The 88252-nt window shown below is 70.2% G+C and carries 77 protein-coding genes, 4 tRNA genes and 1 pseudogene; 59 read left to right on the top strand and 23 right to left on the bottom strand.

What is annotated here, in order from left to right; genetic code table 11:
- Together H9640_RS15300 and htpX are read left to right on the top strand one after the other, a co-directional pair.
- Positions 1 to 350 (top strand): annotated as a pseudogene (locus H9640_RS15300) (pyridine nucleotide-disulfide oxidoreductase); the annotation flags it as partial.
- A 204-nt stretch (positions 351 to 554) separates the two neighbouring features.
- The gene (gene htpX / locus H9640_RS15295) at positions 555 to 1430 is read left to right on the top strand and encodes a zinc metalloprotease HtpX (RefSeq protein ID WP_138825610.1); all 876 of its coding nucleotides are present in this window, start codon (positions 555 to 557) and stop codon (positions 1428 to 1430) included.
- A 63-nt stretch (positions 1431 to 1493) separates the two neighbouring features.
- Here the strand turns inward: htpX and H9640_RS15290 are convergent, their stop codons facing one another.
- From H9640_RS15290 to rarD, 4 genes are all read right to left on the bottom strand, one after another.
- On the bottom strand, positions 1494 to 2546 hold the full coding sequence (locus tag H9640_RS15290; RefSeq protein ID WP_191791635.1) for an alpha/beta hydrolase family protein: 1053 nt from the start codon (positions 2544 to 2546) through the stop codon (positions 1494 to 1496).
- On the bottom strand, positions 2546 to 3394 hold the full coding sequence (locus tag H9640_RS15285; RefSeq protein WP_191791634.1) for an HAD family hydrolase: 849 nt from the start codon (positions 3392 to 3394) through the stop codon (positions 2546 to 2548). The genes H9640_RS15290 and H9640_RS15285 overlap by 1 nt, the downstream gene beginning before the upstream one ends.
- A gap of 221 nt (positions 3395 to 3615) precedes the next feature.
- Positions 3616 to 4110, bottom strand: coding sequence for a YajQ family cyclic di-GMP-binding protein (locus H9640_RS15280; RefSeq protein WP_191791633.1), 495 nt, complete (start codon positions 4108 to 4110; stop codon positions 3616 to 3618).
- Positions 4111 to 4219: 109 nt separating this feature from the next.
- Positions 4220 to 5131 carry an EamA family transporter RarD gene (rarD, locus tag H9640_RS15275; RefSeq protein WP_191791648.1) on the bottom strand — a complete coding sequence of 304 codons (912 nt, stop codon included), beginning with the start codon at positions 5129 to 5131 and terminating at the stop codon, positions 4220 to 4222.
- Positions 5132 to 5364: 233 nt separating this feature from the next.
- On the opposite strand from rarD, the gene H9640_RS15270 reads away from it, so the two are divergent.
- The 6 genes from H9640_RS15270 to H9640_RS15245 all read left to right on the top strand — a co-directional run bounded on the left by H9640_RS15270 (position 5365) and on the right by H9640_RS15245 (position 7227).
- Positions 5365 to 5446: transfer RNA gene (locus tag H9640_RS15270), tRNA-Tyr, on the top strand.
- A gap of 363 nt (positions 5447 to 5809) precedes the next feature.
- Positions 5810 to 5882: transfer RNA gene (locus H9640_RS15265), tRNA-Thr, on the top strand.
- A gap of 63 nt (positions 5883 to 5945) precedes the next feature.
- A tRNA-Met gene (locus H9640_RS15260) sits at positions 5946 to 6022 on the top strand.
- A gap of 86 nt (positions 6023 to 6108) precedes the next feature.
- The gene (rpmG, locus tag H9640_RS15255) at positions 6109 to 6279 is read left to right on the top strand and encodes a 50S ribosomal protein L33 (protein ID WP_030151977.1); all 171 of its coding nucleotides are present in this window, start codon (positions 6109 to 6111) and stop codon (positions 6277 to 6279) included.
- Between the two features lie 31 nt (positions 6280 to 6310).
- On the top strand, positions 6311 to 6778 hold the full coding sequence (locus H9640_RS15250) for an FAS1-like dehydratase domain-containing protein (protein WP_191791631.1): 468 nt from the start codon (positions 6311 to 6313) through the stop codon (positions 6776 to 6778).
- Positions 6775 to 7227: a MaoC family dehydratase gene (locus H9640_RS15245; RefSeq protein ID WP_191791629.1), complete on the top strand. Its 453-nt coding sequence runs from the start codon at positions 6775 to 6777 to the stop codon at positions 7225 to 7227. Before H9640_RS15250 ends, H9640_RS15245 begins: the two co-directional genes overlap by 4 nt.
- A gap of 85 nt (positions 7228 to 7312) precedes the next feature.
- Here H9640_RS15245 and H9640_RS15240 read toward each other — a convergent pair whose 3' ends face one another.
- On the bottom strand, positions 7313 to 8413 hold the full coding sequence (locus tag H9640_RS15240) for a LacI family DNA-binding transcriptional regulator (protein WP_191791627.1): 1101 nt from the start codon (positions 8411 to 8413) through the stop codon (positions 7313 to 7315).
- Between the two features lie 109 nt (positions 8414 to 8522).
- Between H9640_RS15240 and H9640_RS15235 the strand changes: the two genes are divergently transcribed.
- From H9640_RS15235 to H9640_RS15195, 9 genes are all read left to right on the top strand, one after another.
- The gene (locus tag H9640_RS15235; protein WP_191791625.1) at positions 8523 to 10079 is read left to right on the top strand and encodes an MFS transporter; all 1557 of its coding nucleotides are present in this window, start codon (positions 8523 to 8525) and stop codon (positions 10077 to 10079) included.
- The gene (locus H9640_RS15230; protein ID WP_191791623.1) at positions 10076 to 11374 is read left to right on the top strand and encodes an MFS transporter; all 1299 of its coding nucleotides are present in this window, start codon (positions 10076 to 10078) and stop codon (positions 11372 to 11374) included. The genes H9640_RS15235 and H9640_RS15230 overlap by 4 nt, the downstream gene beginning before the upstream one ends.
- 132 nt (positions 11375 to 11506) lie before the next feature.
- Positions 11507 to 11884, top strand: a complete 378-nt coding sequence (locus H9640_RS15225) for a GtrA family protein (RefSeq protein WP_191791621.1) — start codon at positions 11507 to 11509, stop codon at positions 11882 to 11884.
- 7 nt (positions 11885 to 11891) lie between these two features.
- Positions 11892 to 12917 carry a glycosyltransferase gene (locus tag H9640_RS15220; RefSeq protein WP_318243797.1) on the top strand — a complete coding sequence of 342 codons (1026 nt, stop codon included), beginning with the start codon at positions 11892 to 11894 and terminating at the stop codon, positions 12915 to 12917.
- Positions 12917 to 13840: an NAD-dependent epimerase/dehydratase family protein gene (locus H9640_RS15215; protein ID WP_191791619.1), complete on the top strand. Its 924-nt coding sequence runs from the start codon at positions 12917 to 12919 to the stop codon at positions 13838 to 13840. Before H9640_RS15220 ends, H9640_RS15215 begins: the two co-directional genes overlap by 1 nt.
- Positions 13841 to 13961: 121 nt before the next feature.
- Positions 13962 to 15593, top strand: a complete 1632-nt coding sequence (locus H9640_RS15210; protein WP_191791617.1) for an FkbM family methyltransferase — start codon at positions 13962 to 13964, stop codon at positions 15591 to 15593.
- Positions 15590 to 16627 carry a glycosyltransferase family 4 protein gene (locus H9640_RS19745; RefSeq protein WP_191791614.1) on the top strand — a complete coding sequence of 346 codons (1038 nt, stop codon included), beginning with the start codon at positions 15590 to 15592 and terminating at the stop codon, positions 16625 to 16627. The genes H9640_RS15210 and H9640_RS19745 overlap by 4 nt, the downstream gene beginning before the upstream one ends.
- Before the next feature lie 107 nt (positions 16628 to 16734).
- A complete protein-coding gene (locus H9640_RS15200) occupies positions 16735 to 17661 on the top strand; it encodes a glycosyltransferase family 4 protein (protein WP_191791613.1) in 927 nt (308 codons plus the stop codon).
- Positions 17658 to 18998: a glycosyltransferase gene (locus H9640_RS15195; protein WP_191791611.1), complete on the top strand. Its 1341-nt coding sequence runs from the start codon at positions 17658 to 17660 to the stop codon at positions 18996 to 18998. Before H9640_RS15200 ends, H9640_RS15195 begins: the two co-directional genes overlap by 4 nt.
- Positions 18999 to 19204: 206 nt before the next feature.
- On the opposite strand, the gene H9640_RS15190 is transcribed toward H9640_RS15195, so the two are convergent.
- The 3 genes from H9640_RS15190 to H9640_RS15180 form a co-directional block, all read right to left on the bottom strand.
- Positions 19205 to 20668, bottom strand: a complete 1464-nt coding sequence (locus H9640_RS15190) for a hypothetical protein (protein ID WP_191791610.1) — start codon at positions 20666 to 20668, stop codon at positions 19205 to 19207.
- Between the two features lie 109 nt (positions 20669 to 20777).
- Positions 20778 to 21887, bottom strand: a complete 1110-nt coding sequence (locus H9640_RS15185) for a DegT/DnrJ/EryC1/StrS family aminotransferase (RefSeq protein ID WP_191791608.1) — start codon at positions 21885 to 21887, stop codon at positions 20778 to 20780.
- Entirely contained in the window at positions 21884 to 22519 is a 636-nt protein-coding gene (locus H9640_RS15180) for an acetyltransferase (protein ID WP_191791606.1), read from the bottom strand. Before H9640_RS15180 ends, H9640_RS15185 begins: the two co-directional genes overlap by 4 nt.
- Before the next feature lie 206 nt (positions 22520 to 22725).
- Here H9640_RS15180 and H9640_RS15175 point away from each other — a divergent pair, with 206 nt between their 5' ends.
- Complete coding sequence (locus H9640_RS15175; protein ID WP_191791604.1) at positions 22726 to 23679, top strand: glycosyltransferase family 2 protein; 954 nt, start codon at positions 22726 to 22728, stop codon at positions 23677 to 23679.
- Between the two features lie 75 nt (positions 23680 to 23754).
- On the opposite strand, the gene H9640_RS15170 is transcribed toward H9640_RS15175, so the two are convergent.
- Positions 23755 to 25992 (bottom strand): hypothetical protein, encoded by a 2238-nt coding sequence (locus H9640_RS15170; RefSeq protein WP_191791601.1) that lies wholly within the window; start codon positions 25990 to 25992, stop codon positions 23755 to 23757.
- Between the two features lie 186 nt (positions 25993 to 26178).
- Here H9640_RS15170 and H9640_RS15165 point away from each other — a divergent pair, with 186 nt between their 5' ends.
- From H9640_RS15165 to H9640_RS19740, 3 genes are read left to right on the top strand one after another with little or no spacing between them, the layout of a single operon-like run.
- Complete coding sequence (locus tag H9640_RS15165; RefSeq protein WP_318243796.1) at positions 26179 to 27306, top strand: DegT/DnrJ/EryC1/StrS family aminotransferase; 1128 nt, start codon at positions 26179 to 26181, stop codon at positions 27304 to 27306.
- Positions 27307 to 27341: 35 nt separating this feature from the next.
- Positions 27342 to 28271 carry an NAD-dependent epimerase/dehydratase family protein gene (locus H9640_RS15160; protein WP_191791599.1) on the top strand — a complete coding sequence of 310 codons (930 nt, stop codon included), beginning with the start codon at positions 27342 to 27344 and terminating at the stop codon, positions 28269 to 28271.
- A complete protein-coding gene (locus H9640_RS19740; RefSeq protein WP_191791597.1) occupies positions 28271 to 28720 on the top strand; it encodes an acyltransferase in 450 nt (149 codons plus the stop codon). The genes H9640_RS15160 and H9640_RS19740 overlap by 1 nt, the downstream gene beginning before the upstream one ends.
- Positions 28721 to 28750: 30 nt before the next feature.
- On the opposite strand, the gene H9640_RS15150 is transcribed toward H9640_RS19740, so the two are convergent.
- Together H9640_RS15150 and H9640_RS15145 are read right to left on the bottom strand one after the other, a co-directional pair.
- Complete coding sequence (locus tag H9640_RS15150) at positions 28751 to 29719, bottom strand: Gfo/Idh/MocA family protein (RefSeq protein ID WP_191791595.1); 969 nt, start codon at positions 29717 to 29719, stop codon at positions 28751 to 28753.
- Positions 29716 to 30813, bottom strand: coding sequence for a DegT/DnrJ/EryC1/StrS family aminotransferase (locus tag H9640_RS15145; RefSeq protein WP_191791593.1), 1098 nt, complete (start codon positions 30811 to 30813; stop codon positions 29716 to 29718). The genes H9640_RS15150 and H9640_RS15145 overlap by 4 nt, the downstream gene beginning before the upstream one ends.
- Positions 30814 to 31022: 209 nt before the next feature.
- On the opposite strand from H9640_RS15145, the gene H9640_RS15140 reads away from it, so the two are divergent.
- The 6 genes from H9640_RS15140 (at position 31023) to H9640_RS15115 (ending at position 39339) form a co-directional block, all read left to right on the top strand.
- Positions 31023 to 31760 carry a DapH/DapD/GlmU-related protein gene (locus H9640_RS15140; RefSeq protein ID WP_318243795.1) on the top strand — a complete coding sequence of 246 codons (738 nt, stop codon included), beginning with the start codon at positions 31023 to 31025 and terminating at the stop codon, positions 31758 to 31760.
- Positions 31757 to 32779 (top strand): lysylphosphatidylglycerol synthase domain-containing protein, encoded by a 1023-nt coding sequence (locus tag H9640_RS15135; protein WP_191791591.1) that lies wholly within the window; start codon positions 31757 to 31759, stop codon positions 32777 to 32779. Before H9640_RS15140 ends, H9640_RS15135 begins: the two co-directional genes overlap by 4 nt.
- A 29-nt stretch (positions 32780 to 32808) precedes the next feature.
- Positions 32809 to 34002: an L-2-hydroxyglutarate oxidase gene (gene lhgO, locus H9640_RS15130; RefSeq protein ID WP_191791589.1), complete on the top strand. Its 1194-nt coding sequence runs from the start codon at positions 32809 to 32811 to the stop codon at positions 34000 to 34002.
- A 100-nt stretch (positions 34003 to 34102) separates the two neighbouring features.
- Positions 34103 to 36142: a DUF4214 domain-containing protein gene (locus H9640_RS15125; RefSeq protein ID WP_191791588.1), complete on the top strand. Its 2040-nt coding sequence runs from the start codon at positions 34103 to 34105 to the stop codon at positions 36140 to 36142.
- Positions 36143 to 36167: 25 nt separating this feature from the next.
- The gene (locus H9640_RS15120) at positions 36168 to 38063 is read left to right on the top strand and encodes a DUF4214 domain-containing protein (protein WP_191791586.1); all 1896 of its coding nucleotides are present in this window, start codon (positions 36168 to 36170) and stop codon (positions 38061 to 38063) included.
- A 58-nt stretch (positions 38064 to 38121) separates the two neighbouring features.
- Positions 38122 to 39339, top strand: coding sequence for a UDP-N-acetylmuramate dehydrogenase (locus H9640_RS15115; protein ID WP_191791584.1), 1218 nt, complete (start codon positions 38122 to 38124; stop codon positions 39337 to 39339).
- A 101-nt stretch (positions 39340 to 39440) separates the two neighbouring features.
- On the opposite strand, the gene H9640_RS15110 is transcribed toward H9640_RS15115, so the two are convergent.
- Both H9640_RS15110 and H9640_RS15105 read right to left on the bottom strand, forming a co-directional pair.
- Complete coding sequence (locus tag H9640_RS15110) at positions 39441 to 40343, bottom strand: L,D-transpeptidase family protein (protein WP_225227277.1); 903 nt, start codon at positions 40341 to 40343, stop codon at positions 39441 to 39443.
- Between the two features lie 190 nt (positions 40344 to 40533).
- On the bottom strand, positions 40534 to 40929 hold the full coding sequence (locus H9640_RS15105; RefSeq protein WP_191791580.1) for a GntR family transcriptional regulator: 396 nt from the start codon (positions 40927 to 40929) through the stop codon (positions 40534 to 40536).
- 103 nt (positions 40930 to 41032) lie between these two features.
- Between H9640_RS15105 and H9640_RS15100 the strand changes: the two genes are divergently transcribed.
- Both H9640_RS15100 and H9640_RS15095 read left to right on the top strand, forming a co-directional pair.
- Positions 41033 to 42394 (top strand): phosphotransferase family protein, encoded by a 1362-nt coding sequence (locus H9640_RS15100; RefSeq protein ID WP_191791578.1) that lies wholly within the window; start codon positions 41033 to 41035, stop codon positions 42392 to 42394.
- 14 nt (positions 42395 to 42408) lie between these two features.
- Positions 42409 to 42729, top strand: a complete 321-nt coding sequence (locus H9640_RS15095) for a hypothetical protein (RefSeq protein ID WP_191791576.1) — start codon at positions 42409 to 42411, stop codon at positions 42727 to 42729.
- Between the two features lie 125 nt (positions 42730 to 42854).
- On the opposite strand, the gene H9640_RS15090 is transcribed toward H9640_RS15095, so the two are convergent.
- The 8 genes from H9640_RS15090 to H9640_RS15055 all read right to left on the bottom strand — a co-directional run bounded on the left by H9640_RS15090 (position 42855) and on the right by H9640_RS15055 (position 50760).
- Positions 42855 to 43523, bottom strand: a complete 669-nt coding sequence (locus H9640_RS15090; protein ID WP_191791574.1) for a response regulator transcription factor — start codon at positions 43521 to 43523, stop codon at positions 42855 to 42857.
- On the bottom strand, positions 43520 to 45124 hold the full coding sequence (locus H9640_RS15085) for a sensor histidine kinase (protein WP_191791572.1): 1605 nt from the start codon (positions 45122 to 45124) through the stop codon (positions 43520 to 43522). Before H9640_RS15085 ends, H9640_RS15090 begins: the two co-directional genes overlap by 4 nt.
- Positions 45124 to 45549, bottom strand: a complete 426-nt coding sequence (locus H9640_RS15080; RefSeq protein WP_191791570.1) for a hypothetical protein — start codon at positions 45547 to 45549, stop codon at positions 45124 to 45126. Before H9640_RS15080 ends, H9640_RS15085 begins: the two co-directional genes overlap by 1 nt.
- A gap of 80 nt (positions 45550 to 45629) precedes the next feature.
- Positions 45630 to 46718, bottom strand: coding sequence for an adenosine deaminase (locus tag H9640_RS15075; RefSeq protein WP_191791568.1), 1089 nt, complete (start codon positions 46716 to 46718; stop codon positions 45630 to 45632).
- Positions 46719 to 46804: 86 nt separating this feature from the next.
- Positions 46805 to 47533, bottom strand: coding sequence for a response regulator (locus tag H9640_RS15070; protein ID WP_191791566.1), 729 nt, complete (start codon positions 47531 to 47533; stop codon positions 46805 to 46807).
- Positions 47530 to 48900 carry a sensor histidine kinase gene (locus H9640_RS15065; RefSeq protein ID WP_318243794.1) on the bottom strand — a complete coding sequence of 457 codons (1371 nt, stop codon included), beginning with the start codon at positions 48898 to 48900 and terminating at the stop codon, positions 47530 to 47532. The genes H9640_RS15070 and H9640_RS15065 overlap by 4 nt, the downstream gene beginning before the upstream one ends.
- Complete coding sequence (locus H9640_RS15060; RefSeq protein ID WP_191791564.1) at positions 48887 to 49741, bottom strand: ABC transporter permease; 855 nt, start codon at positions 49739 to 49741, stop codon at positions 48887 to 48889. Before H9640_RS15060 ends, H9640_RS15065 begins: the two co-directional genes overlap by 14 nt.
- Positions 49738 to 50760 carry an ABC transporter ATP-binding protein gene (locus tag H9640_RS15055; protein WP_191791562.1) on the bottom strand — a complete coding sequence of 341 codons (1023 nt, stop codon included), beginning with the start codon at positions 50758 to 50760 and terminating at the stop codon, positions 49738 to 49740. Before H9640_RS15055 ends, H9640_RS15060 begins: the two co-directional genes overlap by 4 nt.
- A 154-nt stretch (positions 50761 to 50914) precedes the next feature.
- On the opposite strand from H9640_RS15055, the gene H9640_RS15050 reads away from it, so the two are divergent.
- Positions 50915 to 52756 carry an SLC13 family permease gene (locus H9640_RS15050; RefSeq protein ID WP_191791560.1) on the top strand — a complete coding sequence of 614 codons (1842 nt, stop codon included), beginning with the start codon at positions 50915 to 50917 and terminating at the stop codon, positions 52754 to 52756.
- Positions 52757 to 52877: 121 nt separating this feature from the next.
- Here the strand turns inward: H9640_RS15050 and H9640_RS15045 are convergent, their stop codons facing one another.
- Positions 52878 to 54524, bottom strand: coding sequence for an AbgT family transporter (locus tag H9640_RS15045; protein WP_191791558.1), 1647 nt, complete (start codon positions 54522 to 54524; stop codon positions 52878 to 52880).
- Positions 54525 to 54887: 363 nt separating this feature from the next.
- On the opposite strand from H9640_RS15045, the gene H9640_RS15040 reads away from it, so the two are divergent.
- The 6 genes from H9640_RS15040 to H9640_RS15015 all read left to right on the top strand — a co-directional run bounded on the left by H9640_RS15040 (position 54888) and on the right by H9640_RS15015 (position 60016).
- Positions 54888 to 54960 (top strand) — tRNA-Trp (locus H9640_RS15040).
- Positions 54961 to 55064: 104 nt separating this feature from the next.
- Complete coding sequence (gene secE / locus H9640_RS15035; protein WP_191791556.1) at positions 55065 to 55340, top strand: preprotein translocase subunit SecE; 276 nt, start codon at positions 55065 to 55067, stop codon at positions 55338 to 55340.
- 126 nt (positions 55341 to 55466) lie between these two features.
- The gene (nusG, locus tag H9640_RS15030) at positions 55467 to 56282 is read left to right on the top strand and encodes a transcription termination/antitermination protein NusG (RefSeq protein WP_191791555.1); all 816 of its coding nucleotides are present in this window, start codon (positions 55467 to 55469) and stop codon (positions 56280 to 56282) included.
- Between the two features lie 73 nt (positions 56283 to 56355).
- Positions 56356 to 56787 (top strand): 50S ribosomal protein L11, encoded by a 432-nt coding sequence (gene rplK / locus H9640_RS15025; RefSeq protein WP_030151954.1) that lies wholly within the window; start codon positions 56356 to 56358, stop codon positions 56785 to 56787.
- Positions 56788 to 56941: 154 nt separating this feature from the next.
- On the top strand, positions 56942 to 57658 hold the full coding sequence (gene rplA, locus H9640_RS15020) for a 50S ribosomal protein L1 (RefSeq protein ID WP_191791553.1): 717 nt from the start codon (positions 56942 to 56944) through the stop codon (positions 57656 to 57658).
- 315 nt (positions 57659 to 57973) lie between these two features.
- The gene (locus tag H9640_RS15015; protein WP_191791550.1) at positions 57974 to 60016 is read left to right on the top strand and encodes an alkaline phosphatase family protein; all 2043 of its coding nucleotides are present in this window, start codon (positions 57974 to 57976) and stop codon (positions 60014 to 60016) included.
- Between the two features lie 141 nt (positions 60017 to 60157).
- Here the strand turns inward: H9640_RS15015 and H9640_RS15010 are convergent, their stop codons facing one another.
- Positions 60158 to 61543 carry a glycosyl hydrolase family 18 protein gene (locus tag H9640_RS15010; protein WP_318243793.1) on the bottom strand — a complete coding sequence of 462 codons (1386 nt, stop codon included), beginning with the start codon at positions 61541 to 61543 and terminating at the stop codon, positions 60158 to 60160.
- Positions 61544 to 62020: 477 nt separating this feature from the next.
- Here H9640_RS15010 and H9640_RS15005 point away from each other — a divergent pair, with 477 nt between their 5' ends.
- The 23 genes from H9640_RS15005 to rpsQ all read left to right on the top strand — a co-directional run bounded on the left by H9640_RS15005 (position 62021) and on the right by rpsQ (position 88208).
- Positions 62021 to 62665, top strand: a complete 645-nt coding sequence (locus tag H9640_RS15005) for an RNA polymerase sigma factor (RefSeq protein WP_191791546.1) — start codon at positions 62021 to 62023, stop codon at positions 62663 to 62665.
- Positions 62662 to 63159: a carboxypeptidase-like regulatory domain-containing protein gene (locus H9640_RS15000; RefSeq protein WP_191791544.1), complete on the top strand. Its 498-nt coding sequence runs from the start codon at positions 62662 to 62664 to the stop codon at positions 63157 to 63159. Before H9640_RS15005 ends, H9640_RS15000 begins: the two co-directional genes overlap by 4 nt.
- A gap of 89 nt (positions 63160 to 63248) precedes the next feature.
- Positions 63249 to 65039 carry a S8/S53 family peptidase gene (locus H9640_RS14995; protein ID WP_191791542.1) on the top strand — a complete coding sequence of 597 codons (1791 nt, stop codon included), beginning with the start codon at positions 63249 to 63251 and terminating at the stop codon, positions 65037 to 65039.
- Positions 65040 to 65063: 24 nt separating this feature from the next.
- On the top strand, positions 65064 to 67616 hold the full coding sequence (locus tag H9640_RS19735; protein ID WP_191791539.1) for a CHAT domain-containing protein: 2553 nt from the start codon (positions 65064 to 65066) through the stop codon (positions 67614 to 67616).
- Between the two features lie 341 nt (positions 67617 to 67957).
- Positions 67958 to 68485: a 50S ribosomal protein L10 gene (gene rplJ, locus H9640_RS14985; protein WP_191791537.1), complete on the top strand. Its 528-nt coding sequence runs from the start codon at positions 67958 to 67960 to the stop codon at positions 68483 to 68485.
- A 108-nt stretch (positions 68486 to 68593) separates the two neighbouring features.
- Positions 68594 to 68977, top strand: coding sequence for a 50S ribosomal protein L7/L12 (gene rplL, locus H9640_RS14980; protein WP_030151946.1), 384 nt, complete (start codon positions 68594 to 68596; stop codon positions 68975 to 68977).
- Between the two features lie 474 nt (positions 68978 to 69451).
- Positions 69452 to 72976 (top strand): DNA-directed RNA polymerase subunit beta, encoded by a 3525-nt coding sequence (gene rpoB, locus H9640_RS14975; RefSeq protein ID WP_191791536.1) that lies wholly within the window; start codon positions 69452 to 69454, stop codon positions 72974 to 72976.
- A 126-nt stretch (positions 72977 to 73102) separates the two neighbouring features.
- Complete coding sequence (locus H9640_RS14970; RefSeq protein ID WP_191791534.1) at positions 73103 to 76972, top strand: DNA-directed RNA polymerase subunit beta'; 3870 nt, start codon at positions 73103 to 73105, stop codon at positions 76970 to 76972.
- A gap of 391 nt (positions 76973 to 77363) precedes the next feature.
- Positions 77364 to 77738, top strand: a complete 375-nt coding sequence (gene rpsL, locus H9640_RS14965; RefSeq protein ID WP_030151943.1) for a 30S ribosomal protein S12 — start codon at positions 77364 to 77366, stop codon at positions 77736 to 77738.
- Positions 77738 to 78208, top strand: a complete 471-nt coding sequence (gene rpsG, locus H9640_RS14960; RefSeq protein ID WP_030151942.1) for a 30S ribosomal protein S7 — start codon at positions 77738 to 77740, stop codon at positions 78206 to 78208. The genes rpsL and rpsG overlap by 1 nt, the downstream gene beginning before the upstream one ends.
- A 106-nt stretch (positions 78209 to 78314) precedes the next feature.
- Entirely contained in the window at positions 78315 to 80420 is a 2106-nt protein-coding gene (fusA, locus tag H9640_RS14955) for an elongation factor G (protein ID WP_191791532.1), read from the top strand.
- Between the two features lie 118 nt (positions 80421 to 80538).
- A complete protein-coding gene (gene tuf / locus H9640_RS14950; protein WP_138825549.1) occupies positions 80539 to 81729 on the top strand; it encodes an elongation factor Tu in 1191 nt (396 codons plus the stop codon).
- Between the two features lie 1066 nt (positions 81730 to 82795).
- The gene (gene rpsJ, locus H9640_RS14945; protein ID WP_012867945.1) at positions 82796 to 83104 is read left to right on the top strand and encodes a 30S ribosomal protein S10; all 309 of its coding nucleotides are present in this window, start codon (positions 82796 to 82798) and stop codon (positions 83102 to 83104) included.
- Positions 83105 to 83118: 14 nt separating this feature from the next.
- Positions 83119 to 83781 (top strand): 50S ribosomal protein L3, encoded by a 663-nt coding sequence (gene rplC, locus H9640_RS14940; protein WP_191791530.1) that lies wholly within the window; start codon positions 83119 to 83121, stop codon positions 83779 to 83781.
- A 5-nt stretch (positions 83782 to 83786) separates the two neighbouring features.
- Positions 83787 to 84488 carry a 50S ribosomal protein L4 gene (rplD, locus tag H9640_RS14935; RefSeq protein WP_191791528.1) on the top strand — a complete coding sequence of 234 codons (702 nt, stop codon included), beginning with the start codon at positions 83787 to 83789 and terminating at the stop codon, positions 84486 to 84488.
- A complete protein-coding gene (gene rplW, locus H9640_RS14930) occupies positions 84485 to 84787 on the top strand; it encodes a 50S ribosomal protein L23 (RefSeq protein WP_030151937.1) in 303 nt (100 codons plus the stop codon). The genes rplD and rplW overlap by 4 nt, the downstream gene beginning before the upstream one ends.
- 33 nt (positions 84788 to 84820) lie before the next feature.
- Entirely contained in the window at positions 84821 to 85657 is an 837-nt protein-coding gene (gene rplB / locus H9640_RS14925) for a 50S ribosomal protein L2 (protein WP_056653766.1), read from the top strand.
- A gap of 14 nt (positions 85658 to 85671) precedes the next feature.
- A complete protein-coding gene (gene rpsS, locus H9640_RS14920) occupies positions 85672 to 85953 on the top strand; it encodes a 30S ribosomal protein S19 (RefSeq protein WP_012867940.1) in 282 nt (93 codons plus the stop codon).
- Positions 85954 to 86023: 70 nt separating this feature from the next.
- Positions 86024 to 86395 (top strand): 50S ribosomal protein L22, encoded by a 372-nt coding sequence (gene rplV / locus H9640_RS14915; protein WP_030151935.1) that lies wholly within the window; start codon positions 86024 to 86026, stop codon positions 86393 to 86395.
- Positions 86395 to 87237 carry a 30S ribosomal protein S3 gene (gene rpsC, locus H9640_RS14910; protein ID WP_030151934.1) on the top strand — a complete coding sequence of 281 codons (843 nt, stop codon included), beginning with the start codon at positions 86395 to 86397 and terminating at the stop codon, positions 87235 to 87237. Before rplV ends, rpsC begins: the two co-directional genes overlap by 1 nt.
- A 2-nt stretch (positions 87238 to 87239) precedes the next feature.
- On the top strand, positions 87240 to 87659 hold the full coding sequence (gene rplP, locus H9640_RS14905) for a 50S ribosomal protein L16 (RefSeq protein WP_030151933.1): 420 nt from the start codon (positions 87240 to 87242) through the stop codon (positions 87657 to 87659).
- Positions 87659 to 87898, top strand: coding sequence for a 50S ribosomal protein L29 (rpmC, locus tag H9640_RS14900; protein ID WP_030151932.1), 240 nt, complete (start codon positions 87659 to 87661; stop codon positions 87896 to 87898). The genes rplP and rpmC overlap by 1 nt, the downstream gene beginning before the upstream one ends.
- Before the next feature lie 7 nt (positions 87899 to 87905).
- A complete protein-coding gene (gene rpsQ / locus H9640_RS14895) occupies positions 87906 to 88208 on the top strand; it encodes a 30S ribosomal protein S17 (protein WP_030151931.1) in 303 nt (100 codons plus the stop codon).
- Positions 88209 to 88252 lie beyond the last annotated feature (44 nt).

Genomic DNA, 88252 nt, shown 5'->3' with positions numbered 1-88252 from the left:
TCAAGCGTGGCCCGGTCGGGCTGATCGGGCACACCAAGTCCGACGCGTCCGAGACCGTCCGCCACCTCGTCGAGGACGTGACCGGTGCGGTCGCCGCCTCGGAGGGCGTGGAGGCGGTCGAGGGTGACCTCGAGGCCGGTCGCGTCGCGCCGCACGGTTCGCCCGAGGCGGTCCTGGAGTTCCTGACCGAGCGCGGCGTGGACGTCGTCCAGTGGGCCGACTGGGAGGTCCTGGACGCCCACGAGCGCACCCTCGGGGAGCCGCACGGGCGCGAGCGCATCAAGGTCGTGCCCCGCGAGGACATGATCCGCATCGCCCGCCGCCAGACCGAGGCAGCCACCGAGGCCTGACCCGCACGACGCGCACCACGCCACGGCGCCCCAGCCCACCCGGGCCGGGGCGCCGTCGTCGTCCTTGCGAGGACGGGCCGCGCTCAGGCCCGGCATGCCGAGCCGTCCGGGTCAGGCGGCGCAGGGAACCCCCCGCGTGCGCCGAGCGTTCTCCCGGTGGATGCTCGCACCACGGCATCCTGTGCTCGACGGAAGGGGCTGAGCGTGGGTCATCAGCATTTCAACGGTCTGAAGACCGCAGGGCTCTTCGGGATCATGTGGGTCGTGATCCTGGGCCTGTGGGCCGTGTTCGGACGGTCGGCCAGCACGTTGTGGATCTTCGTCGCGATCGGTCTCGTGACCACGGCGTACGGGTACTGGAACTCCGACAAGATCGCGATCCGGGCCATGCACGCGCGGCCGGTGAGCGAGCTCGAGCAGCCCGCGATGTACCGGATCGTGCGGGAGCTCTCGACCGCCGCGCGTCAGCCGATGCCCAAGCTGTACGTCTCGCCCACGCAGGCCCCCAACGCGTTCGCGACGGGTCGCAACCCCAAGAACGCCGCGGTCTGCTGCACCGAGGGCATCCTGACGCTGCTCGACGAGCGCGAGCTGCGCGGCGTGCTGGGGCACGAGCTCATGCACGTGTACAACCGTGACATCCTCACGTCGTCCGTCGCGAGCGCGATGGCCGGCGTCATCACGTCTCTCGCGCAGTTCCTGCTGATCTTCGGCGGCAACCGCGAACGGGGCGGCAACCCCTTGGCGGCACTCGCGATGGCGCTCCTCGCGCCCGTGGCGGCGATGGTGATCCAGCTCGCGATCTCCCGGACGCGCGAGTACGACGCCGACGAGGACGGGGCCAAGCTCACGGGCGACCCGCTCGCCCTCGCGTCGGCGCTGCGCAAGCTCGAGCAGGGGACGGCGCGGGCCCCGCTGCCGCAGAACCGCGACCTCGTCGACGTCTCGCACGTCATGATCGCCAACCCGTTCCGCGGCGCGGGCGTCGCGAAGATGTTCGCGACGCACCCGCCCATGGCCGACCGCATCCAGCGCCTCGAGCGCATGGCGGGCCAGCAGGGTGGCATCACGCGCTACTGAGCCCTCGTCGCCGAGGCGCCCGTCGCTGAAGGTCCCTGCCCTCGAGGGAGAGCCGAGCTCCCTCTATCTCGCGGCCCCCGACGACGTGATGCCGCGCTCGGCCAGCCAGTCGCGCACCGCGGCCCACGCGCCCGAGCGGGGGTTCTGGGGCGACAGGTGGTCCTCGCCAGGGATCACCGCGAGCGTCACGTCGTCCCCGGCCGCTCGCGCCGCCTCGGCATAGCCGGTCGCGACCGAGGGCAGGACCACGGCGTCCAGGTCGCCGGTCGTCACGAGCGTCGGGACGCCGAGCGGGAGCCGCGCGGTGGGGTCCGCCAGGTCGTACCGGTCGTCGGTGACCTCGCTCGTCGAGCCGCCCATGAGCGCCTCGACCGGCCCCCGCGACCCGTGCACCGACCCCGCGGCCGCCAGGTCGTTCACGCCCGCCTGGGTGACCACGAGGTCGGGCCGGACGTGCGGGGAGGCTCCGGGGGCGCCGTCGGGCAGGGTGTGCCGGGCCGCGAGCCACAGGGCCATGGTCCCGCCCGCGGAGTGCCCGACGACGGCCACGCGCCCGGGCGTCAGGCCCACGGTCCCGAGGGCTTCGGGGAGCAGGTCGAGGCCTGCCGCGACGTCCTCGAACGTGCCGGGCCAACCGCCGTCGTCGGCAGGGTCGGCCGCGCCCACGCCGCGGTAGTCGAGGTTCCACACCACGACGCCGTCGTCGGTGAGGTCGCGGGCCACCGCGGCCTCGGACGAGCGGTCGTACTCGGCGCCCCAGCCGCCGCCGTGGACCAGGACGACGACGTCGACGGTCTCTCCCGCCTCCTTGACCTCCGTGGTCTCGGACGGCGTACGCAGTTCCTCGGTGCCTGCGGCGAGCGCTGCGGGCAGGATCAGGTCGGCCGTCTGGGCCGGGCGCGGGCCGTAGGAGAACGTGGTGAGCATCGCGTCGTCGGGCGCGGTGGCCGGGGAGGAGGTCGATGCGGGCACCTGTTGATCCGCAGGGGCGGGGCTCGTGCACCCGGTGGTCGCGAGCGCGAGCGCGAGCGCGAGCGCGAGGGCCGCCGTCCGGCCGCGTCGGCCGGTCGCGGCCGAGGGTGCCTGGTGGGGCCCGGTGTCCTGTCGGGCGCGCATCAGCTGCCCTGTCTCTCGGTTGCCGTCGGTGTGCTCGATGGGGCTGACCCGTCGAGCAACCGCTCCAGGGCCACCGCGACACCGTCCTCGTCGTTCGACGCCGTCACGTGGGTCGCGGCCTCGAGCACCTCCGGGTGCGCGTTCGATACGGCGTACGAGGTTCCCGCCCAGGTGAGCATCGGCAGGTCGTTGGGCATGTCGCCGAACGCCCAGACCTCGTGGGCCCCGATCCCGTGGGACGAGGACCAGGCGGCCAGCGCACCGGCCTTGGTCACGTCGGGAGGGAGGAGCTCGGCGAGCCCCGCGGCCCCGGAGAACGCGAGCAGGGCACGGTCGCCCACGACGTCGAGCACCTGCTCGAAGAACTCGTCCTGGCCCAGGGCGTCCGTGCGCGCGAGCAGCTTGGCGACGGGGGAGTCGAGCGCGCGCTCGACCGGCCCACGCCAGGAGTCCGGCATGTCCTCCTCGTGCCGGAACGTCGAGTCGAACACCGGGCCGTCGACCTGCTCGACGGCCAGCGCGACACCGGGCACCGCGGCGCGCAGGTCGCTGACCACGTCACGCAGGGCGGGCAGTGCGAAACCACGGGACTCGACGACCTGGCGCGTGCCGACGTCGTACACGCACGCGCCGCCCAGGCAGATGATGACGCCGTGCCCTCCCACCAGGCGCCCGACCTCGGTCAGCCAGCGGGGCGGGCGGGCCGTGACGAACACGACCTGGGTGCCGGCCTCGTCCAGAGCGGCCAGGACACGGCGGGTGCGGTCGGAGACCGTGCCGTCCGAGCGCAGCAGCGTCCCGTCGAGGTCGGTCGCGATCACGCGAGGACGGCGCAGGGGGCTGGTCATGCGGGGGACCCAGCGGCGCGCGCCGGGACGGTGTCGAGGGCCCCGTGGCTCAGCACGGGCGCCACCGCCGGGAGTCGGTGAGTGTCCACGCCGCGAGTCTAGGTCGGCGCGGTAGCGACACGCCCGCACGTCGCGGGCGTGACACGGCGGGGCCCGGAACGCGGACGGGCGCGCCACCGTCGGGCAGGAGCCCGAGCAGCGACGCGCCCGTCAGGAGCTGGTCAGCGGTAGTTCGTGAACTGCACCGCGAAGTCCAGGTCCGCGCCCTTGAGCAGCGCCTGGACGGTCTGGAGGTCGTCGCGCGACTTGCTCGTCGCGCGGACCTCGTCGCCCGTGATCTGCGTCTTGACGCCCTTGGGCCCCTCCTCGCGGATGATCTTGGTGACCTTCTTCGCGTTCTCGCCCGCGAGGCCCTCCTTCAGCACACCCTCGAGGCGGTACTCCTTGCCCGACAGCTTGGGCTCGTTCTCGCCCGTGTCGAACGCCTTGAGCGAGATGCCGCGCTTGATGAGCTTGGTCTGGAACACGTCGAGGATCGCGAGGACGCGCTCCTCCGAGTTCGCGACCATGACGATCTTCTCGCCGCTCCAGGCGATCGACGCGCCGATGTTCTTGAAGTCGTAGCGGGTCTGGATCTCCTTGATCGCCTGGTTGAGGGCGTTGTCGACCTCCTGGCGGTCGACCTTGCTGACGATGTCCATCGATGAATCGGCCACGGTGCTCTCCTGACACGGTAGGTGGATTGGTCTGGGGTCAACGGTAGTGGGCGGGGGCCAGGGGCGTCGCCTCGGGCACCCGCCTGCGAGCCGACCGCGGTCCGATCGGTCAGCGAGCCGCGAGCCGGGACACGCGCATCGCGCGCAGGGCGTCGACGCTGAGCACGATCAGCGCGAGCCACACGAGCGAGAAGCCGGCCCACCGAGCGGGCGGCATGGACTCGTGGAACACGAGCAGCCCGACGAGGAACTGGAGCACGGGCGCGAGGTACTGGAGCATGCCGACGAGGCTCAGCGGCAGGCGGCGGGCCGCCGCGCCGAACAGCAGGAGGGGCAGGGCCGTGACGACGCCGCTGGATGCGAGCAGGAGGGCGTGACCGGTGCCCTCGGCGGCAAACGTCCCGACGCCCGTGACCCCGAGGAAGACGAGGTAGCCGAGCGCCACGGGGAACAGCAGGGTCGTCTCGACCGCCAGGCCGGGCAGGGCCTCGACGTCGCGCCCGACACGGTTCTTGACGAGTCCGTACAGGCCGAACGAAACGGCGAGGGTCAGCGCGATCCACGGGAGCCGGCCGACGCCGATCGTGAGGACGACCACGGCGGCCGTGCCGATCCCGAGCGCGACCCACTGCGCGGGGCGCAGCCGCTCCTTGAGCACGAGCACCGCGAGCAGCACCGTGACGAGGGGGTTGATGAAGTACCCGAGGGCCGCGTCGAGCACGTGCCCGGACAGCACGCCGTAGACGTACACGGTCCAGTTCGTGGCCACGAGCACCGCGGCGATCGCCAGCAGCCCCACGGTCCGGCGCACGCGGAACGCGGCCCGGAACGCGGGCAGCTTGCGCATCACGAGCAGCAGGAGGAGGCAGAACAGCAGGCTCCACACCACGCGGTGGGAGATGATCTCGAGCGGCCCGGCCGGCTGGAGCAGCGGGAAGAAGAGGGGCATCGCGCCCCACAGGAAGTACGCGCTCGCCCCGAGGACCACGCCGAGGCGGTCGATCGGGGCCGACGTGGGGATGCCCGGAGCGCCCGGACGGGAGGCGCCCGGTGGCGCGGAGAGGTCGTTCACGGGGTGCTGGGGTGCCTGGCTCACGGTCCACTGTAAGCGTGTGCAGGCGGATCGTGAGGGGTCGATTTTCCTCCGGGGTCGAATTCGCTGTACTGTTGCCACGCTCCCGCAGTTCGGAAGCGTCTTTCGGTTGTGCCTCGGCACGGTCGGGGCGAGGCCGACGGGAGTGCACAACTCAACATGGCAGGTTGCCCGAGCGGCCAAAGGGATCTGACTGTAAATCAGACGGCATAGCCTTCGTGGGTTCGAATCCCTCACCTGCCACGCACATGAACGAGGCGTCACCCGTCGGGTGGCGCCTCGTTCGCGTTGAGGTCAGCGTGCGGGGTCGAGTCGGGGTGCGCGGGCAGGGTCTCCCGGGGCGCGGTCTGCGGCCCGACGGCGGAGCTCACCGGGGTCGTCCGGCCGACGGCGCACCTCCGGGACGCGTCGAGGGCACGGGCAGCTCGTGCGGGCGGGGGTGAAGTCGTGACATGTCGGACCGGTTCCGCTCGCCCGACGCGCGTCCGCAGAGCGAGGAGGGCGACTCCCGGTCGGGCCGCAGAATCGGCCTGATCACTGGGGTCCGGGGCGGTCGCCGGGGTCGATTTCGCACCACGCCAGAACCCGTGTAATCTTCTTACCGCTGCCCCGATAGCTCAGTCGGCAGAGCGTCTCCATGGTAAGGAGAAGGTCAAGGGTTCGATTCCCTTTCGGGGCTCTGTGAAGTGACGCGGGGTCGTCTCGCTGGAATACTGGCGACACGACCCCGCGTTCATCACGCGGCGGGGTAGCTCAGCTGGTCAGAGCGCACGGCTCATAATCGTGAGGTCGCGGGTTCGAGCCCCGCCCCCGCTACCACTTCCTGACAACACCGTACGGCGGCCGGCGCCGTGCGGCCTAGCAAGCACGTAGCGCCCTCCGGAGGCGCGAGAGGTGGCACTACCGTGGCAAGCAAGAGCTCAGACGTTCGCCCGAAGATCACGCTCGCATGCGTGGACTGCAAGGAGCGGAACTACATCACCAAGAAGAACCGCCGCAACGACCCCGACCGTCTCGAGCTGGCGAAGTTCTGCCCGCGCTGCGGCAAGCACACCGCTCACCGCGAGACCCGCTGATCCAGCGGCTCCACTGAGCAGCTCCGCACGCATGGCGATCAACGCTGACTACGCCGGTCGCGAGTACCCGGCCACCGCCCCGTACTCGGTCGGCCGCGAGAAGATCCGCGAGTTCGCCGCTGCTGTCGGTTCGACCCACCCCGCGCACCACGATGTGGCCACTGCGCGGGGTTTGGGCTATCCGGACCTGATCGCGCCGCCCACGTTCGCGGTCATCGTCGCGCAGCGCGCCGAGGCCCCGTTCATCCAGGATCCTGAGGCAGGCGTCGACTTCACACGCGTCGTGCACGCCGACGAGCGGTTCGTGCACCACCGTCCGATCGTCGCCGGCGACGAGCTCGTGACGGTGCTGCACGTCGACTCGATCACGCAGCGGGCCGGCATCTCGATGGTCACGACGCGCGCCGAGATCGGCGCCCTGGTGGCAGACGGTTCCGGAACCGTCGAGCCCGTCGCGACCGTCACGTCGAGCCTCGTCGTCCGCGGGGAGGACGCATGACCGAGCACATCGCCTCTCCGGTGAGCACCGCTCGACCGGACCTCGCCGCCCTCGCGGTGGGCGACGTCGTCGGGAGCCGCGAGGTCCTCGTCGACCGGGCGCGCCTCGTCCGCTACGCCGGTGCGAGCGGCGACTTCAACCCGATCCACTGGAACGACGCCTTCGCGCAGAGCGTTGACCTGCCCGGCGTGATCGCGCACGGCATGTTCACCATGGGGGCCGCCGTCGCGCTGGTCGAGGACTGGGCCGGGGACCCGGGCGCGGTCGTCGACTACCAGACCCGCTTCACGCGTCCCGTGCCCGTGCCGAACCCGGGCGAGGCCGTCATCTCGGTGTCGGGAGCGATCGGTGCGATCGATCTCGAGGCCCGCACGGTCCGTGTCGACCTCACAGTCACGTTCGAGGGCGCCAAGGTCCTCATGAAGGCGCAGGCGGTCGTCCGCCTCTAGCCGCCGGACACAGCTCGCAGAAGGGCGCCTCTCCCGCACGGGAGAGGCGCCCTTCGTGCGTCACGGTTCGGGGGAGCGGGGCGGTTCAGGCGCTCGGCGCGGGTCCTGTCGTGGTCCCGAGCACGAGCCCGACGTCGAGCATGACGGTCTCCGGCTCCTTGCCGGCGAGGAGCGCCACGACCGCGTTGCCCAGCTCGGCGCCCTTCTCGGCGAGGGGCTGGTGGACGCTCGTGAGGGTGTCGGGGCTGAGCCAGGGGAGGTCGAGGCCGTCGAACCCGGCGATGGACAGGTCTTCTGGCACGCGCAGCCCGAGCTCCTTGGCGCCGAGGAGCGCGCCCGCGGCGAGCAGGTCGGAGTGGGCGATGATCGCGGTGGGCCGTTCGTCGGCGGGGACCCAGGTCCCGAGGATCTCGACGGCCGCGGCGTGCCCGTGCTCGACGAGCGAGGCCTCGGTCTCCCACGAGATGAGGGGCTCGACGACGTCGCGCACCCCGGTGAGGCGGTTGAGGGTGGGGGTGCGGTCGGCCTGGGCGAGGCGCTCGGCGTCGATGACCCCGCTGCGACGCGAGTTGTCGAGGGGGAGCGAGATCTCGGCGATGCGGGTGTGGCCGAGGTCGACGAGGTGGCGGACGGCCTCGGCCGTGCCGCGCCGGTCCTCGATGCCGACGAGCGGCGTGCCGGGCACGGGGCGACCTTCGCCGATCACGACGGGCACGCCGCGGCGTTGCAGGGCGGCGAGGGTCGCGTCGTCGGTCCCGACGCCCCACACGAGGACCGCGACGTCCATCGCGGCGCTCTCGATGAGGGGGTCGACCGCGCGGGACGGGTCGTCGGAGGGGATGCCGGGGATGAGCAGGACGCCGAGGCCGCTGGTCCCGAGGGTGGAGACGAGGCCGTCGAGGACCTGGACGGCGACCGGGTCGCGGAACGCGCGCTTGAGCTGGTCGCCGATCACGACGCCCACGATCCCGGACTTCCCGGAGCGCAGCTGGCGCCCGAGGGGGTTGGGGCCGGTGTAGCCGAGCTCGTCGGCCGCGGCCATGACGCGGTCGCGCGTCTCGGGGGTGATGGGGCCCGCGCCCGAGAACGCGAGGGACGCGGTGGAGACGGAGACCCCGGCGAGCGCGGCGACGCGGGCGAGGGTCGGGCGGCCTGGCGTCCTGGGTGCCTGCTCGGTCTCGGTCATCGTCGCCCCTCTGTCGGTCATCTGCCGGTCATCTGGTCGTTCTCGGGTCCGGCGTGGCGCGCGGAAAGGTGTTTGACGGCGCGGCCAGACTACCCGCAGAATTGACCCCATGTCTCGAATCGTTTCGAAGGCCACCCACGACGCAGGAATCGAATCGATTCGACCCGTACTTGATCCTGGCCTCTCCCGCGCCCGCTGGTCCCTCCTGGGGATCTTCCTGCTCAACGGCATCACCATGTCGAGCTGGCTCGCCCGCATCCCGTCGGTCCGCGACGCGCTCGACATGACGCCCAAGGACCTGGGCTTCGTGCTGCTCGCGGGTGCGATCGGCGCCCTGATGACCGTCACGCTGGCCGGTCCGATCGTCAACCGTTTCGGCGGCAAGGCGACCATGCTCGCCTCGACGGCCTTCTTCGCCGCGGCGCTCGTGCTCCTGGGCGTCGGCCCGGCCACGGGGTCGGTCGCGCTGCTGGCCGCGGGCATCTTCCTCAACGGTGTGGCCTTCTCGCTCGGCAACGTGCCCATGAACGTCGAGAGCGCGAGCGTCGAACGGCGCACCGGGCGCACTATCCTGCCGCAGTTCCACGCGGCCTTCAGCATCGGTGCGGTCGTCGGTTCTCTCGTCGGCGCCGCGTGCGCCGCGGGTGACGTCCCGGTCCTCGTGCAGTTCGCGGGCACCGCGGTCGTCGCGACGGTCTGGCGCCTGGTGAGCATCCCGATGTTCATCCACGCGACGCCGCCGCGCCCTCGCGTCGACGGTCGCCTGGGAGACGCGGGTCCCGACGGTATCGAGGCCGCCGCCGTCCTGCACCCGCGCTCGCGCCGCGTGCGCCTGGGGGCCGCGCTGAGCGCGTGGCGCGAGCCGCGCACCCTGCTGATCGGCCTGGTCATCATGGCCGCGGCGCTCTCCGAGGGCTCCGCGAACGACTGGCTGTCCCTCGCCGTCGTCGACGGGTTCGACCAGACCGAGGCGGTCGGCGCCGTGGTCTTCGGTGCCTTCGTCGGGGCCATGACGATCATGCGCCTGCTCGGCACGCGCCTCATCGACCGCTACGGGCGGGTCGTCGTGCTGCGCTTCTCGGGCGTGGCCTCGATCGGCGGCCTGCTGCTCTTCGGCTTCGCGCCGAACCTGCCGCTGGCCGGTGTCGGGGTGCTCGCGTGGGGCATGGGGGCGGCCCTCGCGGTCCCCATCGGCATCGCCGCTGCGTCCGACGAACCGCTCCAGGCCGCGAGCCGCGTCTCGGTCGTCTCGGCGTTCTCGTCGATGGCGTCGCTCGCCGCGCCGCCGCTGCTGGGCATCGCGGCGGAGACCATGGGTGCGCGGCACGCGCTCGTGCTCATCGTGGTCGCGATGGTCGTCAGCGTGCTGCTCTCGACCAAGGTCGCGCCGCTCGCCCCGAGCAGCTCGCCGCACCCCCTGCCCGACGGCGGCGCTCCCGTCACCGGACCGGGTCGCGTCGTGCACACGATCGGGGAGGGGGACGAGGTCTCCGGCGTCCAGCGGCCGGAGCCTGACCATGTGGTAAGCAATCACCCGGTACCGTCGACCGTGGGCACACGTCGTCGCCGGTCGCTCCGTCGGCACGCCCCCGGCGGCAGCACCCCGACGACGCAGCCGGCCCCGACCGGCTCGACCTCTCACCGACGCGAGGAGACCTCCGCATGACCACCCCGCCCTCGCCGCGCACCGGCGGCCAGAGCGCCGTGAGCGCCGCCCGGACCGTGCAGGCGGCCACCTGGTCCGTCTTCGCGGTGTTCTTCCTCAACGGGTTCAACTTCGCGAGCTGGGCCTCGCGCCTGCCCGCGGTCCGGGACGCGCTCGGGCTCAGCGAGGGCAGCATGGGCCTCCTGCTGCTCTTCGCCGCGATCGGGTCGCTCCTCGCGCTGCCGCTCGCGGGCATGGTCGTGCAACGGATCGGCGCGTCGCGCGCCGTCCTGCTCTTCGCCACCGTCAACGTCGCCGGTCTCGTCGTCGCCGTCACCGGGGTGTCCCAGGGCTCGGTCGACGTCGTGCGAGTCGGCCTGTTCCTGTTCGGGATCGGGACCGGCGTCTGGGACGCCGCCATGAACATCGAGGGTGCAGCGGTCGAGCAGCGACTCGGCAAGGCGATCATGCCCCGCTTCCACGCAGGCTTCTCGTTCGGCACCATGGCGGGAGCCGGCGTCGGCGCCCTGGCCGCGCTGGCGGCCGTGCCCGTCCAGTGGCACCTCGCGGTCGCGCTCGCGCTCAGCCTCCTGGGCGTCGTCTGGTGCGTGCGGTCCTTCCTCCCTGCGGGCGACGTCCACGCGACGCCGTCCGGCTCCGGGCGCGACGCCGCCGCCGGTGAGGACCCGGCGACCGCCGTCCACTCGTCGAACGGGGCGCGCAGCGCCCTCGCGGCCTGGCGCGAGCCGCGGACCCTGCTGATCGGCCTCGTCGTCCTGGCGGCCGCCCTGACCGCGGGCGCCGCCAACGACTGGGTCGGGCTCGCGGTCGTCGACGGCTTCGGCACGTCGGACGCGATGGGCGCCGTGGGGCTCGGGATCTTCCTGACCGCCATGACGGGCATGCGACTGCTCGGCACGGGCCTGCTCGACCGCTTCGGGCGTGTGGCCGTGCTGCGCATCTCCGCGGGCCTCGCGTTCGTGGGACTGCTCGTGTTCACGCTCGTGCCCAACCTGTGGGTCGCGCTCGTCGGCGTGGTCCTGTGGGGCATGGGCGCGGCGCTCGGCTTCCCCGTGGGGATGAGCGCGGCCTCGGACGACCCCGCGCACGCCGCCGTCCGGGTCAGCGTCGTCTCGACGATCGGCTACTCGGCCTTCTTCGTCGGGCCCCCGCTCATCGGCTTCCTCGCCGAGCACATCGGGGGCTACCGCCCGGCGCTCCTCGTCATCGCGGTGCCGCTCGTGATCGGTCTGCTCGTGGTCAACGCGGCCAAGCCGCTGCCCACGGCCGCGGGCGGTGGAGGTACGTCGCTCTGACAACGACCGAGTAGGCTTTCCTCGCGACCGGTGCGGGCGCATCGAGCCGGAAGGGGCCCCGTGGTTTCGTCGTCAGGGCGGTCCTCCGTCGTGCGGAGGCTGAGCGACTCGGTGCTTGCAAGGTTCGCTTCGATGGGTGTCGTCAACACCGCCGTCGACTTCGTGCTGTACGTCCTCCTGTGGATGCTCGGGGTTGCGCCGATGGTGGCCAACCTCGCCTCCACGAGCGCGGGGCTCGTCGTCAGCTTCGTCGGCAACCGTCGGTGGGTCTTTCGCTCGGGGGGACGCGCTCGCGACGAGCTGGTCCGCTTCCTCCTCATCGCAGGGACCGGGATCTGGCTGATCCAACCGGCGGTGATTCTCGGGCTGGGGAAGGTGGAGTGGTTCGCCGCCTCCGCTCTCGGGGCCGCCGCTGCGAAGTTCGTCGCGATCGCGGTAGCTGCCGTCTGGAACTACCTGCTCTACAGCCGCTGGGTATTCCGTCACGCGAGTGACGACAAAGGAGTGTGAACCGTACGTGACGAACGACGACACCATTGTCGGGCCTGAGCAGATCGTGGACCTCAGCGTGGTCGTGCCCGTCTATCGAGGCGCGGAGACCATCGCACAGGTGATCGACGAGCTGAAGCCGTTGGTCGCGGGAGAGACGACGCCGGAAGGCCGGTCGTTCCGGCTCATCGAGGCGATCCTGGTGTGGGACCACGGGCCGGACGACAGTCCTGCCGTGATGCAGGCCTTGGCCGAGGAGTTCCCGTGGATCCGGAACGTCTGGCTCTCTCGCAACTTCGGTCAGCACCCCGCCACGGTCGCCGGGCTCGCGGCCAGCCGGGGTGAGTGGGTCGTCACGATGGACGAGGACGGCCAGCACGCCCCCGCGGACATCGCTCGGATGCTGGACATCGCCTACGACACCGCCTCGACCCTGGTGTACGCCGCCCCGACCAACGATGCCCCCCACAGCGTCGTCCGCAACCTCGGGTCGCGCATCACGAAGCGAGGCGTGCTGCCGGCGCTGTCAGGTCGCAAGGGTGTGGAGTTCCACAGCTTCCGGCTCATCCACGGCGAGCATGCTCGCGGTGTCGCCGCGTACTGCGGCCCCGGGGTCTACCTCGACGTCGCCCTGGGGTGGGTGATCTCGGACGTCGCCGCCTGCCCGGTAGAGCTGCGGACCGAAGGTAGGGAAGCGACCTCGTACTCGATGCGCCGACTCGTGTCCCACCTGTGGCGCCTGGTCCTGTCGTCGGGCAACCGCCCGCTGCGGATCGTGTCGGCCACGGGCGTCATCGCAGCGCTCGCGGGCATGGTCTATGCGGTCTTCGTCGTGCTCCAGCGCGTGACGGGGCAGGTCGAGGTGGAAGGGTGGGCGTCTACCACGGTCGTGGTGCTGATCCTCGGGGGGTTGATACTCATCGCCCTCGGCGTCGTCGCGGAGTACGTCGGGATGGCAGCGGCCATGTCGATGGGCAAGCCGTTGTACGTGTTGTCCTCCGACGTGACCCCGAGGCTGCGAGCGGCGGTGCGCGACAAGCGGGGCGACGGCTGATGAAGGTCTGGGTCGTCGGGTCCGGGGGGCTCCTGGGCGCGGCCGTCGCGCGCCACGTGGATCCCGGCCGGTCGTTCACGGCGTCGAGGATTCCCTGGCGCGATCCCGAGGAGTCGCTCGCGACGTTGCGTGCAGAGCTCGAGCGCTTCCTCCGGTGGCTCCCCGACGAGGAGTGGGCCGTGGTGTGGGCTGCCGGTGCCGGAGTCGTGATGTCGTCACCCGAGCAGCTCGCGGTCGAGGAGCACGTGCTGCTCGAGTTCGCGCGCTCGGTCGCGGCGATCGGTGCGCCGAACGGAGTCTTCTGGTTCGCTTCGTCGGCGTCGGTCTTCGGCCCCTCCCGGTCAGCCACGTGGACCGAGGACGACCCCGCGCGGCCCGCCGGTCCCTATCCCCTGGCAAAGCACCGGCAGGAGCTGGCGCTGACGACGATCTTCGAGCGCGCGGGGAGGGCGAAGCTCGTCATCAGCAGGATCTCCACGCTCTATGGCCCAGGTCAGCGGATCGACAAGCCACAGGGTCTCGTGACGAAGATCTGCTTCGAGGCCGTGACGATGGGCGTGGTGTCGATCGTCGTCCCGCTCGAGAGCATGCGCGACTATCTCTACTCCGACGACGCCGCCCGGCTCGTCCACGCGTCGCTCCGAAGCGCGCTCCGGGGGACGGAGACGGTCCGCCTCAACGTCCTGTCGAACGGGCACCCCACCTCTGTCGCGGAGCTGATCCGTCACGTGCAAGCCGTCGTCCACCGGCGGACGTGGATCCTGCAGGTTCCGCCCTCAGCGGGTTCCCTCCACGCGACCATGCTCGTCGTGAAGTCGAAGGATCGTGAGCTCGGGGCAGTACGACGAACACCTTTGGTCGTGGGAGTCGACGCCGTGGCGCGAGACGTTCTTGTCCGCATCTCGCGCGGACGGGGTGTCTGATGCCACGCCTTGGTCATCCCTTGGACGTGCGTCCCAAACCGGTAAGATGTGGGATTCGCCACGATACCCCCATCTCGATCGGTGCACTCGACAACAGCGAACCCCAGGACTACGAGGTCACATGCCGCTCAACTCCGCCGCCGTCGCGGCACATCTACGCGCGGACGCGCGTTCCGTCGGCCGGGCAGGCGGGATGCCGTCGATCACCAAGGTGCGTCGATTCGCCGAACCGCCGACCAAGACTCTGGATCCGGACGAGCTCTTCCTGATCGGGCTCTACGACGGTCTCCTGGGCCGAGAGCCGGACGGGGAGGGCTTCACCAACAACCTTGCCGCGCTGCGGCAAGGGTTGCCTCGAACGGCGATGCACGAGGCGATGAACGTGTCCGACGAGGCCTTGAAGCACCGAGGGACGCAGGACAGCGTCGTACCGGACGACTCCGCGCTAGATGCCTTCGTGCTGCGCGGGCTCCACCTGGTCACGCTCGGTGTGCCGTCGGCCCCTGAGCAGCTGAGCGCAGAGGTCGCCCGCTGGCGGTCGGGCGTCCCTCTCGGTGTCATCGCCTATGAGATGGCGCCCTCTGGTGCTCGTCCGTGGGAGCTCCTGCTGGTGGACGAGCTGCTGCGCGGGACTCCTGCCGAGAACGACGCGGCCGCAGTAGACCGTGCCCTCGTGCGCCTCAACCATCGAGAGGCGCCCGAGTCGATCCTCGCCTCGCTCGTCCCGGGTCGGGGACCGGTAGCGAGGGCGCGCCGTCACCGCCGGGCCCGCCGTGCCGAGATGTACGCGACGTTCGCCCTGCTCCAGGCGGCTCAGAACGCACGAGTCGAGGGCACATCTCGCCCGGTGCCAGGGGACGACGACCCGGTCGTCCGTCTCGGGGAGCTCGCCTCCCGGCAGGATCGCAGACTCGGCTCCATCGAGACGACGCTCGCGAAGATCGGGCAGGACACCGCGGCCGCCGCCACCTGGCGCGACGAGGTGTCGGTCGTCGAGGTCGACGGACTGCTCTTCGGGGTCCCGGCGCGCGAGTGGCGCCTCGCGGCCTACCTCGAGCACCGCGGCCACCCCGAGCCTGGTCTCGCCGGCATCCTGACGACGTACCTCAAGCCGGGTGGCCGATTCATCGACGTCGGAGCGAACATCGGGCTCTACACCGTCGCCGCGGCAGCCGTCGTGGGGCCGGCAGGTTCCGTCGTGGCCGTCGAGCCGACGCCGACGACCGTCGAGATGCTGCGGGAGAACGTGCAGCTCAACGGGTTCCTCGAGTCGGACATCGTCCGGGTCGTCGAGGGAGCCGCCGGCGCACGTCGGGGCCGGGCGAAGCTGGCCGTCTACGCGCACGACTCGGGCCACAACACCCTGTACGCCAAGGACGCGCGAGACGCCTCCGTCGAGGTGGACGTCGTCCCGCTCGACGAGGTCGTCGAGCGCGGTTCCACGGTGGACGTCGTCAAGATCGACGTCGAGGGCGGTGAGCTCGCGGTGCTTCGCGGCATGCAGCGGATCGTCGACGAGAACCCTCACATCGTCGTCTTCGCCGAGCTGGCAGACATCCACCTGCGGCGCGCCGGGACGAGCGCCCAGCGGTTCCTGGACACGGTCGTGGAGCTCGGGTGGGAATGGGACATCTTCGAGACGGTCTCGGGTGCTAGCGCGACGACCGAGACGGACGTCCCGCTCAGCGTCTTCCTCCGGCGGGCCGCTGCCAGCCCTGCCGCCTCCACCCCTGTCGATCGAGAAGCCCAGTGAGAATCGTCGTCGCCACCACCTCTGTGCCGTTCGTCAACGGCGGCGCCAGCATCATCGTCGACTGGCTCGAGCGTGCGCTCGTGGAGCGCGGCCACGAGGTCGACGTCTTCACGCTGCCGTTCCGAGCGCATCCACCCACGATGACCACCCAGATGGTGGGTCTGAGGTCGCTCGACTTCAGCGACCGGTGCGACCGCCTCATCGCAGTGCGGACACCGAGCCACCTGGTGCAGCACCCACGCAAGAGCGTCTGGTTCCTTCACCACCATCGGCCGGCCTACGACCTGTGGAACTCCGCGCCAGACGTTCCCCACGACGCGGACGGGCGTGAGTTCCGACGCATGCTCTTCGCGTCCGACGAGGCCGCGCTGGCCGAGTCGAACGTGTTCTGCAACTCCGACGTCATCCGTCGGCGTCTCGCTGACTACAACGGGGTCGACGCCGAGATCCTCTACCCACCGCTCGATCCTGCCGGGGGCTATGCCATGGAGCAGGCGGAGGACACCATCGTCTACGTCTCGCGTCTCATGGACCACAAGCGCCAGCTGCTCGCGGTCCAGGCGCTGGCGACGACCCAGACTCCGGTCCGCCTCCACCTGGTGGGCGCCTTCGACGCCACCGACGACTCCTACCGCCGGTCGATCCTCGAGACGATCACCCGGTACGACCTGCAGGACAGGGTGACGCTGTCCGAGGGATGGGTCGACGAGCAGACCAAGCGGAGCATCGTGGCACGCGCGCTCGCGGTTGCGTACTTCCCGTTCGACGAGGACTCCTACGGCTACCCGTCGCTCGAGGCGGCGGCGATGGGGCGCCCTGTCGTCACGACGACCGACAGCGGGGGAGTGACCGAGCTCGTCGAGGACGAGGTGAACGGCCTGGTGGTGGAACCGGACGCACTAGCTCTCGGGGCGGCGTTCGACCGACTCTGGGAGGACCGAGCCCTGGCCGACAAGCTCGGAGCGGGTCAGGCTGCCAAGGTGGCAGCGCTGAAGATCTCCTGGGATCACGTGACGGAGAGGTTGCTGGCATGAGGGTGCTCGTTGCGACGAACGGAGTCCCGTTCGTCCGTGGGGGGGCCGAGCTGTTGGCGGATGCTCTGATCCGCGAGCTGCGGACCAGAGGGCACGAGGCGGATCTGATGCGGATCCCGTTCCGTTGGGAGTCCCCCGCAGATCTCGCCGACACGATGATCTACGCGTCGACCATCGATCTGCACGGGGTCGACCGGGTCATCGCGTTGAAGTTCCCGGCCTACCTGGTCGACCACCCGAACGTGACGGTGTGGCTGTTGCACCAGTTCCGTCAGGTGTACGACATGTGGGACACCCCGTGGAGCCCCCCGGTCGACGACCCGCAGTGGCAGAGGATCCGGGATGCTATCCACGAGGCCGACACGCGCCAGCTGCGGCGCGCACGTCGCCTCTTCACCAACGACAACGTCACCCAGCAGCGGCTCAAGGTGCACAACGGGCTCGACGCCGCCGTCCTGCATCCGCCGCTGCCCGACGAGGGCGACATCCGTCAGGGGCAGTTCGGCGACTACATCCTGTGTCTCGGACGCGTCTCGGGAGGGAAGCGGCCTCTGCTGGCGGTCGAGGCCCTCGCGCACTCGTCGTCCGGTGTCCGCCTGGTCGTCGCGGGGCAACCCGACAGCGAGGACGTGGTCCGCGAGCTCCACGAGGCGATCGAGGAGCACGGACTGCAGGACAGGGTCACGATGCACCTCGAGTTCGTCGAGACGGAGTTCAAGCGTGACCTCCTCGCGGGGGCGTTGGGCGTCGCCTACTTCCCGATCGACGAGGACTCGTTCGGCTACGTGACGGCCGAGGCGATGACCGCCGGCAAGCCGGTGGTCACGCTCTCCGACTCGGGCGGGATCCTGAACCTGGTGCACGACGGCCGGACGGGACTCGTCGCCGCGCCGGACCCCCGTTCGATCGCCACTGCGTTCGATCGCCTGTTCACCGACCGTCCGGCGACGGAGAAGATGGGTGCGAGCGCGGAAGAAGCCGTCGCTCGACTGAACCTCTCCTGGGACCACGTCATCGAGGAGCTGCTCCGATGAGGATCGCTTGGTGTACCCCGTTCTCCGAGCAGAGCGCGATCGGTCGTGTCAGTGCGATCGTCGCCGAGGAGCTCGTCCGCCGTCCGGAGGTCCAGATCGACATCTGGCAGCCCGTGGAGTCGACCGGTCGGGTGTGGTCGGGCGAGACCTACACGATCGATCTCGAGGACCTGAGCCCTCTGCTCGAGTACGACGCCGTCGTCTACCACCTCGGGAACTACGCGCCGAACCACCTGGACATCTGGAAGGCATCGGAGCAGGTGCCGGGGATCGTCGTGCTCCACGACATCTCGCTGGGTGGCCTCTTCCACCAGTACCTCCTGGACAGGGGAGACTACAGCGACGAGATCGGTCGCTGGTACGGCCACGGTGTGGAGAACCTCGCGCGACGGGTGCTGGGGGGCTCGGGGGAGACACCGCCCTGGGAGCTCGACGGCGGGGCCGCGTTCTCGTTCCTCGGCCTGGCTGCCAGGAACGCACGTACCGTCGTCGTCCATTCGCAGTTCGCCGCACGAGAGGTCGAGACGTCGGTCCTGGCCGACGTCGTGGTGGTCGGGCTACCGGTCGAGGGGGCCGAGCCCGAGGACGACATCGCCGCGGCGCTCCCTGCGTTGATCCCGGAGGGCGTACCCCTCGTCCTCCAGGCAGGGATCATGAACCCCAACAAGCGGATCGACGTCGTCGTCGAGGCGTTCGCCGACGTGGTGAGCCGACGACGAGCCCACCTCGTCGTCGCGGGCCGGGCCGGCGGACTCTCGAGCTCGGACGTCGAGAACCTGCTGGCCGCCCAGGGAATCGTCGACGCCACCGTGCTCGACGACCCCTCGGACGCCATGCTTGCCAAGCTGAGGGCCAACGCGGCGGTGGCCGTGGTGCTCCGCGAGCCCTGCCTCGAAGGAGCGTCGTACGCCCTGCTCGAGAGCCTCGTCGCCGGTGTGCCGGTCGTGACGGTGGACGACGGCAGCTACGCAGAGGTGCACGGGACGTTCATCCAGCACGTCCCGACGCCCCCGCGCGCACAGTCCGTCTCCGACGCGATCGTGCGCAGCCTGGACGACGCCGGGCAGGAGGTCAGGGAGTCGGCGCAGTCGTTCGTGGCGCAGGGCCACACGGCGCGCGACTATGCGGACGGGATCATCGAGGTCGTCCGTCGCGATCTCGGCGTCGGTCCGCGGCTCCAGCTGCTCGACGAGCTGACGCTCAGGCTGCGGCGCATGGGACTGTCGGAGAACGACGAGGCGATCGGTAGGGTCGCCGATCGGGTCGACTTCTTGTACTCGGCGACGCCACGCGTGTTGAGCGCCGAGGCTGTCACGGACGAGGTCTCGCTGGCCTAGCGCACGGGCCCCTTGGTGACGTCGGCCGAGTGCGATCACGCCCGGCCTTGATCGCACGTCGGTCGAGGCCGGGAAGCCGCCCGGCCACCTGACGGGGCGCGAACCGGAGTGTGGTAGTTCGGCGTCGCCCCAGGCTTGCGCGGACGGGACGGCGTGCGGGGCCGGCCGTCGAGCCCGCACGTCCGCCACCCCGAGAGCTGGGTGAGTCACCCAGGAAGGCGTTCCGTGGGGATAGAGAAGAGATCGACCTCTCCGAACGGCGTCTCACCCGTGCCCAACGGCAGCACCTCGTCATCGCCCAGGTACGGTGCGCAGTCGGGGGTGGTCGTGAGAGGGAAACGAGCGGCGACGGGGTGGTCACGCACGGTGCCAGCAGGTGTGCAGACTAGTGCCGGGGAGCCGGCCCCGTCCTCCACCTGGAGCGCCAGGTCGAGGTGCGGAGGGAGGAGCAGGTAGACGTCGCCGTATCGTCCGGTGCGATCGGCCACGACGAGTGTTCTGTCTGGCGGGGTGACGGCGCGTTGTTCGCTGACGACGGCGACCAGCGCTTCTTGCGCCACCGAGGCCTGGGTCCAGGTCGAGTACGCGAGTGCTCCTCCGATCGCGGATACGACGAAGGCGATACAGATCGTCGCGGTGCGCCATGCCTTGGTGCGGTCCAGAGCCGGCGCGAGCATCGCGAGGACGAGCCAGATGGTCAGGCCGACGGGAAGGCCCACGCGTTCCGGGTCGTGGAGGTGTGTCGGCTGAGTCGCGTACGCGAGGGCTGCGAAGGGCGCCAGGACGACTGCTGCCAGGGCGAGCCAGGTCTGTCGACGAGTCAGGATGCGGTCGAGTCCCAATGCGACGACCAGTACCGCGACGCCCACTGCCAGGGCGAGGACCGGCCAGGCATCCAGGAGGAGCGTCCGTGCGATGGCGCGCGGTGCGTCGAGGAGCTGAGCGCCTCCGCTCGCCATGAGCCCGGACTCGTACGACTGGGGTGAGAACATCGGCGCGATCACGGTCGACCAGATGAGCGCAAGGCCTACGGCGAGCGTCGTCGTGCTTGCGGCGACGATCCCACGGAGTCTTGAGGTAGGCACGAGGACGAGCGCGATCCCGACGCCGAACAACAGCGGAAGAGCAGTGGCCTGGTAGGTGAGAAGGCCGAGCAGCGGGACCAGAACGATGAGGAGCGGGCGTACCCGGCCTCCGCGCTGCAGGTAGCGGATCAGGAGACCCAGCCAGATGACCACCGTCAGCACGGCAACCTGGGCGGGCAGGAATCGGAGCAGGAGCCCTGCGGGCCACCAGGGGTGCGTCGCGAGCAAAAGGCCAATCGCCAGACGTGTCCACCACGATCGGCAGATCGGCGAAAGCGCCCAGATAGTCAGAAGGAACTGAGCGACTGCAACGAGGGCGAGGACCAGGTACATCCCGACGAACCCGCCGTCTGACACACCAAGTCCCACATAGGCGGGAAAGAGGTGCAGTGGTCTTCCGGCGGTGTGTGCGAGTCGCGCGCCGAAGCCTGCCCACCCTTCACCGTCCCAGGCGAGCGCGAAGCCCCATTCCTCAAGCAGTCCGCCCTGCCACGGGCGGAAGTTGAGGAAGAACACGAGCCCGGAGAGTACCGTCAGGAGGACGCCGGTCAGCGCCCTGTCTCGTCGCGACGGAGCCTTGCTCACGCCACGCACGCGTTCGCGCGGAGGTACCGAGGCCGAGGGGGCAGCACCTGGCACGACGGGTCGGTCGAGGGACAGGCCAGAGGTCCCTGAGACGTCGATCGATCGACTTTCAGCCACGTCGAACCGCGTCGACGCGCGCAGCCACACGGGAGGCGACGAACTCGACGTCGTCCGGCGTCAGCGCCAGGTGGGTCGGCAGGGAGATGCCCGTCGCGCCGAGGCGCTCGGCCGCAGGGTAGGACCGGTCCGGCTGGTGGTACGGGGGGAGGTGGTGCAGGGGGTGGAACACGGGACGAGTCTCGATCCCGTCCTCCGCGAGCTCTGCCATGACGCGGTCGCGCCTCGCGGCGTCGGCTCCGTCGAGGGTGACGGTGTAGAGCCAGTTCACGCGGCGCGTCCCGGGGCGCTGCTCGGGCAGGCTCAGTCCGGGGATCCCGCCGAGCAGTGCGTCGTACTGCTTCGCGAGCGCGTCCCGCGCGTCGAGGATGGCGTCGAACCGCTCGAGCTGGCCGAGACCGATCGCGGCGGCGACGTTCGTCATGCGGTAGTTGAACCCGACCTCGGGGAACCAGTACCGACGCTCGGGGTCCATGCCCTGTCCACGCAGCAGGCGCAGGCGGGCGGCGAGCTCGTCGTCGTCGGTCGTGACGGCGCCGCCCTCGCCCGTGGTGATGACCTTGTTGCCGAAGAAGCTGAAGGCGGTCACGTGCGCGAGCGATCCGACCCGGCGCCCGTCGACCTCGGCGCCGTGCGCCTCGGCAGAGTCCTGGACCACGGTGAGCCCGTGACGCGCCGCGATCTCCATGATCTCGACGATCGGGGCAGGGTTGCCGTAGAGGTCCACGGGGATGATGGCCTTGGTCCGCGGCGTGATGGCGGCCTCGATGAGCGCGGGGTCGATGTTCATCGTCTCCGCGTCCACGTCCACGAAGACGGGCTCGGCGCCGCAGTAGCGCACGGCGTTGGCGCTCGCGATGTACGTCAGCACCGGGACGATGACCTCGTCACCAGGCCCGATGCCGAGGGCCACGAGCGCGAGGTGGAGCGCGGTCGTGCCGTTGTTGGTGGCGATGGCGTGCTTGGCACCGCAGAGGTCGGCGAACGTCCGCTCGAACTCGGTGATGAACCTGCCCGCCGACGAGATCCAGGTGGTCTCCATGCACTCGGCGACGTACGCCTTCTCGTTGCCGGACAGGACGGGGTACGCGACGGGGATCATGAGGCGATCTTTCGAACGGAGCGGGTAGGGACGCCGACGACTGTCTCGCCAGCGCGTACATCGGAGATGACGACCGATCCGGCGCCGACGACGGCACCCTCACCGATCGTGACGCCAGGAATCACGCTGACCCCGACGCCGAGCATCGCCCTCTCGCCGACGGTGACGCTGCCCGCCAGGTGCGAGCCCGGAGCGATGTGGGCAAACTCGCCCACGACGCAGTCGTGGTCGACGGAGGCACCTGTGTTGACGATCGCGCCGGCTCCGACGCGGGCGTAGGCGCCGACGATCGCGCCGTGCAGGATCGCCGCCCCGGGACCGATCTCGGCGGTCGGCGCCACGCGGGCGGTCGGAGCGACCAGCGGCACGAGGTCGAAACCGGAGGACACCAGGTCCGCGCTGAGCCGGGCGCGCAAGGAGTTCGACCCGATCGCGACGAAGGCGTGGCGGACCCCCTGCTCCAGGAGCCCTGGGATGATCGAGTCGTCGCCGAGGTAGGGGAGCTCGCCGTGCTCGGCCGGGTCGTTGCCTGTGCAACCGAGAGGTCGGAAGGGAGCGTCGGGGTCCCAGGCGTCGATGCATGATCGCGAGTGACCGCCGTTGCCGACGACGACGACTGGTTGCGTTCCCACTCCGTCGACCATCGGCGGTTCCCCCTGTGCGCAGCTGTATTGTCCGGCACAAACCATACCGGAGTCCCGCACCGGCCCCGTATGACGCCTACCAGGGGACGTGCGCCGACAGAGCGCGGGACGGTAGCCTTCACCGGTCCCGGGCTGCAGCGCACGCCGCGTCTCGCACGCCGGGAGCCCCCTTGAGGACGAACGGAAACGGCCCGATGCACGAAAGACGCCCCACCCTGTCCCTGATCATCCCTGCCTACGACGAGGTGGAGGGCGCTCAAGGCATCGTCGACTTCTATCGCGAGATCCGGGTCGCCCACCCTGCGCTGGACTTCGAGCTCGTCCTGGTCGACGACGGCTCGACCGACGGCACCGCCGACGCCGTGGTCGCACGGCTCGACGGCTCGGACACCGCGCAGGTCGTCCGGCTCTCCCGCAACTTCGGCTCGCACGCAGCCATCAGCGCGGGCCTCGCGCACGCTCGCGGCGATGCCGCACTGACGCTCAGCGCGGACCGCCAGGAGCCCCTCGAGGCCATCGGGTCGTTCATCGAGGCCTGGCAGGGGGGCGCACAGATCGTCTGGGGCCTGCGCTCGGTGCGGGCGTCCAAGGGCGGCACCCAGGACTTCTTCGCGACCACCTTCTCCAAGGTGTTCAACGCGGTCTCGACGGTGCCGACCTATCCGCAGGAAGGGCCCTCGCACATCCTGGTGGACCGGGCCGTGATCGACGTCCTGACGGCCATGCCCGAGGCCAACCGCAACGTGCTGGCCATGGCGGCCTGGTCCGGGTTCACGCAGGTGCGGATCTTCTTCGAGCAGCTGCCGCGTCCCTACGGCAAGAGCAAGTGGACCTCGGCCAAGAAGGTCAAGCTCGTCGTCGACTCGCTCGTCGAGTTCTCGTCGGCCCCGGTGCGCTGGATCCAGGTCGCCGGCTTCGGCGCGGCCGCGCTCGGTGCGGTCCTGCTGGTGGTCGCGGCCGTGGTCGCGCTCGTCCCGGGCGGGTCGAACGGGTTCGGGTGGACGATCAGCGGTCTCGTGCTGGCCCTCGGAGGGCTCCAGCTCGGGGCGATCGGCGTCGTCGGGGAGTACGTCTGGCGCACCGGCGACGACGCCCGACGCCGTCCCCTCTACGTGGTGCGTGGGGTGCACTCTCAGTCGGCCGACTGACACGAGCACCGAGGAACGGGAGAGGCTCCCTGCGACGACCGTCGCAGGGAGCGTCTCCCGTTCCCTACCGCAGGCTCAGCCGGCCGGGACCAGCGCGGCCTCGTCCTCGGGGACCGCGACGAGCGCGGGCTGGCACTCCGCCACGGCGGCCGACGGGACGGCCGTCGCGACGAGGCCGCCCAGGCCGTACACGCCCGTTCCGTCGAGACGCCTGATGTCGATCGGGGTCTCGGCCTCGCTGACCGGTCCCGACCAGGTGATCGTCTCGGTCGTGTTCGGCTCGACGGTCTGGGTGCTGCCGTCGGGGAACGTGATCTCGAGACGGACGTCCGCGGTGCCGACGCTGAACGACGTGCTCACGTCGTCCCAGCCGCCCTCGCGCAGGGTGACGATCCGCAGCTGGGCGTCTCCCTCGTCGTTGCTGCGCACACCCGGCAGGACGTCGATCCCGTCGCCCGGGTAGAGCATCGGCGGCCGGACCGCCAGATCACCCATCTCATCGACCACGCCGGCCGGGCACGACGCGAGGACGTCGTCGGACAGCTCGTAGTACTCCCAGCGTCCGCTGTCGGAGGTGAAGGTGGGCTCGCCCAGGACCGCGCGGACCTGGTCGCGCAGCAACGGCTGCGTCGTGAGCGCAGCGGTGTCGAGCGAGATGCCGCTGAAGCCCGCCGCCCTCAGCAGCGGGACCTGCTGCTCGAACGGGCGGGCGGTCAGCCACTGCTGCCAGTCGACCGTGGGGTCGCCCTCGAGCCCGCCGAAGGACCACCGGGAGTCCGTCGAGTACAGGTACGGCAGGAACCCGTCGTAGATCGTGGCAGGCGAGGGGTCGAACTGCGGGACGGGGAAGTTCACCTGGGGGAGCTGGAACACCATGGCGTCGTCGCCCGCCCGGTCCTCGACCTGGCTCGTGAAGCTCGTGACGTCGTCGCGCAGGGCCAGGGCCGACACGGGATCGGGGCGCGCCAGGGGGGTGGTCTGGTCGACCACGCCGACGACGAGGACCAGGCCCACCGCGGCAGCCCGCCACCATCGCTTGCGGAGACGGTCCAGGGTGATGGCGATCGCCAGGAGGACGATGAGACCGATCACGACGTGCATGCGGCTCCACACACGGATCCCGCCACCGTCCAGGAGGAAGGACCAGATCGAGCCCAGGCCGCCGACCGAGTAGGCGAGCAGGCTCATCCAGAGGAGGCCGGCGAGGATGCGCAGGCGCGAGTCGGCGACGTCGGGACGACGCCGGAAGAAGAGGAGGATCGCCCACACGACGAGCGCGACGAAGCCGACCGCGGACACGAGGCCGAGGGCGGGGGTCTCTGCCGGGTTGGGGAACGTGGCGTCATAGCTGTTGCGCAGGGCCCGGAAGGCCTCGAACCGGTGCGCGGCAGCAGGCAGGAGCATCGCGAAGATCTTGCCGCCGTAGATCTCGGCGTCCGCCTGGGACCGCGTGATCTCGAAGGACGAGTAGCCGTACGGGTCGGGCGAGTAGATCGCGTCCACGACCATCGCGACCACGACCGACCCGATGAGGACCGCACAACGGGCCAGCCCCGTCCACAGGATCCGCCACGAGCGGGCTGCCATCGCGCCGCCGACCGCGGCGACGGCCACGATCATCGCGATGAACGTCGCGTAGTAGGCGTTCGTGAGGCCGATCACGAGGCACGAGACGAGCATGGCGACCTGGAACCAGGTGCGTCGCCGACCCGTGGCACGCGGGGCGACCACGAGCGAGAGAGCGACGATCATCCCCAGGGAGATCGCCCAGGTCGAGGAGAGGCTGAAGTGTCCGCCGGCCCGCAGGAAGTGGTCGGGGAGCAGGGGGAACAGGATGCCCGGGACCAGCGCGGCGAGCCGCCCGATGCGCAGGTAGCGGGCCGCGCCGACCGCGAACAAGGCCGCCACGGGGAAGCAGAGGACGACGTACCAGGTGACCGCGGCCCCTGCGCTGCCGGTCAGGGGGCCGAGCACCTTGCCGATGAAGGCGAAGAGGAACTCGTCGGTGACCGTGTAGGTGTGGCTGTTCTGGGCGAAGGGGGCCGAGAGCCTGCTGGCGTTCTCGTACCAGCCGTCCTCGATCGTCGCCTGGACCCAGGCGTGGAACGCCAGGGCGTCCCCGTGCGGGGAGGCGATGGCTCCCTTGAACGCCCAGGGTCGGTACGTCCAGAGCGCGACGAGAAGGGTGAACGCCGCGGACACGAGGTAGGGGAGCGATGCGTGCTCGAGCGCTCGCGACCACCATGGAGGTCTGGGCGCGGTGGTCCTTGCGGCTTCGGGCGCGCTCGGCTGCCCGTCGACGACGGTGCTCATGTTCTCGGTGGTCCCCACATCGTTCGGTCCGGCCGCGGCGTTCGGCCGATCAGCGCCCCAGCCTAGTGGGTCTCGCAGGGCGGGACAGGCCTGCTCAGGGTCTCGCTCCGCCCGACCCGTGCGAGACGGACGAGTCGGGCGCACTGATAGTCTGACGCGGTCTGATGGGAGGACGATGTGACGAGCGTGGCATTGGGCCAGCCGACCGTGGGTTCCGAGGAGCTCGAGGCGATTGCAGCAGTCTTCGAGTCGGGGTGGCTGTCCGGTGCCGGCCCCGCGTGCAAGGCCTTCGAGGAGCAGTTCGCCCGGACGGTGGGTACGGCCCACGCGCTCGCGACCTCCAACTGCGGCTCCGCGCTGCACCTCGGTCTCGAGGTCCTCGGCGCAGGGGCTGGCGACGAGGTGATCGTCGGCGACTACACCTTCCCGGCGACCGGCCACTCCGTGGTCTGGAGCGGGGCGACACCGGTGTTCGCGGACGTCCGGCCCGACATCTGGAGCGTCGATCCCGCCGCCGTCGAGGCCGCCATCACGCCGCGCACCGTCGGGATCCTCGCGGTCGACGTGTTCGGGCAGCCTGCGGACTACGACGAGCTCAGGGCGATCGCCGACCGGCATGGGCTGTGGCTCATGGAGGACGCAGCCTGCTCGGCCGGCGCCACCTACAAGGGCCGCCCGGCGGGGAGCCTGGCCGATGTCGCGACGTTCAGCTTCCACGGACGCAAGGGCATCACCGCCGGCGAGGGCGGCGCGCTGGTGACGGACCGCGCCGACCTGGCAGACCACGCCCGCAAGCTCCACACCTACGGGATCGAACCGGCGATCTCGCGCGAGGGCTCGCGCGATCTCCCCGTTCCCTCGTTCGACGAGGCCGGGTACAACTACCGCCTCTCCGACATCTCTGCGGCGATCATGCAGGTCCAGCTCAGGAGGCTGCCGGAGCTGCTCGCGTCCCGTCGCCGTGCCGCCTCCGTGTACGAGCACCTTCTGGGTGACCTCGACCTCCTCACGCTGCCCGTCGCGCTGGACGACCGTGAGCACCCGTGGCAGTCGTACGTGCTGACGCTCGACCCCTCGGTCGACCGCGGGGTCGTGGCGACCGAGCTGCGCGCTCGAGGCGTCCAGTGCAACTTCGGGACGTACGCCTCGCACCTCCAGCCTGTCTATGCGAGCACCGCTTCCTGCCCCGTGTCGGCCGACCTCTTCGCTCGGCACCTGGCCATCCCGATGCACGCCAACCTCACCGAGGCCCAGATCGAGGTCGTCGCCTCCACGGTGCGCGACGTCGTGACCTCACCCGACGCCCGCCGCTGATCGCGGCGGCAGAACCGAACCCCAGGAGCGATCACGTGGCGGAAAAGACCGTCTTCTTCACCGGCGGCGCCGGCTTCATCGGCCTGCACGTCGTCCCCATGCTGCTCGAGCGCGGGTACAAGGTCAGGATCTTCGACAACATGTTCCGCGGCGACCGTGACGCGGTCGCGCGTCTCGCGCAGAGCGGTGCCGTCGAGCTCATCGACCAGGACGTGCGCTACGGCGGGGCCGTCCACCAGGCCATGAAGGGCTGCTCGCACGTCATCCACTTCGCGGCAGTCTCGATCAACAAGAGCCAGTCGGACCCGTACGAGTCCATGGACATCAACATGATCGGCGAGCACAACGTCTTCGCGGCCGCCGCGGACCACGGCGTCGAGCGCCTGGTGTTCGCGTCCAGCGCGTCCGTCTACGGCGACCCCGAGAAGCTGCCCATGCACGAGGACGACACGCTCTCGCCGCTCACGCCGTACTGCATCTCCAAGCGTGCCGGTGAAGACCTGCTCGGCTTCTACCAGCGCCGCGCGAACCTGTCGTGGATCGCGCTGCGGTTCTTCAACGTCTACGGACCGGGGCAGAAGACGACGGCGTACTACACGTCCGTGATCAACCACTTCGTCAACCGCCTGCGCAACGGCGAGCCCCCCGTGATCGACGGCAAGGGTGAGCAGTCGATGGACTTCATCCACGTCCACGACATCGCGCGCTCGGTCGTCATGGCGCTCGAGGCCGAGCAGTCGAACGTGCCGATCAACGTCGGCACCGGGATCGACACCTCGATCGCGGACCTCGCCAGGATCTTGATCGACGCCGTGGGCGCCGACGTCGAGCCCGTCTTCAACCCGCGCGACGTGCTGGTCAGCCGCCGTGCGGCGGACACGACCCGGGCGAAGGAGATCCTCGGGTTCGAGCCGACGATCGCCGTGCGCGACGGCATGACGGACCTCATCCGAAACGGCGGCTGATGCCTCCGCGCACCCCGGGCGCGCTGCCGCCCAACCCCTACCACGAGCAGGCGTGGATCGTCGGCGAGCCGGTGATCGGCGAGGGAACGTGGATCGGCGCCTTCACCGTCATCGACGGCTCGGGTGGGCTGACCATCGGCGCGGGGTGCGACATCAGTGCGGGCGCTCAGATCTACACCCATTCGAGCGCGCGTCGTTGCGTCTCGGGACGACGGTGGAACGAGGTCGAGCGCGAGCCGGTCAGCATCGGTGACCGGGTCTTCATCGGTGCGGGGGCCATCGTGATGATGGGCGTGTCGATCGGGGACGAGGCCGTCGTGGGTGCGGGGGCGGTCGTCACCGCCGACGTCCCCCCGCGAACGGTCGTGGCCGGTGTCCCGGCACGGCCGGTGGCCCGGGTCGAGCTGCCCGACGACGACGGCCGCCCCGTCTTCGCCCCCGTCGACTGACGGGGCGAAGACGGAGCGGCCGTCGGGCCGTCAGACCGTGAGTGCGCTGAGGCCGGCGTCGAGCGCCTGCTGGACGATCCGGTGAGCCGGGACGATCGAACGCCGCTCGACGTCGGCGTCCACCCGCCCGTCGACGAGGTCGACGAACCGGTCGAGCTGGGTGGCCAGCGGCTCCCGCCCGACGATCTCCGGCACCTCCATCTCGGTCGCCTGCCGGAACCCACGCCCTGACTCGTCGGACTCGATCGTGGTGTGCCGGTAGGACGTCACGCCGCGGCGCAGCAGGTCCACCTCGATCATCCGGTCGAGCTCCTGGATCATCAGGGTGCGGATCTTGCGCTGCCCGATCCTGCTGGCCGAGGCCGAGGCGATGCCGCCACCGTCGAAACGCAGGCTGGTCTCCACGACGTCCTCGGCACCCGGCACCGACGACGGGTGGAAGTGCCCGACCTCGACCGAGAGCCCGAGGGGGTCGCTGCCGCCGAAGATCTGGGAGATCAGGTCGACGTCGTGGACGAGCAGGTCCCAGCCCACACCGGTGCGGATCCGCGGCGCGTAGGGCGAGTGGCGCTCTGCCCGGACGAAGCGGGGCTCCTCCACCATCTGACGCGCGACCAGGACCGCGGGGTTGTAGCGCTCGAGGAAGCCGCACATGAGCGGGGTGCCTGCGGCCTCCGCGGCGTCGAGCACCTCGTACGTCTGGGCGAGAGACGGGCACACGGGCTTCTCGATCAGGAGCGGCAGGCCAGCGCCGATCACGTCCAGCGCGAGCCGGTAGTGGTGCTCGGTGGCTGCGGCGACGACCACGGCGTCGACGTCGCCGATCCCGTCGAGGTCGGCCGCCCAGCGGGAGCCGAGCTGGTCGGCCACCGGACGTCCGACGGACTCGGCGGGGTCGACGACGACCGCGAGCTCGGTGCGGGACGACTCGGCGATCACCCGGGCGTGGTTCCTGCCCATCGATCCCGCGCCGACGAGCGCGATCCGGAGGGCGCTCACGAGAGGACCTTGCGTACCGCGGAGGCGACGGTCTCGACGTCGTCCTCGCTCAGGCGCCCGTGGACGGGCAGCGACAGACAGCGGCTGGAGACGTCGTCGGCGACCGGGGTCTCGGAGATCACGACCCCAGGGTGCGAGCGGTAGCAGTCGTAGTCGTAGACCGGGCGGGGGTAGTAGACGCCGCTCGTGACGCCCTCCGCGCGGAGCGCCTCCATGATGCGGTCGCGCTCGTGCGCCACCTCGCTGGGCAGGAGGACGGTGAACTGGTGCCAGACGTGCTCCCGGCCAGGAAGCTGCTGGGGCAGGACGAGGCCCTCGACGCCGTCGAGGAGCTCGACGAGCCGGGCGGCGTTGGCGCGCCGGCGGGTCAGCTGCTCGGCGTAGCGGTCGAACTGGGGCAGCGCGACGGCTGCCTGGAGGTCCGTGAGCCGGTAGTTGTGGCCGGCGACCTCGTACTGGTAGCGCTGGCGCATGCCCTGGTTGCGCAGCACGCGCAGGCGGTCGGCGATCGCCGCGTCGTTCGTCGTGATCATGCCGCCCTCACCGCTCGTGAGGTTCTTCGTGGCGTAGAGGGAGAAGCAGCCGATCCCGAACGACCCGGCCCCGGCGCCCTCGAACGTGGCGCCGTGCGACTGCGCCGAGTCCTCGACGAGAGCGAGGCCCTGGCGGCCCGCCAGGTCGGTGAACGCCGTCATGTCTGCGGTCTGGCCGTACAGGTGCACCGGGAGGAGAACCTTCGTCCGGTCCGTGACCTGGGCCTCCGCAGACGCTGCGGTCAGGTTGAAGTCGGTCGCGCTGATGTCGCCGAACCGTGCCGTCGCGCCGGCCTCGAGGATCGCGTTGAGGGTGGCGACGAACGTGAACGGGCTCGTGACGACCTCGTCGCCGGGCTCGAGGTCCAGCACCTGGAGAGCAGCGACGAGGGCGGTCGTCCCGTTGTTCACGGCCACAGCGTGCTCGACGCCCACCAGCTCGGCGAACCGTGACTCGAGCTCGGCGACCACCGGTCCTTGGGCGATGATCCCGGACCGGATCACCCCCAGGACCTTCTCTTCGACCTCGGGGCCGAGCTCGACGACGGAAATCGGGATCACGTGGGCACGTCCTCACCTCTCGTTCCCGCGAAGCGGGAAGACCTCCTGGACGGCGCCGGAGCACGCGAACGAAGGCACTCGGACTACGGGTAGCATCGGTGCGGAACATCCACCGACGCAGCATCATCCTAGCGACCGTCGGCGCGCCCATCGTGCCCCCTTCTGTGGTGGTACGCGGATGGTCAACACTCGGGACGTAGGGGAAGTGCGTGGTAGCAGAGAAGATCCATCGGACGGCGTGGGTCGGTCCAGGGGTCGAGCTCGGGCAGGACGTCGTCGTCGGTCCGTACGCGGTGCTGACGGGGCCCATGACGGTCGGCGACCGTACGTGGATCGGTGCGGGAGCGACCCTGGGCGGCCCGCCCGAGACCAAGTCGGCCCGGATGAACTCGGCGTGGGTCGGTGACCTCGACCACGCGGGAGTCGTCGTCGGCGCGGACGTGGTGGTCCGCGAGAACGCCGTGGTGCACCAGGGGACCTGGCGACCGACCGTGGTCGGGGACGGGGTGTGGCTGATGAACCGCAGCTACGTCGCCCACGACGTCGAGGTCGGCGAGTCGGCCGTGCTGTCGGCGGGGGTCAGCGTCGGAGGGCACGTGACGATCGGTGCTCGTGCCAACATCGGGCTCAACGCGAGCGTTCACCAGCGACGGGTCGTCGGCCCCGGCGCGATGGTCGGGATGGGCACGGCGCTCGCACGTGACGTCCCGCCGTTCGCGCTCGTCTACGGTTCCCCGGCCCGGCTCGAAGGGGTCAACGCGCACCTCCTGCGCCTGTGCGGATACTCGGACGAGGTCGTCGACGCCCTGCGACGCGCTTACGAGGCGTCGGACGACCTGACGGCCGTGACCGTCACCGACGAGCTCGTGCCCGTGTTGGCCGAGCTCGACGCGTGGAACCTCCTCGTCGCGCCGCGTCCCGTGCGCTCCGGCTCGGCAGCCCGATGACCGACCAGCAGACGGATCCGCTCAACGAGGACACCGGCAGCGACGTGGCCGCACCCCCGACCACGAAGTCGTCGCGCGGTGTGCTCCTGGCCGTCGCCCGCGTGGTCCTGCTGGTCGTGGTCATCGCGGCGGCCGGGTTCACGCTCTGGCGCTACTGGGACGACGTGTCCGTCACGGTCCAGGCGATGTCGTGGACGAGCCTCGTCCCGGCGACCCTGCTCGTGGCGGTGGGGATCGCGTGCGGGACCCTGAGCTGGCAGGTCCTGGTCGACGACCTGGGAAAGCCGATCGGGGCCCGTCGCGGCTCACAGATCTTCCTCGTCGGGCAGCTCGGGAAGTACCTGCCCGGGTCGGTCTGGGCGTACGTGCTCCAGCTCGAGCTCGGGCGTCGGGCCGGGCTCGCGCGCGCACGTGTCTTCGCCGCCACGGTCTTCTCGCTCGCGGTGGCCGTCGTGGCCGCGCTCGTCGCGGGCGCCCTCGCCCTCCCGGAGCTCATGCAGGAGGATCCTTCCCTGGGCTGGATGCGCTGGCTGTACCTGCTGCTGCCCGTCGGCCTCGCCTGTCTCCACCCCAAGATCCTCACCGCGCTCGCGACGTTCGGCTTCCGGGTGCTGCGACGACCTCGCCCGCCGCACCCGGTCCGGCTGCGGACGGTCCTCCACTCGTTGGCCTGGGCGCTCGGCTCCTACACGTGCTACGGCGTGCACCTGTGGCTCCTCGCGGGAACCCCCGACGGTGCGGGCCTGCGCCCGCTCGCCCTGTGCATCGGCGCCATGGGCATCGCGATGGTCTCCGGCCTGTTCGCCTTCGTGCTGCCGTCGGGCGCGGGCATCCGCGAGCTCGTGATCGTCACGGCACTGGCCCCGATGGTGGGGACCGGCCCCGCCGTGGCCGCCGCGGCCGTGTCGCGGGTCATCTTCACACTTGCCGACCTCGCGATGGCGGGCGGTGCGGCCGGTCTTGCGGTGATCGCGCGGCGCCGCGTGGGGCGGTACATCGGCGACGACGGACTCACCTGATCCGCCGTCGCCCCGACAAGGAGGTTCAGATGGCACGCGTGGTCGTGGTGGGTGCAGGGATCGTCGGACTGGCGGTCGCTCGGCAGCTCGCCGCACGGGGGGACGACGTCGTCGTCCTCGACAAGGAGGACGCTCTCGCCAGCCACCAGACGGGACGTAACTCCGGAGTGATCCACTCAGGCCTCTATTACACGCCTGGTAGTGCGAAGGCCCGGATGTGCGCTGCGGGTGCACGCTCGATGACCGAGTTCGCCCGGGAGCGAGGGGTCCCCTTCGACATCTGCGGCAAGCTCGTCGTCGCGGTCGACGAGAGCGAGCTCCCCAGCCTTCGGCGGATCGAGGAGCGGGCGCGCGCGAACGGTGTACCGGTCACGATGCTGACTCCCGAGCAGGCCCGCGAGCACGAGCCGTACGTCCGGTGCGTGGCCGCGCTGCGTGTCGAGTCGACCGGGATCATCGACTACCTCGGCGTGTGCCGGGAGCTGGCGGCCGACGTCGCCGGTGCCGCAGGCGGAGAGGTGCGGCTCGGGGAGAGCTTCGTCTCCGCAGAGACCACGCCGCACGGGGTGCGCGTGACGACCGATCGCCAGGTGCTCGAGGCCGACGCCCTGGTCACGTGCGCCGGCCTCCAGAGCGACCGGGTGGCCGCCGCCTCGGGCGTCGACCCGGAGGTGCGGATCGTCCCCTTCCGGGGCGAGTACTTCGAGCTGACCCCCGAGCGCGAGCACCTCGTCCGCGGGCTCATCTACCCGGTGCCCGACCCGCGCTTCCCGTTCCTCGGTGTGCACCTCACGCGGTCGGTCTCGGGCGGCGTGCACGTCGGCCCGAACGCGGTCCTCGCCCTCGCCCGTGAGGGGTACCGGTGGCGCGACGTCGTCGTGGGCGACGTGGTCGACTCTCTGACGTGGCCGGGGCTGTGGCACCTGGGTGCACGCAACGTCGTCCCCGGTGCCCAGGAGGTGCTCCGGTCCTGGTCGAGGCGGCGATTTGCGGCCAGCCTGTCCCGGCTCGTCCCGGGCATCGAGGCCAAGGATCTCACCCGCGCGCCTGCGGGTGTCCGCGCGCAGGCGATGCGTCGCGACGGTAGTCTCGTGGACGACTTCCTGATCCAGTCCGACGCGCGCCAGGTACACGTCCTGAACGCCCCGTCCCCTGCTGCGACCTGCGCTTTTGAGATCGCCGAGCACATCGTGGGGCGCGTGGACGAGCACTTGATCCACTGATCGGACTCGACGGGTGGCGTACCGCGTGCGGGCCTTCCGCAGCGCGGACCGAGTTGCCGCCGGGGACCTGCCCGATGGTCGAGTGTGAGGGTAGCTGACGATGAAGTACTCACGAGCAGGAGTCTCGGGGATCGCCGTGCTGGCGCTCCTCGTCGGGGGCGGCACAGCGTCTGCGAGTACCGTCGCGCAGCTGTCGTCGACGCTCGGCGCCGAGAACCAGGTCACCGACGGGATCACCTCGTCGGAGCCGTCGGTGACCGAGGTCCCGCTCGACGTGGTCGCGGCGCAGGCAGGGGGAGCTGCCGCTCCCGACGCCGAGGCCGACGCCGGGTCCCGAGCACAGGAGGGGCCCGCCGAGGGCGTGGAGTCCGTCCCCGCGGACGGAGGCCAGGTCACCGTGGAGGCCCAGGTCGCGGACGACAGGATCGAGAGTCCGGTCCTGGAGTCCGACGGCTTCCAGACCCTCGGGGTCACGTGGCCAGACGGTGCCGCCCCTGAGGGGATCGCGGCGCAGGCTCGGACCCGGTCGGTCGACGGGGAGTGGACCGCCTGGGTGGACCTCGAGATCTCCGACGACGCTCCCGACCAGGGGACGGCCGAGGCCGAACGCGAGCTGCGTGGCGGGACGGCACCGCTGTGGGTCGGTGAGGCCGACGCCGTCCAGCTGGCGTTCTCGACCGAGGCGGAAGGGGTCCCTGACGTGACGCTCGCTCTCGTCGACTCCCCGGCCGACGAGAGCGCATCGGCGACCGTCCAGAGCAGCAGCACCGTTCCGAGCGGCAGCAGCACGACTCCGAGCGGCGTCGCACAGTTCTCCACGGCGCAGTTCTCCGCCGCACAGTTCTCCGACGCGGCCCTCACCGGAGCCGTCGAGGGCTCGGTCCGGGCGGCCGCCGTCCCCACCGTCATCACGCGTGCGCAGTGGGGGGCTGCGGCGCCGATCTGCACGCCTGACACCGCCGCGGCCCTGGTCGGTGCGGTCGTGCACCACACGGCTGGACCGAACGGGTACTCGACGGTCGCGCAGGCGATGCAGCAGATTCGCAACGACCAGAAGTACCACCAGGCGACGCGAGGCTGGTGCGACCTGGGGTACAACTTCATCGTCGACAAGTGGGGGAACATCTACGAGGGCCGCGGGGGAAGCCTCACCTCCGCCGTGATCGGCGTGCACGCCGGCGGTTTCAACACCGGCACGGTCGGGATCTCGATGCTCGGCAACTTCCACGGCCCCGCCGGCGGGATGGCCACGACCCCCGCCATGATCGACGCGGTCGGTCGGATCGCCGGTGCCCGGCTCGGTGCGTACAACATCAACCCGCAGGGGTGGTTCACCTACCGGACCCTCGGCGGGGAGAACTCGAAGTACCCTGCCGGGTCCAACGTCTCCCTGCCACGGATCTTCGGTCACCGGGACACGGCGTACACGGCCTGCCCCGGCGACTACGGATACGCGCAGCTGGACAACATCCGCGCGATCGCGCTCGCCCACTCGGACCCGCAGGCGTATGCCGCTGCGCAGTCGGTGGTGAAGGCGTTGTACACGGATCTGTTGGGTCGTGGTCCGGATCCGACGGGGTTGGAGGGTTGGTCTGCGGCGTTGGTGTCGGGTGCGGGGCAGCCTGAGCTGGTGGCGTCGTTGACGCGTAGTCAGGAGTATGTGGCGTTGCGTGTGTCGAACGCGTACATGGAGGCGTTGGGTCGTGGTCCGGATCCGGTGGGTGCGCAGGACTGGGCGCGGGAGATTCATGCGGGGCGGGCGACGGTTGATGATGTGAAGCGTCGGTTCTACGACTCGTCGGAGTTCTTCGCGCGGGCTGGTGGGACGCCGCAGGGTTATGTGCAGGTGTTGTATCAGACGATGTTGGGTCGGGGGGCTGCGCCGTCGGAGATCGATGCGTGGGTGAAGGTCATGGAGGTCAGGGGTCGTTCGCGGATGGTGGACGAGCTGTGGTTCTCGATGGAGGCTGCGCGGATGCGTGCGGGTGGTTACTACTCGACGTTCTTGCAGCGTGGTCCGGATCCGACGGGGTTGACGGCGTGGGCGCAGGTGTTGTTGTCGCACGGTGAGGGGGCGGTGCGTGTGGGTATCGCGGGCAGCTCCGAGTACCGGGCGTTGGCACAGACGCGTTTCCCCTGAGCACCCACCACTCTTGGAGCAGTTCATGACCCGCACGTCATCTCGGCCCTTCGCCGTCGCGCTCGCAGCTGCGCTGGCCTTGGCACTCACCGGGGTCGGACTGACCCCGCCGGCCCCCGCGGCAGCGACCGTCGCGACCTCCGACTTCGGGGAGGGGACGGTGTCGTTCGTCGGTCACGGCTACGGTCACGGTCGGGGGATGGGCCAGTACGGCTCGCTCGGCTACGCCGTCGACCACGGGTGGGGCTACCAGCAGATCCTGGACCACTACTACGGCGGCACCGCCACGACGGGCGGCGCACCGGCCACCATCTCGGTGGAGCTCCTCGCGCACACCTCTTCGCTCACGGCGATGGGGCGTGGCCTCGTCGTCAACGGCTTCCCCCAGGCCGAGACCGGGTCGGCGGGCAGTGCCGTCCGTGTGCTGCCGAAGTCGAACGGCGCGTTCGACGTCTACGTCGGGCCGTCGTGCTCCGGCCCCTGGAGCGCCGCCGGGTCGTCTGCGACGGTCGAGATCTCCACGAGCTCGCCGAGCGACGTCTCGCGATATGTCCGCACCTGCGAGTCGGGTGGCGAACGGTCGTACCGCGGCACGCTCAGCGTTCGCCGCAACCAACGGACCGCCGGGCTCATGGTGGTCAACAACGTGGCGACCGAGGACTACCTGCGCGGAGTGGTGCCGCGTGAGTCGCCCGACGGTTGGGGGGCTCGTCCGAACGGGTTGGAGTCCCTGAAGGCCCAGGCCGTGGCGGCACGTTCGTACGCGCTCTCGCAGCAGAGCGCTCGTCCTTCCGGCGCGCAGACGTGCGACACGACGACCTGCCAGGTGTATCTCGGAGCGGCCTACCAGCCCAACGGTGGAGCCCGCACCAGCCTCGACGGCCCCAACGCCGACCGGGCGATCGCAGCGACCGCGGGCCAGGTCCGGTACCGTCCGGGCACGGTCCCGGTGCAGATCGTCCGGACCGAGTTCAGCTCGTCGACCGGCGGGTGGACGGCTGGCGGGACCTTCCCCGCGGTCCAGGACGTCGGTGACGCGACCGCGTCGAACCCGAACAGCACGTGGTCCGTCTCGTTCACGCTCTCGGACGTCGCCAAGGCCATGGGGACGGGCCCCATCACCAGGTTCGACGTGACCCAGCGCAACGGGCTCGGTGCAGAGGGCGGGCGCGTCCTCCAGGTGGCAGTGACCGGGGGCGGGACGACGCGCACCTTCACGGGCAACCAGGTCCGTACCCTGCTCGGGCTCAAGAGCGACTGGTTCACCCCGACGCTGACCCAGGGCGGGGAGGCCGCTGCGCAGTCGGTGGTGAAGGCGTTGTACACGGATCTGTTGGGTCGTGGTCCGGATCCGACGGGGTTGGAGGGTTGGTCTGCGGCGTTGGTGTCGGGTGCGGGGCAGCCTGAGCTGGTGGCGTCGTTGACGCGTAGTCAGGAGTATGTGGCGTTGCGTGTGTCGAACGCGTACATGGAGGCGTTGGGTCGTGGTCCGGATCCGGTGGGTGCGCAGGACTGGGCGCGGGAGATTCATGCGGGGCGGGCGACGGTTGATGATGTGAAGCGTCGGTTCTACGACTCGTCGGAGTTCTTCGCGCGGGCTGGTGGGACGCCGCAGGGTTATGTGCAGGTGTTGTATCAGACGATGTTGGGTCGGGGGGCTGCGCCGTCGGAGATCGATGCGTGGGTGAAGGTCATGGAGGTCAGGGGTCGTTCGCGGATGGTGGACGAGCTGTGGTTCTCGATGGAGGCTGCGCGGATGCGTGCGGGTGGTTACTACTCGACGTTCTTGCAGCGTGGTCCGGATCCGACGGGGTTGACGGCGTGGGCGCAGGTGTTGTTGTCGCACGGTGAGGGGGCGGTGCGTGTGGGTATCGCGGGCAGCTCCGAGTACCGGGCGTTGGCACAGACGCGTTTCCCCTGAGCACCCACCACTCTTGGAGCACGCAGGGGGAGCGGCGGTCTGCGCCTACGCTGGACCCATGACCGCCACCTCCCCGCGCCGCGCGTCCGCCGTCGAGTCCGTCACCGAGGCCACTGCTCCCGGACCCCGAGAGGTGCTCGAGCAGCCGACGCTCGCCGAGCTCACGACGCTGCGCGTCGGGGGCCCCGCCGACGCGTACGTCGAGGCCACGACCGAGGCCGAGCTCGTGGACGCTGTCCGGGCGGCCGACGACGCGGGCGAGCCGCTCCTCGTGATCGGTGGCGGGTCCAACCTGCTCGTGAGCGACGAGGGCTTCGGCGGGGTCGTGGTGCGCGACGTGCGCGCCGAGATCCGCATCGACGCCGAGGACACGTGCGGCGGCGGGAGCCTGACCGTGACGGCCGGCCAGGACTGGGACCAGCTCGTGGAGCGGGCCGTGGCCCAGGAGTGGGTCGGGGTCGAGGCGCTGTCCGGCATCCCCGGCACCGTCGGGGCTGCGCCCGTCCAGAACATCGGCGCGTACGGCCAGGAGGTCGCCGGGGTCGTTGCCTCGGTGCGCGTGTGGGACCGTGCGCAGTCGCGGATCCGGACCCTGGCGCTGGTCGACCTCGACTTCGGATACCGCACGTCGGTTCTCAAGCGGAGCATGCACGCCTCGCCCGACGGTGGCGACATCTGGTACCCGTCCCCGCGCTACGTCGTGCTCGAGGTCAACCTCCAGATGCGCCTCGGGACGCTGTCCGCACCGATCGGCTACCCCGAGCTCGCGCGACGGCTCGGCATGCAGGTCGGCGAGCGCGCGCCCAGCGCGGACGTCCGCGCGGCGGTCCTGGAGCTGCGGGGTGGCAAGGGCATGCTGCTCGACGACCCCGCGGCCCCCGACCACGACCGGTGGAGCGCCGGCTCGTTCTTCACCAACCCGGTCGTCGCCGCTGACCAGGCGGACCTCCTGCCGGCCGACGCCCCGCGCTTCCCCGTCCGTTCGGCCCTCCCGGCCCGCACGACGGGGCCGAGCCTCGGCGAGATCGACCCGACGCTCGTCAAGACGTCCGCGGCCTGGCTCATCGAGCACGCCGGGTTCACCAAGGGGTTCGGGGTGCACGGCCCGGCGAGCGCCGCGACGCTCTCGACCAAGCACACGCTCGCGCTCACCAACCGCGGCGGTGCGAGCGCGGCGGAGGTCGTCGAGCTTGCGCGGGCCGTGCGCGACGGCGTGCTCGACGCGTTCGGGATCGAGCTCGTCCCGGAGCCCGTGCTCGTGGGCGTCGCGCTCTGAGGTCGCTCCGCGCTCACCGGGAGGCGACGGGCTACGTCGAGGGAGGGCCTGGAGGCCTCCGGCTCGACGCCGGTCCTCGATCTCGTGGACCGGCAGGACCCTCAGTAGACCAGCACGGTCGTGCCCGGAGGGGCGCCCCAGGAGTCCCAGATCCAGTTCATGGCGGCGTTGGTGACCCGCACGCACCCGTGGGACGCGGGGCTCGGAGGCACCGAGCCCGAGCCGTGCACCGCGATCCCGCCGGTGAAGAACTTGGGTCGCCACATGCTGCCGAGCTCGAGCGATGACTCGTAGTTGGCGTCGACCTGCCGCCCCACCTGGAAGGTGCCGCGCGGGGTCTTGGCGACGTACGTCCGGCCCTTGGCCTCGTACCGTTCGCCGTTGCCCGAGGACGCGTTGAAGACCTTGACGACCTGCCCGTCGTCGACCGCGAGGACGAGCTGGCGGGCGATGTCGATCTCGATCACGTGACCTGAACCGCTCTGCGCTGCGGGGCGCACCCCCTGGTCGAGCGCGGCCTGCGTGGCGGGACCCACGCGGCCGTCGCGGCTGATGCCCGCAGCCTTCTGCAGCGCCCACACGGCCTGCTGGGTGCCCGAACCGAACACGCCGTCGGGGGCGGCACCCCAGTAGCCCAGGTCGACGAGCCGCTGCTGGAGCGCCGTGACCCGCTCGCCCGTGCTGCCACGGACGAGCTCGACGGTCGCGGGGTCGGGCTCGACCGGCGGGGGTTCGACGGGCGGGGGCTCGACAGGAGGAGGCTCGACGGGCGGGGGAGGGGTCGGGACGACGGTGGGCGTCGGGAGGGGCGTCGGCGTCGGCGTCGGGGAAGGTGACTCGCTCGGTGTCACAGAGGGGCGTGGCGTCGTGTGCGGGGACGACGACGCCGGTCCCGCCCCGCCGTCGACCCGAGGTCCGAGCGCGTCGCACCCGCCCACGAGCAGCATCGTGAGCACCGCGGCCGTCACCGCTGCCCATCTCGTGCCGGTCGGTCGATCCGTCATGCGTGCTCCCCCTCGACGTGGGATCCTCCGCAGACCCCGAGTGACCACGGTCCCACGTGGCGCCGAGACGTGGCACATCGGGTGGGCAGGGGTTGCGCAATCGTTGTGAAGAGTGGCGTCGGGGGCCGCGCGGACGCAGGCCCGGGCGCCCCGGGCCTGGCGGACTCCACCCCGCCGGGCCCTTCGTCGCTCAGTCGCCGTGGCGACGCAGGAGCTCGCCGCGCACGAGGTCGAGGATCGCGTCGTCGTCCAGGCCTGCCTCGTGCGCGGTCGCGACGAAGGTGTGGGCGGCCTGCCGGGCGACGACGTCGGCGGGGGCCACGCCGTCGGACACGACCGTACCCGCACGCCGGTTCGTGGCGGTGATCCCCGCCGCCTCGAGCTCGCGGTACGCGCGAGCGACGGTCCCGGCCGCGACGCCGAGGTCGGCGGCGAGCGCGCGGATGGTCGGGAGCCGGTCGCCGACCAGGAGCCGCTCCGAAGCGACGTGCGCGACGACCTGCGCACGGATCTGCTCGTAGGGCGGGACCCCCGAGGCGGGGTCGATCTCGACGTGCAGGGAACCGTGTCCGGATTGTGTCACCATGTTGGCACAATGTCAGCGTGGTGCTCCGGTGTCAACGCGTGTGTGAGAGCTCTCTCATGCCGTCCTCATGTGCCCATCACCCCTGGGCTGTCTCCTTGCTTCCATGGACACCGCTGCGCAGCTCCTCACCGGTCCCCGGGCGGGTGACCTCCTGGAGGCGGCGCTCGCCGTCGACCACGTGAGCCTGGGCTCGTGGCGCGTGCACCAGGTGCACGCACGCCCCGGGGCCGAGGTGAGCGTGGGGTACGAGGTCACGGTGCGCGGCGGCCGCGGTGGCACGGACGGCCCCCGCACCCCGGCCGGACGGCCCGAGTATCTCGTGGCGACGACTGCGGACCTCCCGCCCGACGTCGTCGAGCGGCGCGGGATCCTGCGCCTCGTCGACGGCGAGCAGACCGTCCACGTGTGGCGTCATCCCGTGGACCCCCTGCTGCCCGGCCTGGCGACCGCCTGCGACGCCGCGGCGCTCACCGACCGGTGGCGCTCGCTCGACCCGCACGCCCCGCTCGTCCTGGGGCTCGATCTCGTGACGTACCGGCCGTTGCGCCGCGCGGTGCTGCGCGCACGGACCACCGACGGCGACGTCTACCTCAAGGTCGTCCGCCCGGACCGGGTGACGGATCTCCGCATCCGGCACGACCTCTTCCTGGTCGCCGAGGCCGCGCCCATGGGCTACGCGCTCTCGGCCCCGCCCGCCGCTCCCCGCGTCCTCGCGTCGCTCGGCGAGGGAATCCTCGTCCTCGCGGCGCGGCCGGAGGAGACGCTCGCGTCGGCGATCGCGTCCACGGCCAGGCACGAGCAGCCGCTGACGATCGACCCGCACGAGCTCCTGCGTGCACTCGTCGCCCTCCCGCAGGACGCCGTCCTGCTCGAGCGTCGCGCCTCATGGGCCGAGCGGTCCGAGCACTACGCGCGCGCCGCCGTCGGGCGTCTTCCTGGCCATGCGGGACGCATCGAGGCCCTCGAACGCGCGGTGCGCCGGATCGTGGCCGACCGCGACCCCGGTCCCGTGGTCGCGACGCACGGCGACTTCTACGAGGCGAACGTGCTGCTCGTGGGCGGTGCCGGCTGTCGTCGCGTCGCCGCGGTCCTCGACGTCGACACGCTGGGCCCCGGTCACCGCATCGACGACCTGGCCTGCATGACGGGCCACCTCGCGGTCCTCGAGACGCTCGCGCCCCAGGTCTACCCGGGCGTCCAGGGCCTGGTCGACCGCTGCCTCGCAGTGTTCGGCGACGCCACCGACCCGATCGGGCTCCGCGCGCGCAGCGCGGGTGTCGTCCTGTCCCTCCTGCCCGGGGCGCCCCGCGAAGCACTCGCGGAGACCTGGCTCGGTGTGGCCGAGGAGCTTCTCGCGGGAGCGCAGACGCGTCTGAGAGTCCTCTCACGTGCGGCTCCTGCTCCTCTCACGTCGGCCTGTGAGTCTCGTGACGACGGGGCGGCAGCCCGGCCGCCCATCGTCTGAGGAGGTAAGGAATCATGGACGCTCGCAGGATCTGGATCGCCACCGGCACGCTCGGGGTGCTCGGCGCCGGGCTCGGCGCCACGATCGCGGCGGCGGAAGCGCGCGCGGACGTCGAGGCCCCCGCCGTCGTCGAGACGAACGACGCCACGACGACGCCGGGAGCCGTCCCGAGCCCGAGCCCGTCGGACCTCGACCCGTCGAGCTCCACGACGACCGTGTCCACGGTCACCGCGGGATCGACGACCTCGGCCCAGACCGCGACCACCGCTCCGAGTCCTGTGAGCTCGCAGAGCCCGGTCTCGGCACAGACGTCCCCGTCGGCGCCCACCCCCTAGGGGGAGGGCGCCCCGGCGGGGCTCAGCGGTCGGCGCGTCACCGGCCGTACGTGAGAGGGCGGAGGCACACGGGCCTCCGCCCTCTCGTCGTCCCGCGCGTCCCGCACGGGGCTTTGTCAGCGCGCTCAGGCAGCAGGGTCCGCCAGCCGGTAGCCCATGCCGCGGACCGTCACGACGCGCTCGGCGCCGAGCTTGTTGCGCAGGTACCGCACGTAGACGTCGACCACGTTGGAGCCCGGGTCGAAGTCGTAGCCCCACACCCGGGACAGCAGCTGCTCGCGGCTCAGGACCTGCCCGGGGTTGCGCAGGAACGTCTCGGCCAGCGCGAACTCACGGGCCGACAGGTCGACCTCGCGGTCCTCGGTGCGGGCCCGACGGGTGCGCAGGTCCAGGCTGAGCGACCCGTGCGAGAGGACCGTGACCTCTCCGGCGGGCTCGGTCCGCAGCCGCAGCCGGATGCGTGCCAGGAGCTCCTCGAAGCGGAACGGCTTGACCATGTAGTCGTCGGCACCGCCCTCGAGCCCCGCGACGGTGTCCGTCACGGACGACCGTGCCGTGAGGATGATGACCGGGATGGTGCTGCGGGAGGCGCGCAGACGGCGGAGCACGGTGAACCCGTCCTGGTCGGGCAGCCCCAGGTCGAGGATCATGAGGTCGTAGTCCCCGGTCTGGGCGAGGTCGTACCCCTCCCGGCCCGTGGTCACGGCGGCGCTCGCGTATCCGGCGGCCCGCAACCCCTTGGTCACGAACGACGAGATCCGGGTCTCGTCCTCGACGACGAGGATCTGGCTCACAGCGATGTCCTTTCACCCTGACGTGCCCGAGAGGAGACCGGGATCTCCATGGTGAGGGGGGTCTCGGCCGTGCTGCCGAGGGGAGTCCTCGGGACGATGGAGGCTGCACCCGGGCCGCCGTGGTCGGCAGCGTCGGGGCCGGGCGCCGAGGGGCCGGGGTCGAGCGGGAGGTCGAGCGTGAAGGTCGACCCGAAGCCACGGGTCGAGGAGACCTCGACCCGCCCCTCGTGCCCCCCGGCGATCGCGCTGACGATCGCGAGGCCCAGCCCCGCACCGTCCCGGAACGCCGGCTCGCGCTCGGCCTGCGCGAAGCGGACGAAGATGCGTTCGAGCTGGTCGGGCGAGACGCCGATGCCCTCGTCGCGCACCCAGAGGCGGATGCGACCGTCGCGGACCGCCGATCCCAGGGTGATCGTGGAACCCGGTGCGGAGAACTTCACGGCGTTGGACGCGAGCTGCAGCCAGGCCTGGGTGAGACGCTGCTCGTCGACGTGGGCCGTGGCCCCGGTACGCGCGTCGACGGCCCACCGGCGGTCGCCCAGGAGACGCGCCTTGTCGAGGATGTCGTCCGTGAGCCGCCCGAGGTCGGTCTCCTCGAGCCGCACGAACCCAGGGCTGCCCGCCGTGGCGAGGGTCATGAGGTCGTCGACGAGGCGGTGCATCCGGTCGAGCTCGTCGAGCGCGAGGTCGCGCGTGCTCGCGGCGTCCTCCGGGTCGTCGGGGTCCATGAGCTCGAGGTGTCCCCGCACGATCGTGAGCGGGGTGCGCAGCTCGTGCCCGACGTCGTCGAGGAGCTCGTGCTCGGCGTCGAAGGCCGCGGCGAGGCGGTCCAGCATCTCGTTGAACGCCTGCGTGAGGTCCGAGATGTCGTCGTTGCCCGTGACCGGGATGCGCTCGGAGGTGTGGGTGTCGCTGATGCGCCGGGCCGTCTGGCCGAGGAGCCGTACGGGCCGCAGGAGGCGCCCCGCGACGAGCCAGCCCACTGCTGCGATCAGCAGCAGCGTGACGACCGCGATGATCGCGTAGGTGCGGAAGACCTGGTCGAACTCGGCGTGCTCGGCGCTGCGGTCGAACGCCAGGACGAGCGCCGACGGGACGTCGCCGTCGGTCACCGGCACGACGAGGACCCGGTAGCTCGAGACCGGGGTCGTGATCTCCCGGAGCACCACGTCCCGACCGGTCGAGAGAGGTTCGAGCGCGTCCATGAGGACCTCGTCGTCCTCGAGCCGCAGGGGGACGGGCGTCGCGGCGATCCACTGGGCCCGGCCGCCGCGGAAGCCGACCATGCCTTCGTGCGGGGCGGGGACGGTCTGGCGCATCGCGGTGTTCACGAGGTCGTCCGAGGACGTGAAGCGCTCGCCGGTCGAGGGGTGCACGCCCTCGTGCGCGAGGGCCTCGAACTCCTCCAGAGAGCGCATGAGGGACTGGTCCATGCGGTCGTCCACGTGCGCTCGCTGGGCCGTGTACGCGACGCCGCCCGCGATGAGCAGGCCGAGGGCGGCCAGGGCGAGGACAGCACCGAGTATCCGCGCGCGGACCGTCTGGAGCCGGGACGGTGCGCGACGAGGCGCGGGCCCGCTGCCCGGGGAGTGCTGCGCCATCATCCGTTCCCTGTGTCTGGTGTCCACATGCCGTCGTCGTACTCGTCGGACGGCCGGTACATGCCGTCGTCGTACTGCTCGCCCGGGTGGTACATGCCGTCGTCGTAGGTCTGCTCGGGGGTCTTGCCGATCGTGTCCGTGCCGCTGCGAGGAGGGGCGGGTTGCACGGGGACCAGCGGTGAGCTCGGGGTCGCCGACTCGTCGTCGTCGCCGTCGTCCTCCGGCTCGTCGGTGGTCTCGTCGGGGGGCGGGGTGAGGGTCGGAGACGGTGACGTGGTCTCCTGGGGGGTCGGGGCTGGTGTCAGGACGACGAGGCCTCGCAGGTCGCGGTCGGGTGGGCTTGCCGAGACCAGCGCGACCGCGCCGGCGCCGGCCCCGAGTGCGACCAGCACGAGGGCGATCACCCACACCGTCGTCCGTCGCATGGCGCGAGTATCTCGGGTGCGCATGAGAGAGGGATGAGAGCGTGTGTCACCCGCCTCCGGCCGCCCGACGGTCCCTCCCGTCATCGCACCGCCCGCCCCCCTTCGGGGCCGGGAGCGCCCGCGGGGCCGGGAGCGCCCTCGGGCGCCGCGGGCTCCTCGGCGAGCCAGGCGTCGACGCCCGCGAGCAGCCGTGCCCGCGTCGCCGTGCCTGCGCGGCTCGCCCGGATCGAGGACCGGGCCAGGTCCGCGAGCTCCGCGTCGGAGAACCCGTGCTCGGTCCGTGCGGACTCGTACTGCGCCACGAGCCGGGAGCCGAACAGCAGCGGGTCGTCGGCGCCGAGGGCGACCTGGGCCCCCGCGTCGACGAGCGCCCCGAGCGGGACCTGCGCGCCGTCGTCGTACACCCCGAGGGACACGTTCGAGGCGGGGCAGACCTCGAGCGCCACCCCGCGCTCGACGACCTGCTCGAGGACTCGCGGGTCCTCGACCGAGCGCACCCCGTGCCCTATCCGGTCGGGGTCGAGGTCGGTGAGCACCTCCGTCACGTGGTCGGGGCCGAGCAGCTCGCCCCCGTGCGGGACGAGCGCGAGGCCCGCCCGGCGGGCGATCGAGAACGCCGGGGCGAAGGCCGCGGTGTCACCGCGCCGCTCGTCGTTGCTCAGTCCGAAGCCGAGGACCTCGCCCGGGCCGTCGCCCACGTACTGGGCCGCGAGACGCGCGAGGGTCCGCGCGTCGAGCGGGTGCCGCATGCGGGAGGCCGCGACGATCACGCCGACCTCGGTCCCGGTCGCCGCACTGGCCTCTCGCGCCGCGTCGAGCACGATCTCCACGGCGGGGGAGATGCCGCCCACGAAGGGCGCGTAGGACGTGGGGTCGACCTGGATCTCGAGGCGGCCCGACCCCTCGGCGGCGTCGTCCTCGGCCGCCTCGCGCACGATCCGGCGCATGTCGGCCTCGGAGCGCACGCACGCGCGCGCCGCGTCGTACAGCCGCTGGAACCGGAACCAGCCGCGCTCGGTCGCGGGCAGACGGAGCGGGTCGCCGTCGAGCAGGGCCGACGGGAGCCGTACGCCGTACTGCGTGGCGAGGTCGTGCAACGTCGCCGGCCGCATGGAGCCGGTGAAGTGCAGGTGGAGGTGGGCCTTGGGGAGCTTCGCCAGATCACGCACAGAGGCAGTCTCGCACCCTGCCCGCACCGCTCGGCGGTCCTGCTCGCCGCGCCGTCGCCCCGACGGCCCCTGTGGACCGGGCGAGGTCACGCCCCGGGCAGGATGCCCCGCTCGATCGCGACCGTCACGGCGCGCGTGCGGTCGTCGACCCCGAGCTTCGCGAAGGCGCGCAGCAGGTGCGTCTTGACCGTGGCCTCCGAGATGAAGAGCTCGCGCCCGATCGCAGGGTTGCTCAGCCCGCGCGCGACGAGGGCCAGGACCTGGGCCTCGCGCGCCGTCAGGCGCTCGCCGGCTCCCCGCACGGTCGTGACGAGCCGCGTCGCGACCGTGGGGGCCAGGACGGTCTCTCCGCGGGCTGCGGCACGGATCCCTGCGACGAGCGTCTCGCGCGGCGTGTCCTTGAGCAGGTAGCCCGTCGCGCCGGCCTCGACGGCCCGCAGGATGTCGGTGTCGGTCTCGTACGTCGTGAGCACGACGACGCGCGGGCGCCTCGCCCCCGCCGCGGAGGAGGCGAGGATCTCGGTCGTCGCGCCCACGCCGTCGAGCACGGGCATGCGCAGGTCCATGAGCACGACGTCGGGACCCAGCTCGTGCGCGAGGGTCACGCCCTCGCGGCCGTCGCCCGCCTCGCCGACGACGACGAGGTCCGGCTCGGCCATGAGCATCCCGACGAGCCCCGAGCGCACCACGGGATGGTCGTCGACGACGAGGACGCGGACCGTGGGAGCCGACGAGGGCGCACCGGTCCCGGTCGCCGAGACGGTCGTCCTGGGGCGGGTGGGCGACGAGGACGGACGGTCGGCGGTCGAGGTCACGGGTGGCTCCGGGGGAGAGGGGCGGGATGGGGCGGGGCACCGGCGGGGTGGTCGGCGGGCACGGGCAGCTCGACCCGGACGCTCGTCCCACCACCCGGGGGCGACAGGACGCGCACCGTGCCCTCACCCTCGGCGACGCGTTCACGCATGCCGCGCAGACCGAACCCTTCCACGACGCCCGGTCCGAGCCCCCGACCGTCGTCCGTGACCTCGAGGACGACCGTGGCGCCGTCGGGTGCCGACCCCTCCCGGCCGCCCGGCCCCGCCCCCTCGCCCAGGGAGACGACGACGGAGCTCGCCTGCGCGTGCCGGCGCACGTTGGCCAGGGCCTCCTGCGCGGACCGCAGCAGGACGACGTCCTCGGCGCTGCCCAGCCCCGGGACGACCGACAGCCGCAGCGTCACCGCGACCCCCGACTCGTCCTCGAAGCGGCCGGCCAGGCGCTCGATCGCCTCGACGAGCGTCGCGCCCTGCAACGGCACGGGGGAGAACGCCGTGACGAGGGACCGGGCATCGGCCAGGTTGTCGCGCGCCGTCGTCTCGACGAGTGCGAGCCGGTCCCGGGCCGCACCCACGTCGTCGCGGTCGAGGTCGGCGCTCGCGGCCTGGGCGAGCATGACGACGCTCGTGAACCCCTGTGCCAGGGTGTCGTGGATCTCGCGGGCCATGCGCTCGCGCTCGGCCGCGACCCCCGCCGCGTGGTGCACCGCACCGAGCTCTGCCTGCGCGGCGTTGAGATCGTCGACGAGCTGGGCATGGCGTGCGGTCTGGAGCATCGTCTGGCCGACCCAGATCCCGAGCAGGATCGAGAAGGCGAGCGCGACCCCCATCTGCGGTGCGGCCCTCGTGAGGGCCTCGCGGGAGAACCCGGACGCGGCCGTCAGCGCGAGGGTCGTGCCGACCGCGAGCAGGGTCGAGAGCGCGAGGCTGACCCACCGGCGCTCCGAGAGCATCCAGATCTGGGTGAACGCGACGAACAGCAGGAACGTCCCGAGCTGGTTCTGGATCACGGCGACGTCGGTCGCGACGATCAGGATCAGCAGGTAGGAGACCGCCAGACGCTGGTCGCGGTTCCGCGCCGCCGGCCTGCCGAGGAACGTGTACGCGAGCAGGATCACGCCGATCGCGCCCAGGGCCAGGGCGAGCCGGTCAGGCTCGATCCCGGCCAGGAGCAGCGCGACCGCGCTCAGGAGCACGACGACGTAGAAGCCCACGTCCCACCACACGACCACGTGGTCCCACGAGGACTCGAAGCTGTCCAGCGCAGAGCCGGTCGACGGGCCCTGGCCCGCGGCGGGGTGCACGGGGCGACCGCCCGCCGCGCGCTCCGTCGCCGGCCGGTCCACCGGGCTCTCAGCCGTCGTCACGCCGCCTCCACCTGAACGTCCGGACCCCCACCACGAGGCCCACGACGAGCCACGCCACCAGTACAGCAGCCGTCGCGCCGTGCTGCCACGACCCGCCCGTCTCGAGGGCCGCGGCCTCGGGCGGCAGGAACACCGAGCGCATGCCCTGCGCGAGCCACTTGAGGGGGAACACCGAGGCGATCTGCTGCATCCAGGACGGGAGGGCGAAGAACGCGAAGAACACGCCCGAGATGAACTGCAGCACCAGCACGATCGGGGCCACGACGGCGCTCACGGACTTCCCGGAGCGGGGGACCGAGGAGAACGCGACGCCCAGCACCGAGCCGGTCGCGGTGCCCAGCACGAACACCCACGCGAACGTCGTCCAGGCCGCGGCGGTGGTCGGCATCGGGACGTCGAACGCCGTGGTGGCGAGCAGCAGCAGGGCGGCGGTCTGGACGGTCGTGACGAGCAGGACCTGCCCGATCTTCCCCAGGAAGTAGGAGGTCGCGGGCAGGGGCGTCGCCCGCAGGCGCTTGAGCGTGCCGTCGTCGCGCTCGACCGCGATCGAGATCGCGAGGTTCTGGAAGCTCGTGAGCATGACGCCCGTGGCGACCATGCCCGGCAGGAAGTACTGCGCGTACGGCACGGATCCTGCGGCACTGCCCTGTTCCTCCTGCCCGAACACCGTCGCGAAGATCGCCATCATGATGAGCGGGTAGGCCAGGATGAAGACGACCGCGTCGCGCTCGCGCAGGAACGCGAGCATCTCGATCCAGGTCCGCCGCAGGCCAGTGCCGAGGACGCCGGGCAGGGGTCGCCCGGCGGGCAGCGCACGGGTGGGCGACGTCTGGGTGCTCATCGGGAGGCCTCCTCGGCGACGGGAGCGGACAGGACGGCAGAGGTCGGGGCGTCGTGCGGGGCTCCGGGCGGCGCTGCGGCGGACGGGGCCGAGCCGGAGGGGGAACCGGACGGGGCGACGGGCGCGGCTCCGATGAGCTCGAGGTACACGTCCTCGAGGCTCGGCTGGAGCACGCGCAGGCCGGGCACCTCGCCGTCGGGTCCGGCCAGGGTGGCCGCGAGCGAGGTGACCAGCGCGGTCGGGTGGTCGGTCCGCTCGGCGCGCGCGACGCCGTCGGACACCCACCGCACGACGGGGCGCAGCGCACCTGGCCCGCCCAGGTCGGCCGGCGCCCCGAGGGCGACGACCTTCCCGTCGCGCACGACGGCGGCGCGGTCGGCCAGGTGCGCGGCCTCGTCGAGGTAGTGGGTCGTCAGGAGGATCGTGGTGCCGTCGGCGCGCAGCCCCAGGACGAGGTCCCAGAAGCTGCGACGCGCCTGCGGGTCGAACCCGGTCGTGGGCTCGTCGAGGAACAGCAGCTCGGGGTCGCCCACGATCCCGAGGGCGACGTCGAGGCGACGCCGCTGGCCGCCCGAGAGCTGGCGGGCACGCGTGGACGCCTTCTCCAGCAGCCCGACGGCGGCGATCACCTCCTCGGGGTCCCGCGGGGCCGGGTAGAAGGTCGCGAAGTGGTGCACGAGCTCGCGCACCGTGAGCTCGGCCTGGTCGCGCGAGTCCTGCAGGACGACGCCGATCCGGCTGCGCCATGCGCGCCCTGCGAGCGCGGGGTCCTCGCCCAGGACCTGGACCTGCCCGCCGTCGCGCTTGCGGAAGCCCTCGAGGATCTCGACCGTCGTGGTCTTGCCCGCACCGTTGGGTCCCAGGACCGCGAAGATCTCGCCGCGCTCGACCGTGAGGTCCAGGCCGTCGACGGCCTGCTTCACGACGCCGCCGCGCTGCGTGTACCGCTTGGTGAGCCCGCGGACCTCGATGGCCGGGGCGCCCGTTCCTGCTCGGGGAGGTGTCCTGTCTCTGCTCATGGCTCCAGCCTGGTCGGCGGGGGGTGCACGCCGCGACGACCGGTCGGGTGGACCTGGGGTCCACCGACCGGTGGACGCCGGGGGTGGCGCTCGCGCCCGTCGCGCCCGTCGCGCCGTCGCGCTGCGGCCTGTCGCGGCCGCTACTGTCGGCCGCATGAGCGACGCCGCGATCACGCTGACGGTCCTCGCGGCTGCGGTGGTCCTGTTCGTGTGGAACCGGCTGCCGGTCGGTGTGGTCGCGCTGGGCGTCGCGCTCTCGCTCTACCTCACGGGGGTCCTCACGGTCGAGGAGGCGCTCGCGGGCTTCGGCACCCCGACGGTCGTCCTCATCGCCGCGCTGTTCGTGGTCGCCGAGGCGCTCGACGCGGCCGGCATCACGGCGTGGGCGGGGCAGCAGCTCATCGACCGGGCGGGCACGGGGACGGCCCGGCTCATGGTGCTCATGCTGGTGCTCTCGGCCGCCCTGTCGGCCCTCGTGACGCCCAACGGTGCCGTCGCGGCGCTGTTCCCCATGGTGGTGGTCCTCTCGACCCGGCTCGGGCGGTCGCCCTCACAGCTCCTCCTGCCGCTCGCGTTCGGGGCGCACGCGGGATCGCTCCTCCTGCTGACGGGCACGCCGGTCAACGTGATCGTCTCCGCGACGGCGCTCGCGGAGACGGGGACCGGCGTGGGGTTCTTCGAGTTCGCGCTGGTCGGGCTCCCGCTCCTGGCGGGCACGATCGTGGTGTGCGTGCTGTGGGGCCCGCGCCTGCTGCCCGACCGCAGCGCACGCTCGTTGTCGCGCGACCTCACGGGGCTCCCCGCGGAGCTGCTGCGCGAGTACGCGCCGTCGGGGGTCATCGCGCGGCTGGACGTCCCGACCGGTTCGACGCTCGTCGGGGTCGCGGCCGACGCGATCGACACGGGGGACCGGGCGGTGCACGCGGTCGCGGTGCAGGACCCGGCGGGTCGTCCGGCGCCGGCCGTCGTGGCGGGCGGCCACGTCGTGGTGCGGGGGAGCCGCGTGGGCGTCGAGGCGTTCGCGGCCTCGCACGGCCTCCCGGCACCGCCCGGGCCCGACGGCGAGGAGGTCGTCTGCGGTCTCGTCTCGCGGGACCACGGGGTCGCCGAGGTCATCGTCCGACCGCGCTCGGGACTGATCGGCGCGCGGGTGTTCCCGGGCATGCTGACGGACTCGGGCGAGCTCGTGGTCCTGGCGGTGAAGCGGCTCGGTGAGGTCCTCGAGCCTGCGGACGACGGGGAGAACCGTCCTTCGGCGGACCCGCACGAGCACGAGACAGTGCTCCGCGCGGGTGACGCCCTGCTGCTCCAGGGGACGTGGGAGGCGCTCGACCGGCACGCCGACGACCCGGACGTCCTCGTGGTGGACACCCCGGACGCGATCCGCCGCCAGGCCGCCCCCCTGGGGCGCCGCGTCGTCCCGGCCGTCGTGGTGCTCGTGCTCATGGTGGCCGCGCTCGCCACGGACGTGCTGCCCGCGGCGGTCACGGCCGTGGGTGCGGCGATCGCGATGATCCTGCTCCGCGTGGTGACGACGCGTCAGGCGCAGCGGTCCATCTCGCTCACGACCGTGATCCTCGTGGCCGGCATGATCCCCCTGTCGACCGCGATCACGGCGACCGGGGCCGCTGAGATCGTCGCGACCGGGCTGATCGACGTGGTCGGCGGGGGAGGGGTGACGCTCCTGCTCCTGGGGATCTTCGTGCTGTGCGCGGTGCTCGGGCAGCTCATCAGCAACATGGCCACGGCGCTCGTCATGATCCCGGTCGCCGGGTCGGTGGCCGTCGAGCTCGGGATCTCGCCCGTGCCGCTCCTGATGTGCGTCGCGGTCGCCTCGGCTGCCGCTCTCCTGACCCCGGTCGCCACGCCCGGCAACATGATGGTCATGGAGCCCGGTGGATACCGGTTCGGTGACTACTGGCGGCTCGGCCTGCCGGTGCTGGTCGTGTACCTCGTGGTCGCGGTCTTCCTCGTACCGCTGGTCTGGCGGCCGTGAGGGGAGCCTGCGCCCCGCTCGGCGGGCGGCGGCCGGCAGCGTCCCGTCACGTCCGGCGTGCGGACCACGGGAGCAGGGCGCCGGGCCCGACGACGCACGCTCCGCCGTCGGGCCCCGTGCCTCACTGCAGGTAGATCTCCGCGCCCGGGCCGAGCGGCAGGCCCAGGAGGTACCAGCCGACCAGCAGGGCGGTCCACACGAGCAGCAGCGCGACCGTGTAGGGCAGCATGAGCGAGATGATCGAGCCCACGCCGACCTTCTTGCGATAGCGCTCGGCGAAGATGACGATGAGCGCGAAGTACGGCATGAGCGGCGTGGCCACGTTGATGGGGGAGTCGCCCACGCGGTAGGCCGCGACCGCGAGGTCGGGCGAGATGCCGAGCTGGATGAACAGCGGCACGAAGATCGGGGCGAAGATGGCCCACTTGGGCACGACCCCGCCGATGAAGATGTCGATCACGGCCGTCATCGCGATGAGCCCGATGATGAGGGGGACCGTCCCGAGGTTCGCCTGCTCCAGGGCGTCGGCCATGTTGACGGCCGCGACCGTGCCCAGGTTGGAGTAGTTGAAGTAGGCGATGAACTGGCTGATGATCAGCAGCAGGAAGATCAGCCCGGACAGGCCCGCGATGGTCTTCGTCATGGGGTTGATGACGTCCATGCTGTTCGTGATCGTCCCCGCGCCCTTGCCGTAGCACAGGCCCATGACGAAGAAGTAGATCAGGATCAGGAAGATGATGCTGCCCATGAGGGGCGAGCCCTCGATCAGGCTGCCGGTCTCAGGGTTGCGCAACGGTCCCCAGGACGGGAGCGTCAGCAGCAGCACGAGCGCCGTGACCCCGAGCAGACCGAACCCGGACCACCGCAGGCCGCGCTTCTCCGCGGCGGTCAGCTCGCCCGAGGGAGCCGGGGCGGCGCCGCCGCCGGAGTCGTGGTCGTCCGCCGCGGGAGCCTCGTCCTCGCGGTAGGTGCCCAGTCGTGGCTCGACGAACTTCTCGGTCACGAGCGTCGCGACCAAGGTCACCACGATGGTCGAGACGATCGCGAAGTAGAGGTTGCCCGTGATCGAGACGTGCTGCGCGGGGTCCGCGATCGACTCGTTGGTGATCTCGGCGAGCATGCCGTCGATCGGGGTGATGAGCAGGTTCACGCCGAACCCGCCGCCCACGCCCGCGAACGCCGCCGCCAGGCCCGCGAGCGGATGTCGGCCGAGCGTGTGGAACACCGCGGCCGCCAGCGGGATGAGGACCAGGTAGCCCGCGTCGGTCGCGATCGAGGACAGCACGCCGAGGAACACCACGATGAGCGTGATGAAGCGCGCCGGCGTGACCTTGACGAGGCGCTTGATGAAGGCGCCGATCAGCCCGACCTCCTCGGCGAGCCCTACGCCGATCATGGCGACCACGATCACCCCGACCACGCCGAATCCGTTGAAGTTCTCGACGGGCGACGTGAAGATGAACCGGATCCCGTCGGCGCTCAGGAGCGACTCGACCGAGACCGTGACCTGCTCGACCTGCGGGTCCTCGCTCTGGTACGGCGCGTCGCCGACGAGCTCCTCGCCGCTCGGCTCGACCTGCTCGGCGACCTGGGCCTGGTCGAACGTGACCGAGGTCCCTGCGAGGTAGAAAGCGTGCGAGAGCAGGATGATCAGGGCGATGAGCCCCAGGAAGATGATGGCGGGGTGCGGGACCTTGTTCCCGACCCGCTCGATCCCGTCGAGCATGCGCTCGAGGGGCGTACGGCGTACGACCGTGGCATCCGACATGTCGGCCTCTCGTCCCGATCGGTCCGCGCTCGTGCGCGAGGACTCGGGGCAAGTATGGCGAGGAGATCGTGTGAAGGCTCGGTGAACCGGGAGGGCCTGCTGCCGATCCAGGGAGGAACCTGCGGTGAGGGTCGGCCGTCCTCTACCCTGGTCGTGAAGGAAGATCGCCGTGCGCTCGCCGGGGCTCGCGCCCGGTCCCGCCGTCCGGCGGGCCCCGAGCGGGTTCGGCCCGGTGTCGGGCGGGGCGCGACAGAGCCGGTTCGACCACGGCGCTCGGTTCGCGTACAGTATTCCTTCGGTGGCAGGTGTCCACCCGATGTTCTCTGCCTCCACGGCAGGTTCTCGGGGTGACGCCGATCACGAAGGGCAGTGGCGCAATTGGTAGCGCAGCGGTCTCCAAAACCGCAGGTTGCAGGTTCGAGCCCTGTCTGCCCTGCAAGGCGTCGTCCCTCCCGGGGCGTGCGCGTAGTCCGGTAACGGGTTACACCACGAGAGGTCAGCATCGGTTTCGGTTTCAACGTCACGTAGTGGGGATGAACAGTGAGCGAATCGCCATCAGAGGCGCTGGGTGCTGAAGGCGTGCGCGCCGGCGGTGACAAGAAGAAGGGCGACGCGACGAAGGGCAACATCTTCTCGCGTATCGCGCTCTTCGTCCGTCAGGTGATCGCGGAGCTCAAGAAGGTCGTCACCCCCACTCGTTCCGAGCTGATCACCTACACCACCGTCGTCCTCGTCTTCGTGGCCGTGGTCATGGCGTTCGTGACGGTGCTCGACTACGGGATCGGCAAGGCCGTCCTGTGGGTCTTCGGGGGCTGATCCCCGGAGGGCGCCCCGTGCCGCGAGGTTCTCGCGGCACCGGAGCAGTTCGCGCCCGGAGCGTATGGACCGGTCCCGGTCCCGTCAGTTGCATGTTCGCGTAGTCAGCAGAAAGCAGGTTCGTTCGTGTCCCAGGAGTCGCTGGACCAGGCGGAGAACGTCGATCCCACCGAGCCCGTCGCCGAAGGCGCCGAGGCCGAGCTCGACGCGCCCGAGGCTGCCATCGACGAGGTCGAGGCGGACGCGGAGGCGCAGGACGCCCCGGACACCGAGGTGGAGGACGAGGAGTCGGCCGAGGCTGACGACGAGTCCCGCGTCGACGAGGACGGCGACGTCCTCGACGACCTCGACCCCGTCGAGGAGTTCAAGAAGGACCTGCGCACCAAGCCTGGTGACTGGTTCGTCATCCACTCCTACGCGGGCTACGAGAACCGTGTGAAGGCCAACCTGGAGAACCGCATCCAGAGCCTGAACATGGAGGACTTCATCTTCCAGATCGAGGTCCCCATGGAAGAGGTCGCGGAGATCAAGAACGCGCAGAAGAAGATCGTCCGTCGCGTCCGTATCCCCGGCTACGTCCTGGTGCGCATGGACCTGACCGACGAGTCGTGGGGCGCGGTGCGCCACACGCCCGGTGTCACCGGCTTCGTGGGGCACACCCACCAGCCCGTGCCGCTGACGCACGACGAGGTCTTCTCCATGCTGGCCCCGACGATCGAGCCCAAGGCCGAGGCCGGCAAGCCTGCCGCGACCGCCAAGGCGCCGTTCGAGGTCGACTTCCAGGTCGGCGAGTCGGTCACCGTCACCGACGGTCCGTTCGACACGCTCCCCGCGACGATCTCCGAGATCAACGCCGAGGGCCAGAAGCTCAAGGTCCTCGTCTCCATCTTCGGCCGGGAGACCCCGGTCGAGCTGTCGTTCAACCAGGTCGCCAAGATCTGACCCTGCTCGACAGCACCTGCAACCGGGTCATCGCCCACGGCGTCGGCCCAGACACAGAAAGCACGGAACACTCATGCCTCCCAAGAAGAAGGTCTCTGGGCTGATCAAGCTCCAGATCCAGGCCGGTGCCGCAACTCCCGCCCCGCCGATCGGCCCCGCGCTCGGTCAGCACGGCGTCAACATCATGGAGTTCTGCAAGGCCTACAACGCGGCGACCGAGTCGCAGCGCGGCAACGTCATCCCCGTGGAGATCACGGTCTACGAGGACCGTTCCTTCACCTTCATCACGAAGACGCCGCCGGCCGCCGAGCTCATCAAGAAGGCCGCTGGCGTCGACAAGGGTTCGCCCACGCCGCACACGGTCAAGGTCGCGAAGCTGACCTCTGCGCAGGTGCGCGAGATCGCTCAGACCAAGCTCGAGGACCTCAACGCGAACGACCTCGACGCAGCGACGCTCATCATCGCGGGCACCGCCCGTTCGATGGGCATCACCGTCGAGGGCTGAGTTCCACCCCCTCCGGACCGGTCCTGACCGGTCCTTCGGTCGGCCTCCTGGCCGGCCAGTCATGAATCATCAGGTCCCGGCGGGTTCGCCCGCCGGGGCAGTGGCAGGGTCCGCGCGGACCCGTAGACCACGACTGCTCGAGAAGGAGAAGCAGATGGCAACGCGCAGCAAGGCGTACCGCGCCGCAGCGGAGAAGATCGACCACGACGAGCTCTACTCCCCGCTCCAGGCCGTCCGCCTGGCGAAGGAGACCTCGCCCACCAAGTACGACGCGACCGTCGAGGTCGCCTTCCGTCTCGGTGTCGACCCCCGCAAGGCGGACCAGATGGTCCGTGGCACGGTCAACCTCCCCCACGGCACGGGCAAGACCGCTCGCGTCCTGGTCTTCGCGAACGGCGAGAAGGCGGAGCAGGCTCGTGCGGCCGGCGCCGACATCGTCGGTGGCGACGAGCTCATCGAGAAGGTGGCCGCTGGCTTCACGGACTTCGACTCCGCTGTCGCGACCCCGGACCTCATGGGCAAGGTCGGTCGTCTCGGTAAGGTCCTGGGCCCCCGTGGTCTGATGCCGAACCCGAAGACCGGCACCGTCACGATGGACGTCGCGAAGGCCGTCGAGGACATCAAGGGTGGAAAGATCGAGTTCCGCGTCGACAAGCACGCGAACCTCCACTTCATCATCGGCAAGGTCTCGTTCGACGAGAAGGCGCTCGTGGAGAACTACGCCGCAGCGATCGAAGAGGTCCTGCGTCTGAAGCCGTCCTCCTCGAAGGGCCGCTACATCACCAAGGCGACGCTCTCGACCACGATGGGCCCCGGCATCCCGCTGGACCAGTCCAAGGTCTCGAAGCTTCTCGAGGACGACGCGGCCTGATCGCCTCGTTCTTCAAGCCCGACGGCGTCCCTCCCCTTCACGGGGAGGGACGCCGTCGGGCTTTTGTCGTCCTGAGGCCCGGCGCGTGGCCGGCCGTGGTGCCGCGGCCTGACGTAGAGCCGTTATGCCCGGTTCGTTCCTGTGGTGACGCGATCTGCAGCCCGCCGGCCGGAGACGTTCACTGTCTCGATCGTCCCGGTTCATCACCGGTCTGCTTGGCGCCGTCAGAGTGATGCCTGTCTGGACAAGTGAGTCTCGCGACGCCGTCCGGACATCACATCCATGACGTGCACCATGACGACTGAAGGGTTGGACATGCGCAAGATCGCACACCTGGCACTCGCCGGGAGCCTGGCGACGGGGACGCTCCTCGTGCCGGCGGCCGCGTTCGCGGCCGAGGGAGACGCCCCCGTCCTGCAGGGAACTCGTACGGACAAGACGCTCGTGATCGGCCTGGACGGCGCACGGCTCGACGAGATCGAGGCCGCCTCGACCCCGAACCTCCACGCGCTCATGCAGCGCGGGACGTACGGGCACAGCCTCCTGTACGCCACGAGCGACGCCGCGGAGGTGAGCCAGCGCGGGGCCCAGACGGTGTCGGGCGCGGGATGGTCGACGATCCTCACGGGCGTGTGGACGGACAAGCACAACGTCCGGGACAACTCGTTCACGGGCAAGAACTACGCGCAGTACCCCAGCTTCCTCGACCGTCTCGAGCAGGTCGACCCGAGCATCGCGACCTTCGCGGCCTCGACCTGGGCACCGATCACGTCGTCGGCGAGCAACGGGGACATCGTCTCGGCCGGGATCGACCTGCGTCTCGCGACAGGCTCGGACGTCAAGACCGAGCAGGCCGCGGTCACGTACCTCGGGACGCAGAACCCGGACGTGAGCTTCATCCACCTCGACGACATCGACGGCGCGGGCCACAGCCACGGCGCTGACGCCGCGCAGTACACGGCCGAGCTCGAGGTCCAGGACGCCCGCATCGGGCGGGTCCTCGCCGCGATCGAGGCCCGCCCCCACCGGGCGGCCGAGACCTGGAACGTCATCGTGACGGCCGACCACGGGCACCTTCCCACGGGTGGCCACGGCGGCCGGGCCCAGACCGAGCGCGCGACGTTCGTCATCGCGGCCGGAGACGGCGTCGAGGCGCGAGGACGGCAGGAGAACCTCGCCATCACGGACATCGCTCCGACGGTCATGCGGCAGGCGGGCGTCGCGGTGGACCCCGCGTGGGGCCTCGACGGCACCCCGATCGGCGACGACGTCACGGACGACTTCGACAGCCTGCGCCCCGCGCTCTCGCCACGCGTCGACGAGACGGGCGTCCCCGCCGGGACGCTCGGCTTCACGACCACGCCGCCGTCCGGCTGGAGCGTGGACAACTCGGCCATGCCGTCAGGTGGTGTGACCGAGTGGCGCGGCTGGTCGTTCACGACACAGACGTTCTGGTCCGCGGCGGAGCCGGGTCAGGCGCGCGAGAACTTCACGCGCGGACGTGACGTGATCGCGGTCGCGGACTCCGACGAGTGGGACGACAAGAGCCACGGCGCGGGAAAGTTCGACTCGACGCTCGTGACGCCGGCGTACTCGGTGGCGGGCAAGGAGCAGGCCGTGCTGAGCTTCGAGCACTCCTACCGTCACGACCGCGTGCAGGTCGCCGAAGTGCTCGTGAGCTTCGACGGAGGTGCACCGGTCCAGGTGGCGGCGTTCCCTGCGAGCGACAACGGGCAGCGCACGATCGTGACGGAGGTCCCGGCCGGGACGAGGACCGCGCAGTACCGGTTCCACTACAGCGGGACGAACGACTGGTTCTGGGCCCTGGACCAGGTGCGTTTCGCGGCGCAGGGCGGGACCGACCCTGCCGGCTCGGAGGGCGTCGCGCTCCAGGCGGTCGTCGAGGAGCCCGTCGTCGAGGGCAGGCTCTCGATGACGGTGGCGAGCGACGGCGCGCCCGTGACGCTCGAAGGCGGCCTCGACGGTGACCACCTGACCTACACCGCGGCCCTGCCCGTGGTGAGCGTCTCCGACACCCGCCTCGAGGCCGCGGGGTGGGCCGTGTCCGGGCAGTCGACCGCGTTCTCCACGGGGACGACGACGTTCGGTGCCGAGCAGCTCGGCTGGACGCCTCGCCTGGTGCTGGGCAAGCCGGGCGTCGTCGTCGGTCAGCGCGTGTCCTCGGTGCTGAGCGGGGGAGCGGGGCTGTCGGTCCCGCAGACCCTCGCCGGTGCCGACGCGATCGGTCGCAAGGGCACGTCCGACGTCACGGCCGACCTCGCTCTCGAGCTGCCGGCCGACACGGCGCCGGGTGCGTACGGCGCGACGCTGACGATGTCGCTCTTCCCCGTGGACTGAGCGGGGGCGTGAGCGGCCTGGTTCGCGGGCAGGACTCCGCGGACAGCACCGAGCCGCTCGGTCCGCCACTCCCTGGGCGGGGTGGAGAACCGAGCGGCTCGGGTCGTACGAGGGGGGTCGTCGGCCTCCCGTGGAGGGGCCTCAGCAGGCGCCGAGGTCCTTCCACACGCCCCAGTCGCTGGGGGCCGGAGCGTCGCCGCGGGTCCACCACTTGGCCTGCCACGTGCGGCCGTTGTGGGAGACGGTGTTGCCGCCCGTGTAGATGGTCGTCGCGCTCCAGGGGGCGGCCGCGCAGGTGGCGCCCGTGGTGCCGCCGGTCGTCCCGCCCGTCGTCCCGCCGGTCGTCCCGCCGGTCGTCCCGCCGGTGGTGCCGCCGGTCGTCCCGCCGGTGGTGCCGCCGGTGGTGCCGCCGGTCGTCCCGCCGGTGGTGCCGCCGGTCGTCCCGCCCGTCGTCCCGCCGGTGGATCCACCACCGGAGCCCGTGCCGAGGCGCGCACCGACGGCCGTCGCGAACGCGTAGTTGTTCTTCTTGTCCCAGTTGATCGACCAGGTCATGACGCCGCCGATCTTCCCGTAGGGCGTCGCGGGCTTGAAGGCGCCGCAGTTCGTCCCGGTCTCGAGGCAGTCGACGGCCTTGATGACGTTCGCGACGGGCTGGTAGCCGCCACCCGCCGCGGCCTGGACGGCGGGGACGCCGATGCCGACCTGGTCGGGGCGCAGGCCCATCTGGAGCTGGATGCAGCTCAGCGCGGTGAGGAAGTCGACGCTGCCCTGGCTGTAGACCTGCTGGTTGCAGCCCATCATCGCGCCCGAGTTGTAGTACTGGGTGTTGACGATCGTCAGGATGTCCTTGATCGCGAGCGTGAGCTGGTAGTAGCCCATCGAGGTGGCCTGGTAGTCGATGGTCTGGGGGGCCATCGCGATGATGAGGTTCGGGCCGGCCTTGGCCGAGAGCTGATGCAGCGCGCTCGACATGTACGTGGCGTTGATGCCGTGCTCGAGGTCGATGTCGACGCCGTCGAAGCCGTACTCCTGCATGAGGGCGTACGCGGTGTCGGCGAAGTTCTTCGCCTCGGTCGCGTTGGAGACGATGACGTTCCCCTTCTCGCCACCGACCGACAGGATGACCTTGCGGCCCTGTGCCCGGATCGCCGCGACGTCGGCCTTGAACTGGGGCACGGTGTACCCGTTCAGCTCGGCGGTCGAGAGGTTGAACGTGATGCCGCCGGGCGTGCCGGTCAGGTTGTCGGCGAACGCGACGGCGACCAGGTTGTAGGCGGGCGGGATGTCGCTCAGCGGCATGACGACCGAGCCGTTGTTGAAGTTGTGCCAGTAGCCCGTGAGCCACTGGTGGCCCGGCGCGGCGGCGGCCGCGACGGTCGTGGGCTGCGCCGCGGGCTGCGGGGCGGCCTGGGCGCTCGTGCCGGCGAGCGCGAGGCCGCCGAGGGCGACCGTGGCCGCGGTCAGTGCCGCGAGCAGGCGGGCCGGGCGGCGGGCGCCGTCGGCGGTGTGGCGATGGGTTCTCACGTGGTGCTCCTCTTGCAGGGGTCCGGGACGTCGTCGTCTCACCGGGACCGTCCGAGTGGTCCGATCTGGGTCGGCCATGCCGACGCTACGTGAGCCGCGTCACGCCTGTGATGAGGGGTTCCACCACTCTCTGGCCGCGAGCGGTACGGGGATCCCCCTACGGGTCGCGTACCCGTACACGCGAGGCCCCGCGTCCCGACGACGTCGCTCGGGTCGCGGGGAGCAGGTCACCGAGGCCGTCCAGGGTGATCCTCGAGAAGCGTCTCGCGAGCGTGTATCAAACGCGCCGCCGGTCCCTCTCTCCCGGCAGGAAGCGGTCCGGTGCTCCACCGGCCCGGTGCGTCGAGCGTGCGTGAGCACGAGCTGGAGGGAGGTCCTGCCGTGGCAGAAATGCTTGTCCCACCTGGGCAGACGCCTCTAGAATCGGGTTCCCCCGAATCACCCGCGCACGACCGAGAGCAAACGGCGCACCCAGCCATGACACGGATCACCGAGGACGTCCCGGAAGTCGACGAGCCGGAGGTGAGCCTCGGAGATCGCGCCGCGGCCGCCCTGCTCGACTACCGAGAGGGCAAGCACCAGGCACTGGCCGACTTCGTGCGAGAGGCCACCCCGTTGCTGTGGCACACGGTCAGGGCCCAGGGAGTCGTCCGCGAGCAGGCCGACGACATCGTCCAGAACACCTGGATGGCCCTCGTGCGCAACGCTCACACCATCCAGGAACCGCACGCCGTGCTCAAGTGGCTCCTGGTGACCGCCAAGCGCGGGGCCTGGGAGGCCGTCCGCAAGCAGCGGGAGGACCAGAAGCGCCGGACCGAGCTGCCCGACGACATGCTCGAGGGGCCCACGGGCACCCTGCCCTCTTCCGACCCCACCCCTGAGGCCCAGGTCCTCGACGTGGAGCGCGACCGCCACCTGTGGCGCGCTGTCCTCCAGCTGCCGGAGCGCTGTCAGCAGCTCCTCCGGCTGATCTCGTTGGCGGACCGACCCGACTACAAGTACATCTCGAGCGCCATCGGCATGCCGGTGGGCAGCATCGGGTCCAACCGTGGGCGGTGCTTGGCAAAGCTCCGCGACATCATCGAGAGCGAGCAGGGGGACAGGACATGGGAAACACCATGAGCGCACCGTTGGGGTACAGCCCCGAGGAACCGCTGGACGCCGTAGATCTCGAGATCCTGGCGGATCTCGCCCGCATCCACGCGACGCTCGACCCGGTACCCGACGGGCTCGTCGAGCGATCGCTGTTCGCCATCACGCTCGCAGGCCTGGAGGCCGAGGTCATGGAGCTCGAGTACGTCCGCGTGCCGGAGATGTCCGTCCGGGGCGAGGCGCCGCCGGTCGAGGCGCGCACCATCACCTTCACGGCCGAGTCCTTGACCGTCATGATCACGCTGTCCGCTCGTGACGACGGTCGGATCCGGATCGACGGCTGGGCCGCGCCGGCCGCAGAGCTGACGGTCGAGCTGCACCGACCGGACGGGATGGTCGCGACCGTCGCCGACGAGGACGGCCGGTTCGTCTTCGACGCCGTCGGGCCCGGTCCTGCCAGTCTGCTGCTCCGCGCCCCCGGCTGCGACGGCGACGCCGTGACGACCCCGATCATCGAGCTGTAGTCGTACGGCTCGTCTTTCTCGCCTCGCCTCGCCTCGCAACGCCGGGCCGATCGACCCGACGGTAGTCCCTTTCGTGCATTGGAGCACCGATGAGTGAGACCCCTCAGCAGCCGACTACCCCTCCGGGGCGACCGGCCTTCGGCGACCGTCCGAGCCGTCTGCAGTGGCGTACCCGGACTCTCGACCCGATCACCGCACCGCGCGGAGCGGGCAAGGCGTCACCGCACCCCACGTGGTACGTCGGTGACCGGATCCTCCTGCCCGGATCCCTCGAGGACCGGACGGACGAGGGGCCCCTGAGCCGGCTCAGGACGGTTGCGGCCCGGTTCGGCCTCGCGGTAGAGATCGAGAAGTCGAGCGAGGATGACGCCGCGCTGCTCGACGAGGCGGATCTCGACCCCGAGACGACCCGTGACCTGCGAGAGGTCTTCGGGGTGTCGGTCCGTCTGCGCAGGGCGCAGGACAACAACGGTCCGCTGCCCGACGCGTGGGAAGTGATCGAGGACCTCGGGGGTCGCCTCCTCCTCGACGACAGGAGCCCTCGGCTCGCTCTCGACCACATGATCGCGCCCGCACCCTACATCGGGGGCCAGCCCGCGATCCAGCCCTTCCCATACACGCAGGGCCATCCCTACACCCAGGGCCACCCGTACACGCAAGGTCACCCCTACACCCAAGGCCACCCGTACACGCAGGGGCATCCCGCAGGGACCGCCGAGTACTCGGTGCCGGGGTGGGGTGGGCGTACCCCGGTCAACTGGATCGGACCGGTCCCAGCCCGGACCCGGGGGCGTGGGGCCGACGACTTCACCGACGCCGAGGGAGTCAGTCGTCCGGTCGTCGCCGTCCTGGACACCGGCGTGGGCGAGCACCCGTGGTTCGACGACGACCTCGATGAGCGTGGGACCGTCGTCGTCCGGGACCCGGAGCTGTTGGGGCAGCCGCTGTCGACCCTTCCGGAGACGGAGTACGACTACGAGAATCCGGAGATCGGCGGGGTGTCGATCTCTCCCTTGACCGGCCCGCTCGACCCGGTCGCCGGGCACGGAACCTTCATCGCGGGCCTCGTGCACCAGAAGTGTCCCGATGCCGTCATCCTCGCACCTCGGCTCTACGGGGGCTCCGGTGTCGTCCCTGAGCGGGACCTCCTGAGGTCGCTGCGCCGACTGCTCTTGTGGCACGTGCTCGGGCTCAGCGGGCGGGCGGGCTACGCCCCGGTCGACGTCCTGGTCCTGTCGTTGGGCTACTACCACGAGCGCCCCGAGGACGCCGCGTTCGACGCTCCGTTCGGCACGGTCATCCGGGCGTTGCGGCGCTACGGCGTCCTCGTCGTGGTGTCCTCCGGCAACGACGGCCAGGTCCGCCCGATGTACCCCGCGGCGTTCGCCCCGCACATCGACCGCAAGGTGAAGCCTCCGGTGCCGCTGGATCCCTCGGCGCTACTCCTTGCGGAACCGCCCGTCATGGCGGTCGGAGCGCAGAACCCTGACGAGACGACGGCCCTGTTCAGCAACGACGGGCCGTGGGTGACCTGCGTCCGGCCCGGGGCCGCGCTGGTCTCGACCGCTCCGACCACGATCGACGGGGCGGTCGCCCCGTCGAGGTGGGTCAAGGAGCTCTGGTCGGACGGTCGCCGGGCGACGATCGACCCCGAGGGCTTCCAAGGCGGCTTCGCAACCTGGAGCGGGACGTCGTTCGCGGCGCCGGTCCTCGCGGGCGAGCTCGCGGCGACCTTGCTCGCTCGTCGAGCGCAGGACCCGACGTCGCCGGCCGTGATCGAGCCTGGGCGAGGGGCGCCGCGGCGCTGCGCCTGGTTGTGGGGATCCGTTACCCTGGCGACGGGGCTCGTGCCCAGAGATCCAGCGGTAGACATGGGGTGATGGGGCGTGGCGGGTCGTGTGCCGGTGAGCGTGCTCGACGCGTGGGCGACCGCCCAGTCCATCAACTCTCAGGGGCAGCATGCTCGCGCCGCGCGGCTCTTCCGCCAGATCATCGACCAGGTCGGTGACCCGGTCCATGGAGAGCCGCGCGAGATCGCCTACGCCCGGGTCCGGGCACTTGTCGGTTATGCGCAGACGCAGTTCGAGCTCTCCGGTTCCCTGGCGGCGTCCCTGGACACCCTCGACACCGCTGCACGGTGGGCGAAGATGTCCCGTCTGCCGGAGCTCGACCTGGTCATCCGCGGTCAACGCGGTCTCCTGTTCTACCGGACCGGTCGCGGTGCCGAGTCGCTCGCCGAGCTGGACGTCGCCGCGGCGGGCTTACAGGACGCCGATCCGCTCGACTCGGCGGTGCTGCTCCTCAACCGGGGCTCCTTGCACCTCGAGCTCGGCAACCTCGACCGTGCGTCCGAAGACCTGGCGGTGGCAGCGCGCTGCGCGGACGACATGGGCGATCTGCTCCTGCTGTCCAAGGCGCAGCACAACCTCGGCTACGTGGAGTTCCTGCGGGGCGACCTACCGACCGCCCTGCGGGCCATGGAGGAAGCCGAGCACAGTGCGCCCGAGCGGCACGCTTCGGTCGGGCTCATCGACAAGGCGCAGGTCCTGATCGAGGCCGGTCTGCTCTCCGACGCGGACACGACGCTCGCCGAGGCGCGCGAGCACCTCGCGCGCAACAGGATGGTCCGGGACGTCGCCGAGGTCGAGCTGCTGCGTGCCCAGTGCCTCGTAGGGCTGCGCCGCTACACGGAGGCACAGCGGCAGGCCCGTGCGGCCGCGACCCGGTTCGACCGGATCGGCAACGGCCCGTGGGCGGCTCGTGCTCGGGTCGCCGAGCTCCAGGCACGGCTCGCCGAGGACCGGTCGGCGGGGATCTCTGCCGGTGTGGCGCGCCGGCGGGCTGCCCGTGCCCTTGCTCTCGCCGACGTCGGCGTCGGGCTCGGGGAGGCCACGGGTCGTGGGGTGACCGTTCCTGCTCAGCTCCTTGCCGCCGAGTGGCTCCTCGCGGCGAAGGACACGGCGGGCGCTCGGGAGATCCTTGCGAAGGTCCCGCGCCACCTCGGACGGGTGGCGCTGCCGCTCCGCCTGCAGCACCAGGCCGTGTCGGCCCAGGTGGCGTTCGCCACCGGGGAGCGGGACGTGGCGCTACGCGCTGTGCGCAGAGGGCAGCGCATGCTGGCGGAGCACCGAGAAGGGCTGGGTTCGGTCGACGCCGTGACGGCCTCCGCGGTCCACGGGGTGCGGCTCGGGCACGTCGACGTCGCGGCCGCGCTTCGTACCGGCCGACCGGCTGCGCTCCTCGACGCCGTCGAACGTGGACGCGCGACCGTCGCGGGGACCGGACGGGTCCGACCGCCGTCCGACTCACGGTCCGCCGAGCTCCTCACGGCGGCGCGCCAGGAGATCGAGTCGGCCAGGCTCCTGGGGGCCAACCCGTCGGGGGAACGTCTCGAACGCCGTCGTGCGCACCTCAACGAGGCCCGACGCCTGCAGGAGGCCGCACGGCGTCGAGCCTGGCAGGACGGCGGGGGAGCGGCGACGCCGACCGCCGTCACCGCGCGCCGCCTGCGCCGCGCCCTGTCGACGGCGAGCCCGTCGACGGTCGTCGCGAACTTCGTCGTCGCGGACGAGGCGCTGCGCGTCCTGCGTGCGGACGCCTCGGGGCTGAGCATGATCCGGCTGGCCTCCATGGCGGAGGTCGGCGAGCGTATCCGGCGCACGCGCGCGGACCTCGACGTCCTGTCGAACGCCCTGATCCCGGCGCCCATGCGGGCCGCCGCCCGGGCGTCGCTCGACCGGAGCCTGGCGTGGCTGGACCGTGAGGTCCTCGCGCCGATCGACGCGCAGGGCGACCTGCACATCGCCGCGCGGGACCTGCTCCTCGCGGTGCCGTGGTCCTCGCTGCCCTCACGTGCAGGACGTCGGACCTGGGTCAACTCGTGGATCGATCTGCAGGAGGCGGCGGTCGACCAGACCAAGCCGGACGTCGTGGTGGTCGCCGGACCGGGGCTGCGGGCCGCCGTGACCGAGGCGGAGGCGGTCGCACAGACGTGGGATCGTGCGACCGTCCTCTCCGGCGAGGAGGCCACGTGCTCGGCCACGGTCGAGAAGCTGCCGTCCGCGGCGGTCGTCCACCTCGCGACCCACGGACGGCACGAGACCGACAACCCGTTGTTCTCCTCGCTGCGGCTCGCGGACGGCCCGCTGTTCGCGCACGAGCTGGACGGCGTGGACCTCCGTGGGGCCGTGGTCGTCCTCTCGGCCTGCGAGGCGGGTCTGTCGACGGTCCGGATCGGTGGTGAACCCCTCGGGCTCACGAGCGTCCTGCTCCGGCTCGGGGCAGCGGCCGTGGTCTCGAGCGTGGCGCCCTTGCGGGACGACGTCGCCGCGCGCGTCATGCCCGAGTTCCACGGCCGGCTGCGCTCCGGGGCCACGCCGGGGGACGCCCTCGCGACCGCGATCGCGCACGAGGACGAGCCCGTGCCCCTCGTCTGCTTCGGGCCCCTCGCGGTCTGAGGCGGGCGGCCCGGGCGGCGGCGCACCACCGCGCGCCGCCGGACTGCGCGTGCTGCGCGCCGCCGTCGGACCGGATTTGGAGCACGCGCCCGCGTCACGTACCCTGGTCCAGTACCCAAGACCGCCGGTCGTACCGTCCTGCCCGCTGACTCGTCAGCTGCAGTCCGGACCGAAGTCCCGCAGAAGTGCGGAGGCCAGCGCAGGTGAGAGTTCACGGAGCGGGCGAGAGCCTGCACTTCGAGCCCCGCGCCTGCGCGGGGCTCTTCTCGTCTCCGCAGGACCTCACCCCCCAGGGCCCCCGCCCTGCGGAGACCGGTGGCACCACCACCGGAAGGATTGCCATGGCGAGGCCGGACAAGGCAGCCGCAGTCGCAGAGCTCACGGAGAACTTCCGCGAGTCGAACGCGGCCGTGCTGACCGAGTACCGCGGGCTCACCGTCGCGCAGCTCAAGCAGCTGCGTCGGTCGCTCAGCGGCAACGCAACCTACGCCGTGGTGAAGAACACGCTGACCGCCATCGCGGCCAAGGAAGCCGGCATCGAGATCGACGCCGACTTCAAGGGCCCCTCGGCCATCGCCTTCGTGACCGGTGACCCGGTCGAGGCGGCCAAGGGCCTGCGTGACTTCGCCAAGGCGAACCCCGCACTGGTCATCAAGGGCGGTGTCCTCGACGGGCGCTCCCTGACCGCTGCGGAGATCACCAAGCTCGCGGACCTCGAGTCCCGCGAGGTCCTGCTGGCCAAGCTGGCCGGCGCGTTCAAGCAGCCGCTCTACCAGGCGGCATACCTGTTCAACGCGCCCGCTTCGCAGGCCGTCCGCACCATCGATGCCCTGCGCCTCAAGCAGGAATCGGAGAGCGCTGCCGCCTGATCCTCGTCTGAGGATCGCGCAGCACGCACACACCCCCTCTGCTTCCAGCAGGGCTCTGTGGATCGTTGACAGGGCCGCTGCCGAGCACCAACCGAAAGGACCGCCATCATGGCGAAGCTCAGCACCGAAGAGCTCATCGAGCAGTTCAAGGGCCTCTCCCTCATCGAGCTCTCCGAGTTCGTGAAGGCGTTCGAGGACGCTTTCGAGGTCACCGCGGCCGCTCCGGCCGCCGTCGCCGTCGCAGGCCCCGCGGCCGCTGCCGCCGAGGAGGTCGAGGAGAAGACGGAGTTCGACGTCATCCTCGAGGCTGCCGGCGACAAGAAGATCCAGGTCATCAAGGAGGTGCGTGCCCTCACGAGCCTCGGCCTGAAGGAGGCCAAGGACCTCGTTGACGGCGCCCCCAAGCCCGTCCTGGAGAACGTCGCCAAGGACGCTGCTGACAAGGCCAAGGCTGCCCTCGAGGGCGCCGGCGCAACCGTCACCGTCAAGTGATCACTGCCCCTCGGGGCGGTATCGCATGACAGGTCGCCTCGCGCGACCTGACAGGTAGCACAGGCGACGAGGCCCGTATCCCTTCGGGGGTGCGGGCCTCTCGTCGCCTCTTCGTCTTCCGGCCCGACGCCGGAGCCCGCCTTCCACGGGAAGGTGCGGGCGCCGTCGGGCAGGGAGTCTCTTCGTGTTCTTGGGCGGCATATGGCGGCCACCGAGAAGATGTCCTCACCGGCCCGGTGGGGGAGTGCAGTGGCGTGACGACGGTCTTGACAGGCCGTGATTTCGCGTCGCTGGACACGCTTGACTGGGCCGGGTATGCTAGCGCTTTGCGCTCGCGTGTGCCCTCGGCACCCTCTGTACTGCCCGGACCGTCTTCGGTGTGCGTCCATCGTGCACCACGGCAGCCTCAGGGGGAAGAGGTCCTCCAGCCACGCAGCGTACAGCGTGCAATCGATCTGCAGGGAAGGACCCCTCTTGGCTGCCTCGCGCACCCCTTCTGCTCCGTCCGCCGACGCTATCGCGAACCGCACCGCTTCCCGGCGCGTATCTTTCGCCAAGATCTACGAGCCTCTCGAGGTGCCCGACCTGCTCGGGCTCCAGACCGAGAGCTTCGACTGGCTGCTGGGCAACCCGGCGTGGCGCGCACGCGTCGACGCCGCGGCCGCCGCCGGTCGCCAGGACGTCCCCGCGACGTCGGGTCTCGAGGAGATCTTCGAGGAGATCTCCCCGATCGAGGACTTCGGCTCCTCCATGTCTCTCTCCTTCTCCAACCACCGCTTCGAGCCCCCGAAGTACACGGCCGAGGAGTGCAAGGAGAAGGACTTCACCTTCGCCGCGCCGCTCTTCGTCACCGCGGAGTTCGTGAACTACAACACCGGTGAGATCAAGAGCCAGACGGTCTTCATGGGCGACTTCCCGCTCATGACCGCACGCGGCACCTTCATCATCAACGGCACCGAGCGCGTCGTCGTCTCGCAGCTCGTCCGTTCGCCCGGTGTGTACTTCGAGCGCCAGGCCGACAAGACCAGCGACAAGGACATCTACTCCGCGAAGATCATCCCGTCGCGCGGTGCGTGGCTGGAGTTCGAGATCGACAAGCGTGACGCCGTCGGCGTGCGCGTCGACCGCAAGCGCAAGCAGTCCGTCACCGTGCTGCTCAAGGCCCTCGGCCTGACCGAGTCGCAGATCCGCGAGGAGTTCGCGGACTTCCCGTCGGTGCTCGACACGCTCGAGAAGGACCACGTCCACACCGAGGAAGAGGCGCTCGTCGACCTCTACCGCAAGATCCGTCCGGGCGAGCCGCCCACGGTCGAGGCCGGTCGCTCGCTCCTCGAGAACTTCTACTTCAACCCCAAGCGCTACGACTTCGCAAAGGTCGGCCGCTACAAGGCGAACAAGAAGCTCGGCGTCGACGCGCCGCTCGGCGACTCCACGCTGTCCGTCACGGACATCGTCGCGACGATCAAGTACCTCGCCGCCCTGCACGCCGAGGTCACGACCCTGCCCGGCACGCGTGCCGGCGAGCCCGTCGAGATCCGCGTCGAGACCGACGACATCGACCACTTCGGCAACCGTCGTATCCGCGCCGTGGGTGAGCTCATCCAGAACCAGGTCCGCACGGGCCTGTCCCGTATGGAGCGCGTCGTGCGCGAGCGCATGACGACCCAGGACGTCGAGGCGATCACGCCCCAGACCCTGATCAACATCCGCCCCGTGGTGGCGTCGATCAAGGAGTTCTTCGGCACCTCGCAGCTGTCGCAGTTCATGGACCAGAACAACCCGCTCGCCGGCCTGACGCACAAGCGTCGTCTGTCCGCGCTGGGCCCGGGCGGTCTGTCCCGTGACCGCGCCGGCATGGAGGTCCGTGACGTCCACCCGTCGCACTACGGCCGCATGTGCCCCATCGAGACCCCTGAAGGCCCGAACATCGGTCTGATCGGCTCGCTCGCCTCCTACGGCCGGATCAACCCGTTCGGGTTCATCGAGACGCCGTACCGCAAGGTCGAGAAGGGCCAGGTCTCCGACGAGGTCGTCTACCTGACGGCCGACGACGAGGACCGCTACGTGATCGCCCAGGCGAACACCGAGCTCAACGCCGACGGTTCGTTCCGCGCCGAGCGCGTCCTGGTCCGCACCAAGGGTGGCGAGACGGCTGACGTCCTCGGCACCGAGGTCGACTACATGGACGTCTCGCCGCGCCAGATGGTGTCGGTCGCGACCGCCCTCATCCCGTTCCTCGAGCACGACGACGCGAACCGCGCGCTCATGGGTGCCAACATGCAGCGTCAGGCCGTGCCCCTGGTCCGTTCCGAGGCCCCGCTCGTGGGCACCGGCATGGAGCGTCGTGCAGCCATCGACGCCGGTGACGTCATCGTCGCCACCAAGCCCGGTGTCGTGACCGAGGTCTCCGCTGACCTGATCGTCGTCGCGAACGACGACGCGACCACGACGAGCTACCGCGCGGCGAAGTTCCGTCGCTCGAACCAGGGCACGTCGTACAACCAGCGCGTCGTCGTCGACGAGGGTGCTCGTGTCGAGGTCGGCTCCGTGCTGGCCGACGGCCCCGCGACCGACGAGGGCGAGCTCTCGCTCGGCCGCAACCTGCTCGTCGCGTTCATGTCCTGGGAAGGCCACAACTACGAGGACGCGATCATCCTGTCGCAGCGCCTCGTGCAGGACGACGTCCTGTCCTCGATCCACATCGAGGAGCACGAGGTCGACGCCCGCGACACGAAGCTCGGCCCCGAGGAGATCACGCGGGACATCCCGAACGTCTCCGAGGACGTCCTGGCGGACCTCGACGAGCGCGGTGTCATCCGCATCGGTGCCGAGGTCGGCGCAGGCGACGTGCTCGTCGGCAAGGTCACGCCCAAGGGCGAGACCGAGCTGACCCCGGAGGAGCGCCTCCTGCGCGCCATCTTCGGCGAGAAGGCCCGCGAGGTCCGCGACACGTCGCTCAAGGTTCCCCACGGCGAGTCCGGCACCGTCATCGGCGTCCGCGAGTTCAACCGCGAGGACGGCGACGAGCTGCCCGCCGGCGTGAACCAGCTGGTCCGCGTGTACATCGCGCAGCGACGCAAGATCACGGACGGCGACAAGCTCGCCGGGCGTCACGGCAACAAGGGTGTCATCTCGAAGATCCTCCCCGTCGAGGACATGCCCTTCCTCGAGGACGGCACCCCCGTGGACGTCATCCTCAACCCGCTGGGTGTCCCCGGTCGTATGAACGTCGGCCAGGTCCTCGAGACCCACCTCGGGTGGGTCGCGAAGCAGGGCTGGGACATCTCGCAGACCGACGGCGCAGCCGGCGAGGGCGACCTGTCCTGGAAGGAGCACGTCCCCGCGGTCGCTGCTTCGTCCGAGCCCGGTCGCCCCGTGGCGACGCCGGTGTTCGACGGGCTCGAGGAGGAGGCCCTCACGGGTCTGCTCTCCACGACGCTCCCGAACCGTGACGGCAACCGCATGGTCGGCCGCGACGGCAAGGCACGTCTGTTCGACGGCCGCTCCGGCGAGCCGTTCCCGGAGCCGGTCTCCGTGGGCTACATGTACATCCTGAAGCTCCACCACCTGGTGGACGACAAGATCCACGCCCGCTCGACCGGTCCGTACTCGATGATCACGCAGCAGCCGCTGGGTGGTAAGGCGCAGTTCGGTGGACAGCGTTTCGGCGAGATGGAGGTGTGGGCGCTCGAGGCATACGGCGCGGCGTACACCCTCCAGGAGCTGCTGACGATCAAGTCCGACGACGTCCCGGGCCGCGTGAAGGTCTACGAGGCGATCGTCAAGGGCGAGAACATCCCCGACTCGGGCATCCCGGAGTCCTTCAAGGTCCTCCTGAAGGAGATGCAGTCGCTGTGCCTGAACGTCGAGGTGCTCTCGAGCGACGGTGTCTCCATCGAGATGCGTGAGTCCGACGACGACGTGTACCGCGCTGCCGAGGAGCTCGGCATCGACCTGTCGCGTCGCCCCAACGCAGCATCCACGATCGACGAGATCTGATCTCGGAAGCGGTGGGGGCGTCCCTGGACGGCCGCCCCCCCCGCCACCCGACACTCTGTAGCACCTCCACCGCGCCGGCCGGGACGAACCCCGGACAGGCCGGCAGACGAAGGAAGTAGGACCACCTTGCTCGACGTCAATGTCTTCGACGAGCTGCGTATCGGACTGGCCACGGCAGACGACATCCGTGACTGGTCTCACGGCGAGGTCAAGAAGCCTGAGACCATCAACTACCGCACCCTCAAGCCCGAGAAGGACGGACTCTTCTGCGAGAAGATCTTCGGCCCCACCCGGGACTGGGAGTGCTACTGCGGCAAGTACAAGCGCGTGCGCTTCAAGGGCATCATCTGCGAGCGCTGCGGCGTCGAGGTGACGCGCTCGAAGGTGCGCCGTGAGCGCATGGGCCACATCGAGCTCGCCGCCCCTGTCACGCACATCTGGTTCTTCAAGGGTGTGCCCTCCCGCCTCGGTTACCTCCTCGACCTGGCACCGAAGGACCTCGAGAAGGTCATCTACTTCGCCGCCTACATGATCACCTCGGTCGACGTCGAGGGCCGTCAGGAAGACCTCCCCAACCTCCAGAACGAGATCGACCTGGAGAAGAAGGAGATCACGGACCGTCGCGACAACGACATCAACACCCGTGCCCAGAAGCTCGAGGCCGACCTGGCCGCGCTCGAGGCCGAAGGCGCTCGCGCCGACGCCCGCCGCAAGGTCCGCGACTCGGCCGAGCGTGAGATGGCGGCGATCCGCAAGCGGTCCGACGCCGAGCTCGACCGCCTGGACCAGGTCTGGGACCGCTTCAAGAACCTCAAGGTCGCCGACCTCGAGGGCGACGAGATGCTCTACCGCGCCCTCCAGGACCGCTACGGCAACTACTTCGAGGGCTCGATGGGCGCCGCGGCGATCCAGAAGCGTCTCCAGGACTTCGACCTGGTCGCCGAGGCGGAGCTCCTGCGCGAGATCATCCGCAGCGGCAAGGGCCAGAAGAAGACCCGTGCGCTCAAGCGCCTCAAGGTCGTCAACGCGTTCCTGACCACCACCAACTCGCCCACGGGCATGGTGCTGGACGCCGTCCCGGTCATCCCGCCGGACCTGCGCCCCATGGTGCAGCTCGACGGTGGCCGCTTCGCGACCTCGGACCTGAACGACCTGTACCGCCGCGTGATCAACCGGAACAACCGCCTCAAGCGTCTTCTCGACCTGGGCGCCCCGGAGATCATCGTCAACAACGAGAAGCGCATGCTGCAGGAAGCTGTGGACTCGCTCTTCGACAACGGCCGTCGTGGTCGCCCGGTCACGGGCCCCGGCAACCGTCCGCTGAAGTCGATCTCCGACATGCTCAAGGGCAAGCAGGGTCGTTTCCGTCAGAACCTGCTCGGCAAGCGTGTCGACTACTCGGGCCGTTCGGTCATCGTGGTCGGCCCGCAGCTCAAGCTGCACCAGTGCGGTCTGCCTAAGCAGATGGCCCTCGAGCTCTTCAAGCCGTTCGTGATGAAGCGCCTCGTGGACCTCAACCACGCGCAGAACATCAAGAGCGCCAAGCGCATGGTCGAGCGTGCTCGCCCGGTCGTGTGGGACGTCCTCGAAGAGGTCATCACCGAGCACCCCGTGCTGCTCAACCGTGCACCGACGCTGCACCGTCTCGGCATCCAGGCCTTCGAGCCCCAGCTGGTCGAGGGCAAGGCCATCCACCTGCACCCGCTCGTGTGCGCCGCGTTCAACGCGGACTTCGACGGTGACCAGATGGCCGTGCACCTGCCGCTGTCGGCCGAGGCCCAGGCCGAGGCACGCATCCTCATGCTCTCGAGCAACAACATCCTGAAGCCGTCGGACGGCCGTCCGGTCACCATGCCCTCGCAGGACATGATCATCGGTCTGTACCACCTGACGAACGACAAGAAGGATGCCAAGGGTGCGGGGCGCGCGTTCAGCTCGGTCGCCGAGGCCATCATGGCCTTCGACGCCGGCTCGCTGGACCTGAACGCCGAGGTCAGCATCCGCATGGACGGGCTGGTCTTCGCCGAGGGAGAGGCCCCCGAGGGCTTCGTCCCGGGGGAGCCGTTCGTCTTCGCCACGACGCTCGGCCGTGCGCTCTTCAACGAGACGCTGCCGGTCAGCTACGGCTACGTGAACGGCATCGTCGACAAGAAGAAGCTCTCGACGATCGTCAACGAGCTCGCCGAGACCTACCCCAAGGTCGAGGTCGCTGCCTCGCTCGACGCTCTCAAGGAGGCCGGTTTCCGTTGGGCCACCCGTTCGGGTGTCACCATCGCCATCTCCGACGTCGCGACCCCCGCGGCGAAGGCGGCGATCCTGGAGGAGCACGAGGCTCGTGCTCTGAAGGTGCAGCAGGAGTACGACCGCGGTCTGATCACCGACGACGAGCGTCGCCAGGAGCTCATCGAGATCTGGACGCAGGCCACCGACAAGGTCGCGACCGCGATGCGTGCGAGCTTCCCCGAGCGCAACACCGTCTACACGATGGTCGGCTCGGGTGCTCGTGGTAACTGGATGCAGGTCCGTCAGATCGCCGGTATGCGCGGCCTCGTGGCGAACCCGAAGGGTGAGATCATCCCTCGCCCGATCAAGTCCAACTACCGCGAGGGCCTCTCGGTCCTCGAGTACTTCATCGCGACGCACGGTGCCCGCAAGGGCCTCGCCGACACCGCACTGCGCACCGCCGACTCGGGCTACCTGACCCGTCGTCTGGTCGACGTGTCGCAGGACGTCATCGTCCGCGAGGAGGACTGCGGCACCGAGCGCGGCCTGACGCTGCCCGTGGGCGAGAAGATCGGCGACCGTCTGGTCCGTCACGACAAGGTCGAGACGAGCATCTACTCGCGCACCCTCGCCTCCGACGTGGAGGACGCGGACGGTCACGTCATCGCCAAGGCGGGGGACGACGCCGGTGACCTGGTCATCGACGCCCTGCTCGCGGCCGGGATCGACACGGTCAAGGTCCGCTCGGTCCTGACCTGCGAGTCCCGCGTCGGCACGTGCGCCAAGTGCTACGGCCGCTCGCTGGCCACCGGCAAGCTCGTCGACATCGGCGAGGCCGTCGGCATCATCGCGGCCCAGTCGATCGGTGAGCCCGGCACGCAGCTGACGATGCGTACCTTCCACACCGGTGGTGTGGCCTCCGCGGACGACATCACGCAGGGTCTGCCCCGTGTGACCGAGCTCTTCGAGGCACGTACCCCGAAGGGTGAGGGCCCCATCGCGGAGTTCTCGGGTCGCATCACGATCGACGAGGCGGAGCGCACGCGCCGCATCGTCCTGACCCCCGACGACGGCTCCGAGGAGCTCGCCTACCCGGTGACGAAGCGTTCGCGCCTCCTCGTCAGCGACGGCGACCACGTCGAGGTCGGCACCCAGCTGGTCCAGGGCGCCGTCGACCCGAAGAAGGTCCTGCGCATCCTCGGCCCTCGCGCCACCCAGAAGCACCTGGTGGACGAGGTCCAGGAGGTCTACCGCTCCCAGGGCGTGGACATCCACGACAAGCACATCGAGGTCATCGTGCGGCAGATGCTGCGTCGCGTGACCGTGCTGGACTCGGGCGACTCGCAGCTCCTCCCGGGCGAGCTCGCCGAGCGTGGGCGTTTCGAGGACGCCAACCGTCGCGCGGTGTCGGAGGGTGGCCAGCCGGCCTCCGGCCGTCCCGAGCTGATGGGCATCACGAAGGCGTCGCTCGCGACCGACTCGTGGCTGTCGGCGGCCTCCTTCCAGGAGACCACGCGCGTCCTCACCGAGGCGGCGATGAGCGGTCGTCGTGACCCGCTCCTCGGCCTCAAGGAGAACGTCATCCTCGGTAAGCTCATCCCGGCCGGTACGGGCCTGCCCCGCTACCGCAACGTCGAGGTCGAGCCCACCGAGCAGGCCAAGACGGAGCTCTACCCGAGCTTCGGCTACGACGAGATCGACTTCCAGGGGCTCGGCATGGGCTCCGGCGAGGCGATCCCGCTCGAGGACCTGGACTTCGGCGACTACCGCTGACCCCGGCGTCGTGGCCCTGCGACCCTGCGTCGTCGGGCCACGACGAGCCGAGTAGCACAGGGGGTGGTCCCAGCGCGCAGGACGCGCCGGGATCACCCCCTGTCTCTTTGACTACCTGCCACGTGGCAGGTAACGTAGTAGACCGTGCCCGCGCCGTCGTGCACGCTGTGTCGTTTCCAGCGTGCCGATGTGAGTGCGCGAGCATTCCGGTGACTGAGCTCTTCGGACGATCCTCGGATCGTTCGCGAGCCCAGCCCGGACCATCGAGCCGGTGGTACGTGGCGATTGCGACGCTCTGCGTCGCAGGTGCCGTTTGCCGTCGGCGCCCACAGCCCGTTGAGACCACCGCCGGGGATCACCCCGGTCCAGCTCGAGAAGACACGGAGACGTAGTGCCTACGATCCAGCAGCTCGTCCGCAAGGGGCGGACCTCGAAGGCAGGGAAGTCCAAGACTCCCGCCCTCAAGGGTTCCCCGCAGCGGCGTGGTGTGTGCACGCGTGTGTACACCACCACCCCCAAGAAGCCGAACTCCGCACTGCGCAAGGTCGCACGCGTGAAGCTCTCGTCCCAGATCGAGGTCACCGCGTACATCCCCGGTGTCGGCCACAACCTCCAGGAGCACTCCATCGTGCTCGTCCGCGGCGGTCGTGTGAAGGACCTCCCCGGTGTCCGCTACAAGATCGTCCGTGGCGCACTCGACACCCAGGGCGTCAAGAACCGCAAGCAGGCTCGCAGCCGCTACGGTGCCAAGAAGGAGAAGAGCTAATGCCTCGTAAGGGCCCCGCCCCGAAGCGGCCGCTCATCGTCGACCCTGTCTACGGTTCCCCGGTCGTCACCCAGCTCATCAACAAGGTCCTCCTGGACGGCAAGAAGTCGACCGCCGAGGCGATCGTCTACGGTGCCCTCGAGGGTGTCCGCGCGAAGACCGACGGTGACCCCGTCGTCGTCCTCAAGCGTGCTCTCGAGAACGTGCGCCCGGCCCTCGAGGTCCGTTCGCGCCGTGTCGGTGGCGCGACCTACCAGGTCCCCGTCGAGGTGCGCCCCACGCGTTCCACGACGCTCGCGCTGCGCTGGCTCACGGACTACTCGCGCGCTCGTCGCGAGAAGACCATGACCGAGCGCCTCATGAACGAGATCCTCGACGCGAGCAACGGCCTCGGTGCCGCGGTCAAGCGTCGTGAGGACATGCACAAGATGGCCGAGTCCAACAAGGCCTTCGCGCACTACCGCTGGTAGTCCGCCCGACCGGCCCTGGGGGTTCACCCCCGGGGCCGTCGGCGGGTCCGGCCGGCTTCGGTAGAAGCAGCGCCCCCGACTCAACCCACACAAAGGGGAAGTACCCGTGGCACTTGACGTGCTGACCGACCTGAACAAGGTCCGCAACATCGGCATCATGGCCCACATCGATGCCGGTAAGACCACGACCACCGAGCGCATCCTGTTCTACACCGGGGTGAACTACAAGATCGGTGAGACGCACGACGGCGCATCGACGACCGACTGGATGGAGCAGGAGAAGGAGCGCGGCATCACGATCACGTCTGCCGCCGTGACCTGCTTCTGGAACAAGAACCAGATCAACATCATCGACACCCCTGGCCACGTGGACTTCACGGTCGAGGTCGAGCGCTCCCTGCGTGTGCTCGACGGCGCTGTCGCTGTCTTCGACGGCAAGGAGGGCGTCGAGCCCCAGTCCGAGACCGTCTGGCGCCAGGCCGACAAGTACAACGTCCCGCGCATCTGCTTCGTCAACAAGATGGACAAGCTCGGCGCGGACTTCTACTTCACGGTCGACACCATCGTGAACCGCCTCAAGGCCAAGCCGCTGGTCATCCAGCTGCCGATCGGCTCCGAGAGCGACTTCACGGGCGTCGTCGACCTGCTCGAGATGCGCGCACTCGTGTGGCGCGGCGAGACGAAGATGGGCGAGGCGTACGAGATCGAGGAGATCCCCGCGGACCTCCTGGAGAAGGCGCAGCAGTACCGTGCCGACCTCATCGAGAACGTCGCCGAAGCAGACGAGGAGCTCCTCGAGAAGTACCTCAACGGCGAAGAGCTGACGCTCGCGGAGATCAAGTCCGCGATCCGCAAGCTCACCGTCTCGGGCGAGGCCTTCCCGGTGCTCTGCGGCTCCGCGTTCAAGAACAAGGGCGTCCAGCCCATGCTCGACGCGGTCATCGACTACCTGCCGTCGCCCCTCGACGTCCCGGCCATCAACGGCCACGACGTCAAGGACGAGGAGAAGATCGTCGAGCGCCACCCCGACGCCACGGAGCCGTTCTCGGCCCTCGCGTTCAAGGTCGCCTCGCACCCGTTCTTCGGCAAGCTGACGTACGTCCGCGTCTACTCCGGCCAGGTCACGCCGGGCACCCAGGTGCTCAACGCGACCAAGGGCAAGAAGGAGCGTCTGGGCAAGATCTTCCAGATGCACTCCAACAAGGAGAACGCGGTCGAGCTCGGCAGCGCCGGGCACATCTACGCGTTCATCGGCCTCAAGGACACGACGACCGGTGACACCCTGTGTGACATCGCGAACCCCGTGGTCCTCGAGTCGATGACCTTCCCGGAGCCCGTCATCGACGTGGCCATCGAGCCCAAGACGAAGGCCGACCAGGAGAAGCTCTCGGTCGCCATCCAGAAGCTCGCCGAGGAGGACCCGACCTTCCGCGTCAAGCTCGACGAGGAGACCGGCCAGACCGTCATCGGCGGTATGGGCGAGCTCCACCTCGACATCCTCGTCGACCGCATGCGTCGCGAGTTCAACGTCGAGGCCAACGTCGGCAAGCCGCAGGTCGCGTACCGCGAGACCATCCGCCGTACCGCGGAGAAGATCGACTACACGCACAAGAAGCAGACCGGTGGTTCGGGTCAGTTCGCCAAGGTGCAGGTCACCTTCGAGCCTCTCGACCTGACCGAGGGCGGCGAACTCTACGAGTTCAAGAACGCCGTCACCGGTGGTCGCATCCCGCGTGAGTACATCCCGTCGGTCGACGCCGGTATCCAGGCCGCCCTCCAGCTGGGCGTCCTCGCCGGCTTCCCGCTCGTGGGCGTGAAGGCTACGCTCATCGACGGCGCGTACCATGATGTCGACTCTTCGGAGATGGCGTTCAAGATTGCCGGCTCGATGGTCCTCAAGGAGGGCGTCAAGCGGGCGGACCCGGTTCTGCTGGAGCCGGTCATGGCGGTCGAGGTGCGTACGCCCGAGGAGTACATGGGCGACGTGATCGGTGACCTCAACTCTCGTCGCGGCATGATCCAGTCCATGGAGGACGCGACGGGTGTCAAGGTCGTCCGTGCTCAAGTACCGTTGTCCGAGATGTTCGGGTACATCGGTGACCTGCGGTCGAAGACCCAGGGTCGCGCTGTGTACTCGATGTCATTCGACAGCTACGCCGAGGTCCCTCGGAACGTTGCCGAAGAGATCATCAAGAAGACCCGGGGCGAGTGAGTCCCCACAGGTCGAAGACCCTGTAACAACCATCAACCTGTAGCGACCCGCACGCCCCGCAGATGTCTTGCGCATCTGCATCGTTCGGCACAACTACCCAAGTCCCAGGAGGACCCCAGTGGCGAAGGCCAAGTTCGAGCGGACCAAGCCGCACGTCAACGTCGGAACCATCGGTCACGTCGACCACGGTAAGACCACGCTGACGGCAGCGATCTCCAAGGTGCTGCACGACAAGTACCCGGACGTGAACCCCGAGTTCAAGTTCGACGAGATCGACAAGGCTCCGGAAGAGAAGCAGCGCGGTATCACGATCAACATCGCGCACATCGAGTACGAGACGGAGAAGCGTCACTACGCTCACGTCGACGCTCCCGGTCACGCCGACTACATCAAGAACATGATCACCGGTGCTGCTCAGATGGACGGCGCGATCCTCGTGGTCGCCGCCACCGACGGCCCGATGGCTCAGACGCGTGAGCACGTTCTGCTCGCCCGCCAGGTGGGTGTCCCCTACCTGCTGGTCGCGCTGAACAAGTCCGACATGGTCGAGGACGAGGAAATCCTCGAGCTCGTCGAGATGGAGGTGCGCGAGCTCCTCTCCTCGCAGGGCTTCGACGGTGACGAGGCCCCCGTGGTCCGCGTCTCCGGTCTGAAGGCTCTCGAGGGCGACCCCGAGTGGGTCAAGTCCGTCGAGGCGCTCATGGAGGCCGTGGACGAGAACGTCCCCGAGCCCGTCCGTGAGCTCGACAAGCCCTTCCTCATGCCCGTCGAGGACGTCTTCACGATCACCGGTCGTGGAACCGTCGTCACCGGCAAGGTCGAGCGCGGCACCCTCGCGGTCAACTCGGAGGTCGAGATCGTCGGCATCCGCAACCCGCAGAAGACCACGGTCACGGGTATCGAGACGTTCCACAAGCAGATGGACGAGGCTCAGGCCGGCGACAACACCGGTCTGCTGCTCCGCGGCATCAAGCGCGAGGACGTCGAGCGCGGCCAGGTCGTCGTCAAGCCGGGTTCGATCACCCCGCACACCGACTTCGAGGCTCAGGTCTACATCCTGGGCAAGGACGAGGGTGGGCGTCACAACCCGTTCTTCTCGAACTACCGCCCGCAGTTCTACTTCCGTACCACGGACGTCACCGGCGTCATCACGCTGCCCGAGGGCACCGAGATGGTCATGCCCGGCGACAACACCGAGATGACGGTCGAGCTGATCCAGCCGATCGCCATGGAGGAGGGCCTCGGCTTCGCCATCCGTGAGGGCGGCCGTACGGTCGGATCGGGCCGTGTCACGAAGATCATCAAGTGATCTTCTGATCTCCTGATCCACCCCGGCTCCTGAGCCTCGCGCTCGGGGGTTCCGGGAAGGATTGACCGAAGGGCCCGGGTACCGCAAGGTACCCGGGCCCTTCGGCGTACCCAGGGGAGTCCGGGGCAGCGGGGGCTGTCGACGTCTGCGCGCTGCCGGGGCAGGCGACGGGAGGCCCTGCCAAGGGTGCGCCGGCTGCCGGGGCCGCGACCGCACCGCAGCGCCAGCGGGGCGCACGTCGATCCGCACGGAACGTCGCGCGGCTCGCGGCTCGCGGCGCCGCCGGTGGGCGGTGGCGCCAGTGGGCGGCGCCGCCGCCGTTGGGCGTCCCGGGGGGGAGGGGAGAGGCGCGCGGTCCCCCCCGAACGGTCGTCGGCTCGATCACCGGTCGGTCCGAAGGGTCGTGCAGGCGGTGCGTGACCGATCCGAGGATCCGGATCGGCGAGATGTGTCGTCGGGGTGGTGCCCCGCCCGGAAGCACCCGCGCAGCATCTTTGCTGGTCAGGGACGTACCGGCCGCGGCAGCACGCCGCGCCGTTCGATGCGGTGGTCGTCCGAGGACGGTGCGCCTGGTCACACAGTTCGGCGAGAGCGCCCGGGGAGGTTACCCTGGATGGACGACGTGCCCGCTCGACGCGTGAGCACGTCGGTCGTCGCACGAGGTCGGCCCCGGTGGTCGATGTCTCGTGCACGACGATTGGTCTTCCACGGTTTCCTGTGGCAGACTGTTCAGGTTGCCTGTTACGGGTGCGCTCTTTCATGTGTCGAACAGTGTGTTGAACCGCTAAGCATGCGGACCTCGGTGTTCCGAGGTTGCCGCGGGTTGAACTCTCTGTCGACACAGATCGAGGACCCCGCGGAGCTCAGGTTCTGCACAGGCTCGACAACGTTGTGAACGGCTGTGACGCCGTCGGGCGCCAGAAGCTGGCCCGATGTGTCGGCGGTTCACATATCCAACGGCCCTGCACCGTTCTCGGTGCGTGCGCTCGGTAGGTCGCGATAGGCGACACGCCCGAGCGCGGGGGTCGGACAGCTAGCGGTTCGAGAGAGAGAGTCAGACGACGCCATGGCGGGACAGAAGATCCGCATCCGGCTCAAGTCCTACGACCACGAGGTGATTGACAGCTCGGCGCGCAAGATCGTCGACACTGTCACCCGCGCTGGTGCAACGGTCGTGGGCCCGGTGCCGCTGCCGACGGAGAAGAACGTCTTCTGCGTCATCCGGTCGCCTCACAAGTACAAGGACAGCCGCGAGCACTTCGAGATGCGCACGCACAAGCGGCTTATCGACATCATCGATCCCACGCCGAAGGCCGTCGACTCGCTCATGCGTCTCGACCTGCCTGCGGACGTGAACATCGAGATCAAGCTCTGAGGCGGGAGGACAACATGACTACGCCCCAGCAGAACGAGCGGCCCGTCACGGCCGTGCTCGGCACGAAGCTCGGCATGACCCAGCTCTGGGACGAGGCAGGCCGCCTGGTCCCCGTCACGGTCGTCGCCGTGGGCACGAACGTCGTGACCCAGGTCCGCACCGCGGACACCGACGGTTACGCCGCGGTCCAGCTGGCCGCAGGCCAGATCGACCCGCGCAAGGTCACGAAGCCCCTCAAGGGCCACTTCGAGAAGGCCGGCGTCACGCCGCGCCGTCACGTGACCGAGATCCGCACCACCGATGCCGGTGAGTACACCCTCGGCCAGGAGATCACCGCGGAGGCCTTCGAGGCCGGCGCAAAGGTCGACGTCGTGGGCACCACCAAGGGCAAGGGCACCGCCGGTGTCATGAAGCGTCACGGCTTCCACGGCGTGGGTGCCTCCCACGGTGCGCACCGCAACCACCGCAAGCCTGGTTCGATCGGTGGGGCCTCGACCCCGTCGCGAGTCTTCAAGGGCGTGCGCATGGCCGGTCGGATGGGCTTCGACCGTCAGACCACGCAGAACCTGACCGTCCACGCGGTCGACGCAGAGAAGGGTCTGCTGCTCGTCAAGGGCGCAGTGCCCGGCCCCAAGGGCGGCGTCGTCCTCGTGCGTAGCGCCGTGAAGGGAGCATGACACTCATGGCAGCTCTCACTGTTGACGTCCTCGACGCCACGGGCAAGAAGGCCGGCACCGCCGACCTTCCCGCCGAGGTGTTCGACGTCCAGACGAACGTCCCGCTGATCCACCAGGTTGTCGTCGCGCAGCTCGCTGCAGCCCGTCAGGGCACGCACGACACCAAGAGCCGCGGCGAGGTCCGCGGTGGTGGACGCAAGCCGTACAAGCAGAAGGGCACCGGCCGCGCCCGTCAGGGTTCGACCCGTGCTCCTCAGTTCGCCGGCGGTGGGGTCGTTCACGGCCCGACGCCGCGCGACTACAGCCAGCGCACCCCCAAGAAGATGAAGGCTGCTGCCCTGCGCGGCGCCCTGTCCGACCGGGCTCGTGCCGGCCGTGTCCACGTCGTGACCGGTTTCGGGATCGACGGCCAGCCGTCGACCAAGGCCGCGATCAACTCGCTCGCCAACCTCTCTCCCCGCAAGCACGTGCTCGTGGTGCTGGAGCGTGGCGACGAGCTGACGAGCAAGTCCCTCCGCAACGCGGAGCAGGTGCACCTCCTGGTCGCTGACCAGCTGAACACCTACGACGTGCTCGTCTCCGACGACGTGGTCTTCACCGAGGGCGCACTCGCTGCGTTCCTCGCCGGACCCGCCACGGGCTCTTCGGTCAAGGCCGTCGCGTCCGAGTCGGAAGCAGCTGACGAGGCCGAGGAGGCCGCGAAGTGACCGCCGTGACGAAGGACCCCCGCGACATCCTGCTCGCGCCGGTGGTCTCCGAGAAGAGCTACGGGCTCCTCGACGAGGGTAAGTACACCTTCCTCGTGGACCCGCGGGCCAACAAGACCGAGATCAAGATTGCCGTCGAGCAGATCTTCTCGGTCAAGGTTGCCTCCGTGAACACGATCAACCGCAAGGGCAAGACCCGGCGGACGCGTTTCGGACTGGGCAAGCGCAAGGACACCAAGCGTGCGATCGTCACCCTCCGCGAGGGCACGATCGACATCTTCGGCGGGCCGGTCGGCTGAGGCCGGACGAGAGCAGATTGAGGACAGATCCCCATGGGAATCCGTAAGTACAAGCCGACGACGCCCGGCCGCCGCGGCTCGAGCGTTGCCGACTTCGTCGAGATCACGCGCTCGCAGCCGGAGAAGTCGCTGGTCCGTCCGCTCACCAAGAGCGGTGGCCGCAACAGCACCGGTCGCATCACCACCCGTCACAAGGGTGGTGGCCACAAGCGCGCATACCGCGTCATCGACTTCCGTCGCCACGACAAGGACGGCGTGCCCGCGAAGGTCGCTCACATCGAGTACGACCCCAACCGCACGGCACGCATCGCGCTCCTGCACTACGCGGACGGCGAGAAGCGCTACATCATCGCGCCGAACAAGCTGAAGCAGGGCGACGTCATCGAGAACGGCGCCGGCGCTGACATCAAGCCCGGCAACAACCTGCCGTTGCGCAACATCCCGACCGGTACGGTCATCCACGCCATCGAGCTCAAGCCCGGTGGCGGCGCGAAGATCGCCCGTTCGGCTGGTGCCTCCGTGCAGCTCGTCGCCAAGGACGGCCCCTACGCCCAGCTGCGTATGCCTTCCGGTGAGATCCGCAACGTCGACCTGCGCTGCCGCGCGACGGTCGGCGAGGTGGGCAACGCCGAGCAGTCGAACATCAACTGGGGCAAGGCCGGCCGTATGCGTTGGAAGGGCAAGCGCCCCTCCGTCCGTGGTGTCGCCATGAACCCGATCGACCACCCTCACGGTGGTGGTGAAGGCAAGACCTCCGGTGGACGTCACCCGGTCAGCCCCTGGGGCCAGGCCGAAGGTCGTACCCGCCGTCCCAACAAGCCGAGCGACAAGCTGATCGTGCGTCGTCGCCGTACCGGCAAGAAGCGCTGATAGGAGCCTGACAGATGCCACGCAGCCTGAAGAAGGGCCCCTTCGTGGATGGACACCTTCAGAAGAAGGTGGACGTCCAGAACGAGAAGGGGACCAAGAACGTCATCAAGACCTGGTCCCGTCGGTCGGTCATCACGCCCGACTTCCTCGGTCACACTTTTGCCGTGCACGACGGGCGCAAGCACACTCCGGTGTTCGTCACCGAGTCGATGGTTGGCCACAAGCTCGGCGAGTTCGCACCCACCCGGACCTTCCGCGGCCACGTGAAGGACGACAAGAAGGGCCGTCGTCGCTGATCTGCGTGCAGACGCAGATCACGAGACGACGACTCCGAACGTCATGACGAGACAAGAAGGCAGGACAGCAATGGAAGCCAAGGCGCAGGCGCGGTTCGTCCGTGTCACGCCCCAGAAGGCCCGGCGCGTCGTGGACCTCATCCGTGGCAAGCAGGCCACCGAGGCCGTCGCGGTGCTGAAGTTCGCACCGCAGGCCGCGAGTGAGCCGATCCGCAAGGTCGTGGAGAGCGCGATCGCGAACGCACGGGTGAAGGCCGACCGCGCGAGCGTGGCATTCGACGAGCAGGAGCTCGTCGTTGCCCAGGCGTTCGTGGACGAGGGCCCGACCCTCAAGCGGTTCCGGCCTCGCGCTCAGGGGCGCGCGAGCCAGATCCTCAAGCGGACGAGCCACATCACCGTGGTTCTCGTTCCGCGCGAAGACACGAAGGGAAGGGCCCGATAGTGGGACAGAAGGTTCACCCGCACGGGTACCGCCTCGGCATCACCACCGACCACCGGTCGCGGTGGTTCGCCGACAGCACCAAGCCCGGACAGCGGTACCGCGACTACGTCCGCGAGGACGTGCAGATCCGCAAGCTCATGGCCACCGGCCTCGAGCGTGCCGGCATCTCCAAGGTCGAGATCGAGCGCACCCGTGACCGTGTGCGTGTGGACATCCACACGGCACGCCCGGGTATCGTCATCGGCCGCCGTGGCGCAGAGGCAGACCGCATCCGCGGCGAGCTCGAGAAGCTCACGGGCAAGCAGGTCCAGCTCAACATCCTCGAGGTCAAGAACGCTGAGATCGATGCTCAGCTCGTGGCCCAGGGGATCGCCGAGCAGCTTGCGAGCCGTGTGTCCTTCCGCCGTGCGATGCGCAAGGGCATGCAGTCCGCGCAGCGCGCCGGGGCCAAGGGCATCCGTGTCCAGTGCTCGGGCCGCCTCGGTGGCGCCGAGATGAGCCGTTCGGAGTTCTACCGCGAAGGCCGTGTGCCGCTGCACACGCTCCGCGCGAACATCGACTACGGCTTCTTCGAGGCCCGCACCACCTTCGGCCGTATCGGCGTCAAGGTGTGGATCTACAAGGGCGACATGACCGAGAAGGAGTTCGCTGCGCAGCAGGCGACCGCCGCTCCCCGCCAGGGCCGTGGTGGCCCCCGCGGTGGCGACCGTCCTGACCGTGGCGGAGACCGTCGTGGCGCCGGCCGTCGCAACGAGCGTCCGGCACAGTCCGAGGCACCTGCAGCTGCAGGGGCGGAGGCACCTGTCGCCGAGAAGGCTCCTGAGTCCGGAACGGAGGCCTGAGCATGCTGATCCCGCGCAGGCTGAAGCACCGTAAGCAGCACCACCCCTCGCGCTCCGGCGCCTCGAAGGGTGGCAACCAGATCGCGTTCGGCGAGTTCGGCATCCAGGCTCTCGAGCCTGCGTACGTCACGAACCGCCAGATCGAGGCTGCTCGTATCGCGATGACCCGCCACATCAAGCGAGGCGGAAAGGTCTGGATCAACATCTACCCGGACCGCCCGCTGACCAAGAAGCCGGCGGAGACCCGCATGGGTTCTGGTAAGGGTTCGCCCGAGTGGTGGATCGCCAACGTCAAGCCCGGCCGCATCGTCTTCGAGCTGGCCGGTGTCCCGGAGCCCCTGGCTCGCGAGGCCATGCGCCGCGCGATCCACAAGCTCCCGATGAAGTGCCGTTTCGTGGTGCGCGAGGGTGGTGGCAACTGATGGCTATCGGAACCAAGGAACTGGCTTCGAGCGAGCTTGACACGTTCGACGACGAGAAGCTCGTCGCCGAGCTGAAGAAGGCCAAGGAGGAGCTTTTCAACCTCCGCTTCCAGTCGGCTACCGGCCAGCTGGAGAGCCACGGTCGCCTGAAGGCCGTGCGCCGCGACATCGCGCGGATCTACACGATCCTCCGCGAGCGCGAGCTCGGTATCCGTACCGCACCGAGCGTGAGTGAGTGAGGCTGGAATGAGCGAGAACGCAACGAACGCCGCACCGGTGACCGAGACGGCCGCTGAGCAGCGCGCCAACCGCAAGACGCGGCGCGGCTACGTGGTGAGCGACAAGATGGACAAGACCGTCGTGATCGAGGTCGAGGACCGGGTCAAGCACCCGCTCTACGGCAAGGTCATCCGACGCACGAGCAAGGTCAAGGTCCACGACGAGCAGAACGCTGCTGGTGTCGGAGACCTCGTCCTTATCATGGAGACCCGCCCGCTGTCCGCGACCAAGCGGTGGCGCCTGGTGGAGATCCTCGAGAAGGCCAAGTAGGCCCTGTGCCTACCAGGTCGGGGGGGGGGGGGGGGGGGGGGGGG

Source organism: Oerskovia gallyi, from assembly GCF_014836745.1.
GTDB classification, from domain to species: Bacteria; Actinomycetota; Actinomycetes; order Actinomycetales; family Cellulomonadaceae; genus Oerskovia; species Oerskovia paurometabola.
Note: the sequence above shows the minus strand (reverse complement) of the source record. Positions and strands in the feature narration are given on the sequence as shown.

Excerpts from the sequence above, each read along its gene's own strand:
- H9640_RS15290 (WP_191791635.1), bottom strand. The coding sequence starts at position 2,546 with ATGCGCGCCCGACAGGACACCGGGCCCCACCAGGCACCCTCGGCCGCG.
- H9640_RS15285 (WP_191791634.1), bottom strand. The coding sequence starts at position 3,394 with ATGACCAGCCCCCTGCGCCGTCCTCGCGTGATCGCGACCGACCTCGAC.
- H9640_RS15250 (WP_191791631.1), top strand. The coding sequence starts at position 6,311 with ATGGCGATCAACGCTGACTACGCCGGTCGCGAGTACCCGGCCACCGCC.
- H9640_RS15245 (WP_191791629.1), top strand. The coding sequence starts at position 6,775 with ATGACCGAGCACATCGCCTCTCCGGTGAGCACCGCTCGACCGGACCTC.
- H9640_RS15240 (WP_191791627.1), bottom strand. The coding sequence starts at position 8,413 with ATGACCGAGACCGAGCAGGCACCCAGGACGCCAGGCCGCCCGACCCTC.
- H9640_RS15235 (WP_191791625.1), top strand. The coding sequence starts at position 8,523 with ATGTCTCGAATCGTTTCGAAGGCCACCCACGACGCAGGAATCGAATCG.
- H9640_RS15230 (WP_191791623.1), top strand. The coding sequence starts at position 10,076 with ATGACCACCCCGCCCTCGCCGCGCACCGGCGGCCAGAGCGCCGTGAGC.
- H9640_RS15225 (WP_191791621.1), top strand. The coding sequence starts at position 11,507 with ATGGGTGTCGTCAACACCGCCGTCGACTTCGTGCTGTACGTCCTCCTG.
- H9640_RS15215 (WP_191791619.1), top strand. The coding sequence starts at position 12,917 with ATGAAGGTCTGGGTCGTCGGGTCCGGGGGGCTCCTGGGCGCGGCCGTC.
- H9640_RS15210 (WP_191791617.1), top strand. The coding sequence starts at position 13,962 with ATGCCGCTCAACTCCGCCGCCGTCGCGGCACATCTACGCGCGGACGCG.
- H9640_RS15200 (WP_191791613.1), top strand. The coding sequence starts at position 16,735 with ATGCGGATCCCGTTCCGTTGGGAGTCCCCCGCAGATCTCGCCGACACG.
- H9640_RS15195 (WP_191791611.1), top strand. The coding sequence starts at position 17,658 with ATGAGGATCGCTTGGTGTACCCCGTTCTCCGAGCAGAGCGCGATCGGT.
- H9640_RS15185 (WP_191791608.1), bottom strand. The coding sequence starts at position 21,887 with ATGATCCCCGTCGCGTACCCCGTCCTGTCCGGCAACGAGAAGGCGTAC.
- H9640_RS15175 (WP_191791604.1), top strand. The coding sequence starts at position 22,726 with ATGCACGAAAGACGCCCCACCCTGTCCCTGATCATCCCTGCCTACGAC.
- H9640_RS15170 (WP_191791601.1), bottom strand. The coding sequence starts at position 25,992 with ATGAGCACCGTCGTCGACGGGCAGCCGAGCGCGCCCGAAGCCGCAAGG.
- H9640_RS19740 (WP_191791597.1), top strand. The coding sequence starts at position 28,271 with ATGCCTCCGCGCACCCCGGGCGCGCTGCCGCCCAACCCCTACCACGAG.
- H9640_RS15135 (WP_191791591.1), top strand. The coding sequence starts at position 31,757 with ATGACCGACCAGCAGACGGATCCGCTCAACGAGGACACCGGCAGCGAC.
- lhgO (WP_191791589.1), top strand. The coding sequence starts at position 32,809 with ATGGCACGCGTGGTCGTGGTGGGTGCAGGGATCGTCGGACTGGCGGTC.
- H9640_RS15125 (WP_191791588.1), top strand. The coding sequence starts at position 34,103 with ATGAAGTACTCACGAGCAGGAGTCTCGGGGATCGCCGTGCTGGCGCTC.
- H9640_RS15120 (WP_191791586.1), top strand. The coding sequence starts at position 36,168 with ATGACCCGCACGTCATCTCGGCCCTTCGCCGTCGCGCTCGCAGCTGCG.
- H9640_RS15115 (WP_191791584.1), top strand. The coding sequence starts at position 38,122 with ATGACCGCCACCTCCCCGCGCCGCGCGTCCGCCGTCGAGTCCGTCACC.
- H9640_RS15110 (WP_225227277.1), bottom strand. The coding sequence starts at position 40,343 with ATGACGGATCGACCGACCGGCACGAGATGGGCAGCGGTGACGGCCGCG.
- H9640_RS15105 (WP_191791580.1), bottom strand. The coding sequence starts at position 40,929 with ATGGTGACACAATCCGGACACGGTTCCCTGCACGTCGAGATCGACCCC.
- H9640_RS15100 (WP_191791578.1), top strand. The coding sequence starts at position 41,033 with ATGGACACCGCTGCGCAGCTCCTCACCGGTCCCCGGGCGGGTGACCTC.
- H9640_RS15095 (WP_191791576.1), top strand. The coding sequence starts at position 42,409 with ATGGACGCTCGCAGGATCTGGATCGCCACCGGCACGCTCGGGGTGCTC.
- H9640_RS15085 (WP_191791572.1), bottom strand. The coding sequence starts at position 45,124 with ATGGCGCAGCACTCCCCGGGCAGCGGGCCCGCGCCTCGTCGCGCACCG.
- H9640_RS15080 (WP_191791570.1), bottom strand. The coding sequence starts at position 45,549 with ATGCGACGGACGACGGTGTGGGTGATCGCCCTCGTGCTGGTCGCACTC.
- H9640_RS15060 (WP_191791564.1), bottom strand. The coding sequence starts at position 49,741 with ATGAGCACCCAGACGTCGCCCACCCGTGCGCTGCCCGCCGGGCGACCC.
- H9640_RS15055 (WP_191791562.1), bottom strand. The coding sequence starts at position 50,760 with ATGAGCAGAGACAGGACACCTCCCCGAGCAGGAACGGGCGCCCCGGCC.
- H9640_RS15050 (WP_191791560.1), top strand. The coding sequence starts at position 50,915 with ATGAGCGACGCCGCGATCACGCTGACGGTCCTCGCGGCTGCGGTGGTC.
- H9640_RS15045 (WP_191791558.1), bottom strand. The coding sequence starts at position 54,524 with ATGTCGGATGCCACGGTCGTACGCCGTACGCCCCTCGAGCGCATGCTC.
- rplK (WP_030151954.1), top strand. The coding sequence starts at position 56,356 with ATGCCTCCCAAGAAGAAGGTCTCTGGGCTGATCAAGCTCCAGATCCAG.
- rplA (WP_191791553.1), top strand. The coding sequence starts at position 56,942 with ATGGCAACGCGCAGCAAGGCGTACCGCGCCGCAGCGGAGAAGATCGAC.
- H9640_RS15015 (WP_191791550.1), top strand. The coding sequence starts at position 57,974 with ATGCGCAAGATCGCACACCTGGCACTCGCCGGGAGCCTGGCGACGGGG.
- H9640_RS15005 (WP_191791546.1), top strand. The coding sequence starts at position 62,021 with ATGACACGGATCACCGAGGACGTCCCGGAAGTCGACGAGCCGGAGGTG.
- H9640_RS15000 (WP_191791544.1), top strand. The coding sequence starts at position 62,662 with ATGAGCGCACCGTTGGGGTACAGCCCCGAGGAACCGCTGGACGCCGTA.
- H9640_RS14995 (WP_191791542.1), top strand. The coding sequence starts at position 63,249 with ATGAGTGAGACCCCTCAGCAGCCGACTACCCCTCCGGGGCGACCGGCC.
- rplJ (WP_191791537.1), top strand. The coding sequence starts at position 67,958 with ATGGCGAGGCCGGACAAGGCAGCCGCAGTCGCAGAGCTCACGGAGAAC.
- rplL (WP_030151946.1), top strand. The coding sequence starts at position 68,594 with ATGGCGAAGCTCAGCACCGAAGAGCTCATCGAGCAGTTCAAGGGCCTC.
- rpsG (WP_030151942.1), top strand. The coding sequence starts at position 77,738 with ATGCCTCGTAAGGGCCCCGCCCCGAAGCGGCCGCTCATCGTCGACCCT.
- rpsJ (WP_012867945.1), top strand. The coding sequence starts at position 82,796 with ATGGCGGGACAGAAGATCCGCATCCGGCTCAAGTCCTACGACCACGAG.
- rplC (WP_191791530.1), top strand. The coding sequence starts at position 83,119 with ATGACTACGCCCCAGCAGAACGAGCGGCCCGTCACGGCCGTGCTCGGC.
- rplD (WP_191791528.1), top strand. The coding sequence starts at position 83,787 with ATGGCAGCTCTCACTGTTGACGTCCTCGACGCCACGGGCAAGAAGGCC.
- rplB (WP_056653766.1), top strand. The coding sequence starts at position 84,821 with ATGGGAATCCGTAAGTACAAGCCGACGACGCCCGGCCGCCGCGGCTCG.
- rpsS (WP_012867940.1), top strand. The coding sequence starts at position 85,672 with ATGCCACGCAGCCTGAAGAAGGGCCCCTTCGTGGATGGACACCTTCAG.
- rplV (WP_030151935.1), top strand. The coding sequence starts at position 86,024 with ATGGAAGCCAAGGCGCAGGCGCGGTTCGTCCGTGTCACGCCCCAGAAG.
- rplP (WP_030151933.1), top strand. The coding sequence starts at position 87,240 with ATGCTGATCCCGCGCAGGCTGAAGCACCGTAAGCAGCACCACCCCTCG.
- rpmC (WP_030151932.1), top strand. The coding sequence starts at position 87,659 with ATGGCTATCGGAACCAAGGAACTGGCTTCGAGCGAGCTTGACACGTTC.
- rpsQ (WP_030151931.1), top strand. The coding sequence starts at position 87,906 with ATGAGCGAGAACGCAACGAACGCCGCACCGGTGACCGAGACGGCCGCT.